The organism is Rhodococcus sp. GQ147 (assembly GCF_059759155.1).
In genome coordinates this window covers 1-115,343 of the sequence record NZ_JCAXDU010000004.1, presented here as the reverse complement: position 1 = coordinate 115,343, position 115,343 = coordinate 1, and the positions used below count along the sequence as shown (strand labels likewise).

The 115,343-nt window shown below is 68.9% G+C and carries 112 protein-coding genes and 1 pseudogene (1 of these 113 running past the window's edge); 83 read left to right on the top strand and 30 right to left on the bottom strand.

The window, feature by feature from the left end:
• From AC6CID_RS06530 to AC6CID_RS06480, 11 genes are all read left to right on the top strand, one after another.
• Positions 1–337: the final stretch of a cell division protein FtsQ/DivIB gene (locus AC6CID_RS06530; RefSeq protein ID WP_498353712.1), read on the top strand. 437 nt of this gene lie to the left of the window's left edge; only the last 337 of its 774 coding nucleotides appear in the window; its start codon lies beyond the left edge, outside the window; its stop codon occupies positions 335–337.
• Positions 338–582: 245 nt separating this feature from the next.
• Positions 583–1,818 carry a cell division protein FtsZ gene (ftsZ, locus tag AC6CID_RS06525; RefSeq protein ID WP_498353711.1) on the top strand — a complete coding sequence of 412 codons (1,236 nt, stop codon included), beginning with the start codon at positions 583–585 and terminating at the stop codon, positions 1,816–1,818.
• Positions 1,815–2,561, top strand: a complete 747-nt coding sequence (gene pgeF, locus AC6CID_RS06520; protein ID WP_498353710.1) for a peptidoglycan editing factor PgeF — start codon at positions 1,815–1,817, stop codon at positions 2,559–2,561. The genes ftsZ and pgeF overlap by 4 nt, the downstream gene beginning before the upstream one ends.
• Positions 2,558–3,292 carry a YggS family pyridoxal phosphate-dependent enzyme gene (locus AC6CID_RS06515; protein WP_033097606.1) on the top strand — a complete coding sequence of 245 codons (735 nt, stop codon included), beginning with the start codon at positions 2,558–2,560 and terminating at the stop codon, positions 3,290–3,292. Before pgeF ends, AC6CID_RS06515 begins: the two co-directional genes overlap by 4 nt.
• A gap of 32 nt (positions 3,293–3,324) precedes the next feature.
• A complete protein-coding gene (locus tag AC6CID_RS06510) occupies positions 3,325–3,987 on the top strand; it encodes a cell division protein SepF (protein WP_006554133.1) in 663 nt (220 codons plus the stop codon).
• A gap of 156 nt (positions 3,988–4,143) precedes the next feature.
• Positions 4,144–4,434: a YggT family protein gene (locus AC6CID_RS06505; RefSeq protein WP_006554132.1), complete on the top strand. Its 291-nt coding sequence runs from the start codon at positions 4,144–4,146 to the stop codon at positions 4,432–4,434.
• 151 nt (positions 4,435–4,585) lie between these two features.
• Positions 4,586–5,440, top strand: a complete 855-nt coding sequence (gene wag31 / locus AC6CID_RS06500) for a DivIVA-like cell division protein Wag31 (protein ID WP_006554131.1) — start codon at positions 4,586–4,588, stop codon at positions 5,438–5,440.
• Between the two features lie 63 nt (positions 5,441–5,503).
• Complete coding sequence (locus AC6CID_RS06495) at positions 5,504–5,776, top strand: hypothetical protein (RefSeq protein WP_006554130.1); 273 nt, start codon at positions 5,504–5,506, stop codon at positions 5,774–5,776.
• Between the two features lie 260 nt (positions 5,777–6,036).
• Positions 6,037–9,195 (top strand): isoleucine--tRNA ligase, encoded by a 3,159-nt coding sequence (ileS, locus tag AC6CID_RS06490; RefSeq protein ID WP_033097607.1) that lies wholly within the window; start codon positions 6,037–6,039, stop codon positions 9,193–9,195.
• Positions 9,196–9,319: 124 nt separating this feature from the next.
• Positions 9,320–10,630 (top strand): DNA polymerase IV, encoded by a 1,311-nt coding sequence (locus AC6CID_RS06485; protein WP_064061518.1) that lies wholly within the window; start codon positions 9,320–9,322, stop codon positions 10,628–10,630.
• A gap of 122 nt (positions 10,631–10,752) precedes the next feature.
• On the top strand, positions 10,753–11,259 hold the full coding sequence (locus AC6CID_RS06480) for a WKL family lipoprotein (protein ID WP_064061517.1): 507 nt from the start codon (positions 10,753–10,755) through the stop codon (positions 11,257–11,259).
• Positions 11,260–11,337: 78 nt separating this feature from the next.
• On the opposite strand, the gene AC6CID_RS06475 is transcribed toward AC6CID_RS06480, so the two are convergent.
• Positions 11,338–12,294 (bottom strand): hypothetical protein, encoded by a 957-nt coding sequence (locus AC6CID_RS06475; protein ID WP_498353709.1) that lies wholly within the window; start codon positions 12,292–12,294, stop codon positions 11,338–11,340.
• A 66-nt stretch (positions 12,295–12,360) separates the two neighbouring features.
• On the opposite strand from AC6CID_RS06475, the gene lspA reads away from it, so the two are divergent.
• The 5 genes from lspA (at position 12,361) to dnaE (ending at position 19,205) form a co-directional block, all read left to right on the top strand.
• Complete coding sequence (lspA, locus tag AC6CID_RS06470; protein ID WP_033097611.1) at positions 12,361–12,975, top strand: signal peptidase II; 615 nt, start codon at positions 12,361–12,363, stop codon at positions 12,973–12,975.
• A 14-nt stretch (positions 12,976–12,989) separates the two neighbouring features.
• Positions 12,990–13,898, top strand: a complete 909-nt coding sequence (locus AC6CID_RS06465) for an RluA family pseudouridine synthase (protein ID WP_170318568.1) — start codon at positions 12,990–12,992, stop codon at positions 13,896–13,898.
• A gap of 3 nt (positions 13,899–13,901) precedes the next feature.
• Positions 13,902–14,549, top strand: coding sequence for a hypothetical protein (locus AC6CID_RS06460; protein ID WP_064061515.1), 648 nt, complete (start codon positions 13,902–13,904; stop codon positions 14,547–14,549).
• Positions 14,550–14,688: 139 nt separating this feature from the next.
• The gene (gene rarD / locus AC6CID_RS06455; protein WP_371850684.1) at positions 14,689–15,630 is read left to right on the top strand and encodes an EamA family transporter RarD; all 942 of its coding nucleotides are present in this window, start codon (positions 14,689–14,691) and stop codon (positions 15,628–15,630) included.
• Positions 15,631–15,668: 38 nt separating this feature from the next.
• A complete protein-coding gene (gene dnaE / locus AC6CID_RS06450; RefSeq protein WP_498353708.1) occupies positions 15,669–19,205 on the top strand; it encodes a DNA polymerase III subunit alpha in 3,537 nt (1,178 codons plus the stop codon).
• 66 nt (positions 19,206–19,271) lie between these two features.
• On the opposite strand, the gene AC6CID_RS06445 is transcribed toward dnaE, so the two are convergent.
• A complete protein-coding gene (locus tag AC6CID_RS06445; protein ID WP_498353707.1) occupies positions 19,272–19,517 on the bottom strand; it encodes a hypothetical protein in 246 nt (81 codons plus the stop codon).
• 138 nt (positions 19,518–19,655) lie between these two features.
• On the opposite strand from AC6CID_RS06445, the gene AC6CID_RS06440 reads away from it, so the two are divergent.
• Positions 19,656–20,099 (top strand): nitroreductase family deazaflavin-dependent oxidoreductase, encoded by a 444-nt coding sequence (locus tag AC6CID_RS06440; protein ID WP_006554119.1) that lies wholly within the window; start codon positions 19,656–19,658, stop codon positions 20,097–20,099.
• A 119-nt stretch (positions 20,100–20,218) separates the two neighbouring features.
• Complete coding sequence (gene ilvA, locus AC6CID_RS06435) at positions 20,219–21,544, top strand: threonine ammonia-lyase IlvA (RefSeq protein WP_064061514.1); 1,326 nt, start codon at positions 20,219–20,221, stop codon at positions 21,542–21,544.
• A gap of 35 nt (positions 21,545–21,579) precedes the next feature.
• Here the strand turns inward: ilvA and AC6CID_RS06430 are convergent, their stop codons facing one another.
• Positions 21,580–21,855 carry a hypothetical protein gene (locus AC6CID_RS06430; RefSeq protein WP_019289739.1) on the bottom strand — a complete coding sequence of 92 codons (276 nt, stop codon included), beginning with the start codon at positions 21,853–21,855 and terminating at the stop codon, positions 21,580–21,582.
• Between the two features lie 87 nt (positions 21,856–21,942).
• Positions 21,943–23,691, bottom strand: a complete 1,749-nt coding sequence (gene treZ / locus AC6CID_RS06425; RefSeq protein ID WP_039585198.1) for a malto-oligosyltrehalose trehalohydrolase — start codon at positions 23,689–23,691, stop codon at positions 21,943–21,945.
• A 110-nt stretch (positions 23,692–23,801) separates the two neighbouring features.
• Here treZ and AC6CID_RS06420 point away from each other — a divergent pair, with 110 nt between their 5' ends.
• Positions 23,802–24,473: a TetR/AcrR family transcriptional regulator gene (locus AC6CID_RS06420; protein WP_006554115.1), complete on the top strand. Its 672-nt coding sequence runs from the start codon at positions 23,802–23,804 to the stop codon at positions 24,471–24,473.
• Positions 24,474–24,483: 10 nt separating this feature from the next.
• Here the strand turns inward: AC6CID_RS06420 and AC6CID_RS06415 are convergent, their stop codons facing one another.
• A complete protein-coding gene (locus AC6CID_RS06415; RefSeq protein WP_033097615.1) occupies positions 24,484–24,897 on the bottom strand; it encodes a YchJ family protein in 414 nt (137 codons plus the stop codon).
• A gap of 122 nt (positions 24,898–25,019) precedes the next feature.
• Here AC6CID_RS06415 and AC6CID_RS06410 point away from each other — a divergent pair, with 122 nt between their 5' ends.
• Entirely contained in the window at positions 25,020–25,505 is a 486-nt protein-coding gene (locus AC6CID_RS06410; protein ID WP_006554113.1) for a TIGR00725 family protein, read from the top strand.
• A 131-nt stretch (positions 25,506–25,636) separates the two neighbouring features.
• Here the strand turns inward: AC6CID_RS06410 and AC6CID_RS06405 are convergent, their stop codons facing one another.
• The gene (locus AC6CID_RS06405) at positions 25,637–26,101 is read right to left on the bottom strand and encodes an amidohydrolase family protein (RefSeq protein ID WP_235367100.1); all 465 of its coding nucleotides are present in this window, start codon (positions 26,099–26,101) and stop codon (positions 25,637–25,639) included.
• A gap of 366 nt (positions 26,102–26,467) precedes the next feature.
• On the opposite strand from AC6CID_RS06405, the gene AC6CID_RS06400 reads away from it, so the two are divergent.
• Together AC6CID_RS06400 and AC6CID_RS06395 are read left to right on the top strand one after the other, a co-directional pair.
• A complete protein-coding gene (locus AC6CID_RS06400; protein ID WP_019289735.1) occupies positions 26,468–26,677 on the top strand; it encodes a helix-turn-helix transcriptional regulator in 210 nt (69 codons plus the stop codon).
• Between the two features lie 8 nt (positions 26,678–26,685).
• Positions 26,686–27,198, top strand: coding sequence for a hypothetical protein (locus AC6CID_RS06395; RefSeq protein ID WP_064061512.1), 513 nt, complete (start codon positions 26,686–26,688; stop codon positions 27,196–27,198).
• Here AC6CID_RS06395 and treY read toward each other — a convergent pair.
• The 3 genes from treY to AC6CID_RS06380 are packed head-to-tail and all read right to left on the bottom strand — an operon-like array spanning position 27,195 to position 34,014.
• Entirely contained in the window at positions 27,195–29,588 is a 2,394-nt protein-coding gene (gene treY / locus AC6CID_RS06390; RefSeq protein WP_072740437.1) for a malto-oligosyltrehalose synthase, read from the bottom strand. The two genes, AC6CID_RS06395 and treY, sit on opposite strands and share 4 nt — an antisense overlap.
• Positions 29,585–31,882, bottom strand: coding sequence for a glycogen debranching protein GlgX (glgX, locus tag AC6CID_RS06385; RefSeq protein ID WP_498353706.1), 2,298 nt, complete (start codon positions 31,880–31,882; stop codon positions 29,585–29,587). Before glgX ends, treY begins: the two co-directional genes overlap by 4 nt.
• A 47-nt stretch (positions 31,883–31,929) precedes the next feature.
• Positions 31,930–34,014, bottom strand: a complete 2,085-nt coding sequence (locus AC6CID_RS06380) for an acyltransferase family protein (RefSeq protein WP_498353705.1) — start codon at positions 34,012–34,014, stop codon at positions 31,930–31,932.
• Between the two features lie 149 nt (positions 34,015–34,163).
• Between AC6CID_RS06380 and AC6CID_RS06375 the strand changes: the two genes are divergently transcribed.
• The 7 genes and pseudogenes from AC6CID_RS06375 to AC6CID_RS06345 all read left to right on the top strand — a co-directional run bounded on the left by AC6CID_RS06375 (position 34,164) and on the right by AC6CID_RS06345 (position 41,544).
• Positions 34,164–35,453 (top strand): adenosylmethionine--8-amino-7-oxononanoate transaminase, encoded by a 1,290-nt coding sequence (locus AC6CID_RS06375; protein ID WP_024101244.1) that lies wholly within the window; start codon positions 34,164–34,166, stop codon positions 35,451–35,453.
• 307 nt (positions 35,454–35,760) lie between these two features.
• Entirely contained in the window at positions 35,761–36,900 is a 1,140-nt protein-coding gene (locus AC6CID_RS06370; RefSeq protein ID WP_498353704.1) for an 8-amino-7-oxononanoate synthase, read from the top strand.
• A complete protein-coding gene (bioD, locus tag AC6CID_RS06365) occupies positions 36,897–37,610 on the top strand; it encodes a dethiobiotin synthase (RefSeq protein ID WP_006554105.1) in 714 nt (237 codons plus the stop codon). Before AC6CID_RS06370 ends, bioD begins: the two co-directional genes overlap by 4 nt.
• Positions 37,611–37,714: 104 nt before the next feature.
• Positions 37,715–38,002 (top strand): Rv0250c family protein, encoded by a 288-nt coding sequence (locus AC6CID_RS06360; protein ID WP_064061508.1) that lies wholly within the window; start codon positions 37,715–37,717, stop codon positions 38,000–38,002.
• Entirely contained in the window at positions 37,999–38,835 is an 837-nt protein-coding gene (gene sdhC / locus AC6CID_RS06355; protein ID WP_006554103.1) for a succinate dehydrogenase subunit SdhC, read from the top strand. The genes AC6CID_RS06360 and sdhC overlap by 4 nt, the downstream gene beginning before the upstream one ends.
• Positions 38,836–38,880: 45 nt before the next feature.
• Positions 38,881–40,796 (top strand): annotated as a pseudogene (locus tag AC6CID_RS06350) (fumarate reductase/succinate dehydrogenase flavoprotein subunit).
• Position 40,797: 1 nt separating this feature from the next.
• Positions 40,798–41,544 (top strand): succinate dehydrogenase/fumarate reductase iron-sulfur subunit, encoded by a 747-nt coding sequence (locus AC6CID_RS06345; RefSeq protein WP_033097626.1) that lies wholly within the window; start codon positions 40,798–40,800, stop codon positions 41,542–41,544.
• A 37-nt stretch (positions 41,545–41,581) separates the two neighbouring features.
• On the opposite strand, the gene AC6CID_RS06340 is transcribed toward AC6CID_RS06345, so the two are convergent.
• Positions 41,582–42,577: an iron-siderophore ABC transporter substrate-binding protein gene (locus tag AC6CID_RS06340; protein WP_064061506.1), complete on the bottom strand. Its 996-nt coding sequence runs from the start codon at positions 42,575–42,577 to the stop codon at positions 41,582–41,584.
• Positions 42,578–42,695: 118 nt separating this feature from the next.
• On the opposite strand from AC6CID_RS06340, the gene AC6CID_RS06335 reads away from it, so the two are divergent.
• On the top strand, positions 42,696–44,294 hold the full coding sequence (locus AC6CID_RS06335; protein ID WP_248846290.1) for an MFS transporter: 1,599 nt from the start codon (positions 42,696–42,698) through the stop codon (positions 44,292–44,294).
• A 36-nt stretch (positions 44,295–44,330) separates the two neighbouring features.
• Here AC6CID_RS06335 and AC6CID_RS06330 read toward each other — a convergent pair whose 3' ends face one another.
• The 6 genes from AC6CID_RS06330 to AC6CID_RS06305 are packed head-to-tail and all read right to left on the bottom strand — an operon-like array spanning position 44,331 to position 52,204.
• Positions 44,331–45,488 (bottom strand): VWA domain-containing protein, encoded by a 1,158-nt coding sequence (locus tag AC6CID_RS06330; protein WP_064061504.1) that lies wholly within the window; start codon positions 45,486–45,488, stop codon positions 44,331–44,333.
• Positions 45,485–47,686 carry a DUF5682 family protein gene (locus AC6CID_RS06325; protein ID WP_498353703.1) on the bottom strand — a complete coding sequence of 734 codons (2,202 nt, stop codon included), beginning with the start codon at positions 47,684–47,686 and terminating at the stop codon, positions 45,485–45,487. Before AC6CID_RS06325 ends, AC6CID_RS06330 begins: the two co-directional genes overlap by 4 nt.
• Positions 47,683–48,801 carry an ATP-binding protein gene (locus AC6CID_RS06320; RefSeq protein WP_039585252.1) on the bottom strand — a complete coding sequence of 373 codons (1,119 nt, stop codon included), beginning with the start codon at positions 48,799–48,801 and terminating at the stop codon, positions 47,683–47,685. Before AC6CID_RS06320 ends, AC6CID_RS06325 begins: the two co-directional genes overlap by 4 nt.
• Before the next feature lie 47 nt (positions 48,802–48,848).
• Positions 48,849–50,249: a DUF5691 domain-containing protein gene (locus tag AC6CID_RS06315; RefSeq protein WP_217579694.1), complete on the bottom strand. Its 1,401-nt coding sequence runs from the start codon at positions 50,247–50,249 to the stop codon at positions 48,849–48,851.
• The gene (locus AC6CID_RS06310; protein ID WP_498353702.1) at positions 50,246–51,535 is read right to left on the bottom strand and encodes an SWIM zinc finger family protein; all 1,290 of its coding nucleotides are present in this window, start codon (positions 51,533–51,535) and stop codon (positions 50,246–50,248) included. Before AC6CID_RS06310 ends, AC6CID_RS06315 begins: the two co-directional genes overlap by 4 nt.
• Before the next feature lie 42 nt (positions 51,536–51,577).
• Positions 51,578–52,204, bottom strand: coding sequence for a TetR/AcrR family transcriptional regulator C-terminal domain-containing protein (locus AC6CID_RS06305; protein ID WP_064061500.1), 627 nt, complete (start codon positions 52,202–52,204; stop codon positions 51,578–51,580).
• A gap of 161 nt (positions 52,205–52,365) precedes the next feature.
• On the opposite strand from AC6CID_RS06305, the gene bioB reads away from it, so the two are divergent.
• The 3 genes from bioB to AC6CID_RS06290 all read left to right on the top strand — a co-directional run bounded on the left by bioB (position 52,366) and on the right by AC6CID_RS06290 (position 54,202).
• Positions 52,366–53,379, top strand: coding sequence for a biotin synthase BioB (gene bioB, locus AC6CID_RS06300; protein ID WP_019289721.1), 1,014 nt, complete (start codon positions 52,366–52,368; stop codon positions 53,377–53,379).
• Entirely contained in the window at positions 53,379–53,579 is a 201-nt protein-coding gene (gene bsaP / locus AC6CID_RS06295; RefSeq protein WP_006554091.1) for a biotin synthase auxiliary protein BsaP, read from the top strand. Before bioB ends, bsaP begins: the two co-directional genes overlap by 1 nt.
• Before the next feature lie 89 nt (positions 53,580–53,668).
• Complete coding sequence (locus AC6CID_RS06290) at positions 53,669–54,202, top strand: GNAT family N-acetyltransferase (RefSeq protein WP_217579696.1); 534 nt, start codon at positions 53,669–53,671, stop codon at positions 54,200–54,202.
• Between the two features lie 61 nt (positions 54,203–54,263).
• On the opposite strand, the gene AC6CID_RS06285 is transcribed toward AC6CID_RS06290, so the two are convergent.
• The 3 genes from AC6CID_RS06285 to AC6CID_RS06275 are packed head-to-tail and all read right to left on the bottom strand — an operon-like array spanning position 54,264 to position 56,439.
• Positions 54,264–54,830 (bottom strand): DUF488 domain-containing protein, encoded by a 567-nt coding sequence (locus AC6CID_RS06285; RefSeq protein WP_217579697.1) that lies wholly within the window; start codon positions 54,828–54,830, stop codon positions 54,264–54,266.
• A 16-nt stretch (positions 54,831–54,846) separates the two neighbouring features.
• Positions 54,847–55,494: a maleylpyruvate isomerase family mycothiol-dependent enzyme gene (locus tag AC6CID_RS06280; RefSeq protein WP_217579698.1), complete on the bottom strand. Its 648-nt coding sequence runs from the start codon at positions 55,492–55,494 to the stop codon at positions 54,847–54,849.
• Between the two features lie 45 nt (positions 55,495–55,539).
• A complete protein-coding gene (locus AC6CID_RS06275) occupies positions 55,540–56,439 on the bottom strand; it encodes an SDR family NAD(P)-dependent oxidoreductase (protein WP_217579699.1) in 900 nt (299 codons plus the stop codon).
• 111 nt (positions 56,440–56,550) lie between these two features.
• On the opposite strand from AC6CID_RS06275, the gene AC6CID_RS06270 reads away from it, so the two are divergent.
• Positions 56,551–57,180: a TetR/AcrR family transcriptional regulator gene (locus AC6CID_RS06270; protein ID WP_217579700.1), complete on the top strand. Its 630-nt coding sequence runs from the start codon at positions 56,551–56,553 to the stop codon at positions 57,178–57,180.
• 62 nt (positions 57,181–57,242) lie between these two features.
• Positions 57,243–57,383: a hypothetical protein gene (locus AC6CID_RS06265; RefSeq protein WP_006554085.1), complete on the top strand. Its 141-nt coding sequence runs from the start codon at positions 57,243–57,245 to the stop codon at positions 57,381–57,383.
• A 15-nt stretch (positions 57,384–57,398) separates the two neighbouring features.
• Here the strand turns inward: AC6CID_RS06265 and AC6CID_RS06260 are convergent, their stop codons facing one another.
• Positions 57,399–58,109 carry an NUDIX hydrolase gene (locus AC6CID_RS06260; RefSeq protein WP_254707524.1) on the bottom strand — a complete coding sequence of 237 codons (711 nt, stop codon included), beginning with the start codon at positions 58,107–58,109 and terminating at the stop codon, positions 57,399–57,401.
• Between the two features lie 82 nt (positions 58,110–58,191).
• Between AC6CID_RS06260 and nadA the strand changes: the two genes are divergently transcribed.
• The 4 genes from nadA (at position 58,192) to AC6CID_RS06240 (ending at position 63,325) form a co-directional block, all read left to right on the top strand.
• Positions 58,192–59,223 (top strand): quinolinate synthase NadA, encoded by a 1,032-nt coding sequence (nadA, locus tag AC6CID_RS06255; protein ID WP_019289717.1) that lies wholly within the window; start codon positions 58,192–58,194, stop codon positions 59,221–59,223.
• Entirely contained in the window at positions 59,220–60,815 is a 1,596-nt protein-coding gene (locus AC6CID_RS06250) for an L-aspartate oxidase (protein ID WP_064061494.1), read from the top strand. The genes nadA and AC6CID_RS06250 overlap by 4 nt, the downstream gene beginning before the upstream one ends.
• Position 60,816: 1 nt before the next feature.
• A complete protein-coding gene (nadC, locus tag AC6CID_RS06245; RefSeq protein ID WP_064061493.1) occupies positions 60,817–61,683 on the top strand; it encodes a carboxylating nicotinate-nucleotide diphosphorylase in 867 nt (288 codons plus the stop codon).
• Positions 61,684–61,882: 199 nt separating this feature from the next.
• Complete coding sequence (locus AC6CID_RS06240; protein ID WP_064061492.1) at positions 61,883–63,325, top strand: WS/DGAT/MGAT family O-acyltransferase; 1,443 nt, start codon at positions 61,883–61,885, stop codon at positions 63,323–63,325.
• Between the two features lie 52 nt (positions 63,326–63,377).
• On the opposite strand, the gene AC6CID_RS06235 is transcribed toward AC6CID_RS06240, so the two are convergent.
• The 4 genes from AC6CID_RS06235 to AC6CID_RS06220 form a co-directional block, all read right to left on the bottom strand.
• Positions 63,378–64,496 carry an alpha/beta fold hydrolase gene (locus AC6CID_RS06235; RefSeq protein WP_220666176.1) on the bottom strand — a complete coding sequence of 373 codons (1,119 nt, stop codon included), beginning with the start codon at positions 64,494–64,496 and terminating at the stop codon, positions 63,378–63,380.
• Between the two features lie 65 nt (positions 64,497–64,561).
• Positions 64,562–64,981: a hypothetical protein gene (locus AC6CID_RS06230; protein WP_220666175.1), complete on the bottom strand. Its 420-nt coding sequence runs from the start codon at positions 64,979–64,981 to the stop codon at positions 64,562–64,564.
• A gap of 108 nt (positions 64,982–65,089) precedes the next feature.
• Positions 65,090–66,844, bottom strand: a complete 1,755-nt coding sequence (locus AC6CID_RS06225) for a PHA/PHB synthase family protein (protein ID WP_498353701.1) — start codon at positions 66,842–66,844, stop codon at positions 65,090–65,092.
• A gap of 111 nt (positions 66,845–66,955) precedes the next feature.
• Positions 66,956–67,339 carry a helix-turn-helix domain-containing protein gene (locus AC6CID_RS06220; protein ID WP_006554077.1) on the bottom strand — a complete coding sequence of 128 codons (384 nt, stop codon included), beginning with the start codon at positions 67,337–67,339 and terminating at the stop codon, positions 66,956–66,958.
• A 121-nt stretch (positions 67,340–67,460) separates the two neighbouring features.
• On the opposite strand from AC6CID_RS06220, the gene hisD reads away from it, so the two are divergent.
• From hisD to AC6CID_RS06185, 7 genes are read left to right on the top strand one after another with little or no spacing between them, the layout of a single operon-like run.
• Positions 67,461–68,783 (top strand): histidinol dehydrogenase, encoded by a 1,323-nt coding sequence (gene hisD, locus AC6CID_RS06215; protein WP_006554076.1) that lies wholly within the window; start codon positions 67,461–67,463, stop codon positions 68,781–68,783.
• The gene (locus tag AC6CID_RS06210) at positions 68,780–69,907 is read left to right on the top strand and encodes a histidinol-phosphate transaminase (RefSeq protein WP_033097638.1); all 1,128 of its coding nucleotides are present in this window, start codon (positions 68,780–68,782) and stop codon (positions 69,905–69,907) included. Before hisD ends, AC6CID_RS06210 begins: the two co-directional genes overlap by 4 nt.
• Entirely contained in the window at positions 69,904–70,518 is a 615-nt protein-coding gene (gene hisB, locus AC6CID_RS06205; RefSeq protein ID WP_006554074.1) for an imidazoleglycerol-phosphate dehydratase HisB, read from the top strand. Before AC6CID_RS06210 ends, hisB begins: the two co-directional genes overlap by 4 nt.
• Before the next feature lie 3 nt (positions 70,519–70,521).
• Positions 70,522–70,677, top strand: a complete 156-nt coding sequence (locus AC6CID_RS06200; protein WP_169823833.1) for a CG2302 family histidine operon protein — start codon at positions 70,522–70,524, stop codon at positions 70,675–70,677.
• Position 70,678: 1 nt separating this feature from the next.
• Complete coding sequence (locus AC6CID_RS06195) at positions 70,679–71,836, top strand: MFS transporter (RefSeq protein ID WP_033097639.1); 1,158 nt, start codon at positions 70,679–70,681, stop codon at positions 71,834–71,836.
• A 10-nt stretch (positions 71,837–71,846) separates the two neighbouring features.
• The gene (gene hisH / locus AC6CID_RS06190; protein WP_064062081.1) at positions 71,847–72,482 is read left to right on the top strand and encodes an imidazole glycerol phosphate synthase subunit HisH; all 636 of its coding nucleotides are present in this window, start codon (positions 71,847–71,849) and stop codon (positions 72,480–72,482) included.
• Positions 72,479–72,733 carry a hypothetical protein gene (locus AC6CID_RS06185; RefSeq protein WP_033097641.1) on the top strand — a complete coding sequence of 85 codons (255 nt, stop codon included), beginning with the start codon at positions 72,479–72,481 and terminating at the stop codon, positions 72,731–72,733. Before hisH ends, AC6CID_RS06185 begins: the two co-directional genes overlap by 4 nt.
• Positions 72,734–72,846: 113 nt before the next feature.
• On the opposite strand, the gene AC6CID_RS06180 is transcribed toward AC6CID_RS06185, so the two are convergent.
• Positions 72,847–73,833 carry a helix-turn-helix transcriptional regulator gene (locus AC6CID_RS06180; RefSeq protein ID WP_033097642.1) on the bottom strand — a complete coding sequence of 329 codons (987 nt, stop codon included), beginning with the start codon at positions 73,831–73,833 and terminating at the stop codon, positions 72,847–72,849.
• 62 nt (positions 73,834–73,895) lie between these two features.
• On the opposite strand from AC6CID_RS06180, the gene AC6CID_RS06175 reads away from it, so the two are divergent.
• The 6 genes from AC6CID_RS06175 to AC6CID_RS06150 all read left to right on the top strand — a co-directional run bounded on the left by AC6CID_RS06175 (position 73,896) and on the right by AC6CID_RS06150 (position 79,186).
• Complete coding sequence (locus AC6CID_RS06175) at positions 73,896–76,175, top strand: ATP-binding cassette domain-containing protein (protein ID WP_498353700.1); 2,280 nt, start codon at positions 73,896–73,898, stop codon at positions 76,173–76,175.
• Between the two features lie 72 nt (positions 76,176–76,247).
• A complete protein-coding gene (priA, locus tag AC6CID_RS06170; protein WP_064062083.1) occupies positions 76,248–76,982 on the top strand; it encodes a bifunctional 1-(5-phosphoribosyl)-5-((5-phosphoribosylamino)methylideneamino)imidazole-4-carboxamide isomerase/phosphoribosylanthranilate isomerase PriA in 735 nt (244 codons plus the stop codon).
• 3 nt (positions 76,983–76,985) lie between these two features.
• The gene (locus AC6CID_RS06165; RefSeq protein WP_064062084.1) at positions 76,986–77,828 is read left to right on the top strand and encodes an inositol monophosphatase family protein; all 843 of its coding nucleotides are present in this window, start codon (positions 76,986–76,988) and stop codon (positions 77,826–77,828) included.
• Positions 77,825–78,598 carry an imidazole glycerol phosphate synthase subunit HisF gene (hisF, locus tag AC6CID_RS06160; RefSeq protein WP_006554068.1) on the top strand — a complete coding sequence of 258 codons (774 nt, stop codon included), beginning with the start codon at positions 77,825–77,827 and terminating at the stop codon, positions 78,596–78,598. Before AC6CID_RS06165 ends, hisF begins: the two co-directional genes overlap by 4 nt.
• The gene (gene hisI, locus AC6CID_RS06155) at positions 78,595–78,960 is read left to right on the top strand and encodes a phosphoribosyl-AMP cyclohydrolase (RefSeq protein ID WP_016935787.1); all 366 of its coding nucleotides are present in this window, start codon (positions 78,595–78,597) and stop codon (positions 78,958–78,960) included. Before hisF ends, hisI begins: the two co-directional genes overlap by 4 nt.
• Positions 78,961–79,006: 46 nt before the next feature.
• Positions 79,007–79,186 carry a tautomerase family protein gene (locus tag AC6CID_RS06150; RefSeq protein WP_016935788.1) on the top strand — a complete coding sequence of 60 codons (180 nt, stop codon included), beginning with the start codon at positions 79,007–79,009 and terminating at the stop codon, positions 79,184–79,186.
• Positions 79,187–79,308: 122 nt separating this feature from the next.
• Here the strand turns inward: AC6CID_RS06150 and AC6CID_RS06145 are convergent, their stop codons facing one another.
• Positions 79,309–79,794, bottom strand: coding sequence for a MarR family winged helix-turn-helix transcriptional regulator (locus AC6CID_RS06145; protein WP_064062085.1), 486 nt, complete (start codon positions 79,792–79,794; stop codon positions 79,309–79,311).
• A gap of 110 nt (positions 79,795–79,904) precedes the next feature.
• Here AC6CID_RS06145 and AC6CID_RS06140 point away from each other — a divergent pair, with 110 nt between their 5' ends.
• From AC6CID_RS06140 to AC6CID_RS06095, 10 genes are all read left to right on the top strand, one after another.
• On the top strand, positions 79,905–80,693 hold the full coding sequence (locus AC6CID_RS06140) for a dioxygenase family protein (RefSeq protein WP_024101209.1): 789 nt from the start codon (positions 79,905–79,907) through the stop codon (positions 80,691–80,693).
• Between the two features lie 44 nt (positions 80,694–80,737).
• On the top strand, positions 80,738–82,321 hold the full coding sequence (locus AC6CID_RS06135; RefSeq protein ID WP_175538126.1) for an anthranilate synthase component I: 1,584 nt from the start codon (positions 80,738–80,740) through the stop codon (positions 82,319–82,321).
• Positions 82,318–82,983 (top strand): TIGR02234 family membrane protein, encoded by a 666-nt coding sequence (locus tag AC6CID_RS06130; protein WP_064062087.1) that lies wholly within the window; start codon positions 82,318–82,320, stop codon positions 82,981–82,983. Before AC6CID_RS06135 ends, AC6CID_RS06130 begins: the two co-directional genes overlap by 4 nt.
• A gap of 91 nt (positions 82,984–83,074) precedes the next feature.
• On the top strand, positions 83,075–83,884 hold the full coding sequence (trpC, locus tag AC6CID_RS06125; protein ID WP_016696041.1) for an indole-3-glycerol phosphate synthase TrpC: 810 nt from the start codon (positions 83,075–83,077) through the stop codon (positions 83,882–83,884).
• A gap of 112 nt (positions 83,885–83,996) precedes the next feature.
• Positions 83,997–85,259 (top strand): tryptophan synthase subunit beta, encoded by a 1,263-nt coding sequence (gene trpB / locus AC6CID_RS06120; protein WP_006554060.1) that lies wholly within the window; start codon positions 83,997–83,999, stop codon positions 85,257–85,259.
• A complete protein-coding gene (gene trpA, locus AC6CID_RS06115; protein ID WP_006554059.1) occupies positions 85,256–86,059 on the top strand; it encodes a tryptophan synthase subunit alpha in 804 nt (267 codons plus the stop codon). The genes trpB and trpA overlap by 4 nt, the downstream gene beginning before the upstream one ends.
• Complete coding sequence (gene lgt, locus AC6CID_RS06110; RefSeq protein WP_039585217.1) at positions 86,056–87,093, top strand: prolipoprotein diacylglyceryl transferase; 1,038 nt, start codon at positions 86,056–86,058, stop codon at positions 87,091–87,093. Before trpA ends, lgt begins: the two co-directional genes overlap by 4 nt.
• Entirely contained in the window at positions 87,090–88,070 is a 981-nt protein-coding gene (locus AC6CID_RS06105) for a TM2 domain-containing protein (RefSeq protein WP_072740438.1), read from the top strand. The genes lgt and AC6CID_RS06105 overlap by 4 nt, the downstream gene beginning before the upstream one ends.
• Before the next feature lie 117 nt (positions 88,071–88,187).
• Positions 88,188–89,609 carry a pyruvate kinase gene (pyk, locus tag AC6CID_RS06100; protein WP_006554056.1) on the top strand — a complete coding sequence of 474 codons (1,422 nt, stop codon included), beginning with the start codon at positions 88,188–88,190 and terminating at the stop codon, positions 89,607–89,609.
• Complete coding sequence (locus AC6CID_RS06095; protein WP_006554055.1) at positions 89,606–90,490, top strand: acyl-CoA thioesterase II; 885 nt, start codon at positions 89,606–89,608, stop codon at positions 90,488–90,490. The genes pyk and AC6CID_RS06095 overlap by 4 nt, the downstream gene beginning before the upstream one ends.
• Here AC6CID_RS06095 and AC6CID_RS06090 read toward each other — a convergent pair.
• Together AC6CID_RS06090 and AC6CID_RS06085 are read right to left on the bottom strand one after the other, a co-directional pair.
• Positions 90,457–90,954 carry a MarR family winged helix-turn-helix transcriptional regulator gene (locus tag AC6CID_RS06090; protein WP_024101204.1) on the bottom strand — a complete coding sequence of 166 codons (498 nt, stop codon included), beginning with the start codon at positions 90,952–90,954 and terminating at the stop codon, positions 90,457–90,459. The two genes, AC6CID_RS06095 and AC6CID_RS06090, sit on opposite strands and share 34 nt — an antisense overlap.
• A complete protein-coding gene (locus AC6CID_RS06085) occupies positions 90,951–91,568 on the bottom strand; it encodes a DJ-1/PfpI family protein (RefSeq protein ID WP_019289699.1) in 618 nt (205 codons plus the stop codon). Before AC6CID_RS06085 ends, AC6CID_RS06090 begins: the two co-directional genes overlap by 4 nt.
• Positions 91,569–91,919: 351 nt before the next feature.
• Here AC6CID_RS06085 and AC6CID_RS06080 point away from each other — a divergent pair, with 351 nt between their 5' ends.
• The 4 genes from AC6CID_RS06080 to AC6CID_RS06065 all read left to right on the top strand — a co-directional run bounded on the left by AC6CID_RS06080 (position 91,920) and on the right by AC6CID_RS06065 (position 95,547).
• On the top strand, positions 91,920–92,948 hold the full coding sequence (locus AC6CID_RS06080) for an isopenicillin N synthase family dioxygenase (RefSeq protein WP_064062003.1): 1,029 nt from the start codon (positions 91,920–91,922) through the stop codon (positions 92,946–92,948).
• A 61-nt stretch (positions 92,949–93,009) separates the two neighbouring features.
• Positions 93,010–93,846, top strand: a complete 837-nt coding sequence (locus tag AC6CID_RS06075) for a MetQ/NlpA family ABC transporter substrate-binding protein (protein WP_019289697.1) — start codon at positions 93,010–93,012, stop codon at positions 93,844–93,846.
• Complete coding sequence (locus tag AC6CID_RS06070) at positions 93,846–94,865, top strand: methionine ABC transporter ATP-binding protein (RefSeq protein WP_006554050.1); 1,020 nt, start codon at positions 93,846–93,848, stop codon at positions 94,863–94,865. Before AC6CID_RS06075 ends, AC6CID_RS06070 begins: the two co-directional genes overlap by 1 nt.
• A gap of 13 nt (positions 94,866–94,878) precedes the next feature.
• A complete protein-coding gene (locus AC6CID_RS06065) occupies positions 94,879–95,547 on the top strand; it encodes a methionine ABC transporter permease (RefSeq protein WP_006554049.1) in 669 nt (222 codons plus the stop codon).
• Positions 95,548–95,583: 36 nt separating this feature from the next.
• On the opposite strand, the gene AC6CID_RS06060 is transcribed toward AC6CID_RS06065, so the two are convergent.
• Positions 95,584–96,615, bottom strand: a complete 1,032-nt coding sequence (locus tag AC6CID_RS06060; protein ID WP_064061990.1) for an iron-siderophore ABC transporter substrate-binding protein — start codon at positions 96,613–96,615, stop codon at positions 95,584–95,586.
• A gap of 334 nt (positions 96,616–96,949) precedes the next feature.
• On the opposite strand from AC6CID_RS06060, the gene AC6CID_RS06055 reads away from it, so the two are divergent.
• From AC6CID_RS06055 to AC6CID_RS05975, 17 genes are all read left to right on the top strand, one after another.
• Entirely contained in the window at positions 96,950–97,198 is a 249-nt protein-coding gene (locus AC6CID_RS06055) for a hypothetical protein (protein WP_231412743.1), read from the top strand.
• A gap of 80 nt (positions 97,199–97,278) precedes the next feature.
• Complete coding sequence (locus AC6CID_RS06050; RefSeq protein WP_081263534.1) at positions 97,279–97,683, top strand: PleD family two-component system response regulator; 405 nt, start codon at positions 97,279–97,281, stop codon at positions 97,681–97,683.
• Between the two features lie 259 nt (positions 97,684–97,942).
• Positions 97,943–98,302, top strand: coding sequence for an NADH-quinone oxidoreductase subunit A (locus AC6CID_RS06045; RefSeq protein ID WP_064061992.1), 360 nt, complete (start codon positions 97,943–97,945; stop codon positions 98,300–98,302).
• A 101-nt stretch (positions 98,303–98,403) separates the two neighbouring features.
• Positions 98,404–98,958, top strand: coding sequence for a NuoB/complex I 20 kDa subunit family protein (locus AC6CID_RS06040; RefSeq protein ID WP_006554043.1), 555 nt, complete (start codon positions 98,404–98,406; stop codon positions 98,956–98,958).
• Positions 98,955–99,671 (top strand): NADH-quinone oxidoreductase subunit C, encoded by a 717-nt coding sequence (locus AC6CID_RS06035; protein ID WP_006554042.1) that lies wholly within the window; start codon positions 98,955–98,957, stop codon positions 99,669–99,671. Before AC6CID_RS06040 ends, AC6CID_RS06035 begins: the two co-directional genes overlap by 4 nt.
• On the top strand, positions 99,668–100,972 hold the full coding sequence (locus AC6CID_RS06030) for an NADH-quinone oxidoreductase subunit D (RefSeq protein WP_006554041.1): 1,305 nt from the start codon (positions 99,668–99,670) through the stop codon (positions 100,970–100,972). The genes AC6CID_RS06035 and AC6CID_RS06030 overlap by 4 nt, the downstream gene beginning before the upstream one ends.
• The gene (nuoF, locus tag AC6CID_RS06025) at positions 100,969–103,155 is read left to right on the top strand and encodes an NADH-quinone oxidoreductase subunit NuoF (RefSeq protein WP_072740440.1); all 2,187 of its coding nucleotides are present in this window, start codon (positions 100,969–100,971) and stop codon (positions 103,153–103,155) included. Before AC6CID_RS06030 ends, nuoF begins: the two co-directional genes overlap by 4 nt.
• Entirely contained in the window at positions 103,152–105,623 is a 2,472-nt protein-coding gene (locus tag AC6CID_RS06020; RefSeq protein ID WP_064061993.1) for an NADH-quinone oxidoreductase subunit G, read from the top strand. The genes nuoF and AC6CID_RS06020 overlap by 4 nt, the downstream gene beginning before the upstream one ends.
• Positions 105,620–106,921, top strand: a complete 1,302-nt coding sequence (gene nuoH / locus AC6CID_RS06015) for an NADH-quinone oxidoreductase subunit NuoH (RefSeq protein WP_064061994.1) — start codon at positions 105,620–105,622, stop codon at positions 106,919–106,921. Before AC6CID_RS06020 ends, nuoH begins: the two co-directional genes overlap by 4 nt.
• Positions 106,921–107,466, top strand: coding sequence for an NADH-quinone oxidoreductase subunit NuoI (gene nuoI / locus AC6CID_RS06010; protein ID WP_064061995.1), 546 nt, complete (start codon positions 106,921–106,923; stop codon positions 107,464–107,466). Before nuoH ends, nuoI begins: the two co-directional genes overlap by 1 nt.
• Positions 107,463–108,257, top strand: coding sequence for an NADH-quinone oxidoreductase subunit J (locus AC6CID_RS06005; RefSeq protein ID WP_220666167.1), 795 nt, complete (start codon positions 107,463–107,465; stop codon positions 108,255–108,257). Before nuoI ends, AC6CID_RS06005 begins: the two co-directional genes overlap by 4 nt.
• Complete coding sequence (gene nuoK / locus AC6CID_RS06000) at positions 108,254–108,553, top strand: NADH-quinone oxidoreductase subunit NuoK (RefSeq protein ID WP_016935375.1); 300 nt, start codon at positions 108,254–108,256, stop codon at positions 108,551–108,553. The genes AC6CID_RS06005 and nuoK overlap by 4 nt, the downstream gene beginning before the upstream one ends.
• A gap of 57 nt (positions 108,554–108,610) precedes the next feature.
• On the top strand, positions 108,611–110,503 hold the full coding sequence (gene nuoL, locus AC6CID_RS05995) for an NADH-quinone oxidoreductase subunit L (protein WP_064061997.1): 1,893 nt from the start codon (positions 108,611–108,613) through the stop codon (positions 110,501–110,503).
• A gap of 13 nt (positions 110,504–110,516) precedes the next feature.
• Positions 110,517–112,208 carry an NADH-quinone oxidoreductase subunit M gene (locus AC6CID_RS05990; RefSeq protein ID WP_498353699.1) on the top strand — a complete coding sequence of 564 codons (1,692 nt, stop codon included), beginning with the start codon at positions 110,517–110,519 and terminating at the stop codon, positions 112,206–112,208.
• Positions 112,205–113,809 (top strand): NADH-quinone oxidoreductase subunit NuoN, encoded by a 1,605-nt coding sequence (nuoN, locus tag AC6CID_RS05985; protein ID WP_220666166.1) that lies wholly within the window; start codon positions 112,205–112,207, stop codon positions 113,807–113,809. Before AC6CID_RS05990 ends, nuoN begins: the two co-directional genes overlap by 4 nt.
• Positions 113,810–113,875: 66 nt before the next feature.
• Positions 113,876–114,397 carry a peptide-methionine (S)-S-oxide reductase MsrA gene (gene msrA, locus AC6CID_RS05980; protein ID WP_498353698.1) on the top strand — a complete coding sequence of 174 codons (522 nt, stop codon included), beginning with the start codon at positions 113,876–113,878 and terminating at the stop codon, positions 114,395–114,397.
• Positions 114,398–114,476: 79 nt separating this feature from the next.
• Positions 114,477–114,623 carry a hypothetical protein gene (locus AC6CID_RS05975; protein WP_024101189.1) on the top strand — a complete coding sequence of 49 codons (147 nt, stop codon included), beginning with the start codon at positions 114,477–114,479 and terminating at the stop codon, positions 114,621–114,623.
• Between the two features lie 93 nt (positions 114,624–114,716).
• Here AC6CID_RS05975 and AC6CID_RS05970 read toward each other — a convergent pair.
• The coding region (locus AC6CID_RS05970; protein ID WP_498353697.1) for a class I SAM-dependent methyltransferase at positions 114,717–115,343 on the bottom strand (627 nt) is incomplete at its 5' end.

Below are 115,343 nucleotides of genomic sequence, written 5' to 3'. Positions count from 1 at the left end.
CACCCACTCTGTCGACATCGAGGGAGTGGACTTCGCGGTCGAGCCGCCTCCGATGTTCACTCCCCGTCTCGTCACTCCGACGCCGGGCACCGGCGATTCCGCGACCCGCGCCGCCGTGGAGGTGCTCGACAAGTTACCGCCCGACCTGCGCGTGCAGGTGGAGACGGTCGAAGCGCCCTCCCCGTCCGACATCTCGATCGTCCTCACCGACGGGCGTGTCGTGGTGTGGGGTGGAACCGATCGTTCCGAGCGGAAGGCGGCGGTCGTCGGCCCGCTGCTGACACAGCCGGGGGAGCGATTCGACGTGGCGAGTCCCGACCTGCCGACGGTGAGGTGAGGGATCGACGAAATTCGTCCGGCGTGTCCGGCGCGTCTACTGGCTAATCTCGGTACCCGTGCCATAGCGTTTCGGACAGTCGCGTTACTTGACATAACCTTCAAGCTGTGGTTGAGGGTTTGTCGGGGCAGCGCGCTGCGGAGCCGTCCGCCCGACCGGCGGACGTGACCGACATCGAGTCAGACCCAGACCCAGCACCACCCGGACACCATGCACCACCCGGAACTTCAGGAAGGCGAGAGCACATGACGCCCCCGCACAACTACCTCGCCGTAATCAAGGTCGTCGGTATCGGCGGTGGCGGCGTGAACGCGGTCAACCGCATGATCGAGCAGGGACTCAAGGGAGTCGAGTTCATTGCCGTCAACACCGACGCGCAAGCCCTGCTCATGTCGGATGCCGACGTCAAGCTCGACGTCGGCCGCGAACTGACCCGCGGACTCGGCGCCGGCGCAGACCCGGAGGTCGGCCGCAAGGCCGCCGAGGATCACAAGGACGAGATCGAAGAAGTACTCAAGGGCGCCGACATGGTCTTCGTGACCGCAGGCGAGGGTGGTGGAACCGGTACCGGCGGCGCTCCCGTCGTCGCGAGCATCGCCCGCAAGCTCGGCGCGCTCACCGTCGGTGTCGTCACGCGTCCGTTCTCGTTCGAGGGCAAGCGCCGCGGCAGTCAGGCCGACACCGGCATCCAGACGCTGCGCGAGTCCTGCGACACGCTCATCGTCATCCCCAACGACCGGCTCCTCCAGCTCGGCGACGCCGCCGTCAGTCTCATGGACGCCTTCCGCTCCGCCGACGAGGTGCTCCTCAACGGTGTCCAGGGCATCACCGACCTCATCACCACACCGGGTCTGATCAACGTCGACTTCGCCGACGTGAAGGGCGTCATGTCGGGTGCCGGCTCCGCGTTGATGGGCATCGGCTCGTCGCGCGGCGAGGGGCGTGCGATCAAGGCCGCGGAGGCCGCGATCAACTCGCCGCTGCTCGAGGCGTCGATGGAAGGCGCGCGCGGGGTGCTGCTGTCGATCGCCGGCGGATCCGATCTCGGCCTGTTCGAGATCAACGAGGCTGCCTCGCTCGTGCAGGAGGCCGCGCACATCGACGCCAACATCATCTTCGGCACGGTCATCGACGACTCGCTCGGCGACGAGGTCCGCGTGACCGTCATCGCCGCGGGCTTCGAGGGCGGAACGCCTGCCCGCCGTCCCGTCGAGGTCGGCCAGCAGCAGCAGGGGCAGGCGCAACAGCAGCCTCCGCCTCAGCAGCAGCAGCAGCCGGCCGGTCGGCCCGGTGCGATCGGCGTCGCGCGCGCCGGCGAACTCGGCCGTCCCGAGCGCGAGACCGTCGAAACCACCCCCGTGCGCGAGCAGCCCCCCGTCGGCAGCCAGCCGCCGGCCGGAGGCGGCAACGCACCCCGCAGCGTGGACATCGACGACGACGGTGACGACGACGTCGACGTGCCGATCTTCATGCGCCGTTGACGGCTCCGCACCGCCTGCTGCGCGCCCGCCGGGTCGTGACCACACGAGCCGGCGGGGTGTCCGCAGCTCCGTACGACAGTTTCAACCTCGCCGATCACGTCGGTGACGACCCGGCCGCAGTCGCTGCCAACCGGCGGCGGCTCGCGTCCGTCATCGGGTTGCCGCCCGAGCGGTTCGTCTGGATGGAACAGATCCACAGCCGCAACGTCACCGTGGTCGACGGGACGGTGTCCGAACCCGTTCCCGCCACCGATGCGCTCGTCACCCGCGAGACCGGGCTCGCGCTCGTGACCCTCAGCGCCGACTGCGTGTCGATCCTGCTGTCCGACGAGGTGGCCGGGGTGATCGCCGCGGTGCACGCCGGCCGGGTGGGGGCGCGCATCGGGATCCTCCCGCGCGTGCTCGACGTCATGGTCGATCTCGGCGCCCGCCCCGATCGCATCGGTGCGCTGCTCGGACCGGCCGCGAGTGGCCGGCAGTACGAGGTGCCCGCGGCGATGAGGGCCGATGTCGAGGCACACCTGCCCGGCAGCGCGACCCGCACGGATCGCGGTACTCCCGGACTCGACCTGCGTGCCGGACTGCGCCGCCAGCTCGCCGATCACGGCGTGACCGCCGTGGTGGAGGATCCGCGCTGCACGATCGAGGACACCTCGCTGTTCAGCCACCGGCGTTCGGCACCCACGGGGCGGTTCGCCTCGGTCGTCTGGCTCGAGGAGGCCGGCGAGGAGGGAACGGCGTGAGCCCCCCCACCTCCGAGGAGCGGCGCGACGAACTCGCCGGACGTCTCGCCGCCGTACGCGAGCGGCTCGACGCCGCGGCGCGCGCCGCCGGACGCGATCCGTCGGACGTCGCGTTGCTGACTGTCACAAAGTTCTTTCCCGCCTCCGACGCCGTGCTCCTCCACGAGCTGGGATGCGAACGCTTCGGCGAGTCCCGCGAGCAGGAGGCAAGCGCGAAGATCGCCGTGTTCCGGGAGAGCGTCGACGCGCCGGTCGAGTGGCACATGATCGGTCGGGTGCAGCGCAACAAGGCCCGTGCCGTCGCCCGTTGGGCGCACACGGTGCACTCGGTCGACAGTCTCCGTCTCGTGCAGGCCTTCGAGAAGGGGGCGCGGGCCGCCCTCGACACCGGCGAACGCACCGTACCGCTGCGGGCACTGCTGCAGGTCAGCCTCGACGGCGACCGGGAGCGCGGCGGCGTGGTCGCCGAGGATCTTCCCGCCCTCGCCGAGGCGGTCGCCGCGTCCGAGGTCCTCGAACTCGGAGGCTTGATGGGAGTGCCGCCGCTCGGGTGGGAGCCCGAGCGGGCATTCGAGCAGCTTCACGCCATGCATGCACGGTTGCTGCAGGACCACCCGGCGGCGGTGGAGCTGTCCGCGGGCATGTCGGGTGACCTCGAGCACGCGGTTCGATGGGGTTCGACGTGCGTGCGTGTCGGAACGGCGGTCTTGGGGTATCGACCGTTAGCCTGAATGACATCCGCCGCGCGAGGGAAAGGCGATCGATGAGCACACTCCACAAGTTCAAGGCGTACTTCGGGATGGTGCCGCTCGAGGATTACGAGGACGAGTACCTCGACGATCCGGCGAGTGGCCGCCGCGACCGTGATCGCGACTACGGCGAGGCCACTTATGGCGGCTACGCGCCGTCGCATCGCGACGAGTACGCCCCGTCGCACCGCGAGGAACCGGTTCGCGAGTTCGAGCACGACGAGTTCGACCGATACGAGCCGGCACCGCGTCCGCGGGTCGAACCCATCACCGCTCGCAGTCCCCGTCCGGCGCCCACCCCGGCCCGCGCGGTTCCCAGCCGTGCACCACTGACGGCGGAGAGCCGGCTCGAGCGCGCCGAGCCCCGGCGTGGTGCGCTCTTCGACGAGGGAGGTCCGTTGTCCAAGATCACCACGTTGCGCCCCCGCGACTACAGCGAGGCGCGCACGATCGGTGAGCGTTTCCGCGACGGAACGCCGGTCATCATGGACCTCGTCGAGATGAGCAACGCCGACGCCAAGCGACTCGTGGACTTCGCGGCCGGGCTCGCCTTCGCGCTGCGCGGTTCGTTCGACAAGGTGGCCACGAAGGTCTTCCTGCTCTCGCCCGCCGACATCGACGTCTCCGCCGAGGAACGGCGGCGTATCGCCGAGACCGGCTTCTACAACCAGCAGTAGTCGACGCGCGCTGCGCGGGCGTGCACACGGCACGTCCCTCGTGGCATGCCCGTCGCCGTCCCTCGAGTGTTCCGACACGCCCGGCCATGATGCAGATCACTGCAGGCCGGGCGTTTCGGTTTTGATCGACCCGTCATCGTCGGGCATTGTGGGCAGGTGGCCGTTTTCGAGGTGCTGTGGTTCCTGCTGTTCATCTTCTGGCTTCTGCTGATCGGGCGGATCATCGTCGAGTTCATCAGAACCTTCGCGCGGGAGTGGAAGCCGTCCGGCTTCGTGGTCGTCGTTCTCGAGGCGATCTTCACGGTCACGGATCCGCCGGTGAAGCTGCTGCGGAGACTGATTCCGCCGCTCAATCTCGGTGGTGTACGGCTCGATCTGTCCATCATGGTCTTGCTGTTCATCGTGTATTTCCTCATGGCATTCCTGCCCAGGGGCGGCGCAGCATGATGCCTGCGTCGGACGTCGGGTCGAGCCGTCCCGGAGCTGCCGTGTGCCACAATGGAGTGCCATATACAGTGGGTTTTGATACGCGTAACGCACTGTCGATTACTCAGAACGCCTGCTTGACCGCTTACTCGACGCGTGAAGGGATCCTTCCATGCCGCTGACACCAGCTGATGTGCACAATGTCGCGTTCAGCAAGCCTCCGATCGGGAAGCGTGGTTACAACGAGGACGAGGTCGACGCCTTCCTCGATCTCGTCGAGCAGGAGTTGACGAACCTCATCGAGGAGAACGCCGACCTGCGTCAGCGGGTCGCCGAACTCGACCAGGAGCTTGCCGAAGCCAAGAAGGCGCCGCGCAGCGCGTCGTCGTCCGCGCCGGCGGCCCCGTCCAAACCCGAACCCGCGCGTGTCGTCGAGACACCCAAGCCGGAACCCGCCCCGGCGCCGGCTCCGGCACCCGTCCCGGTCGCCGCTGCGCCGTCGAGCGGCGACGCGAGCATGCAGGCCGCCAAGGTCCTCGGGCTCGCGCAGGAGATGGCCGACCGCCTCACCGGCGACGCCAAGGCCGAGGCCGAGGAGCTCGTGCGCAACGCTCGGACCAACTCCGAGCAGCTCGTCTCCGACGCCCGCACCCGCAGCGAGGCGATGATCGCCGACGCGCGGCAGAAGTCCGACGCGATGCTCGCCGATGCCCGCACCCGTTCGGAGACCCAGCTGCGTCAGGCCAAGGAGAAGGCCGACGCGCTGCAGGCGGACGCGGAGAAGAAGCACACCGAGATCATGGCCACGATCAACCAGCAGCGTTCGGTGCTGGAGGAGCGCATCGAGCGGCTCAAGACGTTCGAGCGTGAATACCGGGTGCGCCTGAAGTCCTATCTGGAGTCGCAGCTCGAAGAGCTCGAGCAGCGCGGTTCCGCCGTTCCGGTGGACGGTGGACAGGAAGTGTTCAACCAGTCCAACTCGTCGTCGTCGTTCGGATCGTCGTCCTTCGCGAAGGGCAACAGCTGACCGACGGTCTCTCCGGCTGGTGCTGTACGGCCTGGTGCTGTACCTCGGTAGAGGAGGAGCGTCGTGCTCGTCGTCACGCTGGTACTCGCAGCTGTCGGATTCGGTCTTCTCGTGATCGCGTTGATGACCGGTTCGGTGCTCTGGGCATGGGGTTGTATCGCGGTGTGCGTCGTGGGAGCGGTGCTCCTGCTGGCGAGCACGCTCGGCGGACGGAGTTCGGCCGAAGGTGAGTGGGCCGATCCCCGTTCCGTCGGGCAGGCCGGAGCCTCGGGCGGACGTCCCGGTCGGCGTGCATCGCGCCGGCGTCGCGGCGACCGGAATTCTTCGGATCGCTGAAGCGTCCTACAATATGCATCACCGAGCGTGAAGCTCGATCCCGCGATCGCGGGCGGCGTCGATCCGGCCATCACCGGGGAGCCTCCGGAAGAACGGCGACGTTGCCGGTCGCCCAGTAGAACCGGACGGGTGGGCCCGTCACAGCCCGAACGAGTGGCCGTCCCCCGGGACGAGCAAGCGGGGTGGTACCGCGGTGGCCGTGCACGCGCACGGCGATCGTCCCCGTGCCGAGACGTATCCAGGCACGGAGGAGCCACGCTGTGACCGAGAACCACGCTGCACCGGATCCCACCGCAGCAACCGCCGGCAGTACTGCCGGATATCCGCGCGTCGACTACGACCTGCCGCGCGATTCGGGTGTCGACTTCCCGGCGCTCGAAGAATGTGTGCTCGCACAGTGGGCCTCCGACGGCACCTTCGAGGCCTCGCTGCGCAACCGCGACGGCGCCGACGAGTTCGTCTTCTACGACGGCCCGCCCTTCGCGAACGGACTCCCGCACTACGGGCACCTGCTCACCGGCTACGTCAAGGACGTCGTCCCGCGTTTCCAGACCATGCTCGGCAAGAAGGTCGACCGTCGCTTCGGCTGGGACTGCCACGGCCTGCCCGCCGAGCTCGAGGCGGAGAAGCAGCTCGGCATCAAGGACAAGTCCGAGATCGACTCGATGGGCGTGGCCGAGTTCAACGCCTACTGCAAGCAGTCGGTGTTGCGCTATACCGGTGAGTGGCGCGACTACGTCACCCGCCAGGCACGCTGGGTCGACTTCGACAACGACTACAAGACCCTCGACCTCGACTTCATGGAGTCGGTCATGTGGGCGTTCAAGTCGCTGTACGAGAAGGGCCTGATCTACCAGGGCTTCCGCGTGCTGCCCTACAGTTGGTACGAGCAGACGCCGCTGTCGAACCAGGAGACCCGTCTCGACGACGCCTACAAGATGCGTCAGGACCCGGCGGTCACCGTCGACATGGTGCTGCGCGCCCCCGGCTCCGAACTCGACGGCGCGTGCGCGCTCATCTGGACCACCACGCCGTGGACCCTGCCGTCCAACCTCGCGATCGCGGTGCACCCCGAGATCGAGTATGTCGCCGTGCGCGGGGCCGACGACAAGACCTACCTGCTCGCGCAGGATCGTCTCGGCCACTACGCCCGCGAACTCGGCGAGGAGCCCGAGGTGCTCGGCCGTTACCGCGGCACCGACCTCGTCGGTCTCGCCTACGAGCCGCCCTTCGACTTCTTCACCGGCCGCGAGAACGCCCACCGGGTGATCGCCGCCGACTACGTCACCACCGAGTCCGGCACCGGAATCGTCCACCTCGCACCGGCTTTCGGTGAAGAGGACATGGAGTACTGCCAGCGCAACGGCATCGAGCTCGTACAGCCGCTCGATCCGGGCGGCAAGTTCACCTCGATGGTGCCGCCGTACGAGGGTCTGCAGGTCTTCGACGCCAACCCGGCCATCATCAAGGACCTCAAGGCCGCCGGAAAGCTTGTGCGGCACGAGACCATCGAGCACTCCTACCCGCACTCGTGGCGGTCGGGTCAGCCGTTGATCTACATGGCGGTGCCGTCGTGGTTCGTCGCCGTCACCCGTTTCCGCGACCGCATGGTCGAGCTCAACCAGCAGATCACGTGGGTGCCCGAGCACATCCGCGACGGTCAGTTCGGCAAGTGGCTCGAAGGTGCCCGCGACTGGAACATCAGCCGTAACCGCTACTGGGGCAGCCCGATCCCGGTGTGGATCTCGGACGACCCGGAGTACCCGCGTGTCGACGTCTACGGTTCGCTCGACGAACTCGAACGCGACTTCGGCGTGCGGCCCACCGACCTGCACCGGCCGATGATCGACGAACTCACCCGGCCGAATCCCGACGACCCGACCGGGAAGTCGACCATGCGTCGCGTCCCCGAGGTCCTCGACTGCTGGTTCGAGTCCGGCTCGATGCCGTTCGCCCAGGTGCACTATCCCTTCGAGAACCGCGACTGGTTCGACACGCACTACCCGGGCGACTTCATCGTCGAGTACAACGGCCAGACCCGCGGCTGGTTCTACACGCTTCACGTCCTGGCCACCGCGTTGTTCGACCGTCCCGCCTTCAAATGCGTTGCCGCCCACGGCATCGTTCTCGGCGACGACGGCCTGAAGATGAGCAAGTCGAAGGGCAACTATCCCGACGTCAACGAGGTCTTCGCCCGCGACGGTTCCGACGCGATGCGCTGGTTCCTCATGTCCTCGCCGATCCTGCGCGGCGGCAACCTCGTCGTCACCGAACAGGGTATTCGCGAGGGCGTGCGGCAGGCGCTGCTGCCGCTGTGGAACGCGTGGAGCTTCCTCCAGCTGTACGCGTCGAAGCCGGGCACCTGGCGGACCGATTCGACGAACGTGCTCGACCGGTACATCCTCGCCAAGCTCGCGCAGACCCGCGACGTCATCACCGAGGCACTCGAGACCGTCGACATCGCCGGGGCGTGCGACGAGCTGCGCACCTTCTGCGACGCGCTGACCAACTGGTACGTGCGCCGCTCGCGGAACCGGTTCTGGGACGAGGACACCGACGCGATCGACACCCTCCACACGGTGCTCGAGGTCGTCACGCGCCTGGCCGCGCCGCTGCTGCCGATGGCGTCCGAGGTGATCTGGCGGGGTCTGACCGGTGGTCGGTCGGTGCACCTGGCGGACTGGCCGGCGGCCGACGACCTGCCCTCGGATCCCGCGCTCGTCGCGGCGATGGACGAGGTGCGCGGGGTGTGCTCGACCGTGCTGTCGCTGCGCAAGGCCCAGAAGCTGCGCGTGCGGCTGCCGCTGCCCGAGGTGACGGTGGCGACGCCTGGTTCGTCGCATCTCGATCCGTTCGTCGATCTCATCAAGGACGAGGTCAACGTCAAGCGGGTCGTGACCACCGACGACGTCGAGGCCCACGGCCGGTTCGAGGTGGTCGTCAACGCGCGTGCCGCCGGTCCGCGTCTCGGCAAGGACGTGCAGACGGTCATCAAGGCCGTCAAGGCGGGAGACTGGACGCAGGCGGAGGACGGCACGGTCACCGCGGCCGGCATCGCCCTGCTGCCCGAGGAGTACACCAGCCGTCTGGTCGCGGCCGAGCCGGAATCCACCGCCGCGCTGCCGGGTGGCAACGGCCTGGTGGTCCTCGACACGGCCGTCACCGAGGAACTCGAGGCCGAGGGCTGGGCCAAGGACCGCATCCGCGAGTTCCAGGACGCGCGCCGCAACCTCGGCCTGGAGGTCTCCGACCGCATCTCGGTGCGGTTCGAGGTTCCCGCCGAACGCGCCGAATGGGCTGCCCGCCACCGGGATCTGATCGCCGGCGAGATCCTCGCCACGACCTTCGAACTCGGTGCCCCCGAGGGCGAGGCGATCGAACTCGGCGAGGGAACCCGCGCGTCCATCGTCAAGGCGTGACCGGGCCGGTGCTTCCGGGAGGATCGAGCGTCCTTCCGGAAGCACCGGTCTGCGGCCTCCCGCCGGACGTGTGGGTGCGGCGCACTAGTCTCGACACGTGCCCGCTTCCGTGAGTCGGCGCTGGGTGTTGCACCTGGATCTCGACGCGTTCTTCGCGTCCGCCGAGCAGTTGACCCGGCCGACCCTGCGGGGCCGGCCGGTCCTCGTCGGTGGGCTCGGTGCCCGCGGGGTGGTGGCCGGCGCGAGCTACGAGGCTCGCGTCTACGGTGCGCGCTCGGCCATGCCGATGAGCCGGGCACGGCGCCTCGTCGGACCGGCGGCGGTCGTGCTGCCTCCGCGCGGAATCCTGTACCGCGAACTGAGCGGACTCGTCTTCGACACCCTGCGCGCCCGGATCCCCATTCTCGAGACCCTCTCGCTCGACGAGGCGTTCGCCGAACCTCTCGAACTGGCCGGCGCCGACGCCGACGAGGTCGAACGCTTCTGTGCGGAGCTACGCGAACACGTCAGGGAGAAAACGGGTCTCGTCGCCTCCATCGGAGCAGGATCGGGTAAGCAGATCGCGAAGATCGGGTCCGGTCTCGCGAAACCGGACGGGCTGCTCGTCGTCCGGCCCGAAGGCGAGCTTCCGTTGCTGCACAACCTGCCGGTGCGCAAGCTGTGGGGGATCGGTCCGGTGGCCGAGGACCGGTTGCGGCGACTCGGTATCGAGACCATCGGCGATCTCGCGGCGCTGCCCGTCGCCGAGGCCGCGTCGATCCTCGGCGGCACCATCGGACCGGGATTGCACCGGCTCGCCAACGGATTCGACGACCGGCCCGTCGCCGAACGCGCCGAGGCGAAACAGGTCAGCGCCGAGACCACCTTTCCCACGGACATCGTCGCGATGCCCGGACTGCGGCGGGCGATCGCCGCGTCCGCGACCGCCGCGCACACACGCCTGCGCAAGGACGGGCGTGCCGCCCGCACGGTGGTGCTCAAGCTGCGCAAGGCCGACATGTCGGTGCTCACCCGGTCGTCGACCCTGCCCTACGCCACCGAGGACGTGCAGGTGCTCACCGCCGCCGCCCAGCGCCTCGCGCTCGATCCCCTCGAGATCGGCCCCGTCCGGCTCGTCGGGGTGGGTTATGCGGGTCTGTCCGCGATCGCGCAGGACAGCCTGTTCCCCGAACTCGACCGGACGACGACCGAGGAGATCGGACCGGCCGAGGAGGACGACGAGGAGCGCGTCGTGGCGAGCGGGCCGGCCACCCGGTGGACGCCGGGCGCCGACGTCTGCCATCCCGAATTCGGGAACGGATGGGTGCAGGGCGCGGGCCACGGCGTGGTCACCGTCCGCTTCGAGACACGCAGCACGGGTCCGGGACCAGCGCGGACGCTCGACGAGAACGATCCCGACCTCACCGTCGCCGACCCGCTCGCGAGCCTGAACTGAAACATGTTCCCGGCGCCCTCATGGTCTTCTTACTACCGCCGGGTACTCTTGCGGGCGATCCGCTGCCGGATGACCGAGCACGACGAACACATCGTGCACGACCGAACGAGAAGGACGAGAAGTTGAAGCTTCGCAAGATCACCGTCGCCACCGTGGCGCTCGCCGCCGCCCTCACGATGTCCGCCTGCAGCTCGGACGACAGCGGTAGCTCCTCCGAGACGACCGCGAAGACCAGCACGACCACGACCGCCGCGGCTCCGGCCGTCGACTACCCGCCGGTGCCCACCGTCGAGGAGCTCAACGCCGACCTCGCGCGCGCATTCGACCTGAGCGTCCCGGCCGCCGAGAAGACCGACCTGGTTCAGGGTGCCGAGGAGGATCCGGAGCTGATCAACATGGTCGCCCAGGCGGCCAACGACGCCGGTGTGCAGGTCAACGTCGTCGACGTGACCGACAACGAGAACGGCACGATCACCGCCGGTGTCGAGATGGCGCTCGCGGGCAGCGACCAGCCGTCCTTCGGCACGGTCGACTTCGTCGCCGAGGACGACACCTGGAAGGTGTCGAAGGACTACGCGTGCTCCATCGTCATCAACATGGCGCAGCTGCAGTCCCCGGCCTGCGTGTGATGTAGTACTCGTCCCGAACGAACCGACGGCCGGCGCGGATCATCCGCGCCGGCCGTCGGCGTTCGTCCGTCTCCCGGACTACTGATCCGGGGTGTTCCAGCCCACCCGGTCGACCTGCGACTGCGACAGGCGCGTTCCGCCGTCCGGCTCGACGTAGGTCTGATCGCCGCGCGCCGTCAGTTCCCCGCCGACGGGCAGGGGGAGCGACGCGTCGATCGTCATCGACCCCTCACCGGCCATCGTGTACTGCTCGATGTCGAGACGGCCCTGCCCGTTCGGCAGCACCCAGGTGGACTCGCGCGGTGTCTGTTCAATCTTCACGTCGACCGTGATGCGGTCGTCCTCCCGCTCGACGAGCGTCGCCGTCCCGACCTGGTCGAGGGTGATGCCCGCGCTCATCACCTGCTGGTGGATCTCCCACACCGCGCCCACCCCGACGGCTTCCTCCGGGAACGAGACGATGCGATAGACGGCCTGGTAGAAGGCCTGCTCGATCGCCGACCGTGCGATATTCGCCGCATCGGGAGTGGGCTCGAGGCGCAGCGCACTGATCGCGCCGGTGGGGCCGATCGTCAGTCCGGCTCCGGAACCCTCGGCATCGGACAGTGCCGATCCGAGCGTCTCGTCCGGCGACGTCGCCGATCCGACGGTGATGTCGACCACGGTGCTCGGGTCCTCGTCGGAGACCGCCCGCTCGACCGTCGCCGAGAGCGGAAGGGTCAGCTCGGGAGTGGAGAAGTCCTGCTGCGGGTCGTCGCCGACGCGCTGGAAGACCTCGGACCGGGTGGTGAGGACGACGCCCTGCTGCACCCCGGCCTCCGGTACGAGCCGCACCACCGATCGGGGTTCGGCACCGGGGTCGAGCACTGTCGTGGTCACCGCCGACACCGGCACCGTCACCTCCGTCGATGTCGCCGCCGTGACGGCGGGCGCGCCGTCCGAAGGACCACCGCAACCGGCGACGAGAGCGGAGAGGGACAGCACAGCCGCGAGGGCACACGGCCCCGAGCGGGGGAATCTGGACAGCGCAGGCACGCCACCCAGGGTAGCCACGACGGGAGGGGGAACCGCCGCGGTCGTCCGGTAGGGGATGATGGAGCGGTGACGAACGAAGCTTCCCGACCCGACCGCGACGCGGAGACGCCGGTTCCCGGTCGTGCCGACGAGCCGTCTCCCTCCGTCGGCCGGCGCATGCTGCGGCCGCTGCTGCTCGTGGCGCTCGTCGTCTACGTCGCGGATCTGGTGACGAAGGTGCTCGCCGTCCACTACATCGACCCAGCCGATCCGATCTCGATCGTCGGCGACACGGTCACCCTGACACTCGTCCGCAATCCCGGTGCCGCGTTCTCCATGGCCACGGGCATGACCTGGTTGCTCACGCTGGTCGCGATCGCCGTCGTCGTCGGCGTCGTGAAGATCGGCCGGACCCTGAGATCGAGGTGGTGGGCGCTCGGCCTCGCCCTCGTCCTCGGGGGAGCGCTCGGCAATCTCACCGACCGTCTGTTCCGCTCGCCCGGACCGCTGCAGGGCCACGTCGTCGACTTCGTGTCGGTCGGATGGTGGCCGGTGTTCAACGTCGCCGACTCGGCCATCGTGTGCGGAGCGATCCTGCTCGTGGCCTTGACCGTCTTCGGCGTCGAACCCGACGGTGGTGCCTCGAAGGGCCGGGACGCAGCGCCGGGTGCGGACGAAACGAGAAAGGAATCACACCAGTGAGGGAAACCCGCGCGATGCCCGTACCCGACGGGCTCGACGGGATGCGTGTCGATGCAGGCCTCGCGCGCCTGCTCGGTCTGTCCCGGACCGTGGTCGCCATGCTCACCGAGGAGGGCGCCGTCGTGGTCGACGGCGCGGCGGTGGGCAAGTCCGACCGATTGTCCGCAGGCTCCTGGCTCGAGGTGGAACTGCCCGAGCCGCCCCGCCCCCTGACCATCGAGGCCCAGCCCGTCGAGGGCATGGAGATCCTCTACGCCGACGACGACATCGTCGCGGTCGACAAGCCCGTGGGTGTCGCCGCCCACGCGAGCGTCGGCTGGACCGGACCGACTGTGATCGGCGGCCTCGCCGCCGCCGGCTACCGGATCTCCACGTCCGGCGCCCACGAACGCCAGGGCATCGTGCACCGGCTCGACGTGGGCACCTCCGGCGTCATGGTGGTCGCGACGTCCGAACGCGCCTACACCGTCCTCAAGCGCGCCTTCAAGGAACGCACGGTCGACAAGCGGTACCACGCGCTCGTCCAGGGGCATCCCGACCCGAGCAGCGGCACCATCGACGCACCGATCGGCCGCCACCGCAGCAGCGACTGGAAGTTCACGGTCACCGCCGACGGCAAACCCAGCGTGACGCACTACGACACGATTGAGGCGTTCCAGGCCGCGAGCCTGCTCGACATCCATCTCGAGACCGGCCGGACCCATCAGATCCGGGTGCACTTCTCGGCACTGCGTCACCCCTGCTGCGGCGACCTCACCTACGGAGCCGACCCACGTCTCGCGGCGCGTCTCGGTCTCGAACGGCAGTGGCTGCACGCGTGCACCCTCGGGTTCTCGCACCCCACGCGTGGGCACTGGGTCGAGATCACCAGCAAGTACCCGCCGGATCTCGAACACGCGCTCGCCGTGTTGCGCAACGCCTGACCGATGGGACGCGTCCTGCCCTGGGCGGCGGTCGTCGTTCTCGTCGTCGCCGTGCTCGTCGCCGGGTGGACCTCACCGCCGCGGCCGGCCCCGGTCGGCAGCGACACCCTCGGTCCCGACAACGGGGAAGCGGTCGCCGACTATCTGACACGGGCCGCGGACAGCCTGACCGAGGCCGAAGCGGACGGAGACCTCGAGCACTGGGGACTGGTGTCGTTCACCGACGCCGTCGGCATCGACCGGGTCGTCGAACTCACCGACGAGGTGCGCGTGGCGCAGGTGCTGTTCCGTGTGCCGATCGACCGCGTCCAGACACCACTGGTGCCGGTCGCGGTGCCGGAGAACTCGGAGGCGGTACGTCGTGCCCCCTCGGTCGCCGCGGGCCGGCTGAGCCTGGTGGAGTTCGGGACCGAACGCGCCGCGCGGGTCGGGGCGGTCTCCGCGCAGCGGCTCGCCGACGGCTGCGACTGCGTCGTCGCGGCGGTGCTCCGTGGCACTCCCTCACAGTTCCGGGCCGTCGCCGACGCCCCGGACGTGCGGGCCGTGGAGGTCCTGCCCGCAGACGCGATCGCGGGACGCTTCGCGGTGACCCCGCTGCTGCCCACCCACGTCGAGACGGTCGTGCCCGGCCCGGACGACGGGGAGGTGTGACGGTGCGGTGGATCCCGTCTCGGAACGAAAGTGTCTCGGAACGACAGTGTCTCGGAACGACAGTGTCTCGGAACGACAGTGTCTCGGAACGACAGTGTCTCGGAACGACAGCGCACCGGCGGAGCCGTAGGGTGAGCCGGTGAGCGACTCGGAGGATCGGAACGACTCGGGGCAGCGGAACATCGTGCGCACCGGGGTGCTGTGCGGTCTGGGTGCCTACGGATTGTGGGGACTGTTCCCCGCCTACTTCGGTCTGCTCGAACCCGCCGGCGCCGTCGAGATCCTCGCGCACCGCGTGCTGTGGACCCTCGTGCTCATGCTGATCGTACTGGGCGTCATGGGACGCCTCGGCACCCTGCGCGGCCTGTCGGCCCGCACCTGGGGCCTGGTCGCCGCGGCGTCCACCGCGATCGCGGTCAACTGGGGCGTCTACATCTACGGCGTCGTCTCGGGCCGGGTCGTGGAGACCGCACTCGGCTACTTCATCAACCCGCTCGTCAGCGTGGTGTTCGGTGTCCTGTTCTTCCGGGAACGATTGCGGCCGGCGCAGATCGCGGCGCTGGTGCTCGCGGTGTGCGCGGTGGTGGTCATCACCGTCGACTACGGCAGACCACCGATCATCGCCCTGACCCTGGCGCTGTCCTTCGCGTCCTACGGGGTGATCAAGAAGATCGTGCCGCTCGATCCGCGCACGTCCCTGACAGGGGAGGGGATCGTCGCGGCCCCGTTGGCGCTCGGGTACGTGATCTTCCTCGCGGTGACCGGCACCGGCACCTTCCTCGGGCACGGCGTGGATCACACGGCCCTGCTCGTATCGGCGGGGCTGGTGACCGCAGTGCCGCTGCTGCTCTTCGGCGCGGCCGCACAACGGGTCCCGCTCGCGACACTCGGCATGCTGCAGTACCTCACGCCGAGCCTGCAGATGACGTGGGGTGTGGTGGTGCTCGGGGAGGACATGCCCGCCTCGCGGTGGATCGGTTTCGTCCTGATCTGGATCGCCCTGGCGGTGTACAGCACGGACGCGCTCGTGCGGGCCCGTCGTCAGCGTGCCGTGGTCACTGCGGAGCCTCGCGCGGCTTAGACTCGTCTCTGCCCACAGACATCCCGGGAGAGGCACGCGTGGCTGACTCGTTCGTTCATCTGCACACCCACACCGAGTACTCGATGCTCGACGGTGCCGCGAAGGTCGGACCGTTGTTCAAGGAGGCCGAACGGCTGGGGATGCCGGCCGTGGGCATGACCGACCACGGAAACATGTACGGCGCCAGCGAGTTCTACAACGTCGCCAAGAAGTTCGGCATCAAGCCGATCATCGGCATCGAGGCGTACGTCGCGCCGGAGTCGCGCTTCTCCACCAAGCGTGTGCAGTGGGGTGATCCCGGCCAGAAGTCCGACGACGTCTCCGGCTCGGGTGCCTACACCCACATGACGATGGTCGCCGAGAACTCGACGGGCCTGCGGAACCTGTTCAAGCTGTCCTCCCTCGCATCGATCGAGGGTCAGCTCGGCAAGTGGGCCCGTATGGACGAAGAGCTCATCGCCCACCATCACGAGGGCATCATCGCCACGACCGGCTGCCCGTCGGGCGAGATCCAGACGCGCCTGCGCCTCGGCCACGAGCGCGAAGCGCTCGAGGCCGCCGCGAAGTGGCAGGAGATCTGGGGCAAGGACAACTTCTTCCTCGAGCTGATGGACCACGGCCTGTCCATCGAGCGTCGTGTGCGCGAGGGTCTGATCGAGATCGGCCGCAAGCTCGACATCCCGCCGCTGGTGACCAACGACTGCCACTACGTCACCAAGGATGCGGCCGCGAACCACGAGGCGCTGCTGTGCATCCAGACCGGTAAGACCCTCTCCGATCCCACCCGGTTCAAGTTCGACGGCGACGGCTATTACCTCAAGTCGGCGCAGGAGATGCGCGAGCAGTGGGACCGCGAAGTGCCGGGTGCGTGCGACAACACGCTGCTCATCGCCGAGCGCGTGCAGTCCTACGAGGACGTGTGGACCCACCGCGACCGGATGCCGATCTTCCCGGTGCCGGAAGGGGAGACGCAGGCGAGCTGGTTGCACAAGGAGGTCACGCGCGGCCTCGACCGTCGCTTCCCCGCCGGCCCGCCCCGCGAGTACGTCGAGCGCGCCGAGTACGAGATCAGCGTCATCAATCAGATGGGCTTCCCCGCCTACTTCCTCGTCGTCGGCGACCTCATCAACCACGCCCGCGAGGTCGGCATCCGCGTCGGCCCCGGCCGTGGTTCGGCCGCCGGTTCGCTCGTCGCCTACGCGATGGGCATCACCAACATCGACCCGATCCCGCACGGTCTGCTGTTCGAGCGGTTTCTCAACCCCGAGCGCGTGTCGATGCCCGATATCGATATCGACTTCGACGATCGTCGCCGCGGTGAGATGGTGCGCTACGCCACCGAGCGGTGGGGCAACGACAAGGTCGCCCAGGTCATCACGTTCGGCACCATCAAGACGAAGGCGGCGATCAAGGACTCCGCGCGAGTGCAGTTCGGCCAGCCCGGATTCGCGATCGCCGACCAGATCACCAAGGCACTTCCGCCGCCGATCATGGCGAAGGACATCCCGGTCTCGGGTATCACCGATCCGAGTCACGAGCGGTACAAGGAAGCTGCCGAGGTTCGTCAGCTGATCGAGTCCAACCCGGACATCAAGAAGATCTACGACACTGCGCTCGGGCTCGAGGGCCTGATCCGCAACGCCGGCGTCCACGCCTGCGCGGTGATCATGTCGTCCGAGCCGCTCATGGACGCGATCCCGCTGTGGAAGCGCGCGCAGGACGGCGCGATCATCACGGGCTGGGATTATCCGTCCTGCGAGGCCATCGGCCTGCTGAAGATGGACTTCCTCGGTCTGCGCAACCTCACCGTCATCGGCGACGCGATCGAGAACATCAAGGTCAACCGCGGGATCGATCTCGACCTCGACACCCTCCCGCTGGAGGATCCGGCGACCTACGAACTGCTCGCGCGTGGCGACACGCTCGGCGTGTTCCAGCTCGACGGCAGCGCCATGCGCGACCTGCTGCGCCGCATGCAGCCCACCGGCTTCGAGGACATCGTCGCGGTGCTCGCGCTGTACCGCCCCGGCCCGATGGGCATGAACGCGCACAACGACTACGCCGACCGCAAGAACGGGCGGCAAGAGGTCAAGCCGATCCACCCCGAGCTCGAGGAACCGCTGAAGGAGATCCTCGCCGACACCTACGGCCTGATCGTCTACCAGGAGCAGATCATGCAGATCGCTCAGAAGGTGGCCGGTTACTCGCTCGGACAGGCAGACCTGCTGCGTCGCGCGATGGGTAAGAAAAAGAAGGAGATCCTCGACGAGGCCTACGACGGCTTCGCGCAGGGCATGAAGGACAACGGCTTCTCGCAGGCGGCGATCACCGCGCTGTGGGACACCGTTCTGCCCTTCGCCGGTTACGCGTTCAACAAGTCGCACGCCGCCGGCTACGGCCTGGTCTCGTTCTGGACCGCCTACCTCAAGGCGAACTACCCGGCCGAGTACATGGCCGGTCTGCTCACCTCCGTCGGCGACGACAAGGACAAGGCCGCGGTCTATCTGTCCGACTGCCGCAAGATGGGCATCACGGTGCTGCCGCCGGACGTCAACGAGTCGCACACCAACTTCATGTCGGTGGGTGAGGACATCCGGTTCGGCCTCGGCGCCGTCCGCAACGTCGGCACGAACGTGGTCGCCTCGATCATCAAGGGGCGGGAGGAGAAGGGCCGCTACACTGACTTCTCCGACTATCTCAACAAGATCGACACCGTCGCGTGTTCGAAGAAGGTCACCGAATCCCTCATCAAGGCAGGTGCATTCGACTCGCTCGGACACCCGCGCAAGGGATTGATGCTCGTCCACGCCGACGCGATCGACGCGGTGATGAGCACGAAGAAGGCCGAGGCCATCGGCCAGTTCGACCTGTTCGGCGGCGACGACGCCGACGAGTCCGTCGCCGCGGTGTTCAACGTCCGCATCCCCGAGGAGGAATGGGACACCAAGCACCGCCTCGCCCTCGAACGGGAGATGCTCGGCCTGTACGTCTCCGGGCACCCGCTCAACGGCGTCGAGCACGTCCTCGCGTCCCAGGCCGACACCCAGATCCCCGCGATCCTCGAAGGCGCGCTCAAGGACGGCAGCCAGGTCACCGTCGGCGGCATCCTCGCCTCGGTGAACCGGCGCATCAACAAGAACGGTCTCGCCTGGGCGTCCGCGCAGCTCGAGGACCTCACCGGTGGCATCGAGGTGCTGTTCTTCCCACAGTCCTACGCCGTCTACGGCATGGACGTCGTGGAGGACTCGGTGGTGCTGGTCAAGGCCCGGGTGTCGATCCGTGACGACCGGATCTCCCTGATCGCCAACGATCTCGCCGTCCCCGACCTGTCGCAGATCGGGGTCGCGAAGCCGGTCTCGGTGTCGATGCCCACCCGGTTGTGCACCCCCGACAAGGTCGGTGCCCTCAAGAATGTGCTCACGCGCCATCCCGGTTCGTCCGACGTGCACGTGCGGCTCATCACCGGCAGCAAGGTCACCGTCCTCAAGCTCGACGACAGCCTGCGGGTCGAAGCGTCGTCGGCGCTCATGGGCGACCTCAAGGCCCTGCTCGGGCCGGGCTGCCTGGCGACCTAGCGGTCCGCCGCGCGGCACGAGCCCTTCGGTGAGCGCCGCGCGGGAAGCCGGGGTCGGCCGGTGCGTCTAGGAACGGAGTGCGTGCTGCTGGATCCTGCGGACCCACCACACGACGACGGTGACCGCAGCGGCACCGATGACGGCGCTCTCACCGATGACGGCGCTCTGGGCGCTGGTGGTGACGACGAGGACCACGAGCAGGGTCAGGAGACCGGCCGCGAGTGCTTCGAGCTTGTACAGGGGCCAGATCGTGCCGGCGATGTCCACACCGTCGGTGCGCTCACGGTGTATCCGGGGGTCGAGCACGGACATCGCGGTGCACCTCCTGTAGGCCGAGCGACTGTAGGCCGGGCAGAATTCTTTCTTCAGGATAGGCGCAGGGAAGAGTTCGGGCCACCGAACTCGACGATCGGGCGGCGACTGCTACAACGATTGTGTTGACTGGTCGGTATGCCACTGCACGGAGAGTACGAACCGAGTCCCGTCGAATGGAGCGCCAAGCAGGTCGAGGAGTACGAGTCGTCGGGCGGAACCCGCGGCACCACCCTCCAGGGTCGACCGGTCATCATCCTGACCACGGTCGGCGCCAAGTCCGGCAAGCTCCGCAAGATCCCTCTCATGCGGGTCGAGCACGAGGGTAGGTACGCCGCTGTCGCCTCGCTCGGCGGTGCACCGAAGCATCCCGTTTGGTACCACAACATCGTCGCGAACCCGCACGTCGAGGTCAGGGACCGCACCGAGGTGTGGGACATGACCGCCCGCGAGGTCCACGGCGAGGAGAAGGCGCAGTGGTGGGAACGTGCCGTCGAGGCGTTCCCGCCCTACGCGGAGTACCAGGAGAAGACCGACCGCGAGATCCCCGTCTTCGTTCTCGAACCGGTCGAAGGCCCGTAGACCGAGCACGCTCGGACGGACTGTGCTGCTACCCCCTCGATGCGGATCCCGCCGTGGTGGTCGAATCGGGGGAGTGGCAGCATTGACGGGTGACCTCCACTTCGCGAACAGCAGAACCGATGACTCTGACCGCCGTGCCCCGCGCGGCCGACATCGATGCGGCTGCCGAGCGAATTTCGGAGGCGGTCGACCCAACGCCGCTCGAGCGCAGCCCTCGACTCTCGGCGCTCGTAGGCGCCAACGTCTACCTCAAGCGGGAGGACCTCACCCGGGTGCGGTCCTTCAAGCTCCGTGGGGCGTACAACGCCATGGCGCAGCTCGACGCGGCCGAGCGCGCCGCGGGCGTCGTCACGGCCAGCGCCGGTAATCACGCGCAGGGTGTCGCCTACGCGTGCCGGGTGATGGGAATCCAGGGCCGGATCTACGTGCCCACCCGCACTCCCAAGCAGAAGCGCGATCGGATCCGTGTCCACGGCGGCGACAGCGTCGAACTCATCGGTGTCGGCGACACCTTCGACGCCGCGGCCGCAGCGGCAGCCGACGATGCGATCCGCACCGGTGCGACGATGATCCCGCCCTTCGACGACGCCCGCACCGCTGCCGGGCAGGGCACCATCGCGCGCGAGGTCCTCGAACAGCTCGACGGCGATCTCGACGTCGTGCTCGTCCCCGTGGGCGGGGGCGGCCTCATCGCCGGTGTCGCCGCCTATCTGCGCGAGCGGTCCCCACGCACGTCGATCGTCGGCGTCGAGCCGGCGGGTGCAGCGTCGATGACCGCCGCGCTGGTCGCGGGCGGTCCCGTCACGCTGCCGGAGGTCGAGCCGTTCGTCGACGGCGCTGCGGTCAAGCGGATCGGCGACGTCCCCTACGCCGTGGTCTCCGAACTCGGTGCCGAGGTCGTGTCCCATTCGAGCCTGCCGCTCGTGGCTACGCTGCGCCGGGAGGGGCTCGGCCGGGCCCCGTTCGGGATGACCCAGATCGACGAGGGTGCGCTGTGCACCACGATGCTCGATCTGTACCAGAACGAGGGCATCATCGCCGAGCCCGCCGGCGCCCTGTCGGTCGCTGCCCTCGAGTCGATCTCGGTGCAGCCCGGAGCGAACGTGGTGTGCCTGGTGTCGGGCGGCAACAATGACGTCTCACGCTACGGCGAGATCATCGAGCGGTCGCTCGTCCACCGCGGGCTCAAACACTATTTCCTCGTGGACTTCCCCCAGGAGCCCGGCGCACTGCGGCGGTTCCTGGACGAAGTCCTCGGACCGGACGACGACATCACCCTGTTCGAGTACGTCAAGCGCAACAACCGGGAGACCGGCGCTGCCCTCGTCGGTATCGAACTGGGTGCCGCGGAAGACCTTTCGGCTCTGCTCAATCGCATGGACGCGTCGCCGATCGACGCGCAGCGACTCGAGCCGGGGTCGCCGGCCTACCGTTATCTGACGTAACCGGGTGGCCCGGTCACGTCACGGTTGGTGTGCGGTCACCAGCGATTGCACACCAGCCATGGGCCCCACCAATAGCAGTCGGGCCGCCAGTAGTGGTTCCGGTGATGGTCGCGGTCGTACTTCTTGTCGTGATGGTTGTAGTTCTTGTCGTGATCGTGGTGGTCGTACTTTCCGTGGTCGTCGTGTCCTCCGCTGACATTCACGATCCCGGGTGCTGTGTCGACGGTGGGGGTCGCCGATGCGACTCCGGCGGGAGCGAGGACGAGGGCGGTGCTGAGGAATACACTCGCCAGAATCTTCTTGGGTTGCATGGTGATTCACCTCGAGAATTCGAAGGTACTTGAGACGGTACTCGCCCACTCGTGGCATAATCAACGACTTTTTTCGCCTGACGAACGTTATCGGCGGGGCATCTCGGGAGCCTCCAGGATCGCGAAGGACCAGCCCGGGATCAACACTGCGGACTCGGTACGGTTGACCACCGGTTCGTCCCACCAGAGCAGTGGTTTCCCGCCGACCGGCACGGTGACGGGGTCGGGTCCGAGATTGCACGCCACGCGCAGCGCCCCGCGGTGCACGACGAGCCATTTCTCGTCCTCGTCGTACGTCACGTGCACGTGCTCGAGCCAGGGATCGGTGAGCTCGGCACGGTCCCGCCGGAGCGCGATGAGCGCGCGGTAGCACTCCAGCAACCGGGCGTGCCCGCCCTCGTCGCGTTCGTCCCAGCGCAGCTTCGAGCCGATGAAGGTCTCCGGAGCCTGCGGGTCGGGTACGTCGGCGGCGTCCCAGCCGTGTTCGGCGAACTCGCGCCGGCGACCCTCGACCACGGCCGCGGCGAGTTCCGGTTCGGGATGCGACGTGAAGTACCGGAAGGGTGTGCTCGCACCCCACTCCTCGCCCATGAACAACATCGGCGTGAACGGGGACGTGAGCACGAGCGCCGCCTTGAGGGCGAGCTGACCGGGCTCGAGATAGGCACCCGGCCGGTCGCCGAGCGCCCGGTTGCCGACCTGATCGTGCGTGCAGGTGTAGGCGACCAGACCGCTCGCCGGCGTGCGCCGGGTGTCGAGCGGGCGCCCGTGGACCCGGCCGCGGAAGCTCGAATACGTCCCGGCGTGGAAGAAGCCGTGCCCGAGCGTGTACGCGAGGCAGTCCAGCGAACCGAAGTCGCCGTAGTAGCCCTGCCGTTCACCGGACACCGCCGCGTGGATCGCGTGGTGGACGTCGTCGGCCCACTGCGCGTGCAGTCCGTATCCACCGCCGGGCCGGGGAGTGATCAGCTTCGGATCGTTGAGGTCCGATTCGGCGATCAACGACAGGGGGCGGCCGAGATGGGCGGACAGGCGGAACGTCTCGACCGACAGTTCCTCGAGGAGGTGTGTGGCGGTGTGGTCGATCAGCGCGTGCACGGCGTCGAGCCGGAGGGCGTCGATGTGGAAGTCGCGGAACCAGCGCAGCGCATTGTCGAGGATGTACCGGCGCACCTCCCCGGATCCGGGACCGTCGAGGTTGATGTTGTCGCCCCAGATTCCCGGGGCCGCGGAGAGATAGGGACCGAAGCGGCCCAGATAGTTCCCCGACGGACCGAGATGGTTGTAGACGACGTCGAGTGCCACCGCCAGTCCGCGCGCGTGGGCGGCGTCGACGAAACGCTGCAGGGCATCGGGGCCACCGTAGGGTTCGTGCACCGCGTACCAGAGCACGCCGTCGTAGCCCCATCCGTGGGTGCCGTTGAACGCGTTGAGCGGCATGAGTTCGACGAACTCGACACCGAGGTCCACGAGTTCGTCGAGACGGTCGATCGCCGAGTCGAGTGTGCCCTCGGGGGTGAAGGTCCCCACGTGCATCTCGTAGACGATGCTTCCTGTCAGTTGCCGGCCGGTCCAGCCGTGGTCGGTCCACTTCGTCTCGTCGAGCACGTGGAGCTGCGACGGCTCGTGCACGCCCTCCGGCTGCCGCGGAGATCGCGGGTCGGGAAGGACCGTCCCGGTGTCGTCGTCGAGCACGAAACCGTATCGGGTGTCGGGAGCGACGCCGACGGTGGTGCGCCACCAGCCGTCGTCGCCGCGTTGCATGTCGTGGAACCGTCCGTCGGCGAACAGTCGGACGGACGACGGGATCGGAGCCCAGACCTCGAAGGTGTGCACTCGACCAGCATGCCGTGTCGGAGGCGTCGGTGCAGGGGATGGCGCCACCGGCGTACCACCCTGCCGCGCGTCAATTTTGTTGCAGCTGCAATGCACTCGATACTGGGGGAGTGAACCCGAATCCCGAGCGAGCCCGCCGACGGTACACCTCGCCGTTGCGGGAGGAAGCGGCCCGCCGAACCCGCGAGACGATCCGCGACGCCGCGGCGCGGCTGTTCGTTCGCGACGGCTACGTCAGCACCACCGTCAAGAACATCGCGGACGAAGCGGGTGTGGCGGTGCGGACGGTGTTCACCGCCTTCCCCGGCGGCAAGGCGGAGATCTTCCGCGAGGCGCTCGATCACGCGGTGGCCGGCGACGGCGATCCGCGCGCGAGCGAGGCGACAGATCCGGAACCGTCCCATGCCGGCGGCGTGGTCTCGCACGTCGACCTCGTGGTCGAGCAGGTGGTCCGCTACGGCACCGCGATGCTCGAACGCGCGGGCGGGCTGCTCATGACCTCCGTGGAATCATCGGGGGCGGACCCCGACATGCGTCGTTTCGCCGCGGACGACGCGAAGGCGACGGCCGAGAACGCCCGCACCCTCGCGGAAGGACTCGAACATGCCGGCTGGCTGCGCGAGGACGTCACCGTCGAGCACGCGGCCGATGTCCTGTTCACCCTGAGTTCCCCACAGGTGCACGCGCTGCTGAGGCGAGACCGCGGATGGGACGTCGACCAGTACCGTCAGTGGCTCTCGGGAACGCTGCGCGCGACGCTGTTGCGACGAACGGCGCCGTGACGGAGTCGGTTCAGTCGTCGCCGCAGTCGTCGAGGTAGAGCCACTCGCCGTCCTCCCGCACGAACCGGCTGTGCTCGCGCATCGAGTCGGGCACCCCGTCCGCCGTCCAGTGCGCGCGGAAGTCCACCGTGCCGGTCGTATGCAGGAATCCGCCTCCGGTGATGTGCAGGACCTCGAGCCCGGTCCAGCGCTGACCGGGGTCGAACTCGATCGAGCGCGGACGTGTGGACGGGTGCCAGGTGCGCAGCAGGTGCGCCGCGTCGCGCGTCGCGAATGCCGTGTACCGCGAACGCATCAGCCGTTCGGCGGTGGGCGCGCTCGCACCGGCCAGCAGCGGCCCGCAGCATTCGGACAGGGGAACGCCGCGACCGCACGGGCACGGGGAATCCGGGCGGGTGTCGGTGCTGCGGTCGGCTCTGCTCATGGCCACAGTCTCCCCCGATGGGCTCGATCGCCCGGCCTCGGGGCGGTCAGAGCGGGAGCGGACGATGCCGGGCGTGAATGATGTTCTCGGACCGCGCGCTCCGGAGCGCTCCGTGATGCAGAATGCCGGACATGAATGCGCAGCGCTATGTCGGGGTCGTGGGGCCGGGTGAAGCCACGCCCGAACAGCGACGCCTCGCCCGCCAGGTCGGGGGACTCCTCGCCGGACGCCGGGCCGTCGTGGTCACCGGCGGTCTCGGTGGGGTGATGGCGGCAGCCTGCCGTGGCGCTGTGGAAGCCGGTGGGACGACCCTCGGCCTGCTGCCCGGAGACGACCGTGCCGAGGGCAATCCCTATCTGACGGTGGCCGTTCCCACGGGCCTCGGAGAGATGCGCAACGCGCTGCTCGTGCGCAGCAGCGACGCGTTGATCGCGGTGGGTGGAAGCTGGGGCACCATGAGCGAGATCGCGCTCGCGGTCCGCATCGGTGTTCCGGTCATCGCGATCGGCGGTTGGCGGATGCCCGCCGCCGGAGTGCTCGACGTCGAATCGCCCGCCGAGGCCGTCGAGTGCCTGCACGCACTGTTGTGGCGCAAGGACCCGATGTGAGCCGACCGTGACGACGCAGTAGGCACGACACCGTAGACGCGACGCAGTAGGCACGACACCGTAGACGCGACGATGCCCGCCGATCCGGATCGGCGGGCATCGTCTGTTGTGGACTCCTGTGGAGCAGGAATCTACGAGCCGGAGTTGGTGAGCTCGTAACGGCGGCGGTACTCCTCCTGGGACGTCTCGCTGATGTCGACGTCGGTGGCGCGGGCGCGCAGGGCGTCGACGGTGGCCTCCTCACGCGGGATGTGCTCGAAGGGATCCCAGTCGAAGAACTTCGCGGTGTTGGCGAAGGTGATCTTGTCGATCTCCTCGTCGGTGCATTCGCATGCGTCGAGTTCCTCCTCGAGCATCTCGGGGGAGTTCGGCCACGTCGAGTCGGAGTGCGGGTAGTCGCATTCCCACGCGATGGTGTCGACGCCGAGCCGGTGACGGTTGTTCAGTCCGCTCGGTTCGGTGATGTAGCAGGCGAGGAAGTTCTTGCGCCACACGTCCGTCGGGCTCATGCCGGCCGGCAGGAAGCTGGTGCCGGTCCGGGACTGGTTGACGACGTGGTCGTCGATGCTGATCATCACCATGTCTTCGGCCTTCATCGAAACCTCTCTCTGACTGCGCAAAGTCCTGCCGGCGACGGCGCTCGCGATGAGGACTAGATCTTCCGTGCTCGAGAACGTAAACCAAGGACTGCTGCGTATCGCGTGGATTCCGTAGGTGACGATCCTGAATTCACCCCTCGTCGGGATCGGATCTTGCTCGGAAATCCCGGCATTGTTGCATGATTCGCCGAAGGGTGGAACGGTGACGGAACCTTCGACCGTGAGAATGTAATTCTCCATTTCGTGATCGACTACGCCGAGGGGTGATTGCATGTCCGGCCCGACGGGTGTGCCGGGGTGGTTCGGTAATCGAAAATGACAAGAATGCTTGACATGGAATGACAAGCAGAGTTTACTTTTGGTGTGACCGACACACCGAGGAGCAACCGGGTCCGCGAATTCCGCAAGAAAGCGGGACTCACCCAGGCCGCGCTCGGCGACGCGGTCGGCGTCAGCAGACAGAGCATCGTCTCGACGGAGAAGGGTGACTACGCGCCCAGCGTGTACCTCGCCCTGCGTCTCGCCCTCAGACTCGACAGCACGGTCGAGGAACTGTTCCCGCTCACCACCTAGGAGCCCTCATGACGGTCTTCGTGAGAACCGCGCGCTTCATCGGCGATCTGGACGACGAATTCTACCGCGACGAACGTCAGCGAGACGTCTGGAACGAAGCATCGGCGGTGGGATTCCAGTTGTCCCTGTGGATCGCGCTGGTGGCGGCGGCGCTGCTCCCGTGGCTCGCCGGCCGGCCCGGGGCGTGGACGGCACTGGGCATCCTCGTGGCCTGGTTCGTCGTGTCGATCGTGACCCAGTTGTACGCGCGGCAACGCGACGTCGACCTGTACGCCACCGCGAAACTGTGGCGACCCCGCAGTGCCGCCGCCGCCGCGCTCTATCTCGTCGGCGTCGCCGGCATCTTCCTCCGCCTGCGTTACGAGAGCCATCCTTTCGAGAACGACGCCGCGACCTGGGCGGGGCGCGTCGTCGGCGCGGCGGTCGCCATCGTCCTCGCAGGACTGGTTCTCGCCTGGAGTCGGCGACGCACCCAGCGCCGGCTCGACGCGGAGGAAGCGCTCGACGCGCTCGAGGACTAACGCGCGCGGACGAGTGCTGCGACCGGCTGGGAGTCGAGCAGATCGGCCACCCGCACCCGACCGGTGAAGGAGCGTCCGGTCAAGGCATCCGACCAATCGCCGTCCGGCAGGTCGACGGTCGTGTCCTTCCACCCCGAACGCGACAGCGCCACGGTGCGGCGGGAAGCCACCGCGAGGACATCGAGGTCGTCCGACGCCGGACCGCGGCCGAACGCGAGCAGGTGCTCGGCGGCCGGGCCGGTGGCGAGGACCGGAACGTACGCGCCACCGACGAAGCTCGCCGGTCGTTCGCGGCGCAACCGGAGCGCGGTGCGCACGATCGTGAACTTCGCCGGCGCCGAATCAGGGGCGTCGAGCAGCCGCCGTCGGACGTCGAACTCCACCGGCCGCCGGTTGTCCGGATCGACGAGCGAGTCGTCCCACAGTTCGGTGCCCTGATAGACGTCGGGGACGCCGGGGCCGAGCAGTTGCAACAGTTTCTGGCCGCACGAGACGGCCGCGACGTGCGGTTCGACCTCGGTCACGAAAGCGGTGAGCTCACCCGCGACCGGTCCGTCGATCACCGCGTCCAGCCAGCTGCCCACCGCGGTCTCGAATTCCTCGTCGACCTCGGTCCACGTGGTGCGGGTTCCGTTCTCGCGCAGCGCCTTCTGCGCGTAGGCATGTACCCGTTCGCGCAGTTCGTCGGTCACCACTCCGTCGAGCGGCCAGACTCCGAACAGGGTCTGCCACAGGAACAGTCCGATCGCCGGATCCGGTGCGGGCGCCGACTCGTTCCACTGCCCGAGCCGACGGGACCACACGTCGGCGACCTGCGAGAGCACACCGATCCGCGCCCGGACGTCCTCGCTGCGTTTGGTGTCGTGGGTCGACAGGGTGGTCATCGCCCGCGGCCAGTGCCGTGCCCGCTGGGTCCACGCGAGGTGGAACTCGGCCGGGGTGGCCGAGAAACGGCCGGGTTGCCCGCCCACCTCCTGCAGCGAGATCAGCCGCGCCGCCCGATAGAACAGGCAGTCCTCGACCGCCTTGGCCGTCGCGGCACCGCACACCTGGCCGAAGCGGGACGCGGCCTCACCGCCGAGGGCCATCGCCCGGGCGAACACCGCGAGCGCAGGATCGAGCGCGGGTTGCGTCCGCGCGAGGTCGCCGACGATGCGCGGCACCAGGGTTGCGAGCGGCGCGTAGTCGGCGCGGTAGACGGGAAGCTGTGCGGCGACTGCCATCACGGCCTCGCGCAGCGCCGCGTCGTCGCAGCCGGTGTCGCCGGTCTCGCGTCGGATCGCCCGCACGAGGCGGCGCACCTCCGGCGCGAGCCCGCTGCCGAGCACCGATCGTTTGAGGTCGTGTTCGCGGGCGTGCAGCCACGGCGCGTCGCCTTCGGCGCCGGTGAACCTGCGCGACAGGGCGTTCAGCTCCGACTCGCCGGACGGATCGACGAATACCGTCGACAGTTCGCCGAGTGCGTCGTAGCCGGTGGTGCCGTCCACCGGCAGCGTCGCATCCAGCGGTTCGGCATCGCCGAGGATCTTCTCGATCACGAGCCACCGCTCGGGGCCGATCACCTCGCGCAGGCGCGCGAGATAACCGGACGGATCGGCGAGACCGTCCGGATGGTCGACGCGGATCCCGTCGACCAGATCGTCGGCGATCCACGACGCGACCTGCTCGTGCGTCGCGTCGAACACCGCGGGATCCTCCACCCGCACCGCGGCGAGATCGTCGACGGTGAAGAAGCGGCGGTATCCGATCAACCCCGAGTTCCACGCCACGAGCCGGTAGGCCTGCCGCGCGTGGACCTCCTCACCGGTGCCCTCGTCGGTCCCGGGAGCGATCGGGAATCGCTTGTCGTAGTAGGCGAGCATCGGCTCGTCGCCGGAGCGGTCGACGGTCAGCTCCTGCACCGCGTCGTCCGATCCGAGCACCGGCAGAGCGATCCGACCGTCCACACCGTTGTCACCAGCGAGGTCGAGATCGAAGAACGACGCGTAGCGCGATCCGGAGCCGTGCTTCAGGACGTCCCACCACCACGCGTTCTGACGTGGGTCGGCCACCCCGACATGGTTGGGGACGATGTCGACGACCAGCCCCATGCCCCGTGCGCGTGCCTCCCGCGACAACCGTTCCAGACCCTCGCGTCCCCCGAGCGACTCGGAGACCGTGCCGGGATCGACCACGTCGTATCCGTGGGTGGACCCGATCGTCGCGCTGAGGACGGGGGAGAGGTAGACGTGCGAGACACCCAGGGCGTCGAGGTAGTCGAGCAGGGCGACGGCGTCGGCGAAGGTGCACTCGTCGCCGCGCATCTGGAGTCGGTAGGTGGACAACACCGGCGCAGTATTGCCCGCGCCGGCGCCGTTCACACCTGCCGACTCCGTACCGCCGGTGGTCACCGGGTCTTCCGGAGCACCAGAACCGAGCGTGCCTGCACCCGGATCGGCTTACCGGCGACGACCGTCTCCTCGCGCAGACCGTCGGGAACGTCGGTGTCGAGCGCGACCGTCCATTCCTCGGCGTGCGGGCCGTCGGGGGTGACGAACTCGATCGGTTCGTGATGGGCGTTGAAGCACATCAGGAACGAGTCGTCGACGACGCGCTGCCCCCGCTGATCGGGTTCGGGGATGCCCTCGCCGTTGAGGAAGACCGCGAGCGACTTGCCGAAACCGCTGTCCCAGTCCTCGGGCATCATCTCGTCGCCGGCCGGTGTGCGCCACGCGATGTCGCGGGACTGATCACCGCTGCGGATGGGCCGGCCCTCGAAGAACCTGCGACGACGGAAGACAGGGTGGTCGGTGCGCAGCGCGATCACGTTGCGGGTGAACGCGACCAGGTCGGCGTTGGACTCGGCGAGCGACCAGTCCACCCACGAGAGTTCGTTGTCCTGGCAGTACACGTTGTTGTTGCCCTGCTGGGTGCGACCGAACTCGTCGCCGTGGGCGAGCATCGGCGTGCCCTGCGACAGGATCAGCGTCGCGAGCATGTTGCGCTGCTGGCGCCCGCGCAGCGCGAGGACCTCGGGATCGTCCGTGGGGCCTTCCACACCGCAGTTCCACGACCGGTTGTGCGACTCACCGTCGCGATTGTCCTCGCCGTTGGCATCATTGTGTTTCTCGTTGTACGACACCAGATCCGCGAGGGTGAACCCGTCGTGGGCGGTGACGAAGTTGACCGACGCGCCGGGACGGCGGCCGGTGTCCTCGTACAGATCCGACGAGCCGGTCAGGCGCGACGCGAACTCGCCGAGGGTGGCCGGTTCGCCGCGCCAGTAGTCGCGGACCGTGTCGCGGTACTTGCCGTTCCACTCCGTCCACTGACCGGGGAAGTTGCCCACCTGGTAACCGCCCTCACCGATATCCCACGGCTCGGCGATGAGCTTGACCTGCGAGACCACCGGATCCTGCTGGACGAGATCGAAGAAGGCCGACAGCCGGTCGACGTCGTGCAGCTCGCGCGCCAGGGTCGACGCGAGATCGAACCGGAAGCCGTCGACGTGCATCTCGGTCACCCAGTAGCGCAGCGAGTCCATGATCAGCTGCAGGGTGTGCGGGTGACGGGCGTTGAGGCTGTTGCCCGTTCCCGTGTAGTCCATGTAGTAGGCCTTGTCGTCGTCGACGAGGCGGTAGTAGGCGGCGTTGTCGATGCCGCGGAAGCAGATGGTGGGACCGAGATGGTTCCCCTCGGCGGTGTGGTTGTAGACCACGTCGAGGATCACCTCGATGCCCGCCTCGTGGAAGGCCCGCACCATCGCCTTGAACTCGGCGACCACGGCGCTCGGCTTGGTCGACGACGAGTACTCGGCGTGCGGCGCGAAGAACCCGAAGGTGTTGTACCCCCAGTAGTTCCGCAGCCCCTGGTCGAGCAGCACCTGGTCGTGCATGAACTGGTGCACGGGCATCAGTTCGATCGCGGTGACGCCGAGATCGAGGAGATGGTCGATGATCGCCGGGTGCGCGAGACCGGCGTAGGTGCCCCGCATGTGTTCGGGGACGTCCGGATGCGTGGCCGTCATGCCTTTGACGTGGGCCTCGTAGATGACCGTCTCGTTGTAGGGGCGGCGGGGATGACGATCCGTCGCCCAATCGAAGAACGGGTTGATCACCACGGTCGTCATGGTGTGGCCCAGCGAATCCAGGCCGGGAAGCTCTGCGGCGGCGTCGGAGGTCTGCCCCGTCGCGATCGCCTCGGGCTCGGCGTCGTCGGTGGACACGGCGTCGCCGGTGTCGGTGTCCTCGGTGTCGGTGTCCTCGGTGTCGTCCGTGCTCTCGTCCGAGGCGCTGTCGGCCACGGGCTCGGCACCGGGCAGCGGGTACGAGAACAGCGACGGGTCGCCGTCGAACGACCCGTCGAACGCCTTCCCGTACGGGTCGAGGAGCAGCTTGCTCGGATCGCACCGGTGACCGTTCTCCGGATCGAACGGACCGTGCACGCGGTAGCCGTAACGCTGGCCGGGGGAGACCGTCGGAAGGTAGGCGTGCCAGACGTAACCGTCCACCTCCTCGAGCGGGATGCGGGTCTCGGTCCCGTCACGGGAGATCAGGCACAGCTCGACCTTCTCGGCGATCTCGGAGAACAGTGCAAAGTTCGTGCCCGCCCCGTCGTAGGTCGCGCCGAGGGGATAAGGGGATCCCGGCCACACTTCCAGGGGCTCGGGCATCTCGTCGCTGGCGCTCGCTTCGGTGGTCTCCATGCCCGCCAACAGTAGTCTTCCGGCGGTCCCGGCACCGGGTGAGCGCGTCACCACCAGCCGGTGGCGGGACCGAGTTGTCGGCCGAGCTCGGGCGTCAGCGTCCGGACGTAGGTCGTGGTGAGGTGGTTCTCGTCACGATAGATGAGGATGTTTCCCTCCACCGCCCGGCACAGATCCTGCCGGCAGAACTTGTCGGACAGGTCGAGCAGCGACACGGTGGGCAGGTGCGCGGATGCGGCGACGGCCGGGTCGATCGGGTCCAGCGCCTCCTCGCGCGGCACCCCGCACGTCTCCGCGGTGCCGCCCCCCGCAAGGCAGTCGGCGGCCCGATAGGCGAGATCGCCGCGGAACAGCCACGGGTTGTCGCGGATCGCCACCACCGGGATGCCGTAGTCGGCGAGCGTCTCCCACAGATCGACGTACCAGAACGGAACGAAGTCGCCCGGCCCTTCGCCTTGGTCCTTGGTGCGCGTCGACGTGGTGAACACGTAGTCGGGCGGATCCGCGCGCAGTTCGGCGAGCACGGCGGTCGACCATGTGTCGCACTCGACCGTCGGGGACTCCTCGACGAGCGGGGCGAGGGGATCGGAGAGCGGACACCCGACCTTGAGATAGGTGTCGAGGCGGAAACCGTGTTCGATGCCGAGCGCGTCGAGCGCAGCGAGCCAGTGCTCCGAGTGCGACCCCCCGACGATCACCATGCGGCGGGTCGCGAGCGGGTCGCCGTAGGTACAGGTCAACGGTGCGCGATTGGTGTGCTGGGCGATGCAGTTGTCGAGCGTCGCGGGAGGCAGGTCGCGATGGGCGACGAGCAGCGGCGGTTGCACCGGTTGCGGCTCGGTGGAGACGGCGGGATCGAACACCGCAGCGCCGGGGTACAGCTCCGTCGGCAGGGCGGCGACGCCCTCGAGGGCCTCCGTCGAACGGTCGACGTGGGTGTGCCAGAGGTTCGCGGCCCCGACGAGGGTGACGGCCAGGACCGTCACGAGACCCACGAGCGCGGTGCGGGACGGCCGAGGGGGTTCGACGCGGCGGATGGGGTCCTCGAACCACCGGGTCGACGCCTCGGCGAGCAACAGCGACAGGGCGATCACGATGAGCCCGCCCACCAGGCCGACCGACGGGTGCCCGAGCACGATCAGGTAACCGATGAGGATCGGCCAGTGCCACAGGTACAGCGCGTAGGCGATCGCCCCGAGGCGCACCATGGGCGCGGATGCCAGCAGTCGCGCCGACGGCGTGTCGTGCTCGGAGTCGGAGCCGGAGCGGATACCCGCGACGACGAGCGCCATGGCCGCACCGACGGGGACGAGCGCCCACGGCCCGGGGAAGAGGGAGTTGCCGTCGAGGACGAAGCCGCACGCGAGCAGCACCGCGAGTCCGAGCGCACCGAGCACGATCCGCAGCGCGCGCGGAACCCGCAGCCACGGCGACAGGCACATCAGCAGTCCGCCGAGAGTCAGCTCCCAGGCACGGGCGGCGCTGTCGTAGTACATCCACGACTGCGGCCGGTCGGCGAGCACCGCGTACGCCAGCGACGCCGCGGTGAGGGCGGCCAGCAGCACCGTCAGGGGCAGGCGGACAGGCACCGACATCCGCCGCAACAGCCACGCGAAGCCGAACACCACCACGAGCGCCGCGATGTAGAACTGGCCCTGCACGGCGATCGACCACAGGTGCTGGAGCGGGCTGACCATCGGATCCGCGGCCAGATAGTCGCTCGCCGTGCGGGCGAGATACCAGTTCTGGAAGAACAGCAGCGACGCCCCGGTCTGGTCGGCCACCTCGAGCCACTGCGTGAACGGCCGCAGCACCACCGTGGCGGCCGCGACAGCGGTGAGCACAACGACGAGCGGAGGCAGCAGACGCCGGCCGATCCGCCGCAGGACGGGACGCGGATCGAGCGGGGCCGAGGAGTCGGCGGTCCTCAGGAGCGTGCCCACGAAGAAGAAGCCGGAGAGCGCCAGGAAGACGTCGACACCACCGGAGACGCGACCGAACCAGACGTGGAAGATCACCACGAGCGCGATCGCGAGACCGCGCAATCCGTCGATGTCGGCACGACGCGCGGGGCGCCTGCCTGCTGTCCGCGCGCCACTCTCGAGTTCCGGTCCCGAGGTGTGGACGGACATGTGACGGATACCCCCGGTGTCTTACGTGTTCGGCTGTACTGCGAACCGGGCGACGAACGCACCGGCCGATTGCCGTGAGCGTCGTTCACGGCAACTCGGGCAGACTACGCGGCTGCGGGCGGCGACCTCCAACCGCCTACAGTTTGGGCGTGGGCAACTCTCCTCTCCCGGTCGAGCGGATCCGCACCCTCGACGCTCGGCACCTCTGGCACCCCTACGGCGCGTTTCCGGCGACCACCGAATCGTTGGTGGTCGACCGTGCCCACGGTACCCGGATCGTCCTCGCCGACGGTCGTGAGCTGGTCGACGGCATGAGTTCGTGGTGGGCCGCGGTGCACGGATACGGGCATCCCGTGCTCGACGCGGCCGTCCGCGATCAGCTCGACCGGATGAGCCACGTGATGTTCGGCGGCCTCACCCACGAACCCGCCGCGCGGCTCGCGGAACTGCTCGTCGACATCACCCCCGCCGGTCTCGACACCGTCTTCCTCGCCGACTCGGGCTCGGTGTCGGTGGAGGTGGCCGTGAAGATGGCGGTGCAGTACCAGCGTGCCGTCGGCAGGCCGGGACGGCGTCGCCTGCTCACCTGGCGCGGCGGCTACCACGGCGACACCTTCGCCCCGATGAGCGTGTGCGATCCGGAGGGCGGCATGCACGCACTGTGGACCGACATGCTCGCGCGGCAGGTCTTCACCCCCGCCCCACCGGCCCGTTTCGATCCTGACTACGTCGCGCACTTCGAGGCGATCCTGCTCGAGCACGTCGACGAGCTCGCCGCGATCGTGGTCGAACCGGTCGTCCAGGGCGCCGGCGGCATGCGCTTCCACGACCCGCGGTATCTGCGCGAGCTGCGCAGGATGTGCGACGAACACGGACTGGTACTGATCTTCGACGAGATCGCGACCGGTTTCGGGCGCACAGGCGAACTCTTCGCCGCCGACCACGCGCAAGTGAGCCCGGACGTGATGTGCGTGGGCAAGGCACTCACCGGCGGATACATGACCCTCGCGGCGACATTGTGCACGCGGGCCGTCGCCGAAGCGATCAGCGCGGGGGAGGGTGGCGGTGTGATGCACGGCCCGACCTTCATGGGCAACCCGCTCGCGTGCGCCGTCGCCGTCGCGGCGGTCGAACTGCTGCTCTCCCGCGACTGGCGGGCCGAGGTGGCGGCGGTGAACGCGGGACTGACGGAGGGACTCGCGCCGGCACGCGAGTTGCCGGGGGTCGCGGACGTCCGCGTCCTCGGAGGCATCGGCGTGATCGAACTCACCGATCCGGTGGACATGCGCGCGACGACCGACGCCGCCGTGGCGGCCGGGGTCTGGCTGCGGCCGTTCCGCAATCTCGTCTACGCGATGCCGCCCTACATCTGCTCGGCCGACGATCTCGCGGCGATCACCTCGGGGATGATCGCCGCCGTCGGCGCGAATGCTCGGTGACCGAAGGGGTCAGCGGACGGCGGTGAGGAACCCCGCGATCGCGCCGGTCCACGAGATGGACGGTGAAGCGGTCCGCCAGGGCGGATGCCATACGCGACCATTCGTCCCCGGTCGCGATGCTGCTGTGCACGACGACGAGACCCGGACCCTGCCCGAGCTTGCGGAATCCGATCGTCGTTCCGTCCCGGGATTCGATGTGGACGACCACCTCCCATGCCGTTCGTCGGGGTCTGCCGAACCGTCCGAGCCTACGACCCGAGCCGACCGACGTGACGACTTGAACGGTGTTCAAGTATGGTCACCGCTCATGACCGCACATCCCGCCCTGGCGTGGCTCGACGACACCGCAGCGGCGCGACGCGCAGCGGGCCTGCACCGCGACCCCGTCGTCCGAACCCCCGGCACGACCGTCGTCGACCTCGCCTCCAACGACTATCTCGGCCTGACCCGCCATCCCGAGGTCCTCGCGGGAGCGACCGCTGCCCTGCGGCGATGGGGAGCCGGCGCCACCGGATCGCGGCTGGTCACCGGCACCACCGCCGAACACGAACTCCTCGAACGCGAACTCGCCGACTTCGTCGGGGCCGACAGCGGCCTGGTGTTCTCGAGCGGATACGCCGCGAACCTCGGTGCCGTCGCCGCCCTCGGTGGCAAGGACGCACTGATCGTCTCCGACGCCGGTGGTCACGCCTCGCTCGTCGATGCGTGCCGGCTGTCCCGCTCGAGGATCGTCGTCACCCCGCACAACGAAGTCGACGCGGTCGCGCACGCCCTCGCGACCCGCACCGAGGCCCGCGCGCTCGTCCTGACCGACTCGGTGTTCAGCACCGACGGCGACCTCGCGCCGCTGCGGGAACTGCATCGCGTCTGCCGAGCGCACGGCGCGTTGCTCCTCGTCGACGAGGCCCACGGGGTAGGAGTCCGCGGCGCGGGGGGCCGCGGACTCGTCCACGAAGTGGGCCTCGCCGGCGAGCCCGATGTGGTCGTCACCGCGACGCTGTCGAAATCCCTTGCCTCCCAGGGCGGAGCCGTCCTCGCCGACGGGCGTGTGCGGGAACATCTCGTGGACACCGCGCGCACCTTCATCTTCGACACCGGACTCGCCCCGGCCGCCGTCGGTGCCGCCCGGGGTGCGCTGAAGGTGCTGCGCGCCGAACCCGCACGTGCCGCTGCCGTGCTCGAGCAGGCCGGGCGCTTGGCTCGTCTCACGGGCGTCGAGGCGCCGCCGTCCGCCGTGGTGTCGGTGATCCTCGGCGACCCGCGCGTCGCCGCCGACGCCGCGGCGCGGTGCCGCGACCGCGGCGTGCACGTCGGCTGCTTCCGGCCGCCCTCGGTTCCGGCCGGTACCTCGCGGCTGCGCCTGACGGCACGCGCGAACCTCACCGACGACGAACGCGCCCTCGTCGACGAGGTGCTCACCGACGTCCTCGCGGGAGCCCGGGCGTGAGCATCCTCGTCGTCACCGGCACGTCGACCGATGTGGGCAAGACCGTCGCGACCGCGGCACTCGCCGCGAACGCCGTGGCCGCGGGACTGCGGGTCGCGGTGTGCAAACCCGCCCAGACGGGCGTGACGGACGACGGGCCGGGCGACCTGCAGGAGATCCGGCGACTGGCCGGGGACCGTGTCCGGCTCGTCGAACTCGCGCGGTATCCCGATCCGCTCGCACCGGATACCGCCGCGCGGCGCAGCGGACGCCCGATGCTCACCCTCGAGGAGATCGTCGACACCGTCCGGATTCTCGACACCGAGTACGACCTCACCCTGGTCGAGGGGGCGGGAGGTCTGCTCGTCCGGCTCGGCGCGGGCGGTTTCACCCTCGCCGACGTCGCGGCCGCGCTCGGAGCGCCGGCGGTGATCGTCGCCGCCGCGGGACTGGGCACGCTCAACCACACCGCGCTCACCGTGGCCGCGCTCCGCTCGGCGGGGATCGAATGTCCGGGGGTCATCGTCGGATCCTGGCCTGCTGCACCGGATCTGGCGGAGCAGTGCAATCTCGACGACCTCCCCGACGTCACCGGCGTCCCCATCGTGGGCAGGATCCCGGCCGGCAGCGGCGCTCTCGACGCCCGCGTCTTCGCCACCCGTGCCTCTCGGTGGTCGGATCTGCCGCTCCCGACGAAACGGCGTGCGGGCGGATCTTCCGCTGTACTGTGATGGATGCCACATTGCAACTGGCCTGTTCCCATCGTGTCGGCCGGCGCGACATGCCGATACCCGCTACGGAAGGGACATGTCGACCGCTCGGCCCGGAGGTACGGATGTCCATCAGCGAATTGCAGGAACTTCAGCGCACCGCCGCCCACCTGCGCCAATGCCTCGGATCCCTACGATCGCGCTACGGGGACGCAGCCCCGGTGAAGAGGCTGTCGAACGACGTCGAACGTCTCGACATCGACATACGCGACTTCGCCGAACATCCTCCGCGCGAGGTCGTCAACAGCCTCGGTCAACGCATCCCGATTCCCGATACGCCGTACGACGACTCGTTGTTCCGCGGAATGGATACGGACGACGAAGGTCTCGGCGGGCTGCACGGCTCGCGGTGAGCACCTCCGAGGCGACGCCGGCGGCTCGCGGTGAGCCGGCCACCGGCGTCCGATCCGAGGGCCGCGCACGGATCACCGCGCGGACGCTGCGGACCGACCGCTGGTGGCAGACACCCGCACTCACCGTCCTCGGTCTCGGTGTGTTCGTGGTGTACGCGACGATCCGTTCGTTCGTGCGCAGCGCCTACTACGTCGAGGACTACCACTACCTCACGCCGTTCTATTCGCCGTGCGTGAGCGCGTCCTGCGTGGACGGCGCCCGCCATTTCGGCACGTGGGTCGGCGAACTCCCGATGTGGATCCCGCTCGCCTTCCTGTCGTTGCCGTTCCTCCTCGGCTTCCGGCTGACCTGCTACTACTACCGCAAGGCCTACTACCGATCGTTCTGGTTGTCGCCGCCCGCGTGTGCGGTCGCCGAACCGCACCGGCACTACACCGGGGAGACGCGGTTCCCGCTGATCCTGCAGAACTCGCACCGCTACTTCTTCTACGCCGGCTTCGTGGTGTCGCTGATCAACACCTACGACGTCGTCCTGTCCTTCCGCGGTCCGAGCGGGTTCGGCATCGGACTCGGCAACCTGATCCTGCTGATCAACGTCGTGCTGCTCTGGGGCTACACGTTGTCATGCCACTCTTGCCGGCACGTCACCGGAGGCAGGCTGCGGCACTTCTCGAAACACCCCGTGCGCTACCGGATCTGGACGTTCGTCTCGAAACTCAACACCAGGCACATGCAGTTCGCGTGGATCACGCTGGGAACCCTGATCCTCACGGACTTCTACATCATGCTCGTGGCGAGCGACACCATCGCCGATCTGCGGTTCATCGGCTGACGCGCACGGCACGACACCGGCCGCACCGGAGGAGGGGGAACACGGATGGTGGATGTCGAACGGCACAAGGTCGACGTCGTCGTGATCGGAGCAGGCGGCGCCGGGCTACGCGCGGTGATCGAGGCGCGGCAACGCGGCTTCTCCGTCGCCGTGGTGTGCAAGTCGCTGTTCGGAAAGGCCCACACCGTGATGGCCGAGGGCGGATGTGCCGCCGCGATGGGCAATGCCAACCCCGCGACTCCTGGCAGGTGCACTTCCAGGACACGATGCGCGGCGGCAAGTTCCTCAACAACTGGCGGATGGCCGAACTGCACGCCCGCGAGGCCCCCGACCGCGTGTGGGAGCTGGAGACCTACGGAGCGCTGTTCGACCGCACCCCCGACGGACGGATCAGCCAGCGCAACTTCGGCGGCCACACCTATCCGCGACTCGCCCACGTCGGCGACCGCACCGGACTCGAACTCATCCGCACGATGCAGCAGAAGATCGTGTCGCTGCAGCAGGCGGACCACGCCGAGCACGGCGACTACGAGGCCCGGGTGCGGGTCTTCGCCGAATGCACCATCACCGAACTGCTGAAGGACGACGAGGGACGCATCGCCGGTGCGTTCGGATACTGGCGCGAGACCGGGCGTTTCGTGTTGTTCGAGGCGCCCGCGGTCGTCATCGCCACCGGTGGTATCGGCAAGTCGTGGAAGGTCACGTCGAACTCCTGGGAGTACACGGGCGACGGTCACGCCCTCGCCCTGCGTGCCGGCGCCACCCTGATCAACATGGAGTTCGTCCAGTTCCACCCGACAGGGATGATCTGGCCGCCGAGCGTGAAGGGCATCCTCGTCACCGAGGGTGTGCGAGGCGACGGCGGAGTGCTGAAGAACTCCGAGGGGGAGCGGTTCATGTTCTCCTATATCCCGCCGGTGTTCAAAGGCCAGTACGCGGAGACCGAGGAGGAGGCCGACCGCTGGTACGAGGACCAGGAGAACAATCGCCGCACGCCCGACCTGCTCCCGCGCGACGAGGTCGCCCGCGCCATCAACTCCGAGGTCAAGGACGGCCGGGGGACTCCGCACGGCGGAGTCTTCCTCGACATCGCCTCGCGGATGCCGGCCGACGAGATCATGCGCCGCCTGCCGTCGATGCATCACCAGTTCAAGGAACTCGCCGACGTCGACATCACCGCCGAGGCCATGGAGGTCGGCCCGACCTGCCACTACGTGATGGGCGGCATCGAGGTCGACCCCGACACCGCCGCTGCGGCAGTCCCGGGGCTGTTCGCCGCCGGGGAATGTTCCGGTGGCATGCACGGATCGAACCGGCTGGGCGGGAATTCGCTGTCCGATCTGCTGGTCTTCGGTCGCCGGGCAGGTCTCGGCGCCGCCGACTACGTGCAGAGCCTCACCTCGCGGCCGATCGTCGGCGACGCCGACATCGACGCCGCCGCCCGTGCGGCGCTCTCGCCCTTCGATCCGGCCGACACCGATCGCGCCGAGAACCCGTACACCCTGCACACCGACCTGCAGCAGGTCATGCAGGACCTCGTGGGCATCATCCGGCGCGCGGACGAGATCGAACGTGCCCTGCGCGAACTCGACACCCTGCGCACACGGATCCGCAACGTCGCGGTGGAGGGCCACCGCCAGTTCAACCCGGGCTGGCATCTCGCCCTGGACCTGCGGAACATGCTCCTCGTGTGCGAGTGCGTCGCGCGGGCCGCGTTGCAGCGCACCGAGAGCCGCGGGGGACATACCCGCGACGACCACCCGTCGATGGACTCCGAATGGCGTCGCACTCTGCTCGCCTGTCGCCTGGACGGCGGCGACCCGTTCGTCCCCGCCGTGACGGTCACCGCCGAACGGCAGCAACCGATGCGTCCCGACCTGCTGGAGCTGTTCGACATCGACGAACTCGGGAAGTACTACACCGACGAGGAACTCGCGGATCATCCCGGACGGAGGGGTTGAGATGGGACACCAGGCGGCGTTCAGGATCTGGCGGGGCGACGCCGACGGCGGGGAACTGCGGGACTACACCGTCGAGGTCAACGAAGGGGAGGTCGTCCTCGACATCCTGCACCGTCTGCAGGCCACCCAGGCACCGGATCTCGCCGTGCGCTGGAACTGCAAGGCGGGCAAGTGCGGATCGTGTTCGGCGGAAGTCGACGGTCGCCCGCGCCTGACGTGCATGACCCGCATGTCGCTGTTCGATCCCGACGCGACGATCACCGTGACCCCGATGCGCACCTTCCCGATCATCCGAGATCTCGTCACCGATGTCTCGTTCAACTACCGCAAGGCACGCGAGATACCGGCTTTCGCGCCGCCTCCTGATCTGGCGCCGGGGGAGTACCGGATGCAGCAGGTCGACGTGCAGCGCTCCCAGGAGTTCCGCAAGTGCATCGAATGCTATCTGTGCCAGAACGTCTGTCATGTGGTGCGCGACCACGAGGAGAACAAGGAGGTCTTCGCCGGTCCCCGCTATCTCATGCGCATCGCGGAACTCGAGATGCACCCGCTCGACGTCGCCGACCGGCGCGACGTCGCGCAGGACGAGCACGGCCTGGGTATGTGCAACATCACCAAGTGCTGCACCGAGGTGTGCCCGGAGAACATCCACATCACCGACAACGCGCTGATCCCGATGAAGGAACGCGTCGCCGGCCGCCGCTACGACCCGATCGTGTGGCTCGGCAACAAGCTGTTCCGGCGCTGAGCAGGGAGCAGGGACCGGGCCGGACGCAGGGACCGGCTCAGTTCACGCGTTCGGCGACCAGCGGAACCAGCTCGTCGAGCGCGAACGGCACCGACAGCACCGAGTTCGTCGAGAACGCCGCGGAGATGTGGGAATCGCTGTCGAGCACGAGGAACCGGCCGTCGCGCACCGCCGGGATCTGCTGGAAGACCGGATTGTCGGTCACCTCGGCGGCCGGCACGTAGATCGGCAGCACGATCAGCAGGTCGGAGTCGAGCATGTCCAGGTTCTCGTCGGAGACTGTGATGAAGAAGTCGTCCGTCGCCGCGGCCTGCACCTGCGGATTGTTCACGAAGCCGAGCTCGGTCATGAAGTCGACGCGCGAGTCGCCGACGACGTAGGCGCCCCACCCCTCCGACGTGTAGGAGGCGACGGTGACGGTCTTGCCCGCGAACTCGGGATTGTCGGCGGCGGCCTGCGCGAAATCCGCGTCGATCTGCGACAGCAGTTCGGCACCCTTGTCCGGGACACCGAGCGCCGCTGCCACGGTGGCCACCTGGTCGTCGAGCGACGTGAGGTAGGCGTCGCTGCCTTCCGGGCCGCCGACGGTCGGGGCGATCCCCGACAGCGTCTCGTAGCGGGCCGGCTCACCGGAACTCTTGGTGTCGAGGATCAGATCGGGCTCCTGCGCCGCGAGCATCTCGAAGGACGGCTCGATCGTGCCGATGAGCTCCGGCGGCGAGTCGTACAGCCCCTGCGCCCACGGCCCCACGCCGTCGCCGCCGAAGGCGAGCCAGTCACTCGCCGCCACCGGCTGAACGCCGAGTGCCAGTGCAGTTTCGGCGTCGCCCCAGCCCAGAGCCGCGACGCGTTCGGGGGCGGACTCGATGGTGACCTCCCCGAACTTCGTGTCGACCGTGACGGGGAAGGCGCCGTCGGCCGGTGCCGAACCGGAGTCGGACTCCGTGTCGGACGATCCGCACGCGGTCAGCACGATCGCGGTGGCCGTGAACAGAGCGGCGGAACGGAGCAACGCAGCGGATCGGCGTGTCATGACGGGCCTCGAGTCTGTCGAACAACAAGTGAGGCGATCCTAACCCGGCGGGGTGACCGAAGGTGAAAACCCGCCGGAAACCGCGCAGGGCAGCCGCTCGAGCGCGCACTATGTGTCCGTGACCCGACCTGACGACGGTCGGCCGGCACGGGCGAAACCGGTGCTGGCCTCCTTGATCCTCGTCGCCGCCGTGGCGAATTCGAACCTCGCCGTCGCGAACGTGGCACTGCCCGAGATCGGGAAGGCGTTCGACGCGAGCCAGACCCAGCTCAACCTCGTCGCAGTCGGCTATTCCGTCGGTCTCGCCGCGTCCGTGCTCTACCTCGGTGCCGTCGGCGACCGTTACGGACGCAAGACGATGCTGCTGCTCGGCATGGCGTTGTCGGTTCCCGCCTCGGCGGTCGCCGGGTTCGCGCCGAGCACCGAGGTGCTGTTCGCGGCGCGGGTGCTCGGCGGTCTCTCCGCCGGTCTGGCGTTCCCCACCACTCTCGCCCTTATCACTGCACTGTGGTCGGGCGCAGCCCGCACGCGCGCGATCGCGTTGTGGTCGTCGATCGGTGGTGGCCTGACCGCGCTCGGCCCGCTCGTCGCCGGCACCCTGCTCGAACAGTTCTTCTGGGGTTCGGTTTTCCTGGTGACGATTCCGCTCGCGCTGATCGCTTTCGCCCTGACCTGGATATTCGTGCCCAGCCACGTCAACGAATCGACCGATCCGGTCGATCATCTCGGCGGTGTGGTCTCGATCGTGTTGGTCGGCTCGCTCGTCCTCGGCATCAACTTCGTGCCCGTCGACGGGATGGAGACCATCGCGGTGTCCGCTCTCGTGATCGCTCTCGTCGCGGTGATCCTCTTCGTCATGCGCCAGCTGCGAGCGGCGAACCCCCTGTTCGACCTGCGGGTCGCCCGGCGTCGCGTGTTCTGGGTCGCGGCCGTCGCGGGCATCATCGTGTTCGGCACCCTGATGGGCACGATGTACATCAGTCAGCAGTACCTGCAGAACGTGCTCGGCTACTCGACTCTCGCAGCTGGATCGGCGGCGCTGCCCGCCGCTTTCGTGATGGTGCTGGTGGCGCCGCAGTCGGCGAAACTCGTCGGGTCGCGCGGCTCCCGTTTCACGCTGCTGTCCGGTTACGTGGCGATCGTGGCCGGACTCGTCGTCGCACTGATGCTCTGGGACGAGGACGCGCATTACTGGGTGATCGCCCTCGGATACATGTGTCTCGGAGCCGGTGTCGGTCTCGCCGGTACCCCGGCCTCGCATTCGCTCACCGGCTCGGTGCCGGTCGCCCGTGCCGGGATGGCCTCCGGCACGGCCGATCTGCAACGCGATCTCGGTGGCGCGATCGTCCAGTCGATCCTCGGCGCCCTGCTCACCGCCGGATACTCGGCCTCCCTCGCCGCGACGATCGCGGCGAGTCCTCAGGCCACGGCCGTCGACGAGCAGACCGAGACCGCACTGGAGAAGTCGTTCGCGGGTGCCGTCGGGATCGCCGAGCACTATCCGCAGTACGCGCAGCAGATCATCGAGGCCGCGCGGTCGGCCTTCCTCGACGGCGACACCCGCGCCTACACGGCCGCGATCGCGATCGTGCTGGTCGGAGCGGCGCTGGTGGCCCTTGCGTTCCCCTCACGCTCGGCCGAGATCGCGCTGCTCGAACGGTACGCCGAGGAGGACGGTGACGCGGCGGTCGACTCGTCGGAAAAACCGGCCCACTGAACCCGGATCCTCACGCAGTCCGGGTCGGTCAGGCGGTCAGAACGACTGCGACCAGCGTCCGACGTCACCCCGCTCGAGCGCGACGGCGAGCAGTTCCGGGAAACGGTCGGGCGTGCACGCGAAGGCAGGAACTCCGAGTTCGGCGAGTGCCGCCGCGTTGTCGCGGTCGAAGGACGGCGCCCCGTCGTCGGACAGAGCCAGCAACACCACGACCTGCACACCCGCGGCGAGCATCTCCTGGATGCGCGAGAGCATCTCGGCGCGGATGCCGCCCTCGTACAGATCCGAGATGAGCACGAACAGCGAATCGGCCGGGCGCGTGATCAGCGACCTGCTGTAGGCGATCGCCCGATTGATGTCGGTGCCGCCGCCGAGCTGGGTGCCGAACAGCACGTCCACCGGGTCGGCGAGCTTATCGGTCAGGTCCACCACCGCGGTGTCGAAGACGACCAACGAGGTGCGCAGTGCCCGCATCGACGCCAGGACCGCCGCGAACACTGACGCGTACACCACGCTCGACGCCATCGACCCGGACTGGTCCACCGCGAGCACCACGTCGCGTTTCACCGCCTGGGAGCGGCGCCCGTAGCCCACCAGCTTCTCGGGCACCACCGTGCGATGCTCCGGCAGGTAGTGGGCCAGGTTCGCGCGGATCGTGCGATCCCAGTCGATGTCGCGGAGTTTCGGGTTCGACGTCCGCGACGACCGGTCGAGCGCACCCGTGACGGCGGCACGGGTGTGCTGCGCGATGCGGGCCTCGATCTCGCGCACGACTTTCTCGACGACCGTCCGTGCCGTCGCCTTGGTGGTCTCCGGCATCACGCGGTTCAGGCTCAGCAACGTGCCCACGAGATGCACGTCCGGTTCGACGGCCTCGAGCATCTCGGGTTCGAGGAGCAGCCGGGTCAACCCGAGCCGATCCACCGCGTCGCGCTGCATCACCTGGACGACGGATGTCGGGAAGTAGGTGCGGATGTCGCCGAGCCAGCGCGCCACCCGGGGCGCGGACGCGCCGAGACCTGCGGTGCGCGGTGCGGTGCCGTCGCCGGGCGCGGTGTCGTACAGCGCGGCGAGCGCGGCGTCCATGGCGCTGTCGTCGGCCGAGGACAGGGAGCCCGTCGAGTCCTCGGCGGCCTCGCCGAGTGCGAGCCGCCAGCGGCGCAAACGTTCGGTGTCTCCGGATTCGGTTGTCATGCCGACACTCCCAGGATCGACGCGGTGGCGGTCAGGGCGATCCGGCCGCGATCCACGGCGGGCGGTGCCTCCGTGCGGCGGGTGCGTTCGCCCCGCACCGTCTGCCCGAGCAGGCGTCGCTCACCGAAGGCGAACGACCCGAAGGTGCGCCGGAGGACGGGCAGGACGTCGACGAAATCGTCGTCGGTGAGACCGCTGATCCACTCGTCGACGAGATCGAACAGTGCGCTGTCGTGGACGAGCAGGAGTCCGCCCCCGCCGAGGAACCCGTCGATCCAGCGCGCCTTCGCGGGTGCCGATGACCCCACCGACAACGCTCGCGCGACCCGCACGGACGCCTCGTACTCGCCGAGTCGGCCGGTGTCGCGCAGCATCCGGGTGGTGCGGCCGACGAGCAGACCGTCGATGTCGTCACGCTCGCTCACCGACGTCAGTGTGTCGAGCCATCGGACGGTCGCGGTCGGGTCCTCACGCAGCGCGAGAGCGAGATGCACGTCGTCGATCGCGGTGCGCAGTGCATCGGCGGCGTCGTGGTCGAGACCGGTGACCGCCGCCGGGAGACCGGCGCACACACGCGCGAGCAGGGCGTCGCAGACATGTTCCAGGGAGGACAGATCGGTGCCCCGCACATCGCCGTAACGGACGGTGCGCACGAGGGTCGGCAGGGCGCTCATCAGGTGCAGCACATCGTGATCGAGTGCAGCCGCCGCGTCGATCGCCGTCACCAGCGACGGGATCGTGGTCCGCAGGTCGGCGAGCAACGCCCGTTCGAGCAGTTCGGTGAGGTCGGCGAGCGCGATCCCGGAACGAGTGGCACGGTCGGCCACTGTGGCGCCCGCTGCGGATTCCACCGTCGTGCCCCACCGCGACGCCTCGACGATCGCCACCGACAACTCCGGTTCCCACCGCAGCGTCCAGGTCTCGCGGAAGGTGCCGGTCGAGCGCACCTCGCTCTCCGCCGGTCTACCCCAGTCGATACCGAGCAGCGCCAGGCGGTGCAGCAGTCGCGACCGGGCGACGTCGATCTCCCGGCGCAGGTCCAGATCGAGATGCCTGGCTTCGGCGGACCGCTTGAGACGCAACGACTTCGCATTCCGCTGCAGGTCGGTGTCGAGCGGGACGGTGGGGGTGTCCTCGGAGACGGAACCGAGTGCCTCACCGACGACGAGCCGGCGGGAGACGAGACCGAGCAGGACGTCGTCGCCGTCGCACAGCACCGACCGCGTCGCCTCGACGACCTCGTCGAGTCCGGCCACCGCGCGACCGCGCAACGCCGCGAGCGTGTCGGCGAGACGTGTCGCCTCGATGACGTGGGCGCTCGAGACGGGCAGATCCTCCTCGCGCAGGACACGGGCCACGCGGGTGAACCAGCGTGCGGTCGTGTCCGCGGGCTGTGTGAACAGGTGGTGATACCAGCCGGGTGAGGTGATGCCGGCGCCGTAGCCCGACGACAGCGACAACCGGGAGTGGCTCCACGGCACCCACGTGAGGGTGGTCTTGACCTTGGGCATGCCCTTGAGCAGGCGCGCGTCGGGCGCTGCCGGTCCGAGCCGGCAGGTCAGCGCGGGTGCGTGCATCGCTCCGCACACCACGGCGATCGCGCGGGCCCCGGCCTTGACCGTCGCGCGCAGCACCTGCCGCATGTGCGCCTCGCGTCGCGCGGTGTGGTCGTCGATCCCGACGTCCTCGCGCAGCGCGCGCATCGCGTCCGTGATCTCGTCGAAGGCCTGTGCGGTGCCGTGCTCTACCACCGCGTCCCACCACTGCTCGAAGTCGGAGTATCCGCCGGCGCGGGCGAGTATGCCGAGCAGGTTGTCGGTCGCGCGGTCGCCGACCTCGCGCTCCGCGCCGAGCGACATCGACGCCGGAAGGTCGCAGAACCGCACGTCGGCATCGTGCAGGTACGCCCAGCGCAGGGCCTGCCATTCGGGGGAGAAGGCCGCGAACGGCCAGAACGCCGCCCGCGCCGGTTCGTCGCGTGCGTAGGCCAGCAATGCTACCGGCGGCACCATGTCGTCGGCCACGGTGAGCGGGAGCACCGGATCGGCGTCCGACGGACCCTCGATGAGGACGGTGTCGGGTTCGAACTCCGCGAGTGCCTGCAGGACCGCACGCGCCGAACCCGGCCCGTGGTGCCGGATCCCGAAGACCCGGATCTCCGCGGGAGCATCCGCGCGGTCGAAGAGAGCGTCGGTCACCCGGTGATCTCCCGGCACGCCCGGTAGAAGTCGGTCCAGTCGCCGCGTTCTCGGACGACGGCCTCGAGATATTCGTTCCAGACCACCCGATCGGAGACAGGGTCCTTGACCACCGACCCCAGGATTCCGGCCGCAACGTCGGAGGGCCGAAGCACCCCGTCACCGAAGTGCGCCGACAACGCCAGGCCGCCCGTGACCACCGAGATCGCCTCGGCGGTGGACAGCGTGCCCGACGGGGACTTCAGCTTGGTCCGGCCGTCGGTGGTGACGCCGCTGCGCAACTCCCGGAACACCGTGACGACGCGGCGGATCTCCTCCGCGGCCGCAGGCACGGTGGGAAGTTCGAGTGCGGTGCCGAGCTGTTCGACGCGGCGGGTGACGATCGCGACCTCGTCCTCCTCGCTCGCCGGCAACGGCAACACGACGGTGTTGAACCGTCGACGCAGCGCGGACGACAGGTCGTTGACCCCGCGGTCGCGATCGTTGGCGGTGGCGATGACGTTGAACCCCTTCGTCGCCTGCACCTCGATGCCGAGTTCGGGGACGGGAAGCGTCTTCTCCGACAGGACGGTGATCAGCGCATCCTGCACGTCAGCGGGGATGCGGGTGAGTTCCTCGATCCGTGCCACGGCGCCGTCGCGCATCGCGGTCATGACCGGGGAGGCGACCAGCGCGTCGGCGCTCGGCCCTTCGGCGAGCAACCGCGCGTAGTTCCAGCCGTACCGCACCGACTCCTCGGTCGTACCCGCCGTTCCCTGCACGAGCCGGGTCGACGAACCGCTGATCGCGGCGGCGAGATGCTCCGACACCCAGGTCTTCGCGGTACCCGGCACACCGAGCAGCAACAGTGCCCGGTCGGTCGCCAGCGTCGCCACGGCAACCTCGATCAACCGGCGCGGACCGACGTACTTCGGGGTGATCACGGTGCCGTCGGGCAGTTCGCCGCCGAGCAGATAGGTCACCACCGCCCACGGGGACAGTTGCCACGACGGCGGGCGCAGCCGGTCGTCGAGTCGCGCGAGCGCCGCGAGTTCGTGCGCGTACTGCTGCTCGGCGTGTGGGCGCAGCAGGTCGGTGCCGGACCCGGCGGTCTCGGACGTGCCCGTCTCGGGCATCGCGGCCTCGTCGGTGCCGACAACTGCAGGGGTCGACTCGAAGTCGGTCAACTCAGCTCCTCGTGGATCGTCTTGCGGAGGGTCAGGGTGTCGGCTGCGCTCGCGAACAGGTGCAGGCGACCGAGATCGTCGGTGCGGTTCGCGGCGTCGGCCAGCAGATCGGCCAGCTCGAACGGTGCCCGGTGGGCGAGCAGCGTCAGGACGTCGCGCACCAGACGGGTGGTCGTCAGCTTCGTGTACAGCGCGGTGAGCACCTTCTCGGCGACATCGCGCGGCCACGGCGCCGGGAGCGCGGCGAGCAACGCGTCGTCGAGAACCGCGGGCGGCGACGCCTCGCGCAGGTGCGTGAGCAGGATGTCGCGAGGTACGACCCGGGCGACCGATGTGTCGCCGGTGCCGTCGCGTCGCAGCAACGCCGCGGCCCATCCGCTGTCGCGTTGCCGGACCGCCGCGCGGCCCCACGCGTCCGTCAGTGCCGTGCGGAGGGCGTCGTCGACGTCGAACTCCGGCAGCACCCCGTCTCCGACGTGCTCGCGCCACACCGACAGCGGAGCGGCCGCGACTGCCGCCACCAGCAGATCGCGGGCCGGACCGTCGGAGAGACCGTCGCGGAGTGCGCTCTCGTCCGGCCGTTCGGGGACGGCGAGGGTGACGGTCGAGCCGTCGACGAGCAGCCATTGCCGCACTCGTTCGGTCATGCGTCGCGCGAACGCGGAGTCGGGGAGGCGGGGAAGAAGGTCGAGCGCGACGGCGCGAACCTTGCGGCTACGGTCGTCGAGGGCGCGCTCGAGCAGGTCTTCGTCGTGCGGGCCGAGACCGACCGCGAGCAGGGCGACGAGCTCGGCCCGCTGGGCGGCGGTCTGCGCACCCCATGACGCCGCGAGCGTGGCTGTCGCCGCGGCCGGATCGTGCGCGCGGAGCACCTCGAACCATCGGCGTCGCCGGGCGGGCGGACCGACGTGCCAGGGCGTGTCGTCGAGCGGGTCGGGTGGCAGCAGATCGGCCCATTCCGGGTGGCGCGCGGCCACCCAGCGCCCGCGCGCGCCGGTGAGAGCGATCAGCCGGTCGCGGTGCACCGCATTGGTGGTCGCGACGATCAACAGGTCGACCACGATGTCGTGCGACGCGCGGAGCCGGGCCGCCACCTCGAACCATTCGTCGAGTAGCGGGGAGCGGACGGCGAGCAGCGCGCGCAGGCGTTCGGCAGCCGCGCCGGGCAGGACGGGACGGTCGTCGTCCGGGGCCGGCGACGGCAGCTCGCGGATCACCGGCACGGTCGCGGCGGTGAGGAAGGTCGCCTCCAGGGCGGCAGCGGCGAGCAGTGTCGCGGCGGGGTCTCCGGTGAGTTCGCCCGCGGCACCGGCCGTGTGCAGCGCGCCGAACTCCGGAGCGGAGCGTGCCGTTCCGAGAAGTGCTGCGGCCGTCAGCGATTCGGGCAAGGCGGTCACCAGGTCATCACCTGTCCTCCGGTGAACAGTGAGACGGGAGTGAGAGCGGTTCCGTCCCAGTCGCCGCAGACCGTCACGGGACGGCCTCCCGCGACGGCGTGCAGCCGCCAGCGGCTGTCGTCGTCACCGGCCAGCGGCAGCGCCCGTCCGGACGGGTCGACGACGTACCAGCCGTCCTTGCTGTCGGTGGGAGTGACCGCGTCGAGCAGGACGGGCCAGGTGCGCAACCACGGATCTGCTCCGCGCATGCGGGCGTACTCGTCCAGCGCAGCGTCGAGTCCGGTGGCGGGCAGGGTCGTGAACGGCTCCGTCTCCCCGTGCTGCCGGCCGAGTACGGCTCGCAGTGGGGCCGCGACGGGGTAGAAGTGCAGATCGGCGTCGACCAGCGAACCGGGGAAGGGGAGGGGCGTGACGAAACGCGCTGTGCCATGAGCGAAGTCGAGCAGGATCGCCCAGCGTCCGCTCGACCTCCCCCGAAGCCACGTCTTGCGGGTGAACATCCGGCTCTCCTCGGTGACGCGCACGGCGAGGACCTGCCAGCGGTCGCGCACAGCCGGTTCGGCGCGGACCTCCTCGCTGCGGGTGCCGAAACCGAGATGGGTCTGCAGCGCACGCAGGAGCGGCCTCGGCAGCTCGTCGCGCTGCCGGTACGCCACGGCCATGAGGTGCAGGCGCGCATACTCTTCGAGCAGCCTGGCGGGCCAATCGGTTTCGTCGTTCACGACGGCGGCCAGAGCGCGCAGTGCCGACGCCGCGCCGGGAGCCTGGGCATCCACCATGCGGGCAGCGATCGCCTCGTAGATGTCGTAGCCGTGATCCACCGCCCCGAGGCCGTGCCGGATGCGGTCGGTGAGCCAGCGGTCGAGGTCGTCGAGTCCTGCCGCGACCCGCTCGGCGCGACGCCGGGCGGTCGCAGGGTCGGGCGCCTTGACCGGCTCGTCCGCCGGTGCGGGAGGTGTGGTGGACGCGATGCGGGCGGCGAGCCATCCGGTCACGAAGTCGGGCGCCTGCGCGGCCGGCACGGCACCCTCGGACCAGCGCACGAGCAGTGACAGGGCGTGCTTGCAGGGCAGCTTCCGGCTCGGGCACGTGCACGTGTAGGCGGGAGCGCTCGGGTCGATCGCCGTGCGGTACGGCGTGGTGCCGCGTCCGCGGCACAGTCCCCACAGGGCGGTGGTGTCGTGACCGGTCTCGAGCCATGCGGAGGCGACGCCGCGCGCAGCCGTCATCGAGGACGGATCGGGCGCGACGGCGTTGATCTGCTGGAGGGTCCAGGGGGCGGTCACGAGCGTCGAAGGTAGGAGACGGGTCCGACAGGAACGGCGGGATCAGGATGTCGCACGGGTCTCCAGACGTGCGCGGATGCCGTCGACGAACAACCGCAGACCGAATTCGAACCGGACGGCGGGGTCGCCGTCGAGCAGGTCGTCGTCGGCCTCGGCCGGCTGTTCGGTCGCGACATCGGGGGAGAGAGGTGCGCGCGTGAGCGCACCGAGTTGCTCGAGTTGCGCGCGGGACTGCTCGTCGACGGTGTGGCCGAGCACGTAGTGCAGCAGCGCGTAGCCGGTCAGTTCTGCGTACGCCCGGGACAGACCCGCGCGTTCGGCGGTGGCCACGAAGGCGTCGCGGGCCCGGGAAGTGGTCAGCCGGGAGGCGTAGCTCGAGGCGACGAGTTCGGCGCCGTCGCGATGGGCGAGCAGCGCGGCGCGGAAACGGTGCGCCAGCTCGGAGAGGGCGTCGTCCCAGACATCGCTCGCGGGCGGCTCGTCGACACCATCGAGGATGCGGTCCGCCATGGCGCCGAGCAGGGTCTGCTTGTTCGGGAAGTGCCAGTACAACGCACCGGGCTGGACGCCGAGCGACGACGCGAGCTTGCGCATCGTCAGGTCGCCGAGCCCGTACTCGTCGAGGATCGCCATGGCGCCGTCGAGGACGTCGCCGCGTCGCAACTGCACTGCTCTTCTGCTCCCGCTTCTCCCACTGCCCGCGGCGGTACCGCGCCACCGGGGATCCGAACCGAAGGATTCGTGCCTTTGACACTATCGGACGCTTCGCCCTAACCTGAACGCTGTTCAATTGAACGATGTTCAAGTTCTCGCCACCCCAGGAGACGGCAGTGACCCAGGCGCCCGCCCGCACCGACATCCTCGACATCGCTCGCGACCAGGTGCTCCGTCGCGGCATCGGTTTCGACCGCGACCAGACCCTCGAGGTCTTGCAGCTGCCGGACGATCGCATCGACGACCTGCTGGCGGTCGCCCACGACGTGCGCATGGCGTGGTGCGGACCGGAGGTCGAGGTCGAGGGGATCATCAGCCTCAAGACCGGTGGCTGCCCCGAGGACTGCCATTTCTGCTCGCAGTCCGGCCTGTTCGCCTCCCCGGTGCGGGCCGCCCGGCTCGACATCCCGTCGCTCGTCGAGGCCGCGAAGCAGACCGCCAAGACCGGAGCGACCGAGTTCTGCATCGTCGCGGCCGTGCGCGGACCCGACGAACGCCTCCTCGCGCAGGTCGCGGCCGGTATCGAGGCGATCCGCAACGAGGTCGACATCCAGATCGCGTGCTCGCTCGGCATGCTCACCCAGGAACAGGTCGACCGACTCGTCGCGATGGGTGTGCACCGCTACAACCACAACCTCGAGACCGCCCGCTCGCACTTCCCGAATGTCGTCACCACCCACACCTGGGAGGAGCGCTTCGAGACGCTGCGCATGGTCCGCGAGGCGGGTATGGAGGTGTGCTGCGGAGGCATCCTCGGAATGGGTGAAACCGTCGAGCAGCGAGCCGAATTCGCAGCCGACCTCGCGGCGCTCGAACCCGACGAGGTGCCGCTGAATTTCCTCAATCCGCGCCCCGGCACCCCTTTCGGGGATCTCGAGGTGCTGCCCGCCACCGAGGCGCTCAAGGCGGTGGCGGCCTTCCGATTGGCGTTGCCGCGCACCATCCTCCGGTTCGCCGGTGGCCGCGAGATCACGCTCGGCGACCTCGGCGCGCAGAAGGGGATCCTCGGCGGAATCAACGCCGTCATCGTCGGCAACTACCTCACCACGCTCGGCCGACCGGCAGAGACCGACCTCGACCTGCTCGGCGAACTCAAGATGCCGATCAAGGCCCTCGGCGAGACGATCTGATGTTCGATCCGTTCACCGGCGAAGCGATCGTCGACGGGACGATCCGAACCCGTTCCACAGCAGTGCAACTCGGGCTCGAACCGCCGCGCTTCTGCGCGCAGTGCGGTCGCCGGATGATCGTCCAGATCGCGCCGGACGGGTGGTGGGCACGGTGCTCGCGCCACGGGACCGTCGACTCGGTGATGAGCGAACAACGCTGACCTACCGTGGCGCGTCTCGGATCGTGCCGGGCCGACTGCGCGACCGATTCGCGAAAGTTACGGCGACCGAACGATGTAACTTCGTGTGCATGCTGAATACTCGACTGCTGCCGTTACGCAACGACCGAGCACAGCTGCGGGCGATGATCGGCGACGACGCGGCCGCCTACGCCGCCGGGACGGCAGATCCACTCGTGCGCCGGTACGCGCACCTGCCCGAACCGGCGTATACGGAAGCGTCCGTCGCAGCGTTGATAGACGGCGAGATTCGGCACGGGCTGGAGCGCGGAGATCTGGCCGTACTGACGATCGCCGATCCGGAGATCGATCGCTTTGCCGGCAGCCTGGTGTTGTTCGACATCGCCGACGAGGAGGCAGAAGTCGGATTCTGGTTGCATCCGCACGGTCGTGGGAAAGGGCTCGCTGCCGATGCACTCGAACTTGCGGCCGAGCTCGCGCGGCGCAGCGGATTACTTCGCCTGACCGCGCGCACCCTCCCCGAGAACGAAGCATCACAGCGCGTGCTCGAGCGGTGTGGTTACATCCGCGGTGACCGAACCCGGACCGTCACTCCGTCGGGGGCGGAAGCCCTCGCCGTGCACTACTCACGGGATCTCGGATGATGCGTGTTGTCGCTGTCTCCCGGGCGGGGCGAGCACGCTGGCCTCTGCGAGGCTCGGAACGCTACGGGAGCTCACGTTCTTCGGCAGGATAGGTCACGATCCCGTCGGAACCCACCGACGGCGTCGCGCCCCACTGTCCCAGTTCGTGCTGTCGCGGCTTTGCGTTGTTGACGAGATGCACGACGGTCCATCCCCGTGCGGCGAGGGTGTTCGCGATCAACAGTCGGTGACAGCGCCACGGCATCGGCTCGCCGCACATGATCGCGACGTGCCGATGCTCGGCCAGTTCGGTAAGGCGCTCCAATCCGGCCTCGAAGTCGTCGGTGAGGGTGTAATCGGCGTAGTTCTTGAAACTCGCGTTCTTCCAGCCCGCGTTGACGGCCGGATCGATGCCCTTCTGCTTCGGCCGCCTGCCACCGAGTTCGGTGAGGTGCAGATAGCCGATCCCGGCGCTGTCGAGCCAGGAGGGCATCTCGTCGGCGTCGAACTGCGGGCTGCGGCGCGAACCGGGCATCTTCCGCACGTCGACGACGAGTTCGATGTCGGCCGAGGTCAGCGTGTCGAGCAGGACCGATTGCGGGCACGTCCAGTGGCCGATGGTCCACAGGACGCGGGAGTCGGCACTCATGGCACCCATCGTCCCATCACGCGTGCGCGACCCGCCGGCGTAGTTCCTCGGCGCCGTCGCCCTCCAATCGGGACAACCCCGCACGACGGCCGGCGAGCAGCAGCAGGATCGCGGAGATCGGTCCCCGCACCTCGGGTCCGGAACCGGAGGACCACTCGGTATCGGTTGCGCTGAAACGGAATCCGTCGAGCGGGACGTCGGCGAAGACCCGGGCCTTCCCGGTGCCGCGGGTGGACCACATCCGACTGGCCCCCGCCGCCGCGGCATCCGGTGGCATCGGCAGGTCGCGCTGCAACGGCACCGCGATGTCCTGACCGTGGACGAGCAGATCGATCATGGCCTCGAGCGGGGTGATGCCCACATTGTGCCGCCGGGAGCCGATCATTCCCCGGAGGTCGGCGATCAACTCCTGCGTCGGTCGCCGGGCACGGTCGCGAGAGGACTCGCGGATGATCGTGTTCACCCCGCCGCGATGACGCACGACCATCCGGACGAAATCGACCACGGTGAGCTGCTGCAACGTGAGGTGCGCGGCGACGTCGCGCACGGTCCAGCCCTCGCACAGCGACGGCCGGCTCCACTCGTCCTCGGTCAGTTGTTCCAGCAGGTCGGCAGTTCGTGCGCGCTGCTCGTCGATGGTGTTCCAGATGTCGTCGACGTTCATGGGATCACCTGACCTGTGCTCCGCCCGACACACGATCCACCCATTCTAGATCGCGGATCGTGCCCCACCCGAGGATTCCGGTGCCGGTACGGCGTCCTCCGCGGCACGGCTCACCGACTCCCACTCGAGCCAGGTGGCAATCTTCTCCCGGGTGGCGGCCACGGCCGCATCCAGGACGGCATTGCCCAGGACGATGCGTCGAGGTGGCCGGTCGGCATCGACGACCTCGAGCAGTGCCCGCGCGGCCAGGGCGGGGTGGCTGTCGATGCTCGTGGACGCGCTCTGCTTTTCGATCTCGGCTCGCAGCGAATCGTAGTCCGATCGCGGAGTGCTCACCGTCATGGTGGTATAGAGGTCGGTCCAGTAGCCGCCCGGCTCGACGATCGTCACGTCGATGCCGAAATGCGCGGCCTCGACAGCCAGGGCTTCACTGAGTCCTTCGAGGGCGAACTTGCTCGCGCTGTACAGCCCTGTGCCGGGCCCGCTCAGTACGCCCCCGATGCTCGAGATCTGCACGAGATGCCCGCGTCCTCGGCTCCGGAAGGCCGCCATGGCGGCCTGGCTGACCCACATCGCTCCGAAGAAGTTCGTCTCGAACTGTGCACGCGCCTGGTCCTCGGTGAACTCCTCGACGAATCCGTAGGCCATGGTGCCCGCGTTGTCGACGACGATGTCGAGGCCTCCGAAATGCTCGCGGGCGGTGTCGAAAGCGGCGAACACCGCCGTGCGGTCGGTGACGTCGGCCGGGAGTCGGAGGAGACGTTCCGGATCCCGGGGGAGATCGGCCGATTCGATCGATCGGGAGACGGCCACGACGTTGTCGCCTCTCGACAGCGCCGCACGGGCGAACTCCCTGCCCAGGCCGCGGCTCGCGCCGGTGATCAACCAGGTGCGGGGACGGACGCCGGGGGTGGCGGGGGACGCGGTCGTCGGTTGGGTCTTCAATGCATATCTCCTGAGTGAGACGAGACGGTCCGTCTCGTTAATTCGAGGATGACCCGCCGGAGGGCGCCTGTCAAGACGCAACGTCTCGTCTCGATGAGATATCGTCGTTCCATGCCCCCACGCCCCGAAACCGGACACTCCCGGCGGAACCCCGCCTCGCGGAAAGCGATCCTCGATGCCGCTTTCGGCCTGGTCGCCGAGGTCGGCTACTCGAAACTCGGTATCGAGGCGATCGCCGCCCGGGCCGGCGTGGGGAAGCAGACGATCTATCGCTGGTGGCCGTCGAAAGGAGCCGTCCTCCTCGACGCGTATCTGGCACACACGCAGGGCGATGCCGGAGACGAGGCCGCGCTGCCCGACACCGGCGACCTCCGCGCGGACCTCGTCGCGGTGCTGCAGGCCACCGTGGCGGAGCTGCGTGATCCGACGTTCGCCGTCCCCCTGCGAGCGTTGACCGTGGCGGTACTCGAAGACCCCGAACTCGCAGCGGAATACGAACACCGCCTCGACGCGCCGATGCGGGAGATGAAGAAGGCCAGGCTTCGGGCCGCGCAGAGTGCGGGGCAACTGCCGGACGACCTCGATCTCGATGTCGCCGTGGACATGCTGTTCGCGCCTGTCGCCCAGAAATGGTCGACCACCGGCGAACCCCCGTCGGAGGACTACGTCCGCACACTGGTCGAGACCATCCTCGCCGGCCTGACGCGCTCGGCCGAGGGCATCCCGTCTTCGAGCATGTAACGCGCGACTCCTCTTGTCCGACACACACGTCGGAATCACATGACGATCAGGGGAGGGGCAGCATGGGTTCGGTCGATGTTCTGGAATGGATCCGCGAAGGTTATCTGGCGGGCGACCCGCTGCGCTCGGCGCTGTTCGTCGGGTCGGCCTTCCTGACGATGCCGCTGCAGTTGCTCGAGGTCATCATGGGACGGCCTTTCTGATCTCCTCCGGGAGGTTCACACCGGCGGTCGCAGGGCGGCGAATTCGTCCGTCACGCGCAGCCTGGAATCGGTGAAGCGGTAGAGCGCCGGGGGGCGACCTCCCGCTTTGCCGGACGGTGCGGTGTTGCCGGTGCGGGTGAGCACGTTCCGGCGCGCCAGCACCCGTTGGAGATTGGTGGCATCCACCTCGTAACCCAATGCAGCGCAATAGATGTCGCGCAGCGTGGACATCGAGAACTCCGCCGGTGCGAGGCCGAATGCGATGTTCGTGTACGACAGCTTCGCGGCAAGGCGCGCATGGGCGTTCGCCACCATCACCCCGTGGTCGAAGGACATCGCGGGAAGGTCCGAGACCGGATGCCAGGCCGTATCGGGCGGCAGCTGGGGATCCGAGGTGAGGGGGATCAGACCGAGATAGGTCGACGCGATCGTGCGCGGTCCCGGCACCCGATCCGGTTCGGAGAAGACCGACAGCTGTTCGAGGTGCGCGACCTTGCGGACGTCGACCTTCTCCGCCAGTTGCCGCCTCGCCGACGTCGTGAGGTCCTCGTCGTTGCGTAGTTGGCCGCCGGGGAGCGACCACGTGCCGACCTGCGGATCGAGGGCCCGCTGCCACAGCAGCACCCCGAGTTCGGGCTCCTCGCGGAGGGCTCCCGAGGCGTCCGGGAAGCGGCGAACCTGGAACACGGCGATGAGCACTTCGTGACGGGTGTTACCATGTGTCATGTTTTCGATCCTAAGTCGAAAACCTCGAATACGGCAATTCCGGTAGAACCCGCCGGGATGACACCCTCGAAGGAGCTAGGCCATGACCACGACCGAGTGGGCGGGAGCCGCCACCATCGTCGACGGCCCCGGCGGATACACGGGCGTCGAGGCGACGCCGGAGTGGGCCGAGGAGGTCCGCCGGTTGGCCCGTGAGCGCAACGCCACGCTGCTCGCGCACAACTACCAGCTTCCCGCGATCCAGGACGTCGCCGACCACGTCGGCGACTCGCTCGCGCTCTCGCGTATCGCCGCCGAGGCCGAGGAGGACACCATCGTCTTCTGCGGCGTGCACTTCATGGCCGAGACCGCGAAGATCCTCAGCCCGAACAAGACGGTGCTCATCCCCGACGAGCGCGCCGGCTGCTCGCTCGCCGACTCGATCACCGCCGACCAGCTGCGCGAGTGGAAGGCGGACCACCCCGACGCCGTGGTGGTCTCGTACGTCAACACTACCGCCGAGGTCAAAGGCCTGACCGACATCTGCTGCACGTCCTCGAACGCCGTCGACGTCGTCGCGTCCATCGACCCCGACCGCGAGGTGCTGTTCCTGCCCGACCAGTTCCTCGGCGCCCATGTCAAGCGCGTCACCGGTCGCGAGAACATGCACATCTGGGCTGGGGAGTGCCACGTGCACGCCGGCATCAACGGCGACGAGCTCGCCGCGCAGGCCAAGGCGCACCCCGACGCCGACCTGTTCGTCCACCCCGAGTGCGGTTGCGCCACCTCGGCGCTGTATCTCGCCGGGGAGGGCTTCGTGCCCGACGACAAGGTCAGAATCCTGTCCACCGGCGGGATGATCGACGCCGCCCGGGAGACCGGCGCGAAGCAGGTCCTCGTCGCCACCGAGGTCGGCATGCTGCACCAGCTCCGCAAGGCCGCGCCCGGGATCGACTTCCAGGCGGTCAACGACCGGGCGTCGTGCCCCTACATGAAGATGATCACGCCCGCCGCGCTGCTGCGCTGCCTGCAGGAGGGACGCGACGAGGTCCACGTCGCAGCCGACGTCGCCGAGCGGGCCCGCCTGTCGGTGCAGCGCATGATCGCCATCGGCAACCCGGGCAGCGGCGAGTGACCACCGCCATCACGGTCGCGTGGGAGGACCACGCCGACCTGGTGGTCGTCGGGGGTGGCGTCGCCGGTCTCACGGCCGCGCGCGCGGCCTCCCGGCGCGGCGCACGGGTGCTCATGGTGAGCAAAGGGGGCCCCACCGACACGGCCACCCAGTACGCCCAGGGCGGCATCGCCGTGGTGGCGCCGGTGGGCGACAGCGTCGACGCCCACGTCGCCGACACCCTCGCCGCGGGCGGAGGACTGTGCGACGAGGACGCGGTGCGCTCGATCGTCACCGCCGGCCCCGACGCCGTCACCGCCCTGCGTGACCTCGGAGCGGTGTTCGACACCGCCGGAGACGGCGACATCGCCCGCACCCGCGAGGGTGGGCACAGCACCCGCCGCATCATCCACGCCGGTGGCGACGCGACCGGCGCCGAAGTTCAGCGCGCCCTCGGCACGGCGGTCCAGCGCGCCCTCGGCGCGGCGGGTCTGCCCGTCCTGTTCGGCGCCGCTGCCGCCCGGATCCTCACCGATGCGCGGGGCGTCACCGGACTGCTCGTCCTCGACGAGCGCGGGTTCGGCGTCGTCCACACCCCGGCCGTGTTGCTCGCGACCGGTGGCCTCGGGCAGCTGTACGCGTGCAGCACGAATCCGCCCGGCGCCACGGCCGACGGCATCGCGCTGGCCCTGGCCGCCGGCGCCGGTGTCGCCGACCTCGAATTCGTCCAGTTCCACCCGACCGTGCTGTTCGCGGAAGGCGGCACCGGACGTCGGCCGCTCATCAGCGAAGCAGTGCGCGGGGAGGGAGCACGATTGGTCGACTCCCGCGGCCGATCGATCACCGAGGGTGTGCATCCGCTCGGCGACCTCGCACCCCGAGACGTCGTCTCGCGGGCCATCGCCGAGCGACTCACTGCACTCGGTGAGGATCACGTGTACCTCGACGCCCGTCACCTCGACGGCTTTGCCACGCGTTTTCCGACCATCACGGCGATGTGTGCCGACGCCGGTCTCGATCCGGCCCGTGATCTGCTGCCGGTCGCTCCCGCCGCGCACTATTCGTGCGGCGGTGTCGTGACCGATGTGCACGGCCGCACCCGCATTCCCGGTCTGTACGCGGCCGGTGAGGTGGCACGTACCGGCCTGCACGGCGCGAACCGGCTCGCCTCCAACAGCCTTCTCGAAGGGCTCGTCCTCGGCGAGCGCGCGGGGATGGCCGCGGCGATCGAACGGGCCGGAACGCGTGTCGAGACCGACGGCATTCCCGCCGTCGCCTCGGCCGTCTGTGATCGGACGGTGCTGCAGCAGCTCATGACCCGGCACGCGCTGGTCGTGCGCGACGCGAACGGACTGGCCGCTGCCGCAGTCGAACTCGACAGGATGAGCGTCGCAGCAAGCTGTACCGACGCCGATCGGCTCGAGGACTCGGCCCTCACCGTCACCGCGCGGGCCCTGCTGCTCGCGGCGCAGCGCCGCACCGAATCGCGGGGATGCCACACCCGCAGCGACCGTCCGGACACCGACCCGACGCAGGCACGCAGCCTCGAACTGCGCATCGACGATGACGGCAAGTTGTCCTTCACCACACCGGAACTGACAGGAGTCAACTGAGATGACCACCGCCCTGCCCGACGGACTCGACCTCGCCGAGACCCGCGAGCTGGTCCGGAAGGCGCTCGACGAGGATCTACGCTACGGAGCGGACGTCACCACCGACGCCACCGTGCCCGCCGACGCCGTCGCCACTGCCTCGGTGGTCGCGCGGCAGGCCGGCACCCTCGCCGGTCTCGATGTCGGTCTGCTCGTCCTCGACGAGGTCATCGGCGCCGATCACTACCGCGTGCTCGATCGCAGGTCCGACGGCGAGCGCGTGCTGCCCGGGGATTCGGTCCTGACCGTCGAGGCGCCGACCCGCGGCCTGCTCACCGCCGAGCGCACGATGCTCAATCTCCTGTGTCACCTGTCGGGCATCGCGACGGCGACCTCGCACTGGGTCGATGCGGTGACGGGCACCGAGGCGAAGATCCGCGACAGCCGCAAGACACTGCCGGGAATGCGCGCGCTGCAGAAGTACGCGGTGCGGATGGGTGGCGGCGTCAACCACCGCATGGGGCTCGGCGACGAGGCGCTGATCAAGGACAACCATGTCGCGGCGGCCGGTTCGGTGGTCGCGGCGCTGCGAGCCGTCCGCGAGCATGCCCCCGACATCGCGTGCGAGGTGGAGGTCGACACCCTCGAACAGTTCGACGAGGTGCTCGCCGAGAACGTCGAGTTGATCCTGCTCGACAACTTCCCGCTGTGGCAGACGCAGATCGCGGTGCAGCGGCGCAACACCCACGCGCCGCAGACACGACTCGAATCCTCCGGCGGCCTGTCCCTCGATGTCGCCGCGGACTACGCGCGCACGGGCGTCGACTTCCTCGCGGTGGGTGCGCTCACCCACTCTGTGACCGTCCTGGACTTCGGCCTCGACATGTGAGCGTGTAGGTCGCAGGTCGCGGCACGGATGAATCGGACGCGCCACCGGAACATCCGTCGGTGAGACGGTCCCCGCACGTGCGCTTTCTGGGGTAGAACTGACAGCACATCGACGTGCCGGTACCGGTCACGTAGGGGCGGTGCTCCGGTTGTCGCCGGTGCCGGGTGGGGGAGGAAGACAGAACACGATGCGGTTACCGATGTCACCGACCGACTCGATGTTCCTGCTCGGCGAGTCGCGCGACCACCCGATGCATGTCGGCGGTCTCCTGCTGTTCCAGTCGCCGGAGGGCAAGGACGCGAGTGACCTGAAGTCGATGTTCGCCGAGGCGCTCGCCCGGGAGGAACCCGCCGGGCCGCTGTGGCGCAAGCGGCCCACCCGCTCGCTGTTCACCCTCGGGCAGTGGGCCTGGGAGGACGATCCGCGCTTCTCGATCGACTACCACGTCCGGTTCAACGCGCTGCCGTCCCCGGGCACGATGGACGATCTGTGGGAACTCGTCTCCCGCCTGCACGCGTCGCTGCTCGACCGCACCCGCCCGTTGTGGGAGATGCACCTGATCGAAGGGCTGGCCGACGGTCGCTACGCCCTCTACGTGAAGATCCACCACGCGGTCGCCGACGGGGTGGGGGCGATGCGCCTGCTGCGCCGTGCGCTCAGCACCGACCCGGGCCGCACCGACATGCCGGCCCCGTGGGCGGTCGCAGACGCGCAGTCGTCGAGCCGCTCGGTGATGGGTACCGCGATCGGGTTCCCCGGCGCCGCCGTCCGTGCGGCGACCGGTGCGGTGAACGATGCAGTGAACGTCGTGTCCGAGGCGGTCGCTCTGGTTCCGGCGCTCGTCGGCACCGTCGACCGTGCCCTGCACAATCGCGGTGGTTCGTTGTCGCTGGGCGCTCCGAACACGATCCTCAACCGGAAGATCTCCGGATCGCGCAGATTCGCGGCCCGATCCTGGCCGATCGAGCGACTGCGAATGGCGGCCAAGGCGGCCGACGCGACGCTCAACGACGTCGTCCTCGAACTGTCCGGTGGGGCGTTGCGGGCGTATCTCTCCGAACACGATGCGCTGCCGGAGGATTCGCTGGTGGCGATGGTCCCGGTCTCGTTGCGTCAGAGCAGGAGCTCGTCGGGCAACGAGATCGGCATTCTCATGTGCACGCTCGGGACGCAGTGCGTGGATCCGGTAGAACGTCTTGCGCGCGTGCGTGGTTCGATGATCGAGGGCAAGCACGCGATGAACTCGATGTCGAAGCTCGGTCGTCTCGCGACGAGCGCGGTGGGTGTGGCGCCTCTGGCGGTGGGAGTACTTACCGGCAACCGGGCGCTGCCGCGGCCGCCGTTCAACGTGATCGTCTCGAACGTGCCGGGTCCCGATGCGCCGTTGTACTGGAACGGTGCGCGCGTCGACGCGTTGTATCCGCTGTCGGTGCCCGTCGACGGGCAGGCGCTGAACATCACGTGCACGAGCACCGACGACGAGATCGCCTTCGGTCTCACGGCGTGCGGTCGCACGGTCCCGGATCTCGTCTGGCTGCTCGATCGCTTCGACGAGGAACTCGAGGCGCTGGAATCCGCCCTCGGCGTCCGGGTGGAGGTCGACGACGAGGAGAGCGGGGAGGACGACGCCGGGAACGACTGACCGTGCCGTTTCGAGAATCGGCGCGCCGCATCGCCGAACGGCCCGGGATGAGTCAGGACGTCGCCGCCACACGGCGGGCGTGCGGCGTCCACACTTCGGTGAGGGTGCGGCGGCCGATGAACAGCCCGATGTGACCGGCGTCGGCGACGGTGGTGGTGATCCTCTGCGGCGAGGTCGATACGTACTCCGCGAGCGTGGTGACCTGCCGGGGAGTCGCGATCGGGTCGGCGGAGCCGGCGATCAGATGGACCGGGCAGTCGACGGCCGCGAGATCGACGACGCGTCCTTCGGCCTTCATGCTGCCGGCGACGAGTTCGTTGCCCACGAACAGGTGGCGCATTATCCACGCGCGGAAGGCCGAAGGGATCTCCTGCTTCCACGTGAACCAGTGCCGTTCGGCCTCCCAGCGCGCCACTTCGTCGGGATCGTGGAGCAGGGCGAGCAGCGTCATCGCTCGTTCGATCTCACCGATCGGATCGGTGGTCGGCACTCCGACGGTCCGAGCCGCCCCGTACCAGAAGTCGATCGTTGTGGCCGCGGCACCGTGGGGCGCGCGGGCCAGCACCGACAACGCCGGCTGGTCGACGTGGAAGTCGATGGGTGCTCCCGCCACGGTCAGCGAGTGCACGCGCTCGGGATGCAACGCCGCGTAGACCGTGCCGAGCCACCCGCCCTGGCTGTCGCCGATCAGGTTCACCCGGCCACCGAGATGGTCGACGGCCTCGGCGACGACCGCCAGGTGCTCGTCGATCGAGCAGCCGTCCGTCGCGAGGGTCGCGGGCGCCCAGTCGAGACAGTGCAGGCGGGTCAGGCCACCGGCTCGGAGGGCTTCGACCTGACTGCGGTCGGCGGAATGGTCGACGATGCACGAATGGGTGCCCGCCTGCGGCGGCAACAGCAGCGTCGGGATCTCGTCGCGTGCGGGGTCGGAGGTGCTGCAATCACGCAGACCTCCGAGGGGCCACCGGCGCACGACCGGCCAGTCCGTGGTCCAGCGCGGCGGCGTGGCCGATGTCAGGGCGCGGCTGTACCGGTTCGCGTCGGAGATCAGCGTGCACGGCGTGGCGCCGCGTCGTACGAGGCCGGCGAGATAGCCGCTCCAGCCGGCGATCGCCGCGGTCCCGAGACGAAACGGGGCCGCGGCGATCCGGGCTGGTGTCAGTGTCAGCATGCACTGCACCGGAGAACGTCCGCTGATGGGGTGTTCGGTATCGACTGCATCGAGTGAGTCGACGATTACTTCAGCAGGTCGCGAGCGGTGCTCATGACGGTGGTGGTGAGCTCGCGAGCGAAGGAGACCTGCGCCTTGGCGAGATCGGCGACCCACTCGACGGGGGTGGCGTCGGCGACCTTCTCCTGCAGATCCAGGAGGCTCGAGACGGCCTTCTCGTAGGTGTCGACACCGAGGTTTCCGCTCTGCTTCGCGGCGTCGACGAACTTCGCGTTGAACTCCTGGAAGCGCTCGGTGGCCTCGTCGACGGTCTTGGTGAACTCGGTCGCGGCCTTGTCGGCAACCGCAGCGGCCGTCGAGGTCAGCTTCTCGGCCGACTGCTGGGCCGTTGCGGTGGCCTCGGCGGCGGCCTTCGTGGCGGCTTCGGTCGCCTTGGCTGCGGCATCGGTGGCCTTGGCGGCGGTGGTCTTGGTCGGTGCGGTCATGGTGTGTACCTTCCGTGGGCGCTCGTGACAGGAGCGGGGCTTCCCCTGTGGGGTGCGCTCGGATCAGCGCTGTTAGCAGGTTAGCAATATGATAGCTAACGCGCAACGTCACTCGAAGACATAGGTTCCCGGGGCATCGCACCGCGGCGGATGCTGCGCGCTGCCCATCGCCGGGGGAGCGACCAGCTCACCGGCGCGCTTCGTCGACCATGCGGTCCAGTCCTCCCACCACGACCCGGCGGTGCGAGTGGCCTTCTCCGACCACGCCTTCGGGTCCTCGGGCAGCGTCGGCAGCTTCTCGCCGTCGGGCGCGCCGACGGCCTCGAACCAGGCCTTCGGGTTGGGGGGATTGACCGCGCCGGCCACATGGCCGCCGCTGGTCAGGACGTACCGGACCGACCCGCCGAGCAGGCCCGTGGCCTTATACGATGACGTCCACGGCACGATGTGGTCGTTGATCGCGCCCACCACATAGGTGTCGCACGTGATGTCCGACAGGTCGAGGACCTCGCCGTCGAGCTCGTACACGCCGCGCGCGAGCTCGTTGCGGCCGTACAGCGACCGCAGGTAGTGCGAGTGCATCTTCGCCGGCATGCGGGTGCTGTCCTCGTTCCACGCGAGGATGTCGAAGGCGGCGGGCTTCTCGCCCTTCATCCACCGCGACACCCAGTAGTTGAAGATCAGATCGCGCGCGCGGATCATGTCGAAGCTGCCGGCCATCTCGTTGCCGGAGAGGAAGCCCTGCTTGCTCATCCGGAACTCGACGCGGTCGAGTGTGGCCGGGTCGGTCAGCAGTGCCAGCTCGCCGACCTCGCTGTAGTCCAGGAGTGTGTTGAGCATCGTGAACGCGCTGATCCGCTTGTCGCCCAGCCTGCCCATGCGGGCCGCGGCCATCGCCGCCATCGCGCCGCCCAGGCAGATCGACAGCACCTCGATACGCGAGGATCCGGTGATCTCCTCGACGGCGTCGAGAGCCGCCGCGACACCCTGCCGGTAGTAGTCGTCCATCGTGATCTCGTGCATCGACTCGTCCGGGTTGCGGTACGAGATCGCGAACACGGTGCGGTTGTGCTGCACGGCCCACTCGATGAGGCTGCGCTGCGGCGCGAGATCGAGGATGTAGTACTTGTTGATCCACGGTGGCGCCGCCAGGATCGGGATCTCGTGCACCTCACCGGTCTGGGGGGCGTACTGGATGACCTCGATGAGGTCGTTGCGGAAGACGACCTTGCCGGGGGTCGCGGCCATGTTCTCGCCGAGGGTGAACGCCTCGCGGTCGACCTTGAGCGGCAGGCCCTTCCGGTGCACGACATCCTCGATGGCGTACTTCGCGCCGCGGAACAGGCTTGCGCCACCGGTGTCGAGCGCGCGCACGAGCACACCCGGGTTGATGAGGAAGTTCGAGGGGGCGAGTGCGTCGAACATCAAGTTCGCGAACTGGCGGGCCTTGCCGTCCTGCACGGGATCGCCCGAGCCGGCGTCGGCGAGATCCTCGACGTACTCGCGGGTGGCGAGATAGCTCTGCAGCAGCGAGAAGTAGGCCGGGTTCTCCTTCCAGGCGGCATCGGAGAACCGGCGGTCCTTCGAATCCAGCGGCATCGGGGGCTGCGGATCGCCGGCGTTCCACACGCGTGTCGCCGCTGCCGGGATGTTCGCCAGGCGGGTGGCGTACTCCGTGGTCGCGCCGGCCACGGCCCGCGGATTCTTCACTGCACGGCCGGCGACGGATGCGACGGCCGGTCCCCACCCGATCGGGTCGAGGGAGGAGGTGAGCTTCTTCTGCAGATGGTTGAGCACCGAGCAACTCCAGAACTGGGTGAATGGTCCGGAGCCGATGGTGACGTCGCCGAGAAAGGTGCGCATCTTACCCCCAGGTACGTGCTACCTGCATGTTCGTCGATGAGGCGACGAAATCGGGCTGACCTCGGACGCTGGGTGGCGCACGAACGCACTCGGTACCGATTGTGAGAATGCTCACTTCTCGTCGGGTTCGCGTCCTCCACCACGCCGACGGCGCGCGACGGTGACCTCGCGGAACGCCTCGTACATCTCCTCGAGCGAACGCCGTTGGGGATTGGTCAGGTCGGGATCCTCGCGGATCGCCCGCAGGACCGCGGACTCCGCTCCGTCGTCGGCCTGCGCGTGGGTCGCGAGGGTGTCCGCTGACAGGTGCAACTGTTCGGCGATCGCTTGCAGCACACGCTCGCTCGGCGCCCGCAGGTTCCGCTCGATCTGCGACAGGTACGGATTCGAAATGCCCACCATCGCCGCGAGTTGACGCATGGGCAGTTCTGCGAGCTCACGCTGGCGGCGGATCAATTCGCCCAACGTGCTCGGGCGCGACTCGTCCTCGTCCATGCCGTCAGCATAAGCACGGTGATCCGTGTCGAGAGCATCCTCACGCGGGCGCGACTTCGAACGTCACCACTCGATGCGAGATAGTAGAAGGTGACCCCTGTTCGACGAGAGAGGACACCTCATGCTTGCCCGCACCGACCTGCGCGGTCGTACTCCCACCACTGCGGAGCTCAGGGGCGCACTGCCCCGCGGCGGAGTGGATGTGGACGCGGTGCTCCATCAGGTCCGTCCCGTCGTCGACGACATACGCGATCGCGGCGCCGAGGCCGCGCTCGACTACTGCGAGAAGTTCGACGGGGTCCGCCCCGCCTCGGTACGTGTTCCCGCCGCGGAACTCGGCCGCGCGCTGGCCGAACTCGCCCCCGCCGTCCGTGCCGCTCTCGAGGAGGCCATCGCGCGCACGCGCGTCGTGCACGCGGCCCAGCGCCGCACCGACGTCACCACCGAGGTCGTCCCCGGCGGTACCGTCACCGAACGCTGGGTGCCGGTCGAACGCGTCGGCCTCTACGTGCCGGGTGGCAACGCGGTCTACCCGTCGTCGGTCGTGATGAACGTCGTGCCGGCGCAGGCCGCCGGCGTCGAATCGCTCGTCATCGCCTCGCCGCCGCAGAAGAACTTCGGCGGACTGCCGCACCCGACGATCCTCGCCGCCGCGGCCCTGCTCGGCGTCGAGGAGGTGTGGGCCGTCGGCGGCGCACAGGGTGTCGCACTACTGTCCTACGGCGGCACCGACACCGACGGCGCCGAACTCGCCCCGGTCGACATGATCACCGGCCCCGGCAACATCTACGTCACCGCCGCCAAGCGGCTGTGCCGCGCGGTCGTCGGCATCGACGCCGAGGCCGGTCCCACCGAGATCGCGATCCTCGCCGACCACACCGCCGACGCGGTGCACGTCGCCGCCGACCTGATCAGTCAGGCCGAGCACGACGTCATGGCCGCCTCGGTGCTCGTCACCACCAGCACCGACCTCGCCGACGCCGTCGATACCGCGCTCGCCGCGCAGCTCGAGCTCACCGAGCACCGCGAGCGCGTCACCACCGCGCTGTCCGGCAGCCAGTCCGGCATCGTCCTCGTCGACGACATCGAGCAGGGCCTGAAGGTCGTCAACGCCTACGCCGCCGAGCACCTCGAGATCCAGACCGAGAACGCCTCCGAGGTCGCCGCGCGTGTCCGGTCGGCGGGCGCGATCTTCGTCGGGCCGTGGGCGCCGGTCTCCCTCGGCGACTACTGCGCCGGATCGAACCACGTGCTGCCCACCGCCGGCTGCGCCCGGCACTCGTCGGGCCTGAGCGTGCAGACCTTCCTGCGCGGCATCCACGTCGTCGAGTACACCGAGGCGGCCCTGAAGGACGTCTCCGGTCACGTCATCACCCTCGCGAACGCCGAGGACCTGCCCGCCCACGGTGAAGCCGTCCGTCTGCGATTCGAGGCGCTGAAGTGACCCAGATCCCCGGCTCCCGCATCACCCTCGCCGACCTGCCGTTGCGCGAGAATCTGCGCGGCAAGTCGCCCTACGGTGCACCGCAGCTGACGGTGCCCGTCCAGCTCAACACCAACGAGAACCCGCACCCGCCCACGCAGGCGCTCGTCGACGACGTCGCCGAGGCCGTGCGTGAGGCGGCGACGCAGCTGCACCGCTATCCCGACCGCGACGCGGTCTCGCTGCGCACCGACCTCGCCGCTTATCTGACGAAGGCGTCCGGTGTTCCCCTCGGCGTCGAGAACGTCTGGGCCGCGAACGGTTCCAACGAGATCCTGCAGCAGCTCCTGCAGGCCTTCGGTGGCCCCGGGCGCACGTCGATGGGCTTCGTGCCGTCGTACTCGATGCACCCGATCATCGCCGACGGCACCCAGACCGAGTGGCTGTCCACCTACCGGCGCGACGACTTCACCCTCGACGTCGAGGCGTCCGCCGCGGCCGTGCGGGAGCGGCGGCCCGACGTCGTCTTCGTCACCAGCCCCAACAACCCGACGGGACACAGCATCCCGCTCGACCAGTTGCGGGTGATCCTCGACGCCGCCCCCGGCATCGTGATCGTCGACGAGGCGTACGTCGAGTTCTCCTCGCAGCCGAGCGCTCTGTCGCTGATCGACGAGTACCCGACGAAGATCGTCGTCTCGCGGACGATGAGCAAGGCGTTCGCCTTCGCCGGCGGACGGCTCGGTTATCTCGCCGCCGCCCCCGCGGTGATCGAGGCGCTGCTGCTCGTGCGCCTGCCCTACCACCTGTCGGTCGTCACCCAGGCCGCCGCGCGTGCGGCCCTGCGGCACGCCGACGAAACTCTCGCGTCGGTTGCGGAACTGGCCGCCCAGCGCGACCGCGTCGCCGCCGAACTCGCCCGGTTCGGCTACGACGTGATTCCCTCCGACGCCAACTTCATCCTCTTCGGCCACTTCGCGGACGCCCCTGCCACCTGGCAGCGGTATCTCGACGAGGGTGTGCTCATCCGCGACGTCGGGATCCCCGGCTACCTGCGCACCACGATCGGCCTGACCCACGAGAACGACGAGTTGCTGCGAGTGAGCGAGAAGCTCGCGGCCACGGAAATCGAGGAAACCCGATGAGCGACCGCATCGCGCGCGTCGAACGCACCACCAAGGAATCGAGCATCACCGTCGAGATCGACCTCGACGGCACCGGTCGCACCGAGATCTCCACGGGGATCCCGTTCTACGACCACATGCTCACCGCGCTCGGCCAGCACGGTTCGTTCGACCTCACCGTGCAGGCGCAGGGCGACATCGAGATCGAGGCCCACCACACCGTCGAGGACACCGCCATCGTCCTCGGCCAGGCCTTCGGTCAGGCCCTCGGCGACAAGCGTGGCATCCGGCGCTTCGGCGACTGCTTCATCCCGATGGACGAGACCCTCGCACACGCGTCGGTCGACGTCTCCGGCCGTCCCTACTGCGTGTTCACCGGTGAGCCCGACTACATGGTGCACTCGGTGATCGGGGGATATCCGGGCGTGCCCTACTCGACGGTGATCAACCGGCACGTGTTCGAGTCGTTCGCCTTCCACGCCCGCATCGCACTGCACGTGCGGGTGCTCTACGGCCGCGACCCGCACCACATCACCGAGGCCGAGTTCAAAGCGGTCGCCCGCGCGCTGCGTGAGGCCGTCGAACCCGACCCGCGGGTGACCGGCATCCCGTCGACGAAGGGCAGTCTCTGACATATGGATGTCGTCCTCACCTACCTGTGCTTCATCGTGGCCGGATTCGCCGCGGGCGGAACGTGGTCGATGTGGAAGGCGCGCAACACGTTGTTCGCGGGTGTGCTGCTGGCTCTGACCGTGCTGGCAGTCGCCGCGGGCGTCTTCCGGCTGCTCTGACGTGGCGGAACAACAAGGACTGTTCACCGTTCGTGGTCTGATCCCGGCGTGGTCGACGTCCGCGGCGGCCTTCGGCGGCTTCTCGTTGCTGCTGCCGGTCGTGCCATGGGCGATCGCCGAGGCCGGCGGCAGCGACACGCTCGCCGGGTCGGTGACGGCGGTGTTCATGTTCACCACCGTCCTCACCCAGCTCGCGATGCCGCGACTGCTGCGCGCGTTCGGTCACCGCGCGACGCTCGCGGCCGGCTGCCTGTTCCTCGGGCCGCCGTCGCTGCTGTTCCTCGTATCGATGGCTCCGGCGGCGGTGCTCGGCATCTCCGCGCTGCGCGGTATCGGTTTCGGCATGATCACCGTGGCGGCGGCCGCCCTCGTCGGCGAACTCGCGCCGCCGCGATTGCTCGGCCGGGCCACCGGCATGCTCGGCATCGCCATCGCCGCGTCCCAGACGATCGGCCTGCCCGCCGGCCTGGCGATCGCCGAGCGGTTCTCCACCACGCCGGTGTTCGTGCTCGGCGCGATCATCTCGTCCGCCGGTCTGCTCGCCGCGATCCGTCTGCCGCGGCTGACCGCGAAACAATCCCGGACGGCGCGACGGGTGCCTCCGGTCGTGCTGTTGTTCCCGCTGGTCGCGGTGGGCGCGGGTGCGATCGCCTACGGCGGTCTCACCTCGCTGTTGCGCATCGCGGTCGCCGGTCTGCCCGTCGCGGCGGCATTGGCCGTGCTCAGCGCGTCCTCGCTGATCGGGCGGTACGCGGCCGGTTCCGTCGCGGACCGGATCGGCGCCGGCAAATTGCTGCCGGTCGGTCTCGGGCTCGCGGGCCTGGCGATGATTCCCTTCGCGCTCGTCGCCGACGACCGAGGGGGAGCGGTGCTGCTGATCGTCGCCGCGATCGCCTTCGGCTTCGGCTTCGGTGTCGTGCAGAACGAGGCGCTGCTCGTCGCGTTCCGTCGCGCCGGCGCGGGCAACACCGGGTCGGCGAGCGCCGCCTGGAACATCGGCTTCGACGCCGGCACCGGCGCCGGTTCGTTCGCCCTCGGCGCGGTGGCCGCCGCGGCCGGATACCCGGCGGCCTTCGCCGCCGCCGCGGTCCTGGTCCCGGCGCTGCCGTTGCTGGCCCGACTGGCCGGGCCGTCGGAACGTCCCCGTCCCACCACATAGAATCGACATCATGAGCGCAACCACGGTCGCCGTCCTCGACTACGGCTCGGGCAATCTCCACTCCGCCACGCGGGCGGTCGCCCGTACCGGCGTGCACGTGGAGGTCACCGCCGACCCGAAGATCGCGCTCGCCGCCGACGGACTCGTCGTCCCCGGCGTCGGCGCCTTCGACGCGTGCATGAGGGGCCTGCGCAGCGTCGGCGGAGACAAGATCATCGGCACCCGCCTCGCCGGTGGACGCCCGGTGCTCGGCATCTGCGTCGGCATGCAGATCCTGTTCGAACGCGGCGTCGAGCACGGCATCGAGACCGAGGGCTGCGGGGAGTGGCCGGGCACGGTCGAGCGTCTGGACGCGCCGGTGCTGCCGCATATGGGCTGGAACACCGTCGAGGCCTCCGCCGATTCGGTGCTCTTCGCCGGCATGGACGCCGACACCCGGTTCTATTTCGTCCACACCTACGCCGCCCGCACGTGGGAACTGGATGCTCCCGAGCGCCTCGCCCCGCCGAAGGTGACCTGGGCCGAACACGGCAGCCGGTTCGTCGCCGCCGTGGAGAACGGTCCGCTGTCGGCCACCCAGTTCCACCCGGAGAAGTCCGGCGACGCCGGCGCGCAGCTGCTGCAGAACTGGGTCGACTCGTTGTGACCGACCCGCGGCGCGGCCGGTCGAGCGGAGACTTCTCCTTCGGCCGTCACGCCCTGATGTCCGTCGGCACGGCGACCGTCGTGCTGCTCGTCACCGCGATCGTCGTCGTGGCGGTCCGTCCCACGCCGGTCGTCGGGCTGGTCGTCGCACTCGTCGGCATCGTGGCGGCCGTCGTGGCGATGGGTGTCGTGTCGACGCGGTCGGCCCGCCGCGCCTTCGGTCCCGCCGAGGACGACCGCCCCGGAAGCTGACGCGCCGAACCGGATTTCGCCCGGCGTGTTGCGGTAGCGAACCCCGGTCGGGCGCGCGAGGAGCTTCGTAACGCAGCTGTGCGGAACTCGAAATCGATCTGCCGCGCCCAGATTCACCTCGCGCCGTCCTCGGAGGGGACGACGGCGTCCTGCGCCGCCGCGCGCAGACGATCGGCGAACACCGCGCAGGCCCGGACGATCTCCGGGTCCGCGCGCATCCGGACGTCGGCGTCGAGGGTGGCGAGCGCGAGGACGAGCCACTGCCACGACTCGACCGCGAGGTGCACCTCGGTCCGGTCGTCCCCCGTCGGCCGGATCTCGGCGTCTTGGTACTTCAGCGCGTCGGCGACGTGCGTGGCCGAGGCCGCCACGTCCAGGTGCACCGGTGTCCGCCCCTGCCGGAGTCCTTGCCGCAGGTATTCCGTGGCGGACCCGGCGGGAAGTCGGCGGGGTGCGAACCGTCGGCCGGTGCGGAGCAGGTCGCGCACACGATCGAGGCGGAAGACCCGCCAGTCCTCGCGATCGACGTCCCATCCGAGGAGGTACCACCGCAGCAGGTGGTGGACCTGCCGGTACGGCTCGACCCTGCGCGAGGTCGGCGAGCCCTGCGCGTCGACGTAGTCGAAGGTGAGCGTGTCACACCGTGCGATCGCCTCCGCCACGGAGCCGAGCAGCTCCGCCGACACGCTGGGCGCCTGCAGCGCACTCGTCTCCACCGCGCTGCGGACGGCCGCGACCCGCGGGCGCAGCCGCGCGGGCAGGAACTGGTCGAGCTTGCCGTAGGCGCGGGTGGCAGCGTCGTCGAGTCCGCCTTCGGCCGGCCCGGTCGCGGCGAGAGCGCCGAGCCCCAGAAGCACCGCGACGGCCTCGTCGTCGTCGAGCACCAGCGGCGGCATCGAACGTCCCGACGCGAGACGGTAGAAACCGCCGGGCCCGGAGCGGGTTTCGACGGGATATCCGTAGCCGCGCAGCCGGTCGACGTCGCGGCGGAGCGTCCGGCGGCTCACCTGCAGCCGCCGGGCCAGCTCGTCCCCGCCGATCGCGCGTCCGGTCTGCAGGATCGACAACAACGCGAGCATCCGCTCGGTGACGTCCGCCATGCCGTCATCCTCCCACCGGTTGCGGTCAGGATCCGGCCGCAACCGGTCGTAGCGTCGAATCCATGACCACCACCGTCACGACCACCGAGGCGGCAGTGCGAGGCCGCGCCATCACGATCCGTCGCGTCCGCACCCACAACCTGGCCGACGTCGATCTGACCGTTCCGCGCAACCGGCTCGTGGTGATCGTCGGGGTGTCCGGCTCCGGGAAGTCGTCGCTCGTCTTCGACACGATCGCCGCGGAGGCCGGCTACCAGCTCAACGAGACGTACCCGCCGTTCACGCGCAATCGGTTGCCGAAGTGGACACGACCCGACGTCGACCACATCGACGGTCTGACGCCGGTGATCGTCGTCGACCAGCGCCGCCTCGGCGGCAACGCCCGCTCGACGGTCGGCACCATCACCGACACCTGGACCTATCTGCGGCTGCTGTATTCCCGTGTGGGCACACCCGTCCTCGGGGAGTCGAACCGCTTCTCGTTCAACGACCCCACCGGGATGTGCCCGACCTGCTCCGGGCTCGGCGAGATCGTCGTCAGTGCCGTCGAGCGGTTCCTCGATCTCGACAGGTCCCTCGCCGAGGGCGCGATCCTGGTGCCCGGCTTCGGCAACGGTGGGTACTGGTACTCCCAGTACGCCGACATCGGTTCCTTCGACGCGGACACACCCCTGCGCGAGTGGAAGCCCGCCGAGCGGGAGGCACTGCTCTACGGCGGCGAGGCCGCAGCGGCGCTGGGCCACAAACCGCCGGACGGATACGAGGGCGTCGTCGAGAGGTTCGAGCGCATCCACCTGCACACCTCCGACAACCTCTCCGAACGCAAACAGGACGTCATCCGACGTTTCACCCGCGCCGAGACGTGCCCGGACTGCGCCGGAGAACGGCTGAACGCGGCCGCGCGGGCGGTCACCCTTCGCGGCCGCACGATCGGGGAGCTGTCCCGCCTCGAGATCATCGAGCTGCTCGAATTCGTGCGCACGATCGACGACTCGCGCGCCGCACCTGTGGTGTCCGCACTGGTGGGCCGTCTCGAGGCGATGGTGACGATCGGCCTCGGCTATCTCGCGCTCGCCCGGGCGACCACCACGCTCTCGGGCGGCGAATCGCAACGGATCAAGTTGGTCCGGCACCTCGGGTCGAGCCTGACGGAGATGACCTATGTCGTCGACGAACCGACGGTCGGTCTGCATCCCGCCGACGTGGAGACGATGATCGACCTCCTCGAACGGCTCCGCGACAGCGGCAACACCGTCCTCGTCGTCGAACACGACCCGAGCGTGATGGCCCGGGCCGACCAGGTGATCGAGATCGGTCCCGGTGCGGGCTCGTCCGGTGGTCGCCTCGTCTTCCAGGGCACTTTCGACCGGCTCCGAACGGCCGACACTCCCACCGGCCGATCGCTGCGGCGCGACATCGGCCGCGGTCACCCCGCCCGCGAGGCGACCGGTCGTCTCACGATCGCCGATGCGTGTCGCAACAACCTCCGCGACCTGACGGTGCGGATCCCCACCGGCGTGCTCACCGTATTCACCGGGGTCGCTGGTTCGGGAAAGTCCAGTCTCGCAGCCGAACTCGTCGATCAGTACGACGCCACGGTGATCGACCAGCGGCCGGTGAGCACCAATCGCCGCTCCACCCCGATCACCTACGCCGGCATCGCACCCACCCTGCGGCGGATGTTCGCCGAACACAACGGTGTGCCGGCGAGCCTGTTCAGCGCGAACTCGGCGGGTGCGTGCCCGACCTGCACGGGGGCCGGTGTCGTGTACATCGACCTCGCCTTCATGGACGGACGCGAGGTCGTCTGCGACACCTGCCACGGCCGCCGGTTCACCGCCGAGGTGCTCGGGCACACCGTGAACGGCCTGTCGATCGCCGATGTCGACGACCTCACCGTCGGTCGCGCCATCGAGGATCTGCCGCACGCGGAGATCGCGCACCGACTGAGTGCGCTCGCCGGGGTGGGCCTCGACTACCTCCGCCTCGGACAGTCGCTCGACACGCTCTCCGGTGGCGAGTGTCAACGGGTGAAGATCGCCAAGGAACTCGGACGAGCGAAGACGCCGACCCTCTACGTCCTCGACGAGCCGACCACCGGCCTGCACGCCGAGGACGTCGGCACCCTCCTGTGCGTCTTCGACGACCTCGTCGACCGAGGGCACACCGTCGTCGTCATCGAACACCACCTCGACGTGATCCGGCACGCCGACCACATCGTCGACCTCGGGCCGGGACCTGGACGGCACGGCGGAACCGTGCTGTACGAGGGGTCCGTCGACGAGTACACCGGCCGTCCGACCCCGACCTGCCGGGCCCTCGACGCAGCACGGTCGGCATGACGCGCGGCGCTTTCCCGGCGCCCCGGCCACGCGTTTGGCGATGTCACAGGTACAGGCACTAATGTGTACGCAGTGAGCCTGGTCCTTTTGCCCGCAGTCGACGTCGTCAACGGTGAAGCAGTTCGCCTCGTTCAGGGAGAGGCGGGCAGCGAGACCGGCTACGGTTCGCCCCGCGACGCCGCCCTCGAATGGCAGAACGCCGGCGCCGAATGGGTGCACATGGTCGACCTCGACGCGGCGTTCGGTCGCGGCGACAACCGCGCCCTCCTCGCCGAGGTCATCGGCGAACTCGACGTGAAGGTCGAGCTGTCGGGCGGCATCCGCGACGACGAGACCCTCGCCGCCGCCCTCGCGACCGGCTGCGCCCGCGTCAACCTCGGCACCGCCGCGATCGAGAATCCCGAGTGGTGCTCGCGCGTCATCGGCGAGTTCGGCGACCGCATCGCCGTGGGCCTCGACGTCAAGCTCCTCGACGGCCAGTGGCGACTGCGCGGCCGCGGCTGGGTCTCCGACGGCGGCGACCTGTGGGAGGTGCTCGAGCGCCTCGAACGCGACGGCTGCTCGCGCTACGTCGTCACCGACGTCACCAAGGACGGCACCCTCTCCGGCCCCAACCTCGACCTGCTCCGCGAGGTGTGCGCGGCCACCGACTCTCCGGTCGTCGCCTCCGGCGGCGTCTCGACCGTCGACGACCTGCGTGCCATCGCGACGCTCACCGAGGAGGGCGTCGAAGGCGCCATCATCGGAAAGGCGCTCTACGCAGGCCGATTCACGTTGACCGAGGCGCTCGACGCCGTCTCGCGCTGACCCATGGCCGATCCCGCAGACCTGAACCGGCTGCTCGCCGTCGCGAGCGGTGTACTCGACGAGGTCGCGGAACGGTTCGTCGCCGGGCACGGTGCGCCGCGCTCCGTCGACAAGGGACCGAACGACTTCGCGACCGATCTCGATCTCGAACTCGAGCGGCGGATCTCCGGTGCCCTCGCAGAGCGCACCGGTATCCCCGTGCACGGTGAGGAGTTCGGCGGCCCGTCCGCGGGGGAGGGCACCGTCTGGTTGCTCGACCCGATCGACGGCACCATCAACTACTCCGCCGGGCTGCCGATGGCCGGGATCCTCCTCGCTCTCGTCGAGGACGGCGAACCGATCCTCGGCCTCACGTGGCTGCCGCTGACGAATCAGCGCTTCGCGGGAATCGCCGACGGGCCGCTGCTCGTGAACGGCGAGCCCACCGCACCGCTGCAGCCGGCGCGGCTCGAGGACGTGATGATCGCGGTCGGCAGTTTCGACATCGACAGTCGCGGTCGGGTACCCGGCACCCGGCGTCTCGCCGTCATCACCGAGCTGAGCCGGCGCGTCGCCCGGCTGCGGATGCACGGCTCCACCGGCGCCGACCTCGCGTTCACCGCGGGAGGCGCGATCGGCGGTGCCGTCGTGTTCGGCCACCACCCCTGGGACAACGCCGCTGGTGTCGCACTCGTGCGGGCCGCCGGTGGCATCGCCACCGACTTCGCGGGCCGGCCCTGGCGGATCGGGTCCGGATCGGTGGTCGCTGCAGCGCCCGGAGTACACGGCGAGATACTGAAGATTGTGCAGTCGGCGACGGAACGGTCCGTGGCCGAGCAGTTGGGTTCCGAAGGAGATCGAACATGACGCTGGCCGTGCGGGTCATCCCGTGCCTCGACGTGGACGCGGGGCGGGTGGTCAAGGGTGTCAACTTCGAGAACCTGCGCGATGCGGGTGATCCGGTCGAGCTCGCCGCCCTCTACAACGAACAGGGCGCCGACGAACTGACCTTCCTCGACGTCACCGCGTCGAGCGGTGACCGCGGCACCATGCTCGACGTCGTCACGCGCACCGCCGAGCAGGTGTTCATCCCGCTCACCGTGGGAGGTGGCGTCCGCACCGTCGAGGACGTCGACCGTCTGTTGCGTGCCGGCGCCGACAAGGTTTCGGTGAACACCGCGGCCATTGCCCGGCCCGAGGTGCTGCGCGAGATGTCCGAGCGCTTCGGCTCGCAGTGCATCGTGCTGTCGGTCGACGCGCGCACCGTGCCCGCCGGTCAGGAACCGACGCCGAGCGGCTGGGAGGTCACCACGCACGGCGGCCGCCGCGGTACGGGGATCGACGCGGTCGAGTGGGCCCGGCGCGGCGAGGAACTCGGCGTCGGCGAGATCCTGCTCAACTCGATGGACGCCGACGGCACGAAGAACGGATTCGACCTGAAGATGATCGAGGCCGTGCGCGGGGCCGTGCACGTGCCCGTCATCGCCTCCGGGGGCGCCGGAGCCGTCGAGCATTTCGCGCCCGCCGTGCAGGCCGGTGCCGACGCGGTGCTCGCCGCGAGCGTCTTCCACTTCCGGGAGCTGACGATCGGCGAGGTCAAGGACGCGATGCGTGCGGAAGGGATCACGGTTCGATGAGCAGCGACATCCTGAATCCGGCGATCGCCGCCCGGCTGAAGCGCAACGACGACGGTCTGTTCGCCGCCGTCGTGCAGGAGCGGGCCACCGGCGCCGTGCTGATGATGGCGTGGATGGACGACGAGGCGCTCGCCCGCACCCTGGCGACCCGTAAGGCCACCTACTACTCGCGGTCGCGGCAGCAGTACTGGGTCAAGGGCGAGACGTCCGGGCACACCCAGTACGTGCACGAGGTGCGCCTCGACTGCGACGGCGACACGGTGTTGCTGGTCGTCGACCAGGTCGGTGCCGCCTGCCACACCGGCACGCACACCTGCTTCGACACCGACGTCCTGCTCGAAACGCCGCAGATCGCCGAATAGCCGGGACCGATCGGCGGGTCGTGCGGCGGGCTGCGACAATGCCCGCATGCCTCTCATCCAGATCAGCCAGACGCCGGGCCTGTCCGACGAGCAGAAGGCCGAGGTGATCTCCGCAGTGACCCGCGCGTACGCCGAGGCCTCGGGCAAGAATCCGTCGTCGGTGTGGGTGACGATCACCGAGGTGCCCCGCGAGAACTGGGGTGTGGGTGGAACTCCCCTCGGCTGAACACCCTCGGTTACGAGGTCACCGACGCGAGCGGTGCCGTCCGGGACGAGCGCAGCCACGACCCGAACATGTCGTTCCGGGACGTACCGAGGAGCCGCCCCACCACGTGACGGTGGGACGGCTCAGGCCTTGCCGATACCGCCGGCGATCCCCTCGTCGATCTGCTCGACTAGAACGGAACCGAGACGCGCGAGCTCGCGGACCTGGTTGTCGTCGAGGCCGTCGAACACGAGCCTGCGCACCGCCTTCACGTGGCTCGGTGCCGCTTCGACTACTGTGTCGTAGCCGGCATCGGTGAGCACTGCGTACGAACCGCGACTGCCCGGAACGGGTTCGCGTCGAATCCAGCCGCGCTTCTCGAGGCGCGTGACGACGTGCGAGAGCCGCGACAGCGACGCGTTGGCCTCGGCGGCGAGGGCGTTGAGACGCAGTCGACGCTCGGGGTTCTCGGAGAGCAGTGCGAGGACGAAGTACTCGAAGTGCGTCATGTCGGAGTCGCGTTGCATCTGGGTGTCGAGCGCGGCCGGCAGTCGCGTGACGACGGAGACGAGCGCCCGCCAGGCGTTCTGCTGCGCCGGATCGAGCCACTGCGGGTCCTCGTTGCTCATGCCTGCTCCTCGCTCGTTCGGTTTCGCTGTCGCACCCGGTCGGGGAATGGGAATGGCCGCGCGACGGGTTCTCCTCTATGATACTTGAAGCTTCAACTTGAGGGGATGTCATGACCATCGATTCCGCGACCACGCCCGCCCTGTTCCTCAGTCACGGCGCCCCGCCGCTCGTCGACAGCGAACTGTGGGTCTCGCAGCTGCAGCGTTGGGCGGCCGACCTGCCGCGACCCACAGCGATCCTCGTGGTCTCGGCGCACTGGGAATCCGCTCCGCTGACCATCGGGTCGACGATCACCGGCACCCCGCTCGTGTACGACTTCGGCGGCTTCCCGCGCCGCTTCTACGAGGTGACCTACACCAGCCCCGGCGCGCCCGAACTGGCCCGGCAGGTCGCGGCACTGATGCCCGACGACGAACCGGTGGTGCAGCAGCCGAACCGAGGACTCGACCACGGTGCCTACGTACCGCTGACCGTCATGTACCCGGACGCCGACATCCCGGTGCTGCAGATCTCCCTGCCCACCCTCGACCCGGAACGGCTGTTGCACCTCGGCGCCCGGCTGCGTCCGCTGCGTGAGCAGGGCGTACTCATCATCGGGTCCGGGTTCACCACGCACGGTCTGCCCTTCCTGCGCGACCCGCGGCCCGAGGCCGCCGCGCCGGGCTGGTCGTCGGAGTTCGACCACTGGACCGCCGAGCAACTCGCGCGCGGCGACGTCGACGCTCTGCTGGACTTCCGGCACCGCGCACCGGGCATGCCCTACGCGCATCCGTCGGTCGAGCACTTCGCTCCGCTGTTCGTCACCCTCGGTGCCTCCGACGCCCCCGGCCGCGGCATCGACCAGGTCGTCGACGGCTTCTGGATGGGCCTGGCCAAGCGCTCGTTCCAGGTCGCCTGACGGCGGCTGCAGAGCCGGACGAGGTCCCTGGGATGATGGGGCGCATGTCCGGCGAGCCCACCACCATTCCCGCAGCCACCACCGACTCCTCGGGTGGCGGCCGTTCCGATTCGACGACCACCCGCGAGCAGTTCCGCCAGCTGGCCGCCGAGCACCGCGTGGTCCCGGTGACCCGCAAGGTGCTCGCGGACGCGGAGACCCCGCTGTCGGCCTACCGCAAGCTCGCGGCCGACCGCCCCGGAACCTTCCTGCTCGAGTCGGCGGAGAACGGCCGGTCGTGGTCGCGGTGGTCGTTCATCGGCGCCGGGAGCCCGGCCGCACTGACCGTCGTCGATGGCGACGCTGCCTGGTACGGCAACGTCCCGGCCGGCGCGCCCACGGGTGGCAACCCCGTAGACGTCCTCGGCGAGACCCTCCAGTTGCTCCACACCGACCGCATCCACGGACTGCCGCCCCTGACCAGCGGCATGGTCGGTTATCTCGGCTACGACGTCGTCCGCCATCTCGAGAAGCTGCCGACGCTCGCCGAGGACGATCTGCAGATCCCCGAAATGGTGATGCTGCTGGCCACCGACCTCGCGGCCGTCGACCACCACGAGGGCATGATCTGGCTCATCGCCAACGCCGTGAACTGGGACGGCTCCGACGAGCGCGTCGACGAAGCCTACGACGACGCCGTCGCCCGCCTCGACCGGATGACCGCGGCCCTCGCCGCGCCCGCACCGGCCACCGTCGCGACCTACTCGCGGCCCGAACCCGACTACCGCCGCCAGCGCACCACCGAGTCGTTCTGCACGGACGTCCGCAAACTGATCGGCGACATCGAGGCCGGTGAGGCCTTCCAGGTGGTGCTCTCGCAGCGCTTCGAGATCGACTGCGACGCAGAGCCGATCGACGTCTACCGGATGCTCCGCGCGTCCAACCCCAGCCCGTACATGTTTCTGCTCCACATCCCCGGCCCGGACGGTGAGACGGCCTTCTCGATCGTCGGATCGAGCCCGGAGGCGCTCGTGACGGTTTCGGACGGGATGGCCACCACCCATCCCATCGCAGGGACCCGGTGGCGCGGCGCGAACGAGGAGGAGGACATCCTGCTCGAGAAGGACCTCGTCCACGACGAGAAGGAGAACGCCGAGCACCTCATGCTCGTCGATCTCGGCCGCAACGACCTCGGCCGGGTGTGCACGCCGGGCACCGTCGAGGTGCACGACTACCGCCACATCGAGCGGTACAGCCACGTGATGCACCTCGTCTCCACGGTCACCGGGCGACTCGCGGAGGGCAAACACGCCCTCGACGCCGTCACGGCGTGTTTCCCCGCCGGGACCCTGTCGGGGGCGCCGAAGGTGCGCGCGATGGAACTGATCGAGGAACTCGAACCCACCCGCCGCGGCATCTACGGCGGCATCGTCGGCTATCTCGATTTCGCAGGCGACGCCGACACCGCCATCGCCATCCGCTCCGCGCTCGTCAAGGACGGCGTCGCCTACGTGCAGGCGGGTGCCGGCATCGTCGCCGACTCCGACCCGGAGGCCGAGGACACCGAGGCCCGCAACAAGGCCATGTCCGCCCTCGCCGCCGTGGCCGCCGCGTCCACCCTCACCACCTACGGCGGTGACGCACGGTGACCGCGGAGACGCCGGACGCCGGCCCCACCACCGGACGCCGGCGCCGGCCGACCGTCATCGCCGCCCTGCTGCTCGGGGTCGGTGCGGCCCTGTTCTGGGCGTCGAGCCGAATGGCATGGGTCACCGCGGTCTCGTCCGACGGACTCGGGATCGACCGCGTCGACGACCTCGAGGGTGGCCGCTGGGCGGCGGCACTGACCCCGCTCGCTCTCGTGCTGCTCGCGGCGGTCGCCGCCGTCTTCGCGGTGCGCGGACTCGCGCTGCGTCTCGTCTCGCTCGTGGTCGCGGCCGTCGCCGTCGCCGCCGCGATCCCCGCCGTCCGGTTGCTCACCGGCGACGCAGACCCCGAGACCGCGGCCGGTGTCGCTGCGCTGCCCGACCGCGCGACCGTGACCGCCGTCGAGACCTATCCGTTGCCCGCCGTCCTTGCGATCGTCGGCGCCGTCGCGGCCCTCGCCGCGGCGGTGACGCTGTGGCGCACCCCGCGCGAGGCGGCCGGACTGTCGTCGAAGTACGACGCCCCGGCAGCACGTCGCGAGGCGGCCGCCCGGCGCGCCGAGAACGATGAACCCCTGTCCGAACGCGGTCTGTGGGACGCACTGGACGCAGGTGAGGATCCCACCGACGACGGTGGCGAGGGTGATACGGGCACCCGCCGGTGACCGCTGTAAACCACTTCACTACTCTTCTAGACAGATCCGATGAGCTTGATCACATCGGGATTGAGCAGGGTGGGAAAGGACTCGAGCCACGATGACAGTTCTCGATTCGATTCTCGAAGGAGTGCGAGCAGACGTCGCCGCCCGTGAGGCGGCCCTCGATCTCGCGTCCGTCAAGGCTGCCGCCGCAGCCGCGCCCCCACCGATCGACGCCAAGGCCGCGCTGCGCGAACCGGGCATCGCGGTCATCGCCGAAGTGAAGCGTGCCAGCCCCTCGAAGGGTGCTCTCGCCGACATCGCCGATCCCGCCGAACTCGCAGCAGCGTACGAGTCCGGAGGCGCTCGCGCCATCAGCGTTCTCACCGAGGAACGCCGATTCCACGGCAGTCTCGCCGACCTCGACGCCGTCCGTCGCGCTGTCCGTATTCCCGTACTGCGCAAGGATTTCGTGGTCGGTCCCTACCAGATCCACGAGGCGCGGGCACACGGCGCCGACATCGTGCTCCTCATCGTCGCGGCCCTCGAGCAGACCGTCCTGACGGCGCTGATCGACCGCGTCGAGTCGCTCGGCATGACCGCGCTGGTCGAGGCGCACACCGAGGAGGAGGCCGACCGTGCCCTCGAGGCGGGCGCCACCGTCATCGGGATCAACGCCCGCAACCTCAAGACCCTCGAGGTCGACAAGACGACCTTCTCGCGCATCGCGCCGGGCCTGCCCAGCAACGTGCTCAAGATCGCCGAGTCGGGTGTTCGCGGCCCGGCCGATCTGCTCGCGTACGCGGGCGCGGGTGCCGACGCGGTGCTCGTCGGAGAGGGACTGGTGACCAGTGGGGATCCGCGCCAGGCAGTCGCCGAACTGGTGACGGTAGGCACGCATCCGTCGTGCCCCAAGCCCGCACGCTGACCGTCCCGGCAGGTCCGGACCCCCACGTGATCCGCGTCGCGTGGTGGGGCAGACTGGACGCGTGACTGCAGACGATTCCGCACTTTCCGCCAAGGGCCGAGGGCTTCCCTCGATGAGCGAAGCTCTCGCCACTCCGACCGCGCACGAACCCGACGTCCGCGGCCATTTCGGAGTCTTCGGTGGCCGCTATGTGCCCGAGGCGCTCATGGCGGTGATCGAGGAGGTCACCGCTGCCTACGAGAAGGAGCGCGTCGATCCCGGCTTCCTGGCCGAACTCGACCGCCTGCAGCGCGACTACACCGGCCGCCCGTCCCCGGTCTACGAGGCCACCCGCCTGAGCGAACACGCCGGCGGAGCGCGCATCTTCCTCAAGCGCGAGGATCTCAACCACACCGGCTCGCACAAGATCAACAACGTGCTCGGGCAGGTGCTGCTCGCCAAGCGCATGGGCAAGACCCGCGTGATCGCCGAGACCGGCGCCGGCCAGCACGGCGTCGCCACCGCCACCGCATGCGCGCTGCTCGGTCTCGAATGCCGCGTCTACATGGGCGAGGTCGACACCGAACGGCAGGCCCTCAACGTCGCGCGCATGCGTCTGCTCGGCTCCGAGGTCATCGCCGCCAAGACCGGCTCGCGCACCCTCAAGGACGCGATCAACGAGGCGATGCGCGACTGGGTCACCAACGCCGACAACACCTACTACTGCTTCGGCACCGCCGCCGGCCCGCACCCCTTCCCGGCGATGGTCCGCGACTTCCAGCGCATCATCGGCCTCGAGGCCCGCGCACAGATCCGCGAACTCACCGGTCGCCTGCCCGACGCCGTCGTCGCCTGCGTCGGCGGCGGATCGAACGCGATCGGCATCTTCCACCCGTTCATCGACGACCCGTCCGTCAAGCTCGTCGGCTGCGAGGCCGGGGGAGACGGGGTGGAGACCGGACGGCACGCCGCCACCATCGGCGGCGGCACTCACGGTGCCCTGCACGGCGCGTTCTCGTACCTGTTGCAGAACGAGGACGGCCAGACCATCGAATCGCATTCGATCTCCGCCGGTCTCGACTATCCCGGCGTCGGCCCCGAACACGCCTGGCTCGCCGACACCGGCCGGGCCGAGTACCGCGCCGTCACCGACAGTGAGGCCATGGAGGCCTTCGCGTTGCTGTGCCGCACCGAGGGCATCATCCCCGCTATCGAGTCGGCCCACGCCGTCGCCGGTGCCGTCGAACTCGGCCCCGAACTCGGCAAGGGCGCCATCGTCCTGGTCAACCTCTCCGGCCGCGGGGACAAGGACGTCGACACCGCCGCCAAGTGGTTCGGTTACCTGCCGACCGACGAGTCCGCCGACCGGACCGGCCCCGAAGGAGCAGCCCAGTGAGCGCCCCGCACGAACGCCTGACCGAGATCTTCGCGACCTGCCGCGCCGAGAACCGCGCCGCACTGGTCGGTTACCTGCCGGTCGGCTATCCCACCGTCGAGCGCTCCGTCGAGGCGATGAAGACGCTCGTCGAGGGCGGCTGCGATCTCATCGAGGTCGGCATCCCCTACAGCGACCCGGTCATGGACGGCACCACCATCCAGAACGCGGCGTTCGAAGCGATCGCCAACGGCGTCCGGGTCCGCGACGTCTTCCCGGCCGTCGAGGCGATCACCGCCGCCGGCGGCGCCGCGGTCGTGATGACCTACTGGAACCTCGTGCTCAAGTACGGCGTCGAGAACTTCGCGCGCGACCTCGCGGCCGCGGGTGGACTCGGCATCATCACGCCCGACCTCGTCCCGGACGAGGCGGAAGAATGGATCGCCGCGGCCGACAAGTACGGACTCGGCAGGATCTTCCTGGTCGCACCGTCGTCGACCAACGAGCGCCTCGCGACCACCCTCGACAAGTGCCGCGGCTTCGTCTACGCCACCTCGACCATGGGTGTCACCGGCGCCCGCGACAGCGTCGACAACCGCGCGCCGGAGATCGTCGCCCGGGTGCGCACGCACTCCGACATCCCGGTCGGTGTCGGTCTCGGTGTGCGCAACGGTGCCCAGGCCGCGGAGATCGCGGGCTACGCCGACGGCGTGATCGTCGGTTCGGCGCTGGTCTCCGCCGTCGCCGAAGGGCCCGACGCGTTGCTCGCACTGACTCGGGATCTCGCGAAGGGCGTTCGCTCCGCTAACGTGCACTCGTGACATCCACTGCGTCTGTTCTGGCCTATCTGCCGAGTCCGCCGCAGGGCGTCTGGTATCTCGGACCGTTCGCCCTCCGCGCCTACGCCCTGTGCATCATCGTCGGGATCGTCGTGGCGATCTGGTGGGGCGACCGCCGCTGGGTCGCACGCGGCGGACAGGCCGGCACCGTCCTCGACATCGCCGTGTGGGCGGTGCCCTTCGGTCTGATCGGTGGGCGGCTCTACCACGTGGCCACCGACTGGCAGAAGTACTTCGGAGACGGCAACGACCCGGTCGACGCCCTGAAGATCTGGGAGGGCGGCCTCGGCATCTGGGGTGCGGTCGCTTTCGGTGCGCTCGGTGCGTGGATCGGGTGCCGTCGGCGGGGGATCCCGCTGCCGGCCTTCGGGGACGCCCTCGCCCCGGCGATCCTGCTGGCGCAGGCCATCGGACGCCTCGGCAACTGGTTCAACCAGGAACTCTACGGTCGCGAGACCACGGTGGCGTGGGGACTCGAGATCTACGAACGGCGCAACGACGCAGGTCAGGTCGCGCCCGGGCTGGTCGACGGCGTGTCCACCGGCGAGGTGGCCTTCGTCGTGCACCCGACCTTCCTCTACGAGCTGCTGTGGAACCTCGCCGTCGTGCTGCTGTTGGTGTTCGTCGACCGAAAGTTCACGATCGGTCACGGACGCCTGTTCGCCCTCTACGTCGCCGGGTACTGCGCGGGCCGGTTCTGGATCGAGCTGATGCGCACCGATGCGGCGACCCAGATCGCCGGTATCCGGATCAACTCGTTCACCTCGGGCATCGTATTCGTGCTTGCGGTCGCCTACTTCGTCCTCGCACGTAAGGGCCGCGAGGACCCTGCGACGCTGAATCCGGTCGCCGGGAACGCGGACGCAGAGCCGGCCGCACAGGACGAGGGCGGGGCGGCCGCAGACGAGGCCGCGCCCACTTCGGAGTCGGCGGATGCGGAGTCGGACAGCTCGTCGTCCGCCGCCGGTAGAGTCGACGAAGCGACGTCCGGAGACAGCAAAGGGGATCACTCGTGACCAGACAGGACCCGGAAGCTTCGGGAGCATCCGATTCGGAGCCTGCCAAGCCGGAGCCCGACAAGACGGAGCCTGCCCAGCCCGACCTGACGAAGCGGAGCGAGTCCGCCTCCGGCGCCGACACGCCGGAGCGGTCCTCGGAGAGCGAGCACACCCCGCCGCCCGATCTCGGACGCGCGTTCGACTACGACGCCACCGCGCAGGCCTCGTTGTCCGCTCAACCGCCCACACTCGACTCCCTCGGTGGCGCCACCGGCACTCCGGGACCGGGATGGGACACCTACTCGGGTGTCGGCAACGGACCGGGCTGGGGGACCACGCCCAGCTACCCGCCGCCGGCCGAGCACGAGTCCGACTATCCGTCCCCGGGCGACTACCCCTACGGCGAGCATCAGGGCCGGCCCGAGACCGGCACCGGACCGGTCTACGGGACACCCGACCCGCACTACCCGATCGGGTCCCCGCAGCAGGACCCGTCGCAGGGCCGGTACACCGGTCCGCAGGGAACGCAGCAGCCGGGTTACGGTCCGCCTCCGCAGGGCGGGCAGGGTTACGGTCCGCCTCCGCAGGGCGGGCAGGGTTACGGTCCGCCTCCGCAGGGCGGGCAGGGTTACGGTCCGCCTCCGCAGAGCGGACAGGGATACGGTCCGCCGCCCGGCTACGGGGTGATGCCCGCCTACGGCTACCCCGACCCGTCGAACCCGTACGGTCACGACGCCGCAGCGCCCTTCGGACGCGATCCCTACACCGGCGAGCCGTACTCCGACAAGAGCAAGGTCACCGCAGGTGTGCTGGGGATCCTGCTCGGCGCCTTCGGTGCCGGACGCTTCTACCTCGACCAGCCGGGCACGGCGGTCGCGCAGATCGCCGTCACGTGGCTCACCTGCGGTATCGGGGGCATCTGGCCGCTGATCGACGGCATCCTCATGCTCACCGGCAAGGTCCGCGACAAGAACGGACGCCAGCTCCGTCCGTGACATCCCGACGTCTCCGTCGCCTGTGACATCCCGACGTCTCCGTCCCATCGGCACCCCGGCGACACGCACCGGGGTGCTGGGATGGAGGGTCGCAGGCTCGGAGGCTAGGCTCGAAGCGTGACCCGACGCACCAAGATCGTTTGCACTATGGGGCCGGCCACCGCCGACCCCGATGTCCTGCGGAATCTCGTCGACGCCGGAATGGACGTCGCCCGCCTGAATTTCAGCCACGGTGAACACGCCGACCACGAGGGCCACTACAACCGGGTCCGCGCTGCGTCGGAGGCCTCCGGGCACGCCGTCGGTATCCTCGCCGATCTCCAGGGGCCGAAGATCCGGCTCGGACGATTCGCCGAGGACCGCACCGTGTGGGAACACGGTGAAGTGGTCCGCATCACCGTCGACGACGTGGTCGGAGACCACGACCGCGTCTCGACCACCTACAAGGAACTCGCCCAGGACGCCGTCGCCGGCGACCGGTTGCTCGTCGACGACGGCAAGGTCGGTCTCGTCGTCGAGGCGGTCGAGGGCAACGACGTCGTCTGTCGCGTCATCGAGGGCGGACCCGTCAGCAACAACAAGGGTGTCTCCCTGCCGGGGATGAACGTCTCCGTTCCGGCCATGTCGGAGAAGGACATCGAGGATCTCGAGTTCGCACTGCGCCTCGGTGTCGACTTCATCGCCCTGTCGTTCGTGCGGTCGCCGGCCGACGTCGAACTCGTTCACGAGGTCATGGACCGTGTCGGGCGGCACGTGCCGGTGATCGCCAAGCTCGAGAAGCCCGAGGCCGTCGAGAATCTCGAGGCCGTGGTCCTCGCCTTCGACGCGGTCATGGTGGCGCGCGGCGACCTCGGCGTCGAACTTCCGCTCGAGCAAGTACCGCTCGTGCAGAAGCGCGCGATCCAGATAGCACGTGAGAACGCCAAGCCCGTCATCGTCGCGACGCAGATGCTCGAATCGATGATCGAGAACTCGCGTCCCACTCGAGCCGAGGCCTCCGACGTGGCCAACGCCGTGCTCGACGGCACCGACGCCGTGATGCTCTCGGGTGAGACCTCCGTCGGCAAGTTCCCCGTCGAAACGGTCCGCACGATGGCGCGCATTATTGCCGCCGTCGAGTCGGATTCGACGGAAGTGCCTGCGCTGACGCACGTTCCGCGCACCAAGCGCGGTGTCATCTCGTACGCCGCCCGCGACATCGGCGAGCGTCTCGACGCCAAGGCGCTCGTCGCGTTCACCCAGTCGGGCGACACCGTGCGACGACTCGCGCGGTTGCACACCCCGCTGCCGCTGCTCGCGTTCACGCCCGTCCCGCACATCCGCAACCAGCTGGCGCTGACGTGGGGCACCGAGACCTTCTCGGTCGAGCCGGTCGACACCACCGACCAGATGGTCGAACAGGTCGACGCGGCGTTGCTGTCGCTGGGCCGGTACCAGCGCGGCGACCTCGTGGTGATCGTCGCCGGAGCGCCTCCGGGACGCTCGGGTTCGACCAACCTCATCCACGTGCACCGGTTGGGTGAGAAAGACACCCGGTGACACTGTCGGACACAACGGATCTCGACGTTCTCCTCGGCCTCCTCGATCTGGAGCAGGTCGAGGAGAACGTCTTCCGTGGTGGTCATCCCGAGCAGGTCGGCAGCCGCACCTTCGGCGGTCAGCTCGTCGCGCAGGCGCTCATTGCGGCCGGACGCACCGTGGGTGATCGTCCTGTGCACGCGATCAACGCCCATTTCATCCGGGGCGGCGACGTCAAGCGGCCCATCGACTACCACGTCGTCACCCACCGGGACGGCCGCGACTTCGCGAACCGGATGGTCACCGCCTACCAGGACGACCAGGAACTGTTCGTCATGCTCGCCGCCTTCCAGCGGTGGGGCAAAGGCCTCGAACACTCGGTGACCGTTCCCGATGTTCCCCTGCCCGAAGCGCTTCCGCCGATCGGCGAACGCCTGCGCGGCTTCGAGGAGCAGTTGCCGCATTTCGTCGGCGCGCTCAAGCCGATCGACATGCGGTACGCCAACGACCCCGCCTGGGTGTTGCGGGGAACGGGGGAGAAGCTCGGCCACAACCGCGTGTGGATGCGCGCCGACGGGCAACTGCCCGACGATCCGCTGCTCCACGTCGCCACGCTGGCCTACGCGTCCGACACGACCGTCCTCGATTCGATCCTCACCACGCACGGCCTGTCGTGGGGACTCGACCGGATCGTGGCGGCGACGGTCAACCATTCGATCTGGTTCCACCGTCCGCTCCGCTTCGACGAATGGCACCTGTACGCCACGGAATCCCCGGTAGCGGCCGGTTCCCGTGGTATGGCGACGGGACGCTACTTCACCATCGAGGGCGAACTCGTCGCGACCGTCGTGCAGGAAGGGCTCATCCGTCACTTCCCGCCGCGTCGTCCGTCGGGGAGCTGATCGGCCGATCGGTCGAGGGCGGCCGACAGCGCGCGCATGCCCTCCACGATCCGCGCCAGGTTCTCGGATCCGGTCTCCTCGCACAGTGCCCGCGCGGCGTCGGCGTGAGCGGGGCCGATGGCACGGATCGCGTCGCGACCGGCCGGTGTCATCGCGACGAGCTTGGCGCGACGGTGCGCCGGATTGGGCCGGTACTCCGCCAGGCCCTTGTCGACGAGGAGATCGGCGATGCGCTGCACGCTCTGCCGGGTGATGCCCATCTCGCGGGCGATCGCGGACACCGGCAGCGGAGCGGAGGAGACCGCGCCGAGGACCTGCCACCAGGCCGCGGTCAGGCCCACCGGACGCGCCAGGGTCTCGGCCAGCGCGAAGAACTGGCCGTTGAGCCGGAAGGCCGTCAGTGCGGCCGCGCTGAGCAGTTCGGCCTCCGCCGGGTGCTGCTCGGCCGCGTTCTGCTCCGTCACGAGCCGGAGGACATGAGCTCGTAGTAGCCGCGCGGGTCGCGCTCGCCGTAGAGGGCGTACCAGGCGTCGAGGACGCGCGGTTCGTACATGTCGAGCCGGGTGAAGATCGCGCGGGCGAAGTCGACCGGGGCGATGCCGCTCGCGGTGATGAGATCGCCGTCCGTGACCGCGGGTTCGTCCCGGTACAGATCGGCGCCACCGTATCCGACGCTCTGCAGGAATTCTGGAGCGTTGCTCGTGTGCGGCCGCTCGTCGAGCAGGCCGGCAGCCGCGAGCGCTCCGGTCGCGCCACAGATCGCGGCCACCGGAACGCCGGCGTCGAGGAATTGCCGGGTCTTGTCGACGAACGGGGCGTAGGCGTCGGTCGGCCAGATGTCGTTGCCCGCGAGGATCAGCATCGCGCTGTCCTCCGGCGTGATGTCTGCGAGCACGGCGTCGGGAAGGATGCGGAGTCCGCCCTTGGTCGTGACCGGTTCCGTCGTGGCTCCGACGGTACGGACGCGGTACCGGCCGGGGCTGCGCTGCCATTCGGGATCTGCGATATGTGGCGTGACGTATCCGATCTCCCAGTCCGCCAGGGTGTCGTACACGGCGACGTGAACTGTTTCGGTCATGACAGTATGCTGACAAAACGACAGCCTGCTGTCAATGGTGTCGCACTGCCGGTCGAGGATGATTTGCCGGGTGGTCCAGGCGGCGATTAGCCTTGATCAGGACCACGTCGTGGCGCCACTGTCGTCGAAGGTCGCACGCGACCTCATCGGAGGAGAACATGGGCAACACTCACGCGCAGACTGTGAGCACACGCGCTCGAAGCGCCGTGGCTCCTGCGTGTTGTCGTTGCCGCTGATCACCCCTGTCGGGGCTGCTCGCACTGCTCTCACGATTCCCCTGAGTCCGCTGTGACCGACGATCCGGCGGTGACCGGGAATTCCTCGCATCCGATGCGGTTCGAAAGGCACATCATGTCCGATTCGACAGTATTGCCCGTCATCGATCTGTCCGATCTCGACGGCGACGACACCACACGCAACGCCCTGCTCGATCGCCTCCGGGAGGCCACCCACGAGATCGGGTTCTTCCATCTCGCCGGTCACGGGATAGAGCCCGCGCTCGCCGACGGGCTCGTCGCGGCGGCACGCGAATTCTTCGCCCTCCCCGAGGCGGACAAGCTCGCGATCGAGAACATCCGCTCGCCCCACTTCCGCGGCTACACCCGTGTCGGTGGCGAACGCACCCAGGGCTATGTCGACTGGCGCGAACAACTCGACATCGGCCCGGAACGCGATGCCGTCGCCGAGGTCGACCCCGACCGCCCCTGGGAGGTGCTGCACGGCCCCAATCTGTGGCCCGAGCAGGTCCCCCGACTACGCGAACTGGCCCTGCGGTGGATCGACGAGGCCGGCAACGTCGGACGCCGACTGCTCGGTGCATGGGCCGAATCCCTCGGTGCCCCCGCCGATCACTTCGAGGACGCCTTCGCCGATCCCGACCCGCTGCTGAAGATCGCGCGGTATCCCGGGCACGACCGCTCGGTCACCGATCAAGGGGTCGGCAGCCACAAGGACGTCGGCGCGCTGACGTTGCTGTATCCCGAACCCGGCAGCACCGGCTTCCAGGTCGAACGCGACGGACGTTGGGTCGACATCGACCCGCTCCCAGGGCATTTCATCGTCAACATCGGAGAACTCCTCGAGGTCGCCACCGGCGGTTACCTCCAGGCGACCGTCCATCGTGTGCTGCCGCCCCCGGCGGGCACCGACCGGGTGTCGCTGCCCTTCTTCCTCAATCCCGGTCTCGACCGCGAACTCCCGGCGGTGGAGTTGCCCGCAGATCTGGCCGCGGCCGCCCGCGGCGTCGGCCCCGACGCACACGGCGGCACGCTGCACGCCGTCTACGGCCTCAACGCACTCAAGTCCCGCCTGCGGGCACATCCGAACGTGGCGGAGCGTTTTCACGCGGATCTCCTCGCCCGCTTCGCCGCACCCCGATAATCGATCTGTCCGTCCCCGTATTTCCAACGTCCCCGCATTCCCAACGGAAGGTATCCACCCGATGTCACTGCGTCGTATCGTCGTCGCGTCCGCCGCGCTCACCCTCGCTGCGGGTCTCGCGGCCTGCTCGTCGTCCGAAGGTGACGACACCACCCTCCGGATCTCGGCGTCGTCCACCCCGCACGTCGAGATCCTCGACCAGATCGTGAGCACCGGGGCGCTGGGCGACTACAAGCTCGACATCGTCGAGATCACCGGGGAGGTCGATCCCAACGAACTGCTCGAGGCCGGTGACGTCGACGCGAACTTCTTCCAGCACGAGCCCTACCTGACGGACTGGCAGAAGCAGAAGGGTATCGACGACCTCGTCGCCGTCGCCGACGTGCACCTCGAGCCCATCGGCCTCTACTCGAACAAGATCGCCTCGCTCGACGAGCTGAAGGACGGCGACACCGTCGCCGTGCCGCGCGACACCACCAACTACGCCCGCGCGCTGTACCTGCTCGAATCGGCCGGTCTGCTCGAGATGGACGTGCCCTTCGAGGAGGCCGACCTGTCGGTGGTCACCGAATCGAACATCACCGCCAACCCGAAGAACCTGAACCTCGTCAGCATCGAGCGTCCGCAGCTCGCCCGTCAGCTCGACGACGCGCAGATCACCGCCGCCGTGATCAACTCCAATTACGCGCTCGAAGCCGGCCTGAACCCGGCCGAGGACGCCATCGTCACCGAAGAGGTCGAGAACAACCCCTTCTCCAACCTGCTCGTCGTGCGGGCCGAGAACGAGAACGACCCGGCAGTGACCGCGCTGGCCGAGGCCCTCGAGTCGCCCGAGACGGCTGCCTGGATCGAGGAGACCTACTCCGGCGCCGTGCTGCCGGTCCACTCGACGAACTGATGATCGTCGTCGAGAACCTCGTCAAGACCTTCCCCGGAGCCGGGCGCTCCGGGGAGGTCGCGGCGTTGCGAGGGGTGTCGCTCGAGATCCCCGACGGCGAGATCTACGGCATCGTCGGCCCGTCCGGATCCGGCAAGTCCACCCTTCTGCGCTGTCTGAACCTGCTCGAGCGGCCTACCTCGGGACGGATCCTGCTCGGCGGGGACGACCTGTCGACCCTGTCCGGCGCGGAACTGCGAGCGGCGCGTCGCCGGATCGGGACGGTCTTCCAGCAGTTCAACCTACTGCACTCGCGCACCGTGATCCGGAACGTCGAATTCCCGCTCGAAGTGGCGGGGATCGACAAGGAACAGCGCCGCAAGCGGGCGCTCGAGCTGCTCGATCTCGTCGGCCTGGCCGGCAAGGGGGAGAGCTATCCCTCGCAGCTGTCCGGTGGACAGCAGCAGCGCGTGGGCATCGCCCGCGCACTCGCCGTCGAACCCGAGGTACTGCTGTGCGACGAGGCCACGAGCGCCCTGGACCCGGACACCACCGATCAGGTCCTCGATCTCGTCGCCGAGGTGAACAGACGACTGGGCGTCACGGTCGTGGTGATCACCCACGAACTCGGGGTGCTGCGCCGGATCTGCAGCTCGGCAGCTCGGCTCGCCGCCGGACAGGTGGTCGAGACGGGCCGGATCGTCGATCTCGTCGCCGATCCCGAGTCGGCGCTCGGGCATGCGCTCGTCCCGGTCGGCACCGACCCGTCGACGGGTTCGGGTGCCGACACGGCTCTGGTCACCGCGATCGGTGATGCCGCGCACGGACCGTGGCTCGCTGAGATGATCCGCGCGATCGACGCCGACATCGCTGTGGTCGGCGGCCGGGTCGAACAGGTCGGCAGCGTCACCGTGGGCCGGATGCGCCTTCGGTTCACGGCGGGTACCGATCGGGCACTCATCGAGGGGTTCGTGGCCGAACGCCCGTATCTGAGCCTGGCGTGGGGGACGGAAGCCGAATTGGAGGGACTCACGGAATGACGGTGCAGGCGCGATGAACAAACTGCAGTGGTACGACGCCTTCCCGGAGGTGTGGGAAGCCACCCTCGAGACGCTCTACATGGTTGCGGTGTCCTTCGTGCTCACCGTCGTCGGTGGTGTGCTGGTCGGAATCGTGTTGCAGTTGACGTCCCCGTCCGGACTGTGGCCGCGCAGGACGCTCAACACCGTCCTCGGCGTGATCGTCAACCTCTTCCGGTCGCTGCCCTTCCTCATCCTGCTGATCGCGCTGATCGGGTTCACCCGCTTCATCGTGGGTACCGCGATCGGGCCGACCGCGGCGATCGTGCCGTTGACCATCGGTGCCATCCCGTTCTTCGGCCGGATCGTCGAATCCGCTCTGCGGGAGGTGCCCCGGGGCCGGGTCGAGGCGGCCCAGGCGATGGGGGCCACCAACGGGCAGATCGTGCGCAAGGTGCTGCTGCCCGAAGCACTGTCCCCGCTGATCGCCGGTGCCACCCTCACCCTCGTGCTGCTGGTGGGCTATTCGGCCATGGCCGGTGTCATCGGTGGTGGCGGTCTCGGCGACTTCGCGATCGTCTACGGCTACCAGCGGTTCAACACGCCGGTGCTGTTGCTCGCGGTGGTCGTCCTCATCGTGATGGTGCAGATCATGCAGTCGATCGGTGATCTCATGGTCCGCAGGCTCGCGCACCGGCGGTGACGCCCGAGAGCCGGGCGCACCACCGGTGCGTCCGGCTCAGCGGTCGAGCTTCGCGATCGCCTCGTCGACGAGCGGGACGTAGCGGTCGATCGACCACGGCACGGTGAGCGGATTGATCATCGACGATCCCGTGACGAACGGCTGTTCCTCCGGCGCGACGAGCGAGCCGCGCCCGATCGCCGGAATTTGCTGGTAGACGGCCTGCGATTCGATCTCCGCGCGGTTCGCCGGGTCGGAATAGAACGTGAAGATCAGATCCGAGTCCTTCAGCAGTCCGGCGTTCTCGAGCCCGATGACCGCCGAGTCGGTGCCCTCGGTCTCCTCGAGCGTCTCCGCGACCGGGTCGACCGTCAGCCCGAGTCCGCGGACCATCGCCACGCGCTGCTCGTCGGGCATGAACACGCCCAGCGTGCTGGGGCCGGTGTTGTAGATATACGAGAACGTCACCCCGGCGTATTCGGGATGCTCCGCCGCGGTGCGTTCGAAGGTGTCGTCGATCTCCGTGATCAGATCCAGCGACTCGTCGTGCCTGCCGAGTGCGGTGCCGACGGTCTCGATCTGGTCCTGCCAGGTGATCGTCCAGGGCAGTTCGGGGTAGGCGACGGTCGGGGCGATCGCCGACAGCAGGTCGTACTGCTCCTGCGTGATGCCCGACCACGGCGCGAGGATGACGTCCGGGGCGAGTCGGGCGATCGCCTCGACGTCCACCTCGGCGCCACCGGTGAACTGCTCGGGCAGCGGCTCGCCGCGTTCGGTCAGTTCCTCGTGGATCCAGGGCAGATATCCGGTTTCGTCGCTGCCCCAGGGATATTCCTCCATCCCCACTGGGGTGACACCCAGTGCGATCGCCGTCTCGGCCGAACCCATCCCGAGCGTGACGACCCTTTCGGGCTGCGCGTCGATCTCGGCGGTGCCCAGTGCGTGCTCGATCGCGACGGGTTCGAAGTCGCCCGTCGGAGAACCGTTCGAGTTGTCGCCACTGCCGGACGAGCAGGCGGTGAGTGCGACGGCGGCGGCGAGCGCGACTACCGCGCGTGACCCGAGGCGGCGCGGGGACAGAAATTTCATGGATACCTCTCACTGATCGGACCGGTTCGAGAGGTGAGCCTAACCTTCTGAAGGGGATGACGGTTATCGGCAGATTTCCGGGCCGTCCGCAACTTCGTGATGTCCCACAAACAGATCACGAGACGGATGTCACATTTGATAGTATTCTGTTATCGAAACCGCTCACGCCCCGAGCGGGAAAGGGGACGGCCGCACTCGGCCACCGCGGGGGTTCGCTCATCACCGACGATTCGTCGACCGGGAACGATGAGTGGATGCGGGGGTACCGGATGCGTCGTTCCGGGGAGGAACGGAGATGCTCATGGTTGCATCCACGGATAAGAGGTCCGATTCGATGCCACGCTCGAACCGGCGGATTCTCGCGATCATCGCGCTCACGGGAATGCTCACGATCGGATTCCTGGCTGCGGTGTTCACCGCGTCGTATCTGATCGGTGCCGCATTCGCCATGCTCACCGGCGCATGCATCGTGCTGGCGCACCTGATGATCGCGCCCGCCTCGATCATCCACGACGACGAGACGGAGACGGCCATCCGTCCCGAGATCCGCGAGCGGTGGCATCCGCTCGGTAGCGGATCCTGAGCTCGTCCCGGCCCGCCGACGTCGCGGCACCGCCGCGACACGCGGGTTCCCCGGACGGGCGGGTGTGCTCGGTTAGCATCTTGCCCGTGACCGACTCGCTGCGCATCCTCGTCTACAGCGACGATGCGACCGTGCGGCAACAGGTTCGTGATGCCCTCGGTACCCGGCTGCACCCGGATCTGCCTCCACTCGACTACGTCGAGGTCGCGACACCGCCGGTCGTCGTCGAACGCATGCACGCCGGCGACATCGCCCTCGCCGTGCTCGACGGTGAGGCCGCCCCCGCGGGCGGCATGGGCCTCGCGAAACAACTCGAGGACGAACTCGACTCGTGCCCGCCGATCATCGTGTTGATCGCCCGGGCCGACGACGAATGGCTCGCCCGCTGGTCGGGCGCCGAGGTGGTGCTGCGTCATCCCGTCGACCCGATTCGGCTCGGCCGGCAGGTCCTCGCGCTGCTCACCCCTCGCTCCCGCCCCTCCTGACCCTTCCGACGCGCGACCGCCCGGCCGCGAACTCGTATGTGGGGCCGGAAAATCTACCCTCCTTCCCGTTGTCGAGCAGCCCGACACGCCGCCCCGAATCGAGGGCGTGAAATCGCGACAAGTCCGACGCGAACAGCACTAGTGTGTGCCGTGACTCACAACCCTGGGCCGGGACGGAACCGCCCGGTGCACGGCGGGGGTGGGTTCGCGGGCGACGAGCAGACCCGCGGCCGGATTCGCGCAAGCAACCGGAGGTCGCATGAACGCTTACGTACCGATCCTGGTACTCGGTGGCATCGCGCTTGCCTTCGCGGTCTTCTCCGTCGCGGTGGCGAGCCTCGCGGGCCCGAGCCGATACAACCGCGCCAAGCTCGATGCGTACGAGTGCGGCATCGACCCCACACCCCAGCCGGTGGGAGGTGGTCGCTTCCCGGTGAAGTACTACCTCACCGCGATGCTGTTCATCATCTTCGACATCGAGATCGTCTTCCTGTACCCGTGGGCGGTCCATTTCGACACGCTCGGCGTCTTCGGTCTGGCGGCGATGGCGCTGTTCATGTTCAACGTCTTCGTCGCCTACGCCTACGAGTGGAAACGAGGAGGCCTGACATGGGACTGACGACCCGCGTGTACGACGGGATGTCCTGCCAGCGAAGGGGTTACGAGAGCGGACGACAAACGACCGGGCGTCCGGTCCGATTCCGGGGAAGGTGACGGGCGATGGGCATCGAGGAGAAGGTCCCCAGCGGTTTTCTGCTCAGCACCGTCGAGACCCTGGCCGGTTTCGCGCGCAAGGGCTCCTTGTGGCCGGCGTCCTTCGGGCTCGCGTGCTGCGCCATCGAGATGATGGCCACCGCCGGTGGCCGCTACGACATCGCCCGCTTCGGTATGGAGGCCTTCCGGGCCTCCCCGCGACAGGCCGACGTCATGATCGTCGCCGGCCGAGTCAGCCAGAAGATGGCTCCCGCCCTGCGCCGCGTCTACGACCAGATGGTCGAACCGAAGTGGGTGCTCGCGATGGGCGTGTGCGCCTCGTCGGGCGGCATGTTCAACAACTACGCGATCGTTCAGGGGGTCGACCACGTCGTCCCCGTCGACATCTACCTTCCGGGCTGCCCGCCCCGGCCCGAGATGCTCCTGCACGCCATCCTCATGCTGCACGAGAAGATCGCGCAGATGCCACTGGGTGTGAACCGGGCCGAGGCGATCCGCGCCGCCGAGGAAGCGGCCCTGGCCCAACGTCCCCTCATCGAACTGACGGTGCCGCCGCGATGACCGATCTCGAACGGACAGGATCCGACCACGACGACCGCGCCGACGAGGTGATCGCCGTCCGACGCGGCATGTTCGGGGTGCGTGGATCCGGTGACACCAGCGGCTACGGCCGCCTCGTGCGCCGGGTGACGCTGCCCGGCAGCACCGAGCGACCCTACGGCGGGTACCTCGACGACCTCGTCGACACGCTCGAGGACGTCCTCGACGAGCGATCCGGCGACACCGGCGTCGGCTATGCCCAGGCGGTCGAGAAGGTCGTCGCGCACCGCCACCAGCTGACCGTCTTCGTCCGCCGCGAACATCTGCCGCTCGTGGCCCGCACCCTGCGCGACCATGCGGACCTCCGCTTCGAGCTGTGCCTCGGGGTCAGCGGGGTGCATTACCCGCAGGAGACGGGCCGCGAACTGCACGCGGTGTATCCGCTCGTCTCGATCACCCACAACCGTCGGATACGGCTCGAGGTCGCGATCCCCGACAGCGACCCGTACGTCCCCTCGCTCTACCGCACCTACCCGACGAACGACTGGCACGAGCGCGAGACCTACGACTTCTTCGGAATCGTCTTCGACGGGCACCCCGCGCTCACCCGCATCGAGATGCCCGACGACTGGCACGGACATCCCCAACGCAAGGACTACCCTCTCGGCGGCATCCCGGTGGAATACAAGGGCGCCCGGATCCCGCCACCCGACGAACGGAGGGCGTACACGTGACGAGCGAACCCGCGACCGAGACCGTCTTCGACGCCGTCGGACGCGACTGGGACGGCATCACCGCTGCCGTACGCGACAGCGGCGAGGACCACATCGTCGTCAACATGGGCCCCCAGCACCCATCCACCCACGGAGTGTTGCGCCTGATCCTCGAGATCGACGGCGAGACCGTCACGGAGGCCCGATGTGGAATCGGCTATCTGCACACCGGAATCGAGAAAAACCTCGAATTCCGCAACTGGACGCAGGGCGTCACCTTCGTCACTCGCATGGACTACCTCGCCCCGTTCCACAACGAGACGGCCTACTGCCTCGGCGTCGAGAAGCTGCTCGGCATCGAGGATCTCGTCCCCGAACGCGCGCAGGTCGTGCGGGTGATGCTCATGGAACTCAACCGCATCTCCTCGCACCTGGTGGCGCTGGCCACCGGTGGCATGGAACTCGGCGCGACCACCCCGATGCTGTTCGGTTTCCGCGAACGCGAACTGATCCTCGACGTCTTCGAGACGATCACCGGACTGCGGATGAACCACTCCTACATCCGGCCCGGCGGACTGTCCCAGGACTTGCCCGACGAAGCCGTGCCGATGATCCGCGACCTGCTCGCCCTCCTACCCGGCCGGCTCGCCGATCTCGAAGCCCTGTTCACCGACAACCCCATCTTCATCTCACGCACCCGCGACATCGGCTGCCTCGACCTCACCGGCTGCATGGCCCTCGGGATCACCGGACCGATCCTACGGTCCACCGGACTGCCCTACGACCTGCGCCGCGCCGAACCCTACTGCGGCTACGAGACCTACGAGTTCGACGTCGTCACCGCAGAGGGATCCGACTGCTACGCGCGCTATCTCGTCCGGATCGGGGAGATGCACGAATCGTTGAAGATCGTCGAACAGTGCCTCGACCGGCTCCGCCCCGGACCGGTGATGGTCCAGGACGGCAAGATCGCCTGGCCGTCGGAACTGCAGCTCGGACCGGACGGACTCGGCAACTCGCCCGACCACATCCGGCACATCATGGGCGAGTCGATGGAGGGTCTGATCCACCACTTCAAGCTCGTCACCGAAGGCATACGTGTCCCGGCGGGACAGGTCTACATCGGCGTCGAATCGCCACGCGGCGAACTCGGCGTCCACATGGTCAGCGACGGCGGCACACGCCCGTACCGCGTGCACTACCGCGACCCGTCGTTCACGAATCTGCAGGCCGTCGCGGCGATGTGCGAGGGCGGCATGGTCTCCGACGTGATCGCTGCCGTCGCCAGCATCGACCCGGTGATGGGGGGAGTGGACCGATGAGCACCGAATTCGTGCGGGCTGCGGGCGCGGAGACCACCGGCACCGCGGCCACGAGCGAGACCACCGCCGCCGTGCCGATGACCGAACCGGCCGGACGCGAACCCGTCCTCGTGCCGCTCGGGCCGCGACCCGACGAGGACACCTATCTCACCCCACCTGACGCACCGCGCCGCTATCCCGACGACGCGCGCGCCCGCCTCGACGCCGACGCCGACCGGATCATCGCGCGCTACCCGCAGCCACGATCAGCGCTGCTGCCGCTGCTGCACCTCGTGCAGGCGGAGGACGGTTACATCACGCCGGCCGGCATCGAGTTCTGCGCCCGGCGGCTCGGACTCACCGGCGCCGAGGTCGCCGCCGTCTCCACCTTCTACACCATGTACCGCCGCTCGCCGACCGGCCGCCACCACGTCGGAGTGTGCACGAACGCGTTGTGCGCGACGATGGGCGGCGACGAGATCTTCTCCGCGCTGTGCACCCGGCTCGGCATCGGACACGACGAGACCACCGCCGACGGCGCGATCACCCTCGAGCACATCGAATGCAACGCGGCGTGCGACTACGCCCCCGTGATGACCGTCGACTGGGAACTGTTCGACAACCGCACTATCGAGTCCGCGATCGAACTCGTCGACGACCTGCTCGCCGGCGGCACCCCCGCACCGACGCGCGGCGCCCCGCTGCGCAGCTTCCGCGACACCGCACGCCTGCTCGCGGGGATCCCCGACGACCGGCCCGGTGCGCTCGAGGCCGCCGGTACCGCCGGGCCGGCCTCCCTCGCCGGGCTCGAGGTCGCCCGCAAGCACGACATGCGGGCACCCGAACCGCCGGAGAATGACGAGGCCGTCGTCGCCGTCGGGAAATCACCGACAGGTCTGACCCCCGTACTCACCCGTTATTGGGCCGAGGAACAGGCGTGGACCCTCGACGCCTACCGGCGGCACGGTGGATACGAAGCCCTGCCCATCGCGCTCGGCATGGACCCGGATGCGGTCATCGTCGCAGTCAAGGATTCCGGGATCCGCGGTCGCGGCGGCGCCGGATTCTCCACGGGCACCAAGTGGTCGTTCATCCCGCAGGGCGACGACAAGCCGCACTATCTCGTCGTCAACGCCGACGAATCCGAACCGGGCACCTGCAAGGACATCCCGTTCATGCTGGCCACCCCGCATGCCCTCGTCGAAGGCGTGATCATCGCCGCCTACGCGATCCGCGCCCGGCACGCGTTCGTCTATCTCCGCGGCGAAGCCGTCCCGGTGCTGCGGCGCCTGCACGCGGCGGTCGCCGAGGCCTACGAGGCCGGTTGTCTCGGACGCGACATCCTCGGCTCCGGATACGACCTCGAACTCGTCGTCCACGCCGGTGCGGGCGCATACATCTGCGGTGAGGAGACGGCGCTGCTCGACTCCCTCGAGGGCCGCCGCGGCCAACCACGCCTGCGCCCGCCCTTTCCCGCCGTCGCCGGCCTGTACGCATGCCCGACCGTCGTCAACAACGTCGAATCCATCGCGAACGTCCCGCTCGTCATCCGCAACGGTGTGGACTGGTACCGCTCGATGGGCACCGAGAAATCACCGGGATTCGCGATGTTCTCGCTCTCCGGGCACGTCACCACCCCCGGCCAGTACGAGGCCCCGCTCGGCATCACCCTGCGCGAGCTGCTCGGCTACGCCGGGGGTGTGCGCGCCGGCCACCGGCTCAAGTTCTGGACACCCGGCGGTTCGTCGACCCCGATCTTCACCGACGAACACCTCGACGTCCCCCTGGACTACGAGAACGTCGCCGCCGCCGGGTCGATGCTCGGGACCCGGGCCCTGCAGATCTTCGACGAGACCACCTGCGTCGTCCGCACGGTGCTGCGCTGGACCGAGTTCTACGCGCACGAATCGTGCGGCAAGTGCACCCCCTGCCGCGAGGGCACCTGGTGGCTCGTGCAGATCCTCGAGCGGCTCGAACACGGCCGGGGCGCCGAAGCCGACCTGGAGAAGCTGCTCGACATCTCCGACAACATCCTCGGCCGGGCGTTCTGCGCGCTCGGGGACGGCGCGACCAGCCCGATCACGTCGTCGCTGAAGTACTTCCGCGACGAATACGTCGCCCACTTCGAGCACGGCGGCTGCCCGTTCGACCCGCACCTGTCGACGCTCGCCGCCGACGCCCCCGCGGAAGGAGGCGAGCGATGACCGCAGTGTCCGGTGCCGGTGCGGAGAAGTCCGAGACTACCGACCTCGTGAACGTCACCATCGACGACACCGAGATCGCCGTGCCCAAGGGCACTCTCGTGATCCGCGCCGCCGAACTGATCGGGGTCCAGATCCCGCGGTTCTGCGACCACCCGCTGCTCGAACCGGTCGGTGCGTGCCGCCAGTGCCTCGTCGAGGTCGAGGGCCAGCGCAAACCGCTCGCCTCGTGCACCTCCGTGGTCACCGACGGGATGGTCGTGCGCACCCAGTTCACCTCACCGGTGGCCGACAAGGCCCAGCGCGGCGTGATGGAACTGCTGCTCATCAACCATCCGCTCGACTGTCCGGTATGCGACAAGGGCGGCGAGTGCCCGCTGCAGAACCAGGCGATGTCCAACGGACGCGCCGAGTCCCGCTTCGAGGACACCAAACGCACCTACCCGAAACCCATCGCGATCTCCTCGCAGGTGCTCCTCGACCGCGAACGGTGCGTGCTGTGCGCGCGGTGCACCCGCTTCGCCGACCAGATCGCGGGCGACCGGTTCGTCGACATGCTCGACCGCGGGGCGCTGCAGCAGGTCGGTATCTACACCGAGGAACCGTTCGAGTCGTACTTCTCCGGCAACACCGTCCAGATCTGTCCGGTCGGCGCGCTCACCGGCGCCGCCTACCGGTTTCGCGCCCGCCCGTTCGATCTGGTCTCCACGCCGAGTGTGTGCGAACACTGCGCGAGCGGCTGCGCCCAGCGCACCGACCATCGTCGTGGAGCCGTGCTGCGCCGACTCGCCGGGGACGACCCCGCGGTCAACGAGGAATGGAACTGCGACAAGGGACGCTGGGCGTTCACCTACGCCACCGCCGACGACCGCCTCACCACGCCGCTCGTCCGCGACGACACCGGAGCGCTCGTTCCCGCATCGTGGATCGAGGCGCTCGGCGTCGCTGCGCGCGGGCTGGCGGCGGCGCACGGCAGAGCCGCAGTCCTCACCGGTGGCCGACTCACCGTCGAGGACGCCTACGCGTACGCGAAGTTCGCGCGAACGGCGCTCGGCACCAACGACATCGACTTCCGTAGCCGAGCCCTGTCGGAGGAGGAGACGGACTTCCTCGCCTCGAGGGTCGCCGGACGGCGTCTCGACGTCACCTACCTCGACCTCGACCGCGCGCCCGCGGTGCTCCTCGTCGGATTCGAGCCGGAGGAGGAGTCGCCGATCGTCTTTCTGCGGCTGCGCAAGGCGGTCCGGCGGAACAGGCTGCAGGTCTTCACGATCGCACCGTTCGCCTCGCGCAGCGTCCACAAGCTGTCGGGGCGGGTCGAACAGTGCGTCCCGGGCGACGAGGCACGCGCGCTCGACGCGATCCGCACCGGCGCATCCGCCGACGCCGCGGCCGCGCTCCGGGCTCCCGGTGCGATCGTGCTGGTGGGGGAGCGGGCAGCAGCCTCGCCCGGCACGCTGTCCGCCGCCGCCGTCCTCGCCGACGAGACCGGAGCCCGCCTCGCGTGGATCCCGCGCCGCGCCGGTGATCGCGGAGCTCTCGAAGCCGGCGCCTTCCCGACACTTCTCCCCGGCGGCCGTCCGGTCGGTGACCCGCAGGCCAGGCGCGACGTCGAGTCGGCGTGGGGCCTCCCGGCCGACACCCTGCCGACGGAACCGGGTCGCGACACCGTCGCCCTCCTCGCCGCCGCCGCCGAGGGTGACGTGGATGCGCTCGTGGTCGCCGGCATCGACCCCGCCGACCTGCCCGAACCCGATGCCGCACTCGCCGGTCTCGACGGCGCCGGATTCGTCGTGAGTCTGGAAGTGCGACACAGCGCGGTGACCGACCGCGCCGACGTCGTCTTCCCCGTCGCGCCGGTGGTGGAGAAGGCCGGGAGCTTCCTCGACTGGGAGGGACGCGAACGTGCCTTCCCGATCGCGCTCCGCGACACCGGAGCACTGCCCGACCACCGGGTGCTCGCGGCGATCGCCGACGCGATGGACCTCGGCGCCGGTCTCGACGATCCCGGCCCCCACGACGTCGAGACCCTGCGCCACGAACTCGCCGAGCTCGGACGATGGACGGGCACCGTCCCCGAGTCGCCGAAAGTGTCCCCGCGACCTGCGCGACGTCCCGTCCTCGGGGAAGCGGTCCTGGCCACCTGGCGGATGCTGCTCGACGCGGGCCGGTTGCAGGACGACGAACCGCACCTCGCCGGAACGGCGCACGAACCCGTCGCCCGGCTGTCGGCCGCGACAGCCGCGGAGATCGGTGCCGCCGAACATCATTCGCTCACCGTCTCCACCGAGCGCGGCTCGATCACTCTGCCGCTGGTGGTCGACGACCTGCCCGACCGCGTGGTCTGGCTGCCCACCGCCTCGCCGGGATCGATGGTGCACGTCGATCTCGGTGTCACCGCCGGTGATGTGGTGCGGATCCGGGCCGCCGCCACGACGGGTTCCGGATCGGACGAGGAGGATCCGCGATGAGCGTTATCGCCCAGCCCGTGGATCTGTCGATGTTCGGCATCGACCCGTGGTGGCTCGTCGTCGTCAAGGCCGTGGCGATCTTCGCGTTCCTCGTCCTGACGACGCTCGTGATGATCCTCGCCGAACGCAAGATCATGGCCCGGATGCAGATGCGGGTCGGACCCGACCGGGTGGGACCGAAGGGACTGTTCCAGACCGTCGCCGACGGCCTGAAGCTCGCCCTCAAGGAAGGCATCATCCCGACCGGGGTGGACAAGCCGATCTACATGCTCGCCCCGATCATCGCGACGGCCCCGGCGTTCATGGCGTTCGCGGTGATTCCCTTCGGGCCGGAGGTGTCGATCTTCGGGAACCGGACGCCGTTGCAGCTCACCGATCTTCCCGTCGCGGTGCTCTACGTCCTGGCGATCACCTCCGTCGGCGTCTACGGCATCGTGCTCGCCGGCTGGGCCTCGGGTTCGACCTATCCGCTGCTCGGTGGCCTCCGCTCGACCGCGCAGGTCATCTCCTACGAGATCGCGATGGGACTCGCGTTCGCCGCGGTCTTCCTGCAGGCGGGCACGATGTCGACCTCGGGCATCGTCGCCGCGCAGAACGACCTGTGGTTCGTCGTGCTGCTGCTGCCGTCCTTCCTGGTGTATTCGGTGTCGATGGTGGGGGAGACCAACCGCGCTCCCTTCGACCTGCCCGAGGCCGAGGGCGAACTGGTGGGCGGTTTCCACACCGAGTACTCGTCGCTGCGATTCGCGATGTTCATGCTCGCGGAGTACGTCAACATGGTCACCGTCTCCGCGCTCGCGACCACGCTGTTCCTCGGTGGCTGGCACGCGCCGTGGCCGCTGACGCTGTGGAGCGGCGCGAACTCGGGCTGGTGGCCGCTGCTGTGGTTCGTGATCAAGGTGTGGGTCGTGCTGTTCGTCTTCGTGTGGCTGCGCAGCACCCTGCCGCGACTGCGCTACGACCAGTTCATGGCCCTGGGTTGGAAACTGCTCATCCCCGTCTCGGTGGTGTGGGTGATGATCGTGGCCGCGCTGCGCATCCTCGACACCGACGACGTCCTGCCCGGCACCGCGAGCCTCATCGTCGCCGGGGTGCTGTCCACCGCCCTGTTGTTCGCCTACCTCACCCTGCAGGGGCGGCGGACCCGGCGCATCGCCCAGGCGACAGAACCACCCGCCGACGTCGACGCGGAATTCGACGCCATGGCCGGGGGCTTCCCCGTGCCGCCACTACCTGCTCGGTCGAGCACCCGATCGAGTCCGCCCGCCCCGGCGGGTCGTCTCCCAGGAGGATCGTGATGGTCGAATTCCGCGGCCCGCTCGCCGGTTTCGGTGTGACGCTCACGACGATGTTCAAGAAGCCCAACACCGAGCAGTATCCGGAGCAGAAGAGACCCACCGCACCCCGGTATCACGGACGCCACCAGCTCAACCGGTATCCGGACGGACTCGAGAAGTGCATCGGCTGCGAACTGTGCGCGTGGGCGTGCCCGGCCGACGCCATCCACGTCGAGGGCGCCGACAACACCGACGAGGAGCGGTACTCGCCCGGCGAACGGTACGGGCGCGTCTACCAGATCAACTACCTGCGGTGCATCGGCTGCGGACTGTGCATCGAGGCGTGCCCGACCCGCGCGCTGACGATGACGAACGAGTACGAGATGGCCGCCGACAACCGCACCGACATGATCTACGAGAAGGACCGCCTGCTCGCCCCCCTCGAACCCGGAATGCAGCCACCTCCGCATCCCATGGCGCCCGGCGCCACCGACGAGGACTACTACCGGGGCACGATCCCCGTCCCGGAACACGCGTCCGCCGCCGACGGGGAGGAGAGCCGGTGACCACTGCCCTGCTCGCCGCCGAACTCACCACGACCTCCACCGGGGAGGCCGTGCAGTTCTGGATCCTCGGTGCCGTCGCGGTACTCGGGGCGCTCGGTGTCGTCGTCGCCCCGAAGGCCGTGTACTCGGCGCTGTTCCTCGCCATGACGATGATCGTGCTCGCCGTCTTCTACATCGCGCAGGACGCCGTGTTCCTCGGTGTGGTGCAGGTCGTGGTCTACACCGGCGCGGTCATGATGCTGTTCCTGTTCGTGCTCATGCTCGTCGGCATCGACTCGTCCGATTCCCTCGTCGAAACGATCAAGGGCCAGCGCGTTCTCGCGATCGTCGTGGCGATCGGATTCGCGGTGATGCTCATCGGCGGCATCGGGAACACCGCGGTCTCCGGCTTCGCGGGACTCGACGCCGCCAACGCCGGCGGCAACGTCGAGGCTATCGCGGTGCTGCTGTTCATCGACTACGTCTGGGCGTTCGAACTCACCGGAGCGCTGCTCATCACCGCCACCGTCGGGGCGATGGTGCTCGCCCACCGGGAACGTCTGCAGCCGAAGCAGACCCAACGCGAACTCGCCGCACGCCGGTTCCGAGAAGGAGAACGGGTCACTCCGCTGCCGGCTGCGGGTGTCTACGCCCGCCACAACGCCGCCGACGTTCCGGCCCTGCTCCCGGACGGCTCGTTCTCCGAACTGTCGGTCGGTGAGCTGCTCGGCCGCATCGGCCGCGACTGGGACCACACCGAGCTCGGCCTGCGCGAACCCGGCGGTGACGACGCGAGGAAGGATCGGCGATGAACCCTGAGAACTACCTCTACCTGTCCGCACTGCTGTTCACCATCGGCGCAGTGGGAGTTCTCGTCCGCCGCAACGCCATCGTCGTATTCATGTGCGTCGAACTGATGCTCAACGCCGCCAACCTGGCCTTCGTCACCTTCGCGCGGATGCACGGCAACCTCCACGGACAGGTGTTCGCCTTCTTCACGATGGTCGTCGCGGCCGCCGAGGTCGTCGTCGGTCTCGCCATCATCGTGACCATCTTCCGGACGAGGCGATCGGCCTCCGTCGACAACGCCGACCTGCTCAAGTACTGACGATTCCACGAGGACGGTGAGTGTGAGAGCTCACGACGAACCGAGAGGACACGCGACATGACGTCGTTCCTGAACTCGGCGCTGTGGACGATACCGGCACTGCCCCTGGCCGGCGCGTTCGGACTGCTGCTCCTCGGGCGGCGCAGCGACCGCTGGGGACATCTGCTCGGATGCGCCACGGCGATCGCCTCCTTCGTCGTCGGAGCCGTCATGTTCGCCGGACTGCTCGGACTCGACGCGAACGCCCGGCTCGCACAGCAGACCGTGTTCACCTGGGTGCCGGTCGGCGAGCTGCAGGTCGATCTCGGCCTCCGGCTCGACGCGCTGTCGATCTGCTTCGTACTGCTCATCACCGGCGTGGGCTCGCTGATCCACCTCTACTCGATCGGCTACATGGCGCACGATCCGGAACGCCGGAAGTTCTTCGCCTATCTCAACCTGTTCCTCGCGGCGATGCTGGTGCTCGTCCTCGCCGACAACTTCCTCGTCCTGTACCTCGGGTGGGAGGGCGTCGGTCTCGCCTCCTACCTGCTCATCGGCTTCTGGCAGTACAAGCCCACCGCCGCGACCGCCGCGAAGAAGGCGTTCGTCGTCAACCGCGTCGGCGACATGGGGTTGCTCATCGCTCTCATGATCATGTTCGCGACCTTCGGCAGCCTCGACTACGACACCGTCTTCGCCTCGGTCCCCGCCGCGACCGAAGGCACGGTGACGGCGATCGGCCTGTGTCTGCTCCTGGCCGCGTGCGCGAAATCCGCTCAGCTGCCGCTGCAGTCGTGGCTCGGCGACGCCATGGAGGGCCCCACCCCCGTCTCCGCGCTCATCCACGCCGCGACCATGGTCACCGCCGGTGTCTACCTCGTGGTCCGCGCGAACGCGATCTTCGACGCCGCACCGGCCGCGCGACTCGCGGTGGTGATCGTCGGCGCAGCGACGCTGCTCTTCGGCGCGATCATCGGCTGCGCCAAGGACGACATCAAGAAGGCGCTCGCGGCATCGACGATGAGCCAGATCGGCTATATGGTGCTCGCCGCCGGTCTCGGTCCCGCCGGGTACGCCTTCGCGATCCTGCACCTGCTCACCCACGGCTTCTTCAAGGCCGGACTGTTCCTCGGCGCCGGCTCGGTGATGCACGCGATGAACGACGAGACCGACATGCGCCGCTACGGCGGACTGCGCGCGGTCATGCCGATCACCTTCGCCACCTTCGGGCTGGGGTACCTCGCCATCATCGGGATCCCGCCGTTCGCCGGCTTCTTCTCCAAGGACAAGATCATCGAGGTGGCCTTCGCCGCCGGCGGTGTCGAAGGCATCGTGCTCGGTGTCGTCGCGCTGCTCGGTGCGGGACTGACCGCCTTCTACATGACCCGCGTGATGATCCTGACCTTCTTCGGCGACCGGCGATGGGCGCCCGACGCCGTCCCGCACGAGTCGCCGGCCTCGATGACCTGGCCGATGATCGCTCTCGCCATGGGCTCGGTCGGTGCCGGCGGTCTGCTGGTGTTCGGTGGCGCGTTGCAGCACTGGCTCGAACCCGTCGTCGGCTACGACCATCACGAAGGTGGTTTGCCCGTCTGGCTCGTCACCACCGTCACGCTGGCGGTCGTGCTCGCCGGTGTCGCCGTCGCCTACCGGCAGTACGTGCGCGCACCGGTCCCGGCGACGGCACCCGAAGCGGTGTCGGCGCTGACCGTCGCCGCGCGTCGCGACCTCTACGGCGACGCCGTGAACGAAGCGGTGTTCATGCGTCCCGGTCAGGGTCTGGTGCGCGCCCTGGACGGCGTGGAATCCACCGGCATCGACGGCTCCGTCACCGGCGCCGCCACCGGGATCGGTGCGCTCTCGCGCGGACTGCGCCGGCTGCAGACCGGCTTCGTCCGTTCGTACGCGTTGTACATGTTCGCCGGCGCGACCGTCGTGGTCGGCGCGCTCGTCCTGATGACGCTGTGATGGGGGTGTACTGGTGACCACCGTTCCCTGGTTGACGATCCTGTGGGTGCTCCCGCTGCTCGGCGCCGCCGCGATCGCGGCCCTGCCCGCACGCCTCGGTTCCGCCACCCGGTCGATCGCCCTGACGGTGTCGATCGCCGTTCTGGTGGTCGCGGTGATCGTTGCCGTCGGATTCGACCGCGCGGGAGAGCGTTTCCAGTTCGTCGAATCGCACGACTGGATCCCCTCGTTCGGCGCCGGCTACCGGCTCGGCGTCGACGGCATCGCCCTGGTGCTGGTCCTGTTGACCGCCGCGCTCGTGCCGTTGCTCCTGGCCGCCGGATGGCACGATCACCGCGCCGCCGACGAGGACGCCGGCGCGGCCCGCCCACGCTCCGCGCACACCTATGTGGCGCTGATCCTGCTCGTCGAGTCGATGGTGCTCGTGTCGTTCACCGCCCTCGACATCCTGCTGTTCTACGTCTTCTTCGAGGCGATGCTCGTCCCGATGTACTTCCTCATAGGCGGGTTCGGGTCGCCGGGGACACCGCGTGCCGACCGGGCACGAGCCGCCGTGAAGTTCCTGCTGTACAACCTGCTCGGCGGACTGGTGATGCTCGCCGCGTTGATCGGCCTGTACGTGGTCACCGCCCGATCCGGGCTGGGGGAGACCGCGGGAGTGGGCACCTTCGACGTCCGGACCGTCACCGCCGCCGCCGTCGCCGGTGATCTCGACGCAACCCCCGCCGTGCTCGCCGCACTGTGTTTCGGTTTCCTCGTCGCCTTCGCGGTGAAGGCTCCACTGTGGCCGCTGCACGGGTGGCTACCCGACGCGGCGGTGCGGACCACGCCGGTCGCGGCGGTGCTCATGATGGCAGTGGTCGACAAAGTCGGCACCTTCGGCATGCTGCGCTACTGCCTGCAGCTCTTCCCCGACGCCTCGGTGACCTTCGCGCCGGTCGTGGTGACTCTCGCCGTCATCGGCATCGTCTACGGCGCGGTGCTCGCGATCGGTCAGACCGACGTGATGCGCCTGATCGCCTACACCTCCATCTCGCACTTCGGGTTCATCGTCCTCGGCATCTTCGCGCTGACCTCGCAGGGGCAGGCCGGCTCGACGCTGTACATGGTCAACCACGGGATCTCCACGGCCGCACTGTTCCTCATTGCCGGTTTCCTCGTCTCGCGGCGCGGAGACCGCACCATCGCCGCCTATGGCGGGGTGCAGAAGGTCGCTCCGGTCCTCGCCGGAACCTTCCTCGTCGCCGGACTGGCGACCCTGTCCCTGCCCGGGCTCGCGCCGTTCGTCAGCGAGTTCCTCGTCTTCGTCGGCACCTATCCGCGCTACCAGGTGGCTGCGGTGATCGCGACACTCGCGCTCGTGCTGTCCGCGCTCTACGTGCTGTGGCTCTACCAGCGCATGATGGGCGGACCCGTGCGCCTGCCCGGTGGGGTCGACGGTGACGACGGGAACGGCGGTGCCGAACACGCCCGCAGGCTCTCCGATCTCGTGCCTCGTGAGGTCGCGGTGGTCGCGCCGCTGATCGCGTTGCTGCTCGTTCTGGGGATCTATCCGAAACCCGCGCTCGATGTCATCACCCCGGCGGTCGACGACACGCTCGTCTCGATCGACATCTCCCGGCCCGAACCGGTGGTGCCCGCCGAGCGACCCGTCGCCGAGAGTGGTGTTCCCGCGAACGGTTCCGAGGAAGGTGAAGCCGAATGAACCCCTCCGAGGGCATCGTCGTTCTAGCCGCATCAATTCCCGCCCCGGCGATCGACTACGGACTGATCGCACCGATCCTCATCGTCTTCGCCGCCGCCGTCGTCGGTGTGCTGATCGAGTCGTTCGCGCCGACCTCGGCACGCTACCTCGCCCACGTGCTCCTGACGACGGGTGCGCTCGTGGCGGCGTTCGTCGCCGTGGTGATGCTCGCGGGAACCCGTGCGACCACCCTGTCGGGGGCGGTCGTGATCGACGGACCGGCGCTGTTCCTGCAGGGATCGGTCCTGATCGTGGCGGTGTTGTCGGTTGCGCTCGTCGCGGAACGGAGTATCGAACAGGTTCGCGCGCAATCAGTTTCCCGCGCCGCGGCCGGTGCGCATCTCGACGCATTCGCGCCCCAGGCGTCGGCGATTCCGGGTACCGCGGCCGAACGGCAGGCGCTCGCGGCGGGCGGCGCACGGACCGAGGTCTTCCCGCTCCTGCTGTTCGCGGTGGGCGGGATGCTCGTGTTCCCGGCCTCGAACGACTTGCTGACGATGTTCGTCGCGCTCGAGGTGCTGTCGCTGCCGCTGTACCTGCTGTGCGGTCTGGCGCGGCGCCGGCGGTTGCTCTCCCAGGAAGCAGCACTGAAGTACTTCCTGCTGGGCGCGTTCTCGTCGGCGTTCTTCCTGTACGGGGTGGCGATGCTCTACGGCTACGCCGGGACCGTCCACCTCGGTGGGATCGCCCTGGCGATGGACACCGGTGCGGGCAGCGAGACCACCGCGCTCGTCGGGGTGGGTCTGCTGGCCGTCGGGTTGCTCTTCAAGATCGGGGCGGTGCCCTTCCATTCGTGGACTCCGGACGTCTACCAGGGGGCACCGACCCCCGTGACGGCGTTCATGGCCGCCGCGACGAAGATCGCCGCCTTCGGTGCACTGCTGCGTGTGCTCTACGTCGCGGTTCCCGGTTCCGCCGACCAGTGGCGGCCGATTCTGTGGGCCGTCGCGATCGCGACGATGGTCGTCGGCGCGGTTCTGGCGGTGACGCAGAACGACATCAAGCGCATGCTCGCGTACTCGGCGATCAGCCATACCGGATTCGTGCTCACCGGTGTCGTGGCCGGCACCGCGTCCGGGGTGTCGTCGACGCTGTTCTATCTGCTCGTCTACGGGATCGGGACGGTCGGTGTGTTCGCCGTGGTGACGCTGGTGCGCGACCCGGAAGGCGAGACGTGGGAGCTGTCGCGCTGGGCCGGTGTCGGGCGGCGCTCACCGTTGCTCGGCGGGGCGTTCGCGCTGTTCCTGCTGTCGCTGGCGGGCATTCCGCTCACCAGCGGGTTCATCGCGAAGTTCGCGGTCTTCGGTGCGGCGATCGAGGGCGGTGCGGCTCCGCTCGTGATCGTCGGTGTGCTGGTCAGTGCGGTCGCCGCCTACTTCTACGTGCGGGTGATCGTGCTGATGTTCTTCACCGACCCGACCGACGACGCCCCGCGGCTCGCGACCTCGACCGTGGCGACGAGCGCGGCGATCGCGTTCGCGGCGGTGGCGACGGTGCTGCTCGGCATCCTGCCGCAACCCGTCCTCGACCTCGCCGAACGGGCGGCGGTGTTCGTCCTCTGACCACGAGCGGGCGCGGGCAGGGAATGTCGCGACCGTCGTATCGGTTCCACCTCCCGAGGAGGCGTAATGACCGATACACGCAACGCGATTCTGGCAGGCGGATGCTTCTGGGGTATGGAGGAGCTGATCCGGAGACAGCCCGGGGTGGTGTCGACGCGGGTCGGCTACACCGGTGGGCAGAACGATCACCCTACCTACCGCAACCATCCGGGGCACGCGGAGTCCGTCGAGATCGTCTACGACCCCGCACGGACCGACTACCGGGCGCTGCTCGAGTTCTTCTTCCAGATCCACGATCCGACCACCCTGAACCGGCAGGGCAACGACGTCGGGGCGTCCTACCGTTCTGCGATCTTCTACCTCGACGACGAGCAGAAGCAGGTCGCGGTGGACACCATCGCCGACGTCGAGGCGTCGGGTCTGTGGCCCGGCACGGTGGTCACCGAGGTGACTCCCGCGAGCACCTTCTGGGAGGCCGAACCCGAGCACCAGGACTATCTTCAGCACTACCCGAACGGGTACAACTGCCACTTCCCGCGGCCGGACTGGAGGCTGCCGAACAGTCGCATCGCCGACGCGGCGAACTGAATCACGCGCACGGGTGGTTCCTTCCGCGGATCCGTATCGTGGAGGTACAGGTTGTGACGCCACTGCGGAGGAGTGCTCGATGGGAATGTTCGGCAAGGCTATGAAGAGCGCCGCCGTGGTCAAGGCGATCCAGGTCGCCCGACGCGAAGCGGCCAAGCCCGAGAATCAGCGCAAGGCCAAGGAGATGCTCGCCAAGCTGCAGCAGAAGCGCCGCGGCTCGCACTGATCTGCCCCTCGCTGATCCGTTGTCCACCCGGGCAGCGGATCGGCGTGCAGGCTCACCGGTTTCGTTGTGCCGCCGGTCCCTCGGGACCGAGCCTCAGCGGTGCTGCTGCTTCACGAGGGTGAACTGCTGGACGTCGATGAGGCGACGTCGGAAATTCGCGGCGCACCCGGTGAGGTACCTGATGTATCGCTGGTAGACCTCCTCGGAGGCCATCCGCACCGCGTCGTTGCGCCGCGCCTCGAGGGCTCGCGCCCACAGGTCGAGCGTGCGAGCATAATGAGGTTGCAGAGACTCGATGTTCTGCACCCAGAAGCTGTTGCGTTGTGCGCCGGTGATGACCAGATCCCGGTCGGGGAGCTGTCCTCCGGGGAGAATTTCCCTCATGATGAACCGCAGGAACAGTGCGTCCTCGCGGGTAACCGGCACCTTCATCGCCTCGAACTGGGCGCGGGAATGGCCCACGATGGTGTGCAGCAGCATCCTGCCGTCGTCTGGCAGGATGCGAGAGGCGCGGTCGAAGAAAGTGTCGTACCGCTGTCGACGGAAATGCTCGAACGCTCCGATGCTGACGATGCGGACCACCGACTCGTCGAACTCTTCCCAGCCTTGTAGACGCACTTCCGCGGTACGGCCTCCGGAGGCCATGCCCGAGAGCAGACCGGACACGTGTTCGTACTGGTTGCGGCTCAACGTCGGACCGATGACGTGCACGTCGTATCG

Coding starts and splice junctions, on each gene's coding strand:
- ftsZ (WP_498353711.1), top strand. CDS start 583: ATGACGCCCCCGCACAACTACCTCGCCGTAATCAAGGTCGTCGGTATC.
- AC6CID_RS06510 (WP_006554133.1), top strand. CDS start 3,325: ATGAGCACACTCCACAAGTTCAAGGCGTACTTCGGGATGGTGCCGCTC.
- wag31 (WP_006554131.1), top strand. CDS start 4,586: ATGCCGCTGACACCAGCTGATGTGCACAATGTCGCGTTCAGCAAGCCT.
- AC6CID_RS06465 (WP_170318568.1), top strand. CDS start 12,990: ATGCCCGTACCCGACGGGCTCGACGGGATGCGTGTCGATGCAGGCCTC.
- AC6CID_RS06460 (WP_064061515.1), top strand. CDS start 13,902: ATGGGACGCGTCCTGCCCTGGGCGGCGGTCGTCGTTCTCGTCGTCGCC.
- AC6CID_RS06445 (WP_498353707.1), bottom strand. CDS start 19,517: ATGTCCGTGCTCGACCCCCGGATACACCGTGAGCGCACCGACGGTGTG.
- AC6CID_RS06440 (WP_006554119.1), top strand. CDS start 19,656: ATGCCACTGCACGGAGAGTACGAACCGAGTCCCGTCGAATGGAGCGCC.
- ilvA (WP_064061514.1), top strand. CDS start 20,219: ATGACTCTGACCGCCGTGCCCCGCGCGGCCGACATCGATGCGGCTGCC.
- AC6CID_RS06430 (WP_019289739.1), bottom strand. CDS start 21,855: ATGCAACCCAAGAAGATTCTGGCGAGTGTATTCCTCAGCACCGCCCTC.
- AC6CID_RS06415 (WP_033097615.1), bottom strand. CDS start 24,897: ATGAGCAGAGCCGACCGCAGCACCGACACCCGCCCGGATTCCCCGTGC.
- AC6CID_RS06410 (WP_006554113.1), top strand. CDS start 25,020: ATGCCGGACATGAATGCGCAGCGCTATGTCGGGGTCGTGGGGCCGGGT.
- AC6CID_RS06405 (WP_235367100.1), bottom strand. CDS start 26,101: ATGAAGGCCGAAGACATGGTGATGATCAGCATCGACGACCACGTCGTC.
- AC6CID_RS06395 (WP_064061512.1), top strand. CDS start 26,686: ATGACGGTCTTCGTGAGAACCGCGCGCTTCATCGGCGATCTGGACGAC.
- glgX (WP_498353706.1), bottom strand. CDS start 31,882: ATGGAGACCACCGAAGCGAGCGCCAGCGACGAGATGCCCGAGCCCCTG.
- AC6CID_RS06380 (WP_498353705.1), bottom strand. CDS start 34,014: ATGTCCGTCCACACCTCGGGACCGGAACTCGAGAGTGGCGCGCGGACA.
- AC6CID_RS06370 (WP_498353704.1), top strand. CDS start 35,761: ATGACCGCACATCCCGCCCTGGCGTGGCTCGACGACACCGCAGCGGCG.
- AC6CID_RS06360 (WP_064061508.1), top strand. CDS start 37,715: ATGTCCATCAGCGAATTGCAGGAACTTCAGCGCACCGCCGCCCACCTG.
- AC6CID_RS06345 (WP_033097626.1), top strand. CDS start 40,798: ATGGGACACCAGGCGGCGTTCAGGATCTGGCGGGGCGACGCCGACGGC.
- AC6CID_RS06340 (WP_064061506.1), bottom strand. CDS start 42,577: ATGACACGCCGATCCGCTGCGTTGCTCCGTTCCGCCGCTCTGTTCACG.
- AC6CID_RS06330 (WP_064061504.1), bottom strand. CDS start 45,488: ATGACAACCGAATCCGGAGACACCGAACGTTTGCGCCGCTGGCGGCTC.
- AC6CID_RS06320 (WP_039585252.1), bottom strand. CDS start 48,801: ATGCCCGAGACGGGCACGTCCGAGACCGCCGGGTCCGGCACCGACCTG.
- bsaP (WP_006554091.1), top strand. CDS start 53,379: ATGTTCGATCCGTTCACCGGCGAAGCGATCGTCGACGGGACGATCCGA.
- AC6CID_RS06290 (WP_217579696.1), top strand. CDS start 53,669: ATGCTGAATACTCGACTGCTGCCGTTACGCAACGACCGAGCACAGCTG.
- AC6CID_RS06285 (WP_217579697.1), bottom strand. CDS start 54,830: ATGAGTGCCGACTCCCGCGTCCTGTGGACCATCGGCCACTGGACGTGC.
- AC6CID_RS06280 (WP_217579698.1), bottom strand. CDS start 55,494: ATGAACGTCGACGACATCTGGAACACCATCGACGAGCAGCGCGCACGA.
- AC6CID_RS06270 (WP_217579700.1), top strand. CDS start 56,551: ATGCCCCCACGCCCCGAAACCGGACACTCCCGGCGGAACCCCGCCTCG.
- AC6CID_RS06265 (WP_006554085.1), top strand. CDS start 57,243: ATGGGTTCGGTCGATGTTCTGGAATGGATCCGCGAAGGTTATCTGGCG.
- AC6CID_RS06260 (WP_254707524.1), bottom strand. CDS start 58,109: ATGACACATGGTAACACCCGTCACGAAGTGCTCATCGCCGTGTTCCAG.
- nadA (WP_019289717.1), top strand. CDS start 58,192: ATGACCACGACCGAGTGGGCGGGAGCCGCCACCATCGTCGACGGCCCC.
- nadC (WP_064061493.1), top strand. CDS start 60,817: ATGACCACCGCCCTGCCCGACGGACTCGACCTCGCCGAGACCCGCGAG.
- AC6CID_RS06240 (WP_064061492.1), top strand. CDS start 61,883: ATGTCACCGACCGACTCGATGTTCCTGCTCGGCGAGTCGCGCGACCAC.
- AC6CID_RS06235 (WP_220666176.1), bottom strand. CDS start 64,496: ATGCTGACACTGACACCAGCCCGGATCGCCGCGGCCCCGTTTCGTCTC.
- AC6CID_RS06230 (WP_220666175.1), bottom strand. CDS start 64,981: ATGACCGCACCGACCAAGACCACCGCCGCCAAGGCCACCGATGCCGCA.
- AC6CID_RS06225 (WP_498353701.1), bottom strand. CDS start 66,844: ATGCGCACCTTTCTCGGCGACGTCACCATCGGCTCCGGACCATTCACC.
- AC6CID_RS06220 (WP_006554077.1), bottom strand. CDS start 67,339: ATGGACGAGGACGAGTCGCGCCCGAGCACGTTGGGCGAATTGATCCGC.
- hisD (WP_006554076.1), top strand. CDS start 67,461: ATGCTTGCCCGCACCGACCTGCGCGGTCGTACTCCCACCACTGCGGAG.
- hisB (WP_006554074.1), top strand. CDS start 69,904: ATGAGCGACCGCATCGCGCGCGTCGAACGCACCACCAAGGAATCGAGC.
- AC6CID_RS06200 (WP_169823833.1), top strand. CDS start 70,522: ATGGATGTCGTCCTCACCTACCTGTGCTTCATCGTGGCCGGATTCGCC.
- hisH (WP_064062081.1), top strand. CDS start 71,847: ATGAGCGCAACCACGGTCGCCGTCCTCGACTACGGCTCGGGCAATCTC.
- AC6CID_RS06180 (WP_033097642.1), bottom strand. CDS start 73,833: ATGGCGGACGTCACCGAGCGGATGCTCGCGTTGTTGTCGATCCTGCAG.
- AC6CID_RS06175 (WP_498353700.1), top strand. CDS start 73,896: ATGACCACCACCGTCACGACCACCGAGGCGGCAGTGCGAGGCCGCGCC.
- AC6CID_RS06165 (WP_064062084.1), top strand. CDS start 76,986: ATGGCCGATCCCGCAGACCTGAACCGGCTGCTCGCCGTCGCGAGCGGT.
- hisF (WP_006554068.1), top strand. CDS start 77,825: ATGACGCTGGCCGTGCGGGTCATCCCGTGCCTCGACGTGGACGCGGGG.
- hisI (WP_016935787.1), top strand. CDS start 78,595: ATGAGCAGCGACATCCTGAATCCGGCGATCGCCGCCCGGCTGAAGCGC.
- AC6CID_RS06150 (WP_016935788.1), top strand. CDS start 79,007: ATGCCTCTCATCCAGATCAGCCAGACGCCGGGCCTGTCCGACGAGCAG.
- AC6CID_RS06145 (WP_064062085.1), bottom strand. CDS start 79,794: ATGAGCAACGAGGACCCGCAGTGGCTCGATCCGGCGCAGCAGAACGCC.
- AC6CID_RS06140 (WP_024101209.1), top strand. CDS start 79,905: ATGACCATCGATTCCGCGACCACGCCCGCCCTGTTCCTCAGTCACGGC.
- AC6CID_RS06135 (WP_175538126.1), top strand. CDS start 80,738: ATGTCCGGCGAGCCCACCACCATTCCCGCAGCCACCACCGACTCCTCG.
- trpC (WP_016696041.1), top strand. CDS start 83,075: ATGACAGTTCTCGATTCGATTCTCGAAGGAGTGCGAGCAGACGTCGCC.
- trpB (WP_006554060.1), top strand. CDS start 83,997: ATGAGCGAAGCTCTCGCCACTCCGACCGCGCACGAACCCGACGTCCGC.
- AC6CID_RS06085 (WP_019289699.1), bottom strand. CDS start 91,568: ATGACCGAAACAGTTCACGTCGCCGTGTACGACACCCTGGCGGACTGG.
- AC6CID_RS06080 (WP_064062003.1), top strand. CDS start 91,920: ATGTCCGATTCGACAGTATTGCCCGTCATCGATCTGTCCGATCTCGAC.
- AC6CID_RS06075 (WP_019289697.1), top strand. CDS start 93,010: ATGTCACTGCGTCGTATCGTCGTCGCGTCCGCCGCGCTCACCCTCGCT.
- AC6CID_RS06070 (WP_006554050.1), top strand. CDS start 93,846: ATGATCGTCGTCGAGAACCTCGTCAAGACCTTCCCCGGAGCCGGGCGC.
- AC6CID_RS06065 (WP_006554049.1), top strand. CDS start 94,879: ATGAACAAACTGCAGTGGTACGACGCCTTCCCGGAGGTGTGGGAAGCC.
- AC6CID_RS06060 (WP_064061990.1), bottom strand. CDS start 96,615: ATGAAATTTCTGTCCCCGCGCCGCCTCGGGTCACGCGCGGTAGTCGCG.
- AC6CID_RS06055 (WP_231412743.1), top strand. CDS start 96,950: ATGCCACGCTCGAACCGGCGGATTCTCGCGATCATCGCGCTCACGGGA.
- AC6CID_RS06045 (WP_064061992.1), top strand. CDS start 97,943: ATGAACGCTTACGTACCGATCCTGGTACTCGGTGGCATCGCGCTTGCC.
- AC6CID_RS06040 (WP_006554043.1), top strand. CDS start 98,404: ATGGGCATCGAGGAGAAGGTCCCCAGCGGTTTTCTGCTCAGCACCGTC.
- AC6CID_RS06035 (WP_006554042.1), top strand. CDS start 98,955: ATGACCGATCTCGAACGGACAGGATCCGACCACGACGACCGCGCCGAC.
- nuoF (WP_072740440.1), top strand. CDS start 100,969: ATGAGCACCGAATTCGTGCGGGCTGCGGGCGCGGAGACCACCGGCACC.
- AC6CID_RS06020 (WP_064061993.1), top strand. CDS start 103,152: ATGACCGCAGTGTCCGGTGCCGGTGCGGAGAAGTCCGAGACTACCGAC.
- nuoH (WP_064061994.1), top strand. CDS start 105,620: ATGAGCGTTATCGCCCAGCCCGTGGATCTGTCGATGTTCGGCATCGAC.
- nuoI (WP_064061995.1), top strand. CDS start 106,921: ATGGTCGAATTCCGCGGCCCGCTCGCCGGTTTCGGTGTGACGCTCACG.
- nuoK (WP_016935375.1), top strand. CDS start 108,254: ATGAACCCTGAGAACTACCTCTACCTGTCCGCACTGCTGTTCACCATC.
- nuoL (WP_064061997.1), top strand. CDS start 108,611: ATGACGTCGTTCCTGAACTCGGCGCTGTGGACGATACCGGCACTGCCC.
- nuoN (WP_220666166.1), top strand. CDS start 112,205: ATGAACCCCTCCGAGGGCATCGTCGTTCTAGCCGCATCAATTCCCGCC.
- msrA (WP_498353698.1), top strand. CDS start 113,876: ATGACCGATACACGCAACGCGATTCTGGCAGGCGGATGCTTCTGGGGT.
- AC6CID_RS05975 (WP_024101189.1), top strand. CDS start 114,477: ATGGGAATGTTCGGCAAGGCTATGAAGAGCGCCGCCGTGGTCAAGGCG.